Source organism: Mycobacterium sp. 236(2023) (genome assembly GCF_029623955.1).
Lineage (GTDB): Bacteria > Actinomycetota > Actinomycetes > Mycobacteriales > Mycobacteriaceae > Mycobacterium.
The window spans coordinates 1311971-1427313 of the sequence record NZ_JARSBP010000002.1 but is presented as its reverse complement, the minus strand read 5'-3'; the positions used below and the strand labels follow the sequence as shown (position 1 = coordinate 1427313).

At 67.7% G+C, this 115343-nt stretch carries 107 protein-coding genes and 2 tRNA genes (2 of these 109 running past the window's edge); 30 read left to right on the top strand and 79 right to left on the bottom strand.

The genetic code is table 11. The features are described 5' to 3' along the window. The 4 genes from P9A17_RS09330 to ftsY all read right to left on the bottom strand — a co-directional run. Window positions 1-1716: the 5' portion of a [protein-PII] uridylyltransferase gene (locus P9A17_RS09330; RefSeq protein ID WP_278038252.1), read on the bottom strand. It extends 756 nt beyond the left edge of the window; the window shows 1716 of its 2472 coding nt (coding positions 1-1716); its start codon is at window positions 1714-1716; its stop codon lies off the left edge, out of view. Between the two features lie 81 nt (window positions 1717-1797). Then, window positions 1798-2136, bottom strand: a complete 339-nt coding sequence (locus P9A17_RS09325) for a P-II family nitrogen regulator (protein ID WP_011779408.1) — start codon at window positions 2134-2136, stop codon at window positions 1798-1800. A 35-nt stretch (window positions 2137-2171) separates the two neighbouring features. Next, the gene (locus tag P9A17_RS09320; protein ID WP_278038675.1) at window positions 2172-3524 is read right to left on the bottom strand and encodes an ammonium transporter; all 1353 of its coding nucleotides are present in this window, start codon (window positions 3522-3524) and stop codon (window positions 2172-2174) included. Window positions 3525-3734: 210 nt separating this feature from the next. After that, entirely contained in the window at window positions 3735-5093 is a 1359-nt protein-coding gene (gene ftsY / locus P9A17_RS09315) for a signal recognition particle-docking protein FtsY (RefSeq protein WP_278038251.1), read from the bottom strand. A gap of 28 nt (window positions 5094-5121) precedes the next feature. On the opposite strand from ftsY, the gene fni reads away from it, so the two are divergent. After that, window positions 5122-6147 carry a type 2 isopentenyl-diphosphate Delta-isomerase gene (gene fni, locus P9A17_RS09310; protein WP_278038250.1) on the top strand — a complete coding sequence of 342 codons (1026 nt, stop codon included), beginning with the start codon at window positions 5122-5124 and terminating at the stop codon, window positions 6145-6147. Between the two features lie 82 nt (window positions 6148-6229). Here fni and smc read toward each other — a convergent pair whose 3' ends face one another. From smc to P9A17_RS09265, 9 genes are all read right to left on the bottom strand, one after another. Further along, entirely contained in the window at window positions 6230-9814 is a 3585-nt protein-coding gene (gene smc, locus P9A17_RS09305) for a chromosome segregation protein SMC (protein WP_278038249.1), read from the bottom strand. 26 nt (window positions 9815-9840) lie between these two features. Further along, window positions 9841-10125: an acylphosphatase gene (locus P9A17_RS09300; protein WP_278038674.1), complete on the bottom strand. Its 285-nt coding sequence runs from the start codon at window positions 10123-10125 to the stop codon at window positions 9841-9843. After that, the gene (locus P9A17_RS09295) at window positions 10109-10525 is read right to left on the bottom strand and encodes an OsmC family protein (RefSeq protein ID WP_278038248.1); all 417 of its coding nucleotides are present in this window, start codon (window positions 10523-10525) and stop codon (window positions 10109-10111) included. Before P9A17_RS09295 ends, P9A17_RS09300 begins: the two co-directional genes overlap by 17 nt. An 82-nt stretch (window positions 10526-10607) precedes the next feature. Further along, complete coding sequence (gene mutM / locus P9A17_RS09290; RefSeq protein ID WP_278038247.1) at window positions 10608-11456, bottom strand: bifunctional DNA-formamidopyrimidine glycosylase/DNA-(apurinic or apyrimidinic site) lyase; 849 nt, start codon at window positions 11454-11456, stop codon at window positions 10608-10610. Next, on the bottom strand, window positions 11449-12153 hold the full coding sequence (rnc, locus tag P9A17_RS09285) for a ribonuclease III (protein ID WP_278038246.1): 705 nt from the start codon (window positions 12151-12153) through the stop codon (window positions 11449-11451). Before rnc ends, mutM begins: the two co-directional genes overlap by 8 nt. After that, on the bottom strand, window positions 12150-12743 hold the full coding sequence (locus P9A17_RS09280) for a DUF177 domain-containing protein (RefSeq protein ID WP_278038245.1): 594 nt from the start codon (window positions 12741-12743) through the stop codon (window positions 12150-12152). Before P9A17_RS09280 ends, rnc begins: the two co-directional genes overlap by 4 nt. Window positions 12744-12808: 65 nt before the next feature. Continuing rightward, a complete protein-coding gene (sepIVA, locus tag P9A17_RS09275; RefSeq protein WP_278038244.1) occupies window positions 12809-13546 on the bottom strand; it encodes a cell division protein SepIVA in 738 nt (245 codons plus the stop codon). 131 nt (window positions 13547-13677) lie between these two features. After that, window positions 13678-14160, bottom strand: coding sequence for a pantetheine-phosphate adenylyltransferase (gene coaD, locus P9A17_RS09270; RefSeq protein WP_278038243.1), 483 nt, complete (start codon window positions 14158-14160; stop codon window positions 13678-13680). 31 nt (window positions 14161-14191) lie between these two features. Beyond that, window positions 14192-15574, bottom strand: a complete 1383-nt coding sequence (locus P9A17_RS09265; RefSeq protein WP_278038242.1) for a cytochrome P450 — start codon at window positions 15572-15574, stop codon at window positions 14192-14194. A 126-nt stretch (window positions 15575-15700) separates the two neighbouring features. Here P9A17_RS09265 and P9A17_RS09260 point away from each other — a divergent pair, with 126 nt between their 5' ends. Next, the gene (locus P9A17_RS09260) at window positions 15701-16786 is read left to right on the top strand and encodes a LuxR C-terminal-related transcriptional regulator (RefSeq protein WP_278038241.1); all 1086 of its coding nucleotides are present in this window, start codon (window positions 15701-15703) and stop codon (window positions 16784-16786) included. Here the strand turns inward: P9A17_RS09260 and rsmD are convergent. From rsmD to P9A17_RS09235, 5 genes are all read right to left on the bottom strand, one after another. Then, window positions 16776-17345: a 16S rRNA (guanine(966)-N(2))-methyltransferase RsmD gene (gene rsmD / locus P9A17_RS09255; RefSeq protein ID WP_278038673.1), complete on the bottom strand. Its 570-nt coding sequence runs from the start codon at window positions 17343-17345 to the stop codon at window positions 16776-16778. The genes P9A17_RS09260 and rsmD overlap by 11 nt on opposite strands. Next, on the bottom strand, window positions 17342-20767 hold the full coding sequence (locus tag P9A17_RS09250; protein WP_278038672.1) for a pyruvate carboxylase: 3426 nt from the start codon (window positions 20765-20767) through the stop codon (window positions 17342-17344). The genes rsmD and P9A17_RS09250 overlap by 4 nt, the downstream gene beginning before the upstream one ends. 89 nt (window positions 20768-20856) lie before the next feature. Then, window positions 20857-21495, bottom strand: coding sequence for a vitamin K epoxide reductase family protein (locus P9A17_RS09245; RefSeq protein ID WP_278038240.1), 639 nt, complete (start codon window positions 21493-21495; stop codon window positions 20857-20859). After that, window positions 21492-22265, bottom strand: a complete 774-nt coding sequence (locus P9A17_RS09240; RefSeq protein ID WP_278038239.1) for a DsbA family protein — start codon at window positions 22263-22265, stop codon at window positions 21492-21494. The genes P9A17_RS09245 and P9A17_RS09240 overlap by 4 nt, the downstream gene beginning before the upstream one ends. 32 nt (window positions 22266-22297) lie before the next feature. Beyond that, window positions 22298-23359 (bottom strand): alpha/beta hydrolase, encoded by a 1062-nt coding sequence (locus P9A17_RS09235; RefSeq protein WP_278038238.1) that lies wholly within the window; start codon window positions 23357-23359, stop codon window positions 22298-22300. Between the two features lie 168 nt (window positions 23360-23527). On the opposite strand from P9A17_RS09235, the gene P9A17_RS09230 reads away from it, so the two are divergent. The 5 genes from P9A17_RS09230 to P9A17_RS09210 all read left to right on the top strand — a co-directional run bounded on the left by P9A17_RS09230 (window position 23528) and on the right by P9A17_RS09210 (window position 28205). Then, the gene (locus tag P9A17_RS09230; RefSeq protein WP_278038237.1) at window positions 23528-24367 is read left to right on the top strand and encodes an aldo/keto reductase; all 840 of its coding nucleotides are present in this window, start codon (window positions 23528-23530) and stop codon (window positions 24365-24367) included. Window positions 24368-24416: 49 nt separating this feature from the next. Further along, window positions 24417-24956 carry a hypothetical protein gene (locus P9A17_RS09225; protein ID WP_278038236.1) on the top strand — a complete coding sequence of 180 codons (540 nt, stop codon included), beginning with the start codon at window positions 24417-24419 and terminating at the stop codon, window positions 24954-24956. Between the two features lie 127 nt (window positions 24957-25083). Next, window positions 25084-26514: a PepSY domain-containing protein gene (locus P9A17_RS09220; RefSeq protein ID WP_278038235.1), complete on the top strand. Its 1431-nt coding sequence runs from the start codon at window positions 25084-25086 to the stop codon at window positions 26512-26514. Beyond that, window positions 26507-27013, top strand: a complete 507-nt coding sequence (locus tag P9A17_RS09215) for a copper chaperone PCu(A)C (protein WP_278038234.1) — start codon at window positions 26507-26509, stop codon at window positions 27011-27013. Before P9A17_RS09220 ends, P9A17_RS09215 begins: the two co-directional genes overlap by 8 nt. Further along, window positions 27006-28205: a Dyp-type peroxidase gene (locus tag P9A17_RS09210; protein ID WP_278038233.1), complete on the top strand. Its 1200-nt coding sequence runs from the start codon at window positions 27006-27008 to the stop codon at window positions 28203-28205. The genes P9A17_RS09215 and P9A17_RS09210 overlap by 8 nt, the downstream gene beginning before the upstream one ends. Before the next feature lie 10 nt (window positions 28206-28215). Here P9A17_RS09210 and P9A17_RS09205 read toward each other — a convergent pair whose 3' ends face one another. From P9A17_RS09205 to P9A17_RS09190, 4 genes are all read right to left on the bottom strand, one after another. After that, window positions 28216-28743 (bottom strand): hypothetical protein, encoded by a 528-nt coding sequence (locus tag P9A17_RS09205; RefSeq protein WP_278038232.1) that lies wholly within the window; start codon window positions 28741-28743, stop codon window positions 28216-28218. A gap of 379 nt (window positions 28744-29122) precedes the next feature. Further along, a complete protein-coding gene (locus tag P9A17_RS09200; RefSeq protein ID WP_278038231.1) occupies window positions 29123-29830 on the bottom strand; it encodes an HNH endonuclease family protein in 708 nt (235 codons plus the stop codon). Then, on the bottom strand, window positions 29827-32094 hold the full coding sequence (gene recG, locus P9A17_RS09195) for an ATP-dependent DNA helicase RecG (protein ID WP_278038230.1): 2268 nt from the start codon (window positions 32092-32094) through the stop codon (window positions 29827-29829). Before recG ends, P9A17_RS09200 begins: the two co-directional genes overlap by 4 nt. A 1-nt stretch (window position 32095) precedes the next feature. After that, entirely contained in the window at window positions 32096-33757 is a 1662-nt protein-coding gene (locus P9A17_RS09190) for a DAK2 domain-containing protein (protein ID WP_278038229.1), read from the bottom strand. A 206-nt stretch (window positions 33758-33963) separates the two neighbouring features. On the opposite strand from P9A17_RS09190, the gene rpmB reads away from it, so the two are divergent. Further along, window positions 33964-34158, top strand: coding sequence for a 50S ribosomal protein L28 (rpmB, locus tag P9A17_RS09185; RefSeq protein ID WP_183469213.1), 195 nt, complete (start codon window positions 33964-33966; stop codon window positions 34156-34158). Between the two features lie 33 nt (window positions 34159-34191). Here the strand turns inward: rpmB and P9A17_RS09180 are convergent, their stop codons facing one another. Both P9A17_RS09180 and P9A17_RS09175 read right to left on the bottom strand, forming a co-directional pair. Beyond that, window positions 34192-34869, bottom strand: coding sequence for a uracil-DNA glycosylase (locus tag P9A17_RS09180; protein ID WP_278038228.1), 678 nt, complete (start codon window positions 34867-34869; stop codon window positions 34192-34194). 28 nt (window positions 34870-34897) lie between these two features. Further along, window positions 34898-35863, bottom strand: coding sequence for a thiamine-phosphate kinase (locus tag P9A17_RS09175; RefSeq protein WP_278038227.1), 966 nt, complete (start codon window positions 35861-35863; stop codon window positions 34898-34900). A 104-nt stretch (window positions 35864-35967) separates the two neighbouring features. Between P9A17_RS09175 and P9A17_RS09170 the strand changes: the two genes are divergently transcribed. Beyond that, window positions 35968-36210, top strand: a complete 243-nt coding sequence (locus P9A17_RS09170; protein ID WP_278038226.1) for an Lrp/AsnC ligand binding domain-containing protein — start codon at window positions 35968-35970, stop codon at window positions 36208-36210. A 10-nt stretch (window positions 36211-36220) separates the two neighbouring features. Beyond that, the gene (locus tag P9A17_RS09165) at window positions 36221-36772 is read left to right on the top strand and encodes a DUF3515 domain-containing protein (protein WP_278038225.1); all 552 of its coding nucleotides are present in this window, start codon (window positions 36221-36223) and stop codon (window positions 36770-36772) included. Here P9A17_RS09165 and P9A17_RS09160 read toward each other — a convergent pair. Genes P9A17_RS09160 through P9A17_RS09150 form a run of 3 tightly spaced genes read right to left on the bottom strand, consistent with a single transcriptional unit; the run spans window position 36769 to window position 39992 of the window. Continuing rightward, a complete protein-coding gene (locus tag P9A17_RS09160) occupies window positions 36769-37872 on the bottom strand; it encodes a D-alanine--D-alanine ligase family protein (RefSeq protein ID WP_278038224.1) in 1104 nt (367 codons plus the stop codon). The genes P9A17_RS09165 and P9A17_RS09160 overlap by 4 nt on opposite strands. Before the next feature lie 29 nt (window positions 37873-37901). Beyond that, window positions 37902-39011: a cystathionine gamma-lyase gene (locus P9A17_RS09155; RefSeq protein ID WP_278038223.1), complete on the bottom strand. Its 1110-nt coding sequence runs from the start codon at window positions 39009-39011 to the stop codon at window positions 37902-37904. A gap of 3 nt (window positions 39012-39014) precedes the next feature. Then, window positions 39015-39992: an NAD(P)H-dependent glycerol-3-phosphate dehydrogenase gene (locus P9A17_RS09150; RefSeq protein ID WP_278038671.1), complete on the bottom strand. Its 978-nt coding sequence runs from the start codon at window positions 39990-39992 to the stop codon at window positions 39015-39017. A gap of 71 nt (window positions 39993-40063) precedes the next feature. Between P9A17_RS09150 and cofC the strand changes: the two genes are divergently transcribed. The 3 genes from cofC (at window position 40064) to P9A17_RS09135 (ending at window position 43951) form a co-directional block, all read left to right on the top strand. Next, complete coding sequence (gene cofC / locus P9A17_RS09145) at window positions 40064-40699, top strand: 2-phospho-L-lactate guanylyltransferase (protein ID WP_278038670.1); 636 nt, start codon at window positions 40064-40066, stop codon at window positions 40697-40699. A 63-nt stretch (window positions 40700-40762) separates the two neighbouring features. Beyond that, window positions 40763-42934 (top strand): RNA degradosome polyphosphate kinase, encoded by a 2172-nt coding sequence (locus tag P9A17_RS09140; RefSeq protein ID WP_278038222.1) that lies wholly within the window; start codon window positions 40763-40765, stop codon window positions 42932-42934. 84 nt (window positions 42935-43018) lie between these two features. Next, window positions 43019-43951: an NUDIX hydrolase gene (locus tag P9A17_RS09135; protein WP_278038221.1), complete on the top strand. Its 933-nt coding sequence runs from the start codon at window positions 43019-43021 to the stop codon at window positions 43949-43951. A gap of 82 nt (window positions 43952-44033) precedes the next feature. Here the strand turns inward: P9A17_RS09135 and P9A17_RS09130 are convergent, their stop codons facing one another. The 3 genes from P9A17_RS09130 to leuC all read right to left on the bottom strand — a co-directional run bounded on the left by P9A17_RS09130 (window position 44034) and on the right by leuC (window position 46961). Continuing rightward, entirely contained in the window at window positions 44034-44693 is a 660-nt protein-coding gene (locus P9A17_RS09130; RefSeq protein ID WP_278038220.1) for an HU family DNA-binding protein, read from the bottom strand. Window positions 44694-44895: 202 nt separating this feature from the next. Then, window positions 44896-45489 (bottom strand): 3-isopropylmalate dehydratase small subunit, encoded by a 594-nt coding sequence (leuD, locus tag P9A17_RS09125; RefSeq protein ID WP_278038219.1) that lies wholly within the window; start codon window positions 45487-45489, stop codon window positions 44896-44898. 29 nt (window positions 45490-45518) lie between these two features. Then, on the bottom strand, window positions 45519-46961 hold the full coding sequence (gene leuC, locus P9A17_RS09120; protein WP_278038218.1) for a 3-isopropylmalate dehydratase large subunit: 1443 nt from the start codon (window positions 46959-46961) through the stop codon (window positions 45519-45521). A gap of 38 nt (window positions 46962-46999) precedes the next feature. Between leuC and P9A17_RS09115 the strand changes: the two genes are divergently transcribed. Next, window positions 47000-47701: an IclR family transcriptional regulator gene (locus tag P9A17_RS09115; protein WP_278038217.1), complete on the top strand. Its 702-nt coding sequence runs from the start codon at window positions 47000-47002 to the stop codon at window positions 47699-47701. A gap of 119 nt (window positions 47702-47820) precedes the next feature. Here the strand turns inward: P9A17_RS09115 and P9A17_RS09110 are convergent. The 4 genes from P9A17_RS09110 to P9A17_RS09095 form a co-directional block, all read right to left on the bottom strand. After that, window positions 47821-47893: transfer RNA gene (locus tag P9A17_RS09110), tRNA-Glu, on the bottom strand. 62 nt (window positions 47894-47955) lie between these two features. After that, window positions 47956-48030: transfer RNA gene (locus tag P9A17_RS09105), tRNA-Gln, on the bottom strand. 117 nt (window positions 48031-48147) lie between these two features. Next, window positions 48148-49632, bottom strand: coding sequence for a glutamate--tRNA ligase (gene gltX, locus P9A17_RS09100; protein ID WP_278038216.1), 1485 nt, complete (start codon window positions 49630-49632; stop codon window positions 48148-48150). Continuing rightward, window positions 49629-50417, bottom strand: coding sequence for a fumarylacetoacetate hydrolase family protein (locus P9A17_RS09095; RefSeq protein ID WP_278038215.1), 789 nt, complete (start codon window positions 50415-50417; stop codon window positions 49629-49631). Before P9A17_RS09095 ends, gltX begins: the two co-directional genes overlap by 4 nt. A gap of 117 nt (window positions 50418-50534) precedes the next feature. Between P9A17_RS09095 and P9A17_RS09090 the strand changes: the two genes are divergently transcribed. Beyond that, window positions 50535-51746, top strand: coding sequence for an MFS transporter (locus P9A17_RS09090; RefSeq protein WP_278038214.1), 1212 nt, complete (start codon window positions 50535-50537; stop codon window positions 51744-51746). Between the two features lie 50 nt (window positions 51747-51796). On the opposite strand, the gene P9A17_RS09085 is transcribed toward P9A17_RS09090, so the two are convergent. The 3 genes from P9A17_RS09085 to serA are packed head-to-tail and all read right to left on the bottom strand — an operon-like array spanning window position 51797 to window position 54986. Continuing rightward, window positions 51797-52390 carry a hypothetical protein gene (locus P9A17_RS09085; RefSeq protein WP_278038669.1) on the bottom strand — a complete coding sequence of 198 codons (594 nt, stop codon included), beginning with the start codon at window positions 52388-52390 and terminating at the stop codon, window positions 51797-51799. 2 nt (window positions 52391-52392) lie between these two features. Next, window positions 52393-53403, bottom strand: a complete 1011-nt coding sequence (locus P9A17_RS09080; protein ID WP_278038213.1) for a 3-isopropylmalate dehydrogenase — start codon at window positions 53401-53403, stop codon at window positions 52393-52395. Further along, window positions 53400-54986 (bottom strand): phosphoglycerate dehydrogenase, encoded by a 1587-nt coding sequence (gene serA, locus P9A17_RS09075; RefSeq protein WP_278038212.1) that lies wholly within the window; start codon window positions 54984-54986, stop codon window positions 53400-53402. Before serA ends, P9A17_RS09080 begins: the two co-directional genes overlap by 4 nt. Window positions 54987-55018: 32 nt before the next feature. On the opposite strand from serA, the gene P9A17_RS09070 reads away from it, so the two are divergent. Further along, window positions 55019-56449, top strand: coding sequence for an NAD(P)/FAD-dependent oxidoreductase (locus tag P9A17_RS09070; RefSeq protein WP_278038211.1), 1431 nt, complete (start codon window positions 55019-55021; stop codon window positions 56447-56449). Window positions 56450-56462: 13 nt separating this feature from the next. Continuing rightward, window positions 56463-57059, top strand: coding sequence for an NAD(P)H:quinone oxidoreductase (wrbA, locus tag P9A17_RS09065; RefSeq protein WP_278038210.1), 597 nt, complete (start codon window positions 56463-56465; stop codon window positions 57057-57059). On the opposite strand, the gene P9A17_RS09060 is transcribed toward wrbA, so the two are convergent. From P9A17_RS09060 to P9A17_RS09045, 4 genes are all read right to left on the bottom strand, one after another. Further along, window positions 57056-57673, bottom strand: a complete 618-nt coding sequence (locus P9A17_RS09060) for a DUF3159 domain-containing protein (protein WP_278038209.1) — start codon at window positions 57671-57673, stop codon at window positions 57056-57058. The two genes, wrbA and P9A17_RS09060, sit on opposite strands and share 4 nt — an antisense overlap. A 79-nt stretch (window positions 57674-57752) precedes the next feature. After that, the gene (gene ilvC, locus P9A17_RS09055) at window positions 57753-58754 is read right to left on the bottom strand and encodes a ketol-acid reductoisomerase (RefSeq protein ID WP_278038668.1); all 1002 of its coding nucleotides are present in this window, start codon (window positions 58752-58754) and stop codon (window positions 57753-57755) included. Window positions 58755-58803: 49 nt separating this feature from the next. Continuing rightward, window positions 58804-59304, bottom strand: a complete 501-nt coding sequence (ilvN, locus tag P9A17_RS09050; RefSeq protein ID WP_278038208.1) for an acetolactate synthase small subunit — start codon at window positions 59302-59304, stop codon at window positions 58804-58806. Beyond that, complete coding sequence (locus tag P9A17_RS09045; RefSeq protein WP_278038207.1) at window positions 59304-61181, bottom strand: acetolactate synthase large subunit; 1878 nt, start codon at window positions 61179-61181, stop codon at window positions 59304-59306. The genes ilvN and P9A17_RS09045 overlap by 1 nt, the downstream gene beginning before the upstream one ends. Window positions 61182-61457: 276 nt before the next feature. On the opposite strand from P9A17_RS09045, the gene P9A17_RS09040 reads away from it, so the two are divergent. Next, window positions 61458-61865, top strand: a complete 408-nt coding sequence (locus tag P9A17_RS09040; RefSeq protein WP_278038206.1) for a PH domain-containing protein — start codon at window positions 61458-61460, stop codon at window positions 61863-61865. Window positions 61866-61869: 4 nt separating this feature from the next. On the opposite strand, the gene P9A17_RS09035 is transcribed toward P9A17_RS09040, so the two are convergent. Then, the gene (locus tag P9A17_RS09035; RefSeq protein ID WP_278038205.1) at window positions 61870-62760 is read right to left on the bottom strand and encodes a DoxX family protein; all 891 of its coding nucleotides are present in this window, start codon (window positions 62758-62760) and stop codon (window positions 61870-61872) included. Window positions 62761-62872: 112 nt separating this feature from the next. Here P9A17_RS09035 and P9A17_RS09030 point away from each other — a divergent pair, with 112 nt between their 5' ends. Next, window positions 62873-63994: a PQQ-dependent sugar dehydrogenase gene (locus P9A17_RS09030; RefSeq protein WP_278038204.1), complete on the top strand. Its 1122-nt coding sequence runs from the start codon at window positions 62873-62875 to the stop codon at window positions 63992-63994. Between the two features lie 96 nt (window positions 63995-64090). On the opposite strand, the gene P9A17_RS09025 is transcribed toward P9A17_RS09030, so the two are convergent. From P9A17_RS09025 to gatC, 5 genes are all read right to left on the bottom strand, one after another. Continuing rightward, on the bottom strand, window positions 64091-65458 hold the full coding sequence (locus tag P9A17_RS09025; RefSeq protein ID WP_278038203.1) for a HAMP domain-containing sensor histidine kinase: 1368 nt from the start codon (window positions 65456-65458) through the stop codon (window positions 64091-64093). A gap of 14 nt (window positions 65459-65472) precedes the next feature. After that, window positions 65473-66975 (bottom strand): Asp-tRNA(Asn)/Glu-tRNA(Gln) amidotransferase subunit GatB, encoded by a 1503-nt coding sequence (gene gatB, locus P9A17_RS09020; RefSeq protein ID WP_278038202.1) that lies wholly within the window; start codon window positions 66973-66975, stop codon window positions 65473-65475. Between the two features lie 100 nt (window positions 66976-67075). Further along, window positions 67076-68107: an ATP-dependent 6-phosphofructokinase gene (locus P9A17_RS09015; RefSeq protein ID WP_278038201.1), complete on the bottom strand. Its 1032-nt coding sequence runs from the start codon at window positions 68105-68107 to the stop codon at window positions 67076-67078. A gap of 18 nt (window positions 68108-68125) precedes the next feature. After that, window positions 68126-69610 carry an Asp-tRNA(Asn)/Glu-tRNA(Gln) amidotransferase subunit GatA gene (gatA, locus tag P9A17_RS09010; RefSeq protein WP_278038200.1) on the bottom strand — a complete coding sequence of 495 codons (1485 nt, stop codon included), beginning with the start codon at window positions 69608-69610 and terminating at the stop codon, window positions 68126-68128. Continuing rightward, window positions 69607-69906, bottom strand: a complete 300-nt coding sequence (gatC, locus tag P9A17_RS09005; RefSeq protein WP_278038199.1) for an Asp-tRNA(Asn)/Glu-tRNA(Gln) amidotransferase subunit GatC — start codon at window positions 69904-69906, stop codon at window positions 69607-69609. Before gatC ends, gatA begins: the two co-directional genes overlap by 4 nt. 83 nt (window positions 69907-69989) lie before the next feature. On the opposite strand from gatC, the gene P9A17_RS09000 reads away from it, so the two are divergent. Then, window positions 69990-70649, top strand: a complete 660-nt coding sequence (locus tag P9A17_RS09000) for an amino acid-binding protein (protein WP_278038198.1) — start codon at window positions 69990-69992, stop codon at window positions 70647-70649. A 3-nt stretch (window positions 70650-70652) separates the two neighbouring features. Here P9A17_RS09000 and ligA read toward each other — a convergent pair whose 3' ends face one another. Further along, the gene (gene ligA / locus P9A17_RS08995) at window positions 70653-72758 is read right to left on the bottom strand and encodes an NAD-dependent DNA ligase LigA (RefSeq protein ID WP_278038667.1); all 2106 of its coding nucleotides are present in this window, start codon (window positions 72756-72758) and stop codon (window positions 70653-70655) included. Window positions 72759-72851: 93 nt separating this feature from the next. On the opposite strand from ligA, the gene P9A17_RS08990 reads away from it, so the two are divergent. Both P9A17_RS08990 and P9A17_RS08985 read left to right on the top strand, forming a co-directional pair. Further along, window positions 72852-73253 (top strand): MmcQ/YjbR family DNA-binding protein, encoded by a 402-nt coding sequence (locus P9A17_RS08990; protein WP_278038197.1) that lies wholly within the window; start codon window positions 72852-72854, stop codon window positions 73251-73253. Between the two features lie 37 nt (window positions 73254-73290). After that, window positions 73291-74895 (top strand): 4-coumarate--CoA ligase family protein, encoded by a 1605-nt coding sequence (locus tag P9A17_RS08985; RefSeq protein WP_278038196.1) that lies wholly within the window; start codon window positions 73291-73293, stop codon window positions 74893-74895. On the opposite strand, the gene P9A17_RS08980 is transcribed toward P9A17_RS08985, so the two are convergent. Further along, window positions 74892-76655 (bottom strand): diguanylate cyclase, encoded by a 1764-nt coding sequence (locus tag P9A17_RS08980; RefSeq protein ID WP_278038195.1) that lies wholly within the window; start codon window positions 76653-76655, stop codon window positions 74892-74894. The two genes, P9A17_RS08985 and P9A17_RS08980, sit on opposite strands and share 4 nt — an antisense overlap. An 82-nt stretch (window positions 76656-76737) precedes the next feature. Next, window positions 76738-77748, bottom strand: a complete 1011-nt coding sequence (locus P9A17_RS08975; protein ID WP_278038194.1) for a methionine synthase — start codon at window positions 77746-77748, stop codon at window positions 76738-76740. 35 nt (window positions 77749-77783) lie between these two features. Here P9A17_RS08975 and P9A17_RS08970 point away from each other — a divergent pair, with 35 nt between their 5' ends. Further along, window positions 77784-78431 carry a sensor domain-containing protein gene (locus P9A17_RS08970; RefSeq protein ID WP_278038193.1) on the top strand — a complete coding sequence of 216 codons (648 nt, stop codon included), beginning with the start codon at window positions 77784-77786 and terminating at the stop codon, window positions 78429-78431. On the opposite strand, the gene mnmA is transcribed toward P9A17_RS08970, so the two are convergent. The 6 genes from mnmA to P9A17_RS08940 all read right to left on the bottom strand — a co-directional run bounded on the left by mnmA (window position 78428) and on the right by P9A17_RS08940 (window position 84402). Continuing rightward, window positions 78428-79501, bottom strand: coding sequence for a tRNA 2-thiouridine(34) synthase MnmA (mnmA, locus tag P9A17_RS08965; RefSeq protein WP_278038192.1), 1074 nt, complete (start codon window positions 79499-79501; stop codon window positions 78428-78430). The two genes, P9A17_RS08970 and mnmA, sit on opposite strands and share 4 nt — an antisense overlap. Window positions 79502-79503: 2 nt before the next feature. Then, window positions 79504-80709, bottom strand: coding sequence for a cysteine desulfurase family protein (locus P9A17_RS08960; RefSeq protein WP_278038191.1), 1206 nt, complete (start codon window positions 80707-80709; stop codon window positions 79504-79506). A gap of 46 nt (window positions 80710-80755) precedes the next feature. After that, window positions 80756-81613 carry a lysophospholipid acyltransferase family protein gene (locus tag P9A17_RS08955; RefSeq protein WP_278038190.1) on the bottom strand — a complete coding sequence of 286 codons (858 nt, stop codon included), beginning with the start codon at window positions 81611-81613 and terminating at the stop codon, window positions 80756-80758. Further along, complete coding sequence (locus P9A17_RS08950) at window positions 81610-82461, bottom strand: GNAT family N-acyltransferase (protein WP_278038189.1); 852 nt, start codon at window positions 82459-82461, stop codon at window positions 81610-81612. The genes P9A17_RS08955 and P9A17_RS08950 overlap by 4 nt, the downstream gene beginning before the upstream one ends. Before the next feature lie 151 nt (window positions 82462-82612). Next, window positions 82613-83569 carry an electron transfer flavoprotein subunit alpha/FixB family protein gene (locus P9A17_RS08945; protein WP_278038188.1) on the bottom strand — a complete coding sequence of 319 codons (957 nt, stop codon included), beginning with the start codon at window positions 83567-83569 and terminating at the stop codon, window positions 82613-82615. Window positions 83570-83610: 41 nt separating this feature from the next. Next, complete coding sequence (locus P9A17_RS08940) at window positions 83611-84402, bottom strand: electron transfer flavoprotein subunit beta/FixA family protein (protein WP_278038187.1); 792 nt, start codon at window positions 84400-84402, stop codon at window positions 83611-83613. 195 nt (window positions 84403-84597) lie between these two features. Between P9A17_RS08940 and P9A17_RS08935 the strand changes: the two genes are divergently transcribed. From P9A17_RS08935 to P9A17_RS08925, 3 genes are read left to right on the top strand one after another with little or no spacing between them, the layout of a single operon-like run. Then, entirely contained in the window at window positions 84598-85386 is a 789-nt protein-coding gene (locus tag P9A17_RS08935; RefSeq protein ID WP_278038186.1) for a class I SAM-dependent methyltransferase, read from the top strand. Continuing rightward, the gene (locus P9A17_RS08930) at window positions 85383-86954 is read left to right on the top strand and encodes a glycoside hydrolase family 57 protein (protein WP_278038185.1); all 1572 of its coding nucleotides are present in this window, start codon (window positions 85383-85385) and stop codon (window positions 86952-86954) included. The genes P9A17_RS08935 and P9A17_RS08930 overlap by 4 nt, the downstream gene beginning before the upstream one ends. 2 nt (window positions 86955-86956) lie before the next feature. Beyond that, window positions 86957-88183 carry a glycosyltransferase family 4 protein gene (locus tag P9A17_RS08925; protein ID WP_278038184.1) on the top strand — a complete coding sequence of 409 codons (1227 nt, stop codon included), beginning with the start codon at window positions 86957-86959 and terminating at the stop codon, window positions 88181-88183. A gap of 35 nt (window positions 88184-88218) precedes the next feature. Here P9A17_RS08925 and zwf read toward each other — a convergent pair whose 3' ends face one another. After that, complete coding sequence (zwf, locus tag P9A17_RS08920; RefSeq protein ID WP_278038183.1) at window positions 88219-89736, bottom strand: glucose-6-phosphate dehydrogenase; 1518 nt, start codon at window positions 89734-89736, stop codon at window positions 88219-88221. Between the two features lie 53 nt (window positions 89737-89789). After that, window positions 89790-90527 carry an acyltransferase gene (locus P9A17_RS08915; RefSeq protein WP_278038182.1) on the bottom strand — a complete coding sequence of 246 codons (738 nt, stop codon included), beginning with the start codon at window positions 90525-90527 and terminating at the stop codon, window positions 89790-89792. A 120-nt stretch (window positions 90528-90647) separates the two neighbouring features. Between P9A17_RS08915 and P9A17_RS08910 the strand changes: the two genes are divergently transcribed. Both P9A17_RS08910 and P9A17_RS08905 read left to right on the top strand, forming a co-directional pair. After that, window positions 90648-91937, top strand: coding sequence for a PQQ-binding-like beta-propeller repeat protein (locus tag P9A17_RS08910; protein WP_278038666.1), 1290 nt, complete (start codon window positions 90648-90650; stop codon window positions 91935-91937). A 116-nt stretch (window positions 91938-92053) separates the two neighbouring features. Further along, window positions 92054-93595: an alanine/glycine:cation symporter family protein gene (locus P9A17_RS08905; protein WP_278038181.1), complete on the top strand. Its 1542-nt coding sequence runs from the start codon at window positions 92054-92056 to the stop codon at window positions 93593-93595. Here P9A17_RS08905 and P9A17_RS08900 read toward each other — a convergent pair. The 9 genes from P9A17_RS08900 to P9A17_RS08860 all read right to left on the bottom strand — a co-directional run bounded on the left by P9A17_RS08900 (window position 93585) and on the right by P9A17_RS08860 (window position 100437). Beyond that, window positions 93585-94316 (bottom strand): esterase, encoded by a 732-nt coding sequence (locus P9A17_RS08900; RefSeq protein WP_278038180.1) that lies wholly within the window; start codon window positions 94314-94316, stop codon window positions 93585-93587. The genes P9A17_RS08905 and P9A17_RS08900 overlap by 11 nt on opposite strands. A gap of 83 nt (window positions 94317-94399) precedes the next feature. After that, a complete protein-coding gene (locus P9A17_RS08895; protein ID WP_278038665.1) occupies window positions 94400-95647 on the bottom strand; it encodes a class I SAM-dependent methyltransferase in 1248 nt (415 codons plus the stop codon). Further along, a complete protein-coding gene (locus tag P9A17_RS08890) occupies window positions 95569-96561 on the bottom strand; it encodes a class I SAM-dependent methyltransferase (RefSeq protein WP_278038664.1) in 993 nt (330 codons plus the stop codon). The genes P9A17_RS08895 and P9A17_RS08890 overlap by 79 nt, the downstream gene beginning before the upstream one ends. A 12-nt stretch (window positions 96562-96573) precedes the next feature. Then, the gene (locus P9A17_RS08885) at window positions 96574-97290 is read right to left on the bottom strand and encodes an enoyl-CoA hydratase (RefSeq protein WP_278038179.1); all 717 of its coding nucleotides are present in this window, start codon (window positions 97288-97290) and stop codon (window positions 96574-96576) included. Beyond that, the gene (locus P9A17_RS08880; protein ID WP_278038178.1) at window positions 97287-98126 is read right to left on the bottom strand and encodes an NUDIX domain-containing protein; all 840 of its coding nucleotides are present in this window, start codon (window positions 98124-98126) and stop codon (window positions 97287-97289) included. The genes P9A17_RS08885 and P9A17_RS08880 overlap by 4 nt, the downstream gene beginning before the upstream one ends. Next, a complete protein-coding gene (locus P9A17_RS08875) occupies window positions 98123-98965 on the bottom strand; it encodes an ABC transporter ATP-binding protein (RefSeq protein ID WP_278038177.1) in 843 nt (280 codons plus the stop codon). Before P9A17_RS08875 ends, P9A17_RS08880 begins: the two co-directional genes overlap by 4 nt. Window positions 98966-98978: 13 nt before the next feature. Continuing rightward, window positions 98979-99644, bottom strand: coding sequence for a nucleoside/nucleotide kinase family protein (locus P9A17_RS08870; protein WP_278038176.1), 666 nt, complete (start codon window positions 99642-99644; stop codon window positions 98979-98981). Continuing rightward, entirely contained in the window at window positions 99607-100224 is a 618-nt protein-coding gene (locus tag P9A17_RS08865; protein WP_278038663.1) for a hypothetical protein, read from the bottom strand. The genes P9A17_RS08870 and P9A17_RS08865 overlap by 38 nt, the downstream gene beginning before the upstream one ends. 60 nt (window positions 100225-100284) lie before the next feature. Next, window positions 100285-100437, bottom strand: coding sequence for a hypothetical protein (locus tag P9A17_RS08860; RefSeq protein WP_278038175.1), 153 nt, complete (start codon window positions 100435-100437; stop codon window positions 100285-100287). Window positions 100438-100499: 62 nt separating this feature from the next. Here P9A17_RS08860 and P9A17_RS08855 point away from each other — a divergent pair, with 62 nt between their 5' ends. Further along, window positions 100500-101942 (top strand): PLP-dependent aminotransferase family protein, encoded by a 1443-nt coding sequence (locus P9A17_RS08855; protein WP_278038174.1) that lies wholly within the window; start codon window positions 100500-100502, stop codon window positions 101940-101942. Between the two features lie 7 nt (window positions 101943-101949). Here the strand turns inward: P9A17_RS08855 and serB are convergent, their stop codons facing one another. Next, a complete protein-coding gene (gene serB / locus P9A17_RS08850; RefSeq protein WP_278038173.1) occupies window positions 101950-103179 on the bottom strand; it encodes a phosphoserine phosphatase SerB in 1230 nt (409 codons plus the stop codon). Between the two features lie 31 nt (window positions 103180-103210). Next, window positions 103211-104956 (bottom strand): cytochrome c oxidase subunit I, encoded by a 1746-nt coding sequence (ctaD, locus tag P9A17_RS08845; RefSeq protein WP_278038662.1) that lies wholly within the window; start codon window positions 104954-104956, stop codon window positions 103211-103213. A 195-nt stretch (window positions 104957-105151) separates the two neighbouring features. Between ctaD and P9A17_RS08840 the strand changes: the two genes are divergently transcribed. After that, window positions 105152-106303, top strand: a complete 1152-nt coding sequence (locus tag P9A17_RS08840; RefSeq protein WP_278038172.1) for an iron-siderophore ABC transporter substrate-binding protein — start codon at window positions 105152-105154, stop codon at window positions 106301-106303. Here P9A17_RS08840 and P9A17_RS08835 read toward each other — a convergent pair. The 10 genes from P9A17_RS08835 to P9A17_RS08790 all read right to left on the bottom strand — a co-directional run. Beyond that, complete coding sequence (locus P9A17_RS08835; RefSeq protein WP_278038171.1) at window positions 106296-107351, bottom strand: 2-oxoglutarate and iron-dependent oxygenase domain-containing protein; 1056 nt, start codon at window positions 107349-107351, stop codon at window positions 106296-106298. The genes P9A17_RS08840 and P9A17_RS08835 overlap by 8 nt on opposite strands. Further along, on the bottom strand, window positions 107348-107872 hold the full coding sequence (locus tag P9A17_RS08830) for a hypothetical protein (RefSeq protein WP_278038170.1): 525 nt from the start codon (window positions 107870-107872) through the stop codon (window positions 107348-107350). The genes P9A17_RS08835 and P9A17_RS08830 overlap by 4 nt, the downstream gene beginning before the upstream one ends. Beyond that, the gene (alc, locus tag P9A17_RS08825) at window positions 107869-108891 is read right to left on the bottom strand and encodes an allantoicase (protein ID WP_278038169.1); all 1023 of its coding nucleotides are present in this window, start codon (window positions 108889-108891) and stop codon (window positions 107869-107871) included. Before alc ends, P9A17_RS08830 begins: the two co-directional genes overlap by 4 nt. Further along, entirely contained in the window at window positions 108888-109640 is a 753-nt protein-coding gene (locus P9A17_RS08820) for an aspartate/glutamate racemase family protein (protein WP_278038168.1), read from the bottom strand. The genes alc and P9A17_RS08820 overlap by 4 nt, the downstream gene beginning before the upstream one ends. Next, window positions 109637-110935, bottom strand: coding sequence for an allantoinase AllB (gene allB / locus P9A17_RS08815; RefSeq protein WP_278038167.1), 1299 nt, complete (start codon window positions 110933-110935; stop codon window positions 109637-109639). The genes P9A17_RS08820 and allB overlap by 4 nt, the downstream gene beginning before the upstream one ends. Window positions 110936-111035: 100 nt before the next feature. Beyond that, complete coding sequence (locus P9A17_RS08810) at window positions 111036-111770, bottom strand: N-acyl homoserine lactonase family protein (protein ID WP_278038166.1); 735 nt, start codon at window positions 111768-111770, stop codon at window positions 111036-111038. Further along, a complete protein-coding gene (locus P9A17_RS08805) occupies window positions 111770-113347 on the bottom strand; it encodes an ABC transporter substrate-binding protein (RefSeq protein WP_278038165.1) in 1578 nt (525 codons plus the stop codon). The genes P9A17_RS08810 and P9A17_RS08805 overlap by 1 nt, the downstream gene beginning before the upstream one ends. Then, entirely contained in the window at window positions 113344-113988 is a 645-nt protein-coding gene (locus P9A17_RS08800) for a cysteine hydrolase (RefSeq protein ID WP_278038164.1), read from the bottom strand. Before P9A17_RS08800 ends, P9A17_RS08805 begins: the two co-directional genes overlap by 4 nt. After that, window positions 113989-114993: an ABC transporter permease gene (locus tag P9A17_RS08795; RefSeq protein WP_278038163.1), complete on the bottom strand. Its 1005-nt coding sequence runs from the start codon at window positions 114991-114993 to the stop codon at window positions 113989-113991. A gap of 2 nt (window positions 114994-114995) precedes the next feature. After that, window positions 114996-115343, bottom strand: the final stretch of a protein-coding gene (locus tag P9A17_RS08790; RefSeq protein WP_278038162.1) for an ABC transporter permease. The gene runs 522 nt beyond the window's last position; only the last 348 of its 870 coding nucleotides appear in the window; its start codon lies off the right edge, out of view — the gene reads right to left on this strand; its stop codon occupies window positions 114996-114998.

Below are 115343 nucleotides of genomic sequence, written 5' to 3'. Positions count from 1 at the left end.
GTCACCCCACACACCCGGGCCGGTCGCCAGCGAGTCGGCCTCGGCAAGCACGTGGAGCAGCTCGAGGACGACGGGGTCGCCGTCGAGCGCCTCGACGACCGCGGCGATGACGGCCGGATCCTGCAGATCCCGTCGAGTGGCGGTGTGCGGCAACAGCAGATGATGGCGCACGACTTTGGACAGGATCGTGATGTCCGACGGCCAGAGCCCGAGGCGGCTGCCAATCTGCTGGGCCAACTCGGCGCCGATGACGCTGTGATCGCCGCCGCGGCCCTTGCCGATGTCGTGGACGAGCGCACCGAGCAGAAGCAGGTCGGGACGCGACACCCTGGTGGTGAAAGCGCTTGCCCGGGACACAGCTTCGACGAGGTGCCGATCCACCGTCCAGATGTGGACGACGTCGCGGGGCGGAAGGTCGCGGACCGCACCCCACTCGGGGAACAGCCGCCCCCAGAGTCCGGTGCGGTCGAGCGCCTCGATGGTGCCGACCGCGGACGGGCCGGCAGCGAGCATCACCAACAGATCCTTGAGTGCCTGCCGCGGCCACGGGGTGCGCAATTCGGGCGCGGCCTCCACAAGCCGGCTCAGCGTCGACGCCGCGATCGGAAGCGCGGTCGTCGCCGATGCGGCCGCCACCCGCAGGATCAAGCCGGGGTCGCGTTCCGGCCTGGCGTCGCGGGCCAGGATCACCTCGCCCGCGAACTCGATGACACCTTCGTCGAGTGGGCGGCGAACCGGGCGCCGCAGCGCGGCCAGGCCTCGGCGGGGCAATGCGTTTGCCGCCGTGCGGATCCCGGCGTCGACGTAATAGCTGACGGTCCTCGCCGCGTCGGAGAGCATGCGCGCCAGGTCGAAACGGTCGCCGATGCGCAGCGAGGCGCCGATCTCGTCGGCGTGCTGAGCGAGCAGCAGCTCGCGGCCGCGGCCCGCCACCCGGTGGAGCTCGGTGCGGACGTTGAGCAGCGAAAGGTGTGCTTCGCCGAGGGTTTCGGTGGGTGAGGCCAGCGACCGGCTGGGGTACACGTCGGCCAGCTGGGCGATGGCGAGTGCGTTGAGCAGTTGAACGTCCCGCAGACCGCCCCTGCCGCACTTGAGGTCCGGCTCGGCGCGGTGTGCGATCTGGCCGCTGCGCTTCCAGCGCGCCTCTGTGTGCGCGACGAGTTCGTCGAAGCGGGGCGCGATTCCGGTGCGCCACTGACGGCGCGCACCCCCGATGAGCAACGACGACAGGTCACTGTCACCGGCGATGTGGCGCGCCTCCAGCATCGCCAGCCCTGCGGACATGTCCTCGCCGGCGACCCGGAGCGCCTCTGCCACGGTGCGCACGCTGTGGTCCATGCGAATGTTGGCGTCCCACAACGGATACCACAACAGCTCGGCGACTTCGCTGACGGCCTCGGCAGGCATGTTGTCGTGCAGAAGCATCAGATCGAGATCGGAGTACGGAAGCAGCTCACCCCTGCCGAGGCTGCCGGTGGCGACGATCGCGAAGCCACTGGTCGGGGTAATACCGATCTCGGTTGCCTTTGTGGTGAGCCAGAAGTCGTGCAGATCGAGCAGCGCGTCCCGCAGTGCGGCCGAGTCGAGTTGGCGTGCACTGCCGCTCAGCAGCTGCTCGGCGGCGGCGACGAGATCGGTTGCCGGACGGGACGAGACCGCCGCCGGACGCTCCCAACGGGAAGCGCCGGCGGCGGGCTGCGACTTCGAATCCTTCATGAGTTGTCCTCCCGGCACTTGACGATCCAGCATTCACACGGCCCAACTGCCGGGAGACGACCTCTCATTCCACGATACGGCTCAAAGGGCATCGGCCCCGCGCTCGCCGGTACGCACCCGGACGACGGTTTCGACCGGGCTGACCCAGACCTTCCCGTCGCCGATCTTGCCGGTGCGGGCGGCCTGGACGATGACGTCGACAACCTTGTCCACCGCGGCGTCGTCCACGACGACCTCCACGCGGACCTTCGGGACGAAATCGACCGAGTATTCCGCGCCGCGGTAGACCTCGGTGTGTCCCTTCTGACGGCCGTAGCCCTGTACCTCACTGACTGTCATACCGAGGATGCCCGTCTGCTCAAGGCCGGTCTTGACGTCCTCCAGCGTGAACGGCTTGACGATCGCAGTAATCAACTTCATGTGTAGATGATCCCTTCCGGTGAAAGTGTCGCCGGTCAGGCGAGCTCGTAAGCCGTTTCGGCGTGTTCGGTCTCATCGATACCAGTGTCCTCATCCTCCTGGGACACCCGCCAGCCCAAAGGCTTGACGACGAACGCGATGATCGCGGTCATGATCGCGGTGAAAACGAGTGCTACCAGCGCAATCACCGCCTGCACCACCAGCTGCTGAACGCCGCCGCCGTAGAACAGGCCGGTTTCGGTGGCCAGGAAGCCGATGCCGATGGTGCCCCACAGGCCCGCCACGAGGTGCACGCCCACGACGTCGAGCGAATCGTCGTAGCCGAACTTGTACTTCAGCGCGATGGCCAGCGCCGAGAGCACACCGGCGACCGCACCGAGGATCAGCGAGCCGATGGCGCTGAGCGAGCCACAGGCAGGCGTGATCGCGACCAGACCCGCGACGATGCCGGACGCGGCTCCGACGCTGGTGGCGTGGCCGTCACGAATGCGCTCCACGAGAAGCCAGCCCAGCATCGCGGCGGCGGTGGCCGCGGTCGTGTTGACCCAGACCGCACCGGCGAGCATGTCGGCAGCGCCCTCAGAGCCCACGTTGAAGCCGAACCATCCGAACCACAGGATCGCTGCACCCAGCATCACGAACGGGATGTTGTGCGGGCGGTACGGGGTTTTGCCGAAGCCGGCCCGCTTGCCCAGCAGGATCGCCAGGACCAAGGCGGCCATGCCTGCGTTGATGTGGACCACGGTGCCGCCGGCGAAGTCGATGGGCGACACGTTGGCTACGCCTTCTTCGTCCACGCCGAAAAGCTTTGCCGCAATGCCGTCTTCGGCGCCCGAGAGCAGACCGCCACCCCAAACCATGTGCGACAGCGGGAAGTACACGAGAGTGACCCAGATGCCGCCGAAGACCAGCCACGTTCCGAACTTCATCCGCTCGGCCACCGCACCGCTGATCAGCGCGACGGTGATGACGGCGAACGTCAGCTGGAAGGCGACCCACACGATGGCGGGCACCGTGCCGAATCCACCGAGGACGAACGTGTCGACGCCGTCGATCTCGCGGACTTCCGTCAACTGGCTCACCCCGAACAACGCAAAGGGGTTGTCGAACACGCCGAAGTAGTCACTTTCGCCGGTGTGCGCCGAGGCGAAGGACATCGAGTAGCCCCACAGCACGTAGATGACGCTGACGACACCGATGGAGCCGAACGACATCATCATCATGTTGAGGACGGACTTCTGGCGCGACAGACCGCCGTAGAAGAACGCCAGGCCCGGTGTCATGAACAACACCAGCGCGGCAGACGTGAGCACCCAGGCTGTATCGCCCGCGCTCAGGCCCTCTGGCCCGAACGGCAGAAACGATTCGTCTGGTAACGCGGCCAGCAGTGTCTCTGGCAAGGCTGAAACCACTTTGTGTGAACCTCCTTGGGATGACGGCCGACCATGATCGGCCTCCCGAAGAGACTCTTTTGCAAGCGTTTCACCTGTGATTCTGTTGTGTTTCACCCAGGTGAACGGACGCGCCTATGTCGTTACGCTCATGTTTCATCAGGCACGAGGCGCAAATTTTCGCTCTGGCACAGCGAAATTCGGGCCTCAGCCAAGCAGTGCATCGACGAATGCCGACGGCTCGAACGGCGCCAGATCGTCCGGGCCCTCGCCCAGACCGACCAGTTTGACGGGCACGCCGAGTTCTTGTTGGACGCGGAACACGATGCCGCCCTTGGCCGTCCCGTCCAGTTTGGTCAGCACCACGCCGGTGATGTTGACGACCTCGGCGAACACCCGCGCCTGCGGCAGGCTGTTCTGACCGATCGTGGCGTCGAGCACCAGCAGGACCTCGTCGACCTCGGCGCGCTTGCCGACGACGCGTTTGACCTTGCCCAGTTCGTCCATGAGCCCCGTCTTGGTGTGGAGCCGTCCCGCGGTGTCGATGACGACAACGTCGGCGCCCGCAGCGATACCCGTGTCGACGGCGTCGAACGCGACCGACGCCGGGTCCGCCCCTTCGGGCCCACGGACCACCTGCGCTCCGACCCGGACCGCCCACGACTGAAGCTGGTCGGCGGCCGCGGCACGGAACGTGTCCGCCGCCCCGAGGACGACGCGGCGCCCGTCGGCCACCAGCACGCGGGCGAGCTTGCCGACCGTCGTCGTCTTCCCGGTGCCGTTGACTCCGACCACCAGCAGAACCGACGGCTTGTCGGCGTGTGGGAGCGCCCGGATCGAGCGGTCGAGGTCGGGCTGCAACTCGCTGACCAACACCTCCCGCAGCACGGCGCGCGCATCGGCCTCCGTGCGGACCTTGCTGCTCGCCATCTTGGCCCGCAGGGACGCCACCACCGATTCCGTGACGACGGGCCCCAGGTCGGCGATCAGGAGGGTGTCCTCGACCTCCTCCCAGGAGTCCTCGTCGAGGTCGCCACCGCCGAGCAGGCCCAGCATGCTGCGGCCCAGCGTGTTCTGCGACTTGGACAAACGCCCGCGCAGCCGGTCCAGGCGGCCCTCGGTGGGCGCAATGGCGTCTATCTCGGGTGCGGCGACAGACTGCTCAGGCGCGGGCTCGGGAACCTCGGTGACCGGCTCAGGCGTCTCGACCGGCGGCTCGGGCTCCGGCGCCGCGACGGGCTCCTCCGCCACCGGCGGTTCGGGCAGCCTGACGTCCGCGATGGGGCGTTTGGGCGCGTCCCTGGGGATGGTGGCATCATCGCCCACAGCGGGCAGACCGCTGGTGTCCAGGCGCTCCGGAGCCTTTTCCGGGGCCTTTGGGGGCGCCGATTGCGAGAACGTGATGCTTGACGAGGCGGTATAGCCGCCAGAGCGATCGACGGGAGTGGCAGTGTCAGGAGCCTTGAGGCTGATCTGGCGGCGGCGGAACCGCACCAGGCCCACCACGAGCGCGACGACGAGCAGAACGGCGATGACCGCGATCGCGATCCAGAGACCCTCACTCACCGTGACATTGTGTCAGGGGACATAACCGGTGACGCCTGACCCCGGGTCCGCCCTTCGCCACCGCAAGCGGCGCCACATCGACGTCTGCCTGACCGAGCCGGTCGACTATCAGACGGTCACCACCGGATTCGAACGCGTCCGACTGCCCTACAACGCGCTGACCCAGACCGACCTCGACTGCGTCGACCTCGGAACGGAGTTCCTCGGGTCGCAACTGCGCGCGCCGGTGCTGATCGGGGCCATGACCGGCGGAGCCGAACTCTCCGGCATCATCAACCGCAATCTCGCCGAGGCGGCTCAGCAGCTCGGGATCGGCATGATGCTGGGTTCGCAACGAGTGATGATCGATGACGCCGTGGCCGCGGCGAGCTTCGACGTCCGCGGTGTCGCGCCCGACGTCCTGCTGATCGGCAACATCGGCCTCGCCCAATTGCAGACCGCGACCGTCCCGCGGCTCGCGTCAACGCTGGAGCGGGTCGGCGCCAACGCCCTTGCGGTGCACACCAATCCGCTCCAGGAGGCGATGCAGCACAACGGCGACACCGACTTCTCGGGATCGATGGCACGGCTGCGTGACGTCGCCGGGTCGACCGGCTACCCCGTGATGCTCAAAGAGGTGGGCCACGGAATCGGAGCGGCCGCGGCCGCCCAACTCGTCGACTGCCCGGTCGCGGCGATCGATGTCGCGGGTGCGGGCGGAACGTCCTGGGCCCGCATCGAACAGTTCGTCCGTTACGGCGAGGTGCGCTACCCGGCGCTCGCCGAATGGGGCATCCCGACCGCGCAGGCACTCACCGAAGTCAAGGAGCTACTGCCCGACGTTCCGCTCGTCGCATCAGGCGGGATCCGCACCGGCATGGATGCCGCCAAGGCCCTCGCGATGGGCGCAGAGGTGGTGGCCATCGCCCGCCCGCTACTGGCCCCGGCCGTGGAATCTGCTGCCGCCGTGGTGGATTGGCTTCAGGCGTTTCTCGAAGAGCTGCTGGTCTGCCTGCACGGCTGCGGCGCGGCCGACCTCGCCGGACTGCGCGAACGCGGTGTGACGACGATCTGAGATCTCCTTCACCGAGTGTGCGGTGAGGGCGGAAAATCACCGGAACTTCCGCCCTGTGCGCACGTTCGGCGTGGGAGTAAGCCTAGGAGGGGACCGCGACGAGTTCCTGGCCGCGCATGCGCTGAGAGATCACCGTCGTGATGCCGTCGCCGCGCATCGTCACGCCGTACAGCGCGTCGGCGATCTCCATCGTCGGCTTCTGGTGCGTGATGACGATGAGCTGCGATACCTCGCGCAGTTGCTCGAAGAGGCTGATCAGACGTCGCAGGTTGACGTCGTCGAGCGCGGCTTCGACCTCGTCCATGACGTAGAACGGTGAGGGCCGCGCCCGGAAGATCGCGACCAGCATCGCCACCGCGGTCAACGACTTCTCGCCACCGGACAGCAGCGAAAGCCGCTTGATCTTCTTGCCCGGCGGACGGGCCTCCACCTCGATGCCGGTGGTCAGCATGTCGCCCGGGTTGGTGAGCAGCAGCCTGCCCTCGCCGCCGGGGAACAGCGTCGAGAAGACCTGGGTGAATTCACGTTCGACGTCCATGTAGGCCTCGGTGAAGACCTGCAGGATCCGCGTGTCGACCTCGGCGATGACGTCGAGAAGATCTTTACGGGCGGCCTTGACGTCTTCGAGCTGGGTCGACAGGAAGTTGTAGCGTTCCTCCAGCGCGGCGAACTCTTCCAGCGCAAGGGGATTCACGCGGCCGAGCTCTTTGAGTTCCTTCTCGGCGCGCTTGGCCCGCCGCTCCTGGGTGGACCTGTCGTAGGGCATCGGCGCAGGCGCGGTGACCTGCTCGCCGCGCTCCTTCGCCTGCTCGTACTCGGCCATCTCCAGTTCCGACGGCGGCAGCGCGACATCGGGGCCGTACTCGGCGATGAGGTCGGCGACAGCCATGCCGAACTGCTCGAGCACCTGTTCTTCCAGCTGCTCGATGCGAAGTGCCGCTTGCGCTTTGGCGACCTCGTCGCGATGCAGCGCATCGGTGAGGGCAGTGATGCGGGTGGTGAGTTCGTTGACCTCTTCTCGCGCCTTGGTCAGCGCGCCCGCACGGACCTGACGTTCGGCGGCGACCTCGTCGCGGATCCGGGACGCCACGGCGACCGCCTCGCTCAGTCGTCGCGCGACGATTCGGCCCGACTCGGCGACGGCGGCAGCCACTGCGGCCGCGTGCACCCTGGCCTCGCGAGCCCGCTGCGCCCGTGCCCGCGAATCGCGCTCGGCGACGGCGGCGCGGCGCAATGAATCAGCGCGCCCGCGAACCGCATTGGCGCGTTCCTCGGCGGTGCGCACCGACAACCGGGCTTCCACTTCGGCCGAGCGCGCAGCTTCGGCGGCGGCCGTGAACTCGGTCCTATCGACGACCTCGGCGTCGAACGTGGGCTCCTGTTGCGCGTAGTGCAGCCGCGACTCCAACTCCGCGAGCTCCTCGACCGTACGGTTACGGCTCGCCTCCAGCTCGTCGCGCTGCTTGATCAGCCGCTGCCACTCGTCGTCGGCCGCACGAGCGTCCTGCCCGAGCCGTCCCAGCTGTTCGTAGATGGACGAGATCGCGGCATCGGACTCGTTGAGCGCGGCCAGTGCCTGTTCGGCGGCGTCCTGGCGAGCGGATTGTTCGTCCAGTGCACCCGACAGTGCGGCCGACAACTCCCCCGTCTGCCGCTCGGCGTCGGTGAGTTCGTTACGGGCCTTGTCGACCTCGGACTGGATCTCCAGCGTGCTGGGCTTGCGATCGGATCCGCCGCTGACCCAGCCCGCCCCCACGAGGTCACCGTCGGCAGTGACCGCACGCAACTGTGGCTGGGCCGCAACGAGTTCCAGCGCCGCAGCAAGATCGCCGACAACCGCCACACCAGCCAGCATCGCCCGCACGGCACCCAGCACGCGGGGTTCCGGCTCCACGAGATCCACCGCCCACAGCGCACCGGCAGGCAGCTGTCCTGCGACCGGCGACTGAGAGGGCCAGTCCCCCAGCACGATCGCCGCCCGGCCACCGTCGGACTCCTTCAGCGCGGCGACTGCGGCGCGCGCGGCACCGGAGTTCTCCGCGGCGACCGCATCCGCCGCGGCGCCGAGCACCGCCGCGATCGCCGATTCGTGACCGGGGCGGACCTTGACCAGGTTGGCGATCGATCCGAAAAGTCCTGCGCCACTGCGGTTTTCCTGCAACCAGGCGGCACCGTCCTTGCGGTCGAGACCGACCGACAGCGCGTCGATACGCGCCTGAAGCGAGGCGACCAGGCGCTCGGCGGCGCGCTCCCCCGACTGAAGCTCGGTGACACGTTCGTCGGCGAGCCGCAGCGCACTCACCGTCCGGTCATGGTGCTCGTCCAGACCGACTTCGCCCGCGTCGAGCTCACTGACGCGGCTCTGCACCGTCTCGAACTCGGCTTGGGTCTGCTGGGCGCGGGTCGCGGCCTCGTCGATGTTGGCGGTCAGCCGCGCGACCGTCTCGTCGACCGACTCCACGCGGGTGCGCATGGTGTCGACCTGGCCGGACAACCGGGCCAGCCCTTCCCTGCGGTCCGCCTCGGCACGGGCAGCGGCCATGTGCGCGCGCTCGGCGTCCGCAGCCGCCTGCTCACGCTCGGACAGCTCGGCGCGCGCCGATTCGAGGCGGGCCTGCGATTCGGCCAGCTCCTCGAGCAGCTGGCGCTCCTGCTCGGCAACCTCGTCGGCCTGGGCCTCCAGTTCGTCCGGGTCGGGCCCGGCCGAGAAATCCGGCTCGGAGTCGAGGTGCTGGGCGCGTTCGCTAGCGATGCGCACCGTGGCTCCGACGCGCTCGGCCAGAGCCGACAGCCGGAACCAGCGCTGTTGCGCCGCGTCGGCACGCTCGCTGAGATCCTCGACGGCGCTCTCGTGGGCGTCGAGCTCCGCAGCCCTGGCCTCGAGCCGCTCGCTGAGCTCGTCGTGCTCGCGGCGCAGCGTCGTTTCGGCCTGGTTGGTGTCGTCGAACTCGGCCTTGCGGCTGACGAGGTCATCGGCGGCCAGCCGTAGCCGCGAGTCACGCAGGTCGGCCTGGATGGTCTGGGCGCGGCGGGCCATCTCGGCCTGGCGACCGAGCGGTTTGAGCTGCCGGCGCAGCTCGGTGGTCAGATCCGTCAGGCGCGCCAGGTTGGCCGACATCGAGTCGAGCTTGCGGACAGCCTTTTCCTTGCGCTTGCGGTGCTTGAGGACGCCAGCCGCCTCTTCGATGAAGGCGCGCCGGTCCTCGGGCCGCGATTCCAGGATCTCGGAGAGCTTGCCCTGCCCGACGATGACGTGCATCTCGCGGCCGATGCCGGAGTCGGACAGCAGCTCCTGCACATCCATCAAACGGCAACTGCTGCCGTTGATTTCGTACTCGCCGGCGCCGTCGCGGAACATCCGCCGGGTGATCGACACCTCGGAGTACTCGATCGGCAGCGCATTGTCGGAGTTGTCGATCGTCAGCGTCACCTCGGCCCGGCCGAGCGGTGCCCGCGAGGACGTGCCGGCGAAGATGACGTCTTCCATCTTCCCGCCGCGCAGCGTCTTGGCGCCCTGCTCGCCCATCACCCACGTCAGCGCGTCGACAACGTTGGACTTTCCGGAGCCGTTGGGACCGACGACGCAGGTGATGCCGGGTTCGAAGCGCAGAGTCGTCGGCGATGCGAAGGACTTGAAGCCCTTCAGCGTCAGACTCTTCAGATGCATGACGCGTTACCCTACCGCCGAGACCGTCACCGCTCGGTGAAGCCGGAGATCGCGTCGGCCGGTTCGGTCCAGTCGGAGATCACCTTGTCGACGTGACCCGGTGTATCGCCGCTTTTCAGCAGCTCAAGCAGCTTTTCGGTGGCTTCTCGCCGCCCCTGCGCGACCACCTGGACGCGCCCGTCGGGTTTGTTCGCCGCGTATCCCGTCAGCCCGAGCTCAAGGGCCCGCGACCGCGTCCACCAGCGGAAACCCACTCCCTGGACGTGTCCGTGCACCCACGCCGTGAGCCGAACATCACTTTGCCCCAAGATCTTTCACCTCAAACGTCACTTCTGTCCCACTCTTTAACGTCCGCCCCACGGTGCACACGGTGTCGATCGCCCGCTCGACCACAGTGAGCAGTCGCGCCTTCTCGTCGGCGCTCAAAGAGGACAGGTCGACCTCGAGCTTCTCTGCGAGCAGCGGGTAGCGCTCCTGCTCGCGATCGGCAGGACCGGACACCCTGATCGTCGTTTCGTAGTCGTCACCCAGTCGGCGGCGCAGCGGCTGGTCGCTCGACATCCCGCTGCACGCCGCGAGCGCGATCTTCATCAGCTCGCCCGGCGTGAACACGCCCTCGACGTCCTCGGAACCCACCAGCACCTCGGCACCTCGCGTGCTACGGCCCGTATAGCGGCGCACCCCGGTGCGCTCCACCCACAAATCGGTCACGCCTATTTGTACAACGCCCCGCGGAATAGCATTCCTGGCTGTCCCAGAGCGCCGATCCGCAACCCGGAATCCTATTCCGCGGTCAGATGCGGGGGCGCGGTTGGCAGCGGGGGCAGTAGAACGACGAGCGGTTCATGAACTTGTCCCGCCGCATGATCGCGCCGCACCGCCGGCACGGCTCGCCTTCGCGACCGTAGGCGTCCAGCGACCGGTCGAAGTACCCCGATTCGCCGTTGACGTTGACGTACAGCGAGTCGAACGACGTGCCGCCCTGCCCGAGCGCGTCGGTCATCACGTCGGCCGCCGCGTCCAGGAGCTGGATGAGCTTGGCCTTCGACACTCCTGAGGCCAGCCGGGCGCCGTTCACCTTGGCCCGCCAGAGCGACTCGTCGGCGTAGATGTTGCCGATCCCGGACACCACGGTCTGATCCAGGAGCTGCCGCTTGATCTCAGAATGCTTGTGCCGCAATACATCAACAACAGCGCGACGATCAAAACGCGGGTCCAGCGGATCACGGGCGATATGGGCCACCGGTTCTGGAACCTCGGTGCCGTCCACGTCGACCAGATCCGCCAGCATCCACCCGCCGAACGTGCGCTGGTCCACAAAGCTCAGCGTGGTGCCGTCGTCGAGCAGCGCCGCGATGCGCAGATGGTTCTCGTTGGGAACGGGACCTAGCAGCATCTGGCCGCTCATCCCTAGATGAACGACCAGCGAGGCCCCGTCACCGAGCGTCAGCCACAGGTACTTACCGCGACGACCGGTCCCGGTGATCGTCGTGTCCAGCAGCCGGGCGGTCAGATCGGCGGGGCCGGCCTCGTGCCTCCGCACCGCCCGCGGATGATGCACGCGCACCGCGGTGATGGTCTTGCCGGTGACGTGCTCGGCCAACCCGCGCCGGACAACCTCGACCTCAGGGAGTTCAGGCATCCGGATGGGCGCGCTTGAGTGCGTTCCACGCGGCAGCGGCGGCCTTGAGCTCGGCCTCTTTCTTCGTCCGGCCCACGCCCCTGCCGTACTCGGTCTCGCCGATGATGACCACGGCGGTGAACTCTTTGTCGTGATCGGGACCGGTGGACGTCACCAGATACGCCGGGGCGCCCAGTGCGAGGGCCGCCGTCAGCTCCTGCAGGCTGCTCTTCCAGTCCAGCCCGGGCCCCCGCGTCGGCGCGGTGTCCAGCAGGTCGGCGAACAAGCGGAGGATGACGTCACGCGCGATCCCGATGCCATGTTCCAAATAGATTGCCCCCAGCAAGGATTCGACACCGTCGGCGAGGATGCTCGACTTGCCGGCACCGCCCGAGTTCTCCTCGCCCTTGCCGAGAAGCAGATAGGCGCCGAGGCCGTGCTCTGTCAGGTGGCGGCCGACGTCGGCCAGCGCCTGGGTGTTGACGATGCTGGCGCGCAGCTTGGCGAGGTCACCTTCGGACCGGTCGGGGTGGCGATAGTAGAGCTCTTCGGTGATCGTCAGCCCGAGCACCGAATCGCCGAGGAACTCGAGGCGTTCGTTGGTGGGGACACCACCGTTTTCGTAGGAGTAGCTGCGATGGGTGAGGGCAGTGGTCAACAGCTCGGCGGGCAACTCGACGCCGAGGGCTTCGAGGAGAAGCGCGCGATCGACCGTCACTGCTTGTCCTCACCGGTCTGGTCCCGCAACTGCGCGAGCTTGGCCCACCGCGGATCGATCTGCTCATGGTGGTGATCGGGCTCCGCATCGATCAGAGGCACACCGCATTCGGTGCACAGACCCGCACAGTCAGGGCTGCACACCGGCGAGAACGGTAGTGCGAGCCCGACGGCATCGACGATCGGCTGCTCGAGGTCGACGGTCTCGGCGCCACCGTCGCGGCCGACGCGCGGCACCTCGTCGGCCTCCGTCGTCTCATCGGTGGCGCTGTCCGGGTAGGCGTACAACTCGGTCAGATCGATCTCGACCTCGCCGCTGACCGGTTTGAGGCAGCGCGCGCATTCGCCCGAGGTCGGCGCCGACACCGTCCCGGTCACCAGCACCCCCTCAGACACCGACTCCAGGCGCAGGTCCAGATCCAGGGGTGCACCTTCGTCGATCGCGATCAGCTCCACGCCGATTCGCGCAGGGCTGGGAACCGTCGAGGTGACGGTGATCATCGAACCCGGACGCCGACCGAGCCGGGAAATATCGATCACCAGCGGCGACCGTGACTTTCGGTGCGCCGCAGCGTTGACGTGCGTCGCCATGTCCGTATCGTACGGTGGGCTCAGCGACGAATTTCTCGCGCGTGCCCGCTCACGATCACGGCGGGCTACCGGGCCGCGTAGTCGTGCATGCCAGCCGACGTCCGCAGCTGGTGGCGACCGCGGCCGACCGACCGGATCGTGCCGTTGAGGAAGTCCTCGAACTCGGCCAGTTTGCTGTCGACGTAGATGTCGCACTCGCCGCGGAGCCGGTCGGCTTCGGCGTGCGCGGAGTCGATCATCCTGGTGGCCTCGGCGGTGGCGGTCGCGACGACCTCGGTCTGCGAGACCAGGCGCTGCTGCTCCTTGATGCCTTCCTGGACGGCCTTCTCGTAGGCCAGGTTGCCGTTCTCGAGGAGCCGGTCGGCCTCGGACTTGGCGCGCCCGGTGCTGGCTTCGTACTCACGCTTGGCCGTCGCGTTGAGTCGCGCGGCCTCCTCACGAGCCTCGATCACCATGCGCTCGCTGTGCTGACGCGCCTCGGCGACCATGCGGTCGGCCTGGGACTTGGCGTCGGCGAGCAGCCGATCGGCCTCGGTCCTGGCGTGGTTGACCATCGAATCGGCCTCGGTGTTGGCCGTGGAGACCGTCGACTCGGCATGGTCCTTCGCCTCGCGCAGCAGAGAATCGCGCGCGTCGAGGACGTCCTGCGCATCGTCGAGCTCACCGGGGATCGCGTCCTTGATGTCGTCGATCAGCTCGAGGACATCACCGCGCGGCACCACGCAGCCTGCCGTCATCGGCACGCCGCGGGCTTCTTCGACGATCGCACCCAACTCATCGAGAGCTTCAAAAACTCGGTACACGGCGACACCCTCCAGGCGTAGTTGACAGTGACCAGTGTGCCTGGTGTTACGCCTGTGACTCGATTTCTTGCTCGGTGTGTCGCCTCCGGATCACGGGAAATCGGCGGCAGGCCAGCCGCGCGCCCGGTCTCTCAGGCGCGCTCGGCCAGCTTGGCCATCAGGCGCGCGTGGACCGGCGCGGGCAGCAGCGCCGACACGTCGCCGCCGAAGGTCGCGACCTCCTTGGCCAACGACGACGACACGAACGAATACTGGGGCGTGGTGGCGACGAAAAAGGTGTCGACGCCCGCGATGTGTTTGTTCATCTGCGCCATCTGCAACTCGTACTCGAAGTCCGTCCCGGTGCGCAGTCCCTTGACGATGGCGGTGAGTCCCCGCTCCTTGACGAAGTCGACGATCAGACCCTGGCCGGATTCGACCCGCACATTCGGCAGGTGGGTGGTGGACTCCTCGATCAGCGCGATCCGCTCGTCGAGGGTGAACATGCCCTTCTTGTTCGGGTTGACCATCACGGCAACGACGAGCTCGTCGAACTGTGCGGCCGCCCGCTCGAAGATGTCGACGTGACCGAGGGTCACCGGATCGAAGGATCCTGGGCACACCGCACCGCTCATGACGTGTGACGGTAGCAGGCGCGCACGCCCACTAGGCCGTTCGGCGCCGCCGCACCACCGCTCCGATGGGCTCCGCCGCGACCATGGTGAACGGCACCTCGACCGGGAAGTCCGTTGCTGTGGAGGTGATCTCGACGTCACGCACGATGGCGGCCAGCGCCAGGGTGGCTTCCAGCATGGCGAAGTGATCCCCGATGCACGACCTCTGCCCCGCTCCGAACGGAAGGTACTGCCAGCGATCGCGCCGCGTGCCCGCGCCACCGGCGAAACGGCCGGGATCGAATGTTAACGGATCGTCCCACAGCGCCGGATCGCGCTGCACCGCATAGATGCCGACGACCAACATGGTGCCCGCATCGACGCGATGGCCGTCAACCGCGATGTCCTGCACCGCAACCCGGCTGGTGGCAGGAGCCGGCGGACACAGTCGCAGAGCTTCGCGCAGCACGGCCACCGTGAACCCGAGCTGTGCGACGGCGGCTGGGCCGAGGCTGCCGCGGTCCCCCACCGCGACAGCCTCGGCCAGCACTTTGTCCTGCAACTCCGGATGCCTGCCCAACTGCCAGAGGGCGTAGGCCAGTGTCGTTGCAGTCGTATCGTGCCCGGCGATCACGAAAGCCAGCAGGTCCTCGGCGATCTCGCCGTCCGACAGCGGGGCTCCGGTGTCCGGATCGACGGCGTCGATCATGGCGCGCACAAGCGGGGCGTCACGCGACGGATCAGTCCGGCACGCCGAGACGATGTCGACTGCGAGTTCGCGCAGTGTCGCGCCGGCCGCACGTGCCCGGCGGCGTGCCGGCGTCATCAGCCACCGCGGCGGCTTGATCGGAGAAGCGGTCCGATTCGCCAAATAGGACAGCGCGATGCCGATCGGCGCCGCGATCGCCTCAGCCTTCTCGTCGAGGTCGACGCCCAGCACCGACCGTCCGAGCGCACGCAGGGTGAGTCGGCGGCACTGACTGTCCAGATCGATCTCGGCACCGTCGGCCCACCCGCCGGAGATCGTCTCCGCCGCCGCGACCATATGGCTCCCGAACTCCTCCACCCGCTTCCTGGTGAACACCGATTGCACAGCGCGCCGCCGTGGCAGCCATGCGTCGTGTTCGAGGTCGAACAGGTTGTTACCCAACAGGTGCCGCATCTCGGCATGCACGACGGTCTTGTCGACCAGCGCACCGGGGCGCCCGAGGACGTCGCGGATCGCGCGCGGAGACGTGGCGACCACCACGGGCGGCATCAACCAACGCGGACCGAGCTTCAGCCGGGTCACCGGACCGCCGGCATCGCGGAGTAGTTCGGGTCCTGTGTGAAAGTTGCGCAAGGCCGCTATCTGGCGCCGTTTCGTCAGCGGACTGAAGGGTGCCGGCGGCATCGTCTGAACCGCCGGCTCCGCAACCATCGACGAGCTGGACATAGCCGCAAGCCAACAACGAATCGGCGCGTGCGTCGTCAACCGAACGGATGAGATCCGTCTTTCACCCCGAAACGGCGGAAACGGATTACAGTCGCATCACTACCAGCAGCCCGGGGGGTACCTGTGATGGTGGCGATCGAGGATTTCTCGCGCATGGTGTCCGGCGTCTACGGCGCGGCAGCCGCATCCGACACCTGGGCCTGCGCCATGGCTGAGATTCGTTCGGTATTCGGCGGCCTGACCGCCGCGATGATCGAAACCGACGGCACCGATCGGATCGTCAAGAGCGCCAACCTCTCCGACGAAGCGGCCACCGCCTACGTGGGCTACTACCGCAACATCGACTACGTCTTGTCGGCGGTCGAGCGCAGCCCCGTCGGGCTCGTCCAGGGCGGCCGAGAGTTGATCGCCCTGCAGCCGCGGTCTGAATTCGATGCCGATTGGATGCGGCCGAACAACCTCAATGACGGTCTGTTCGTCCGGCTGTCGGGGGCAGCGCACACCACCAGCTTCCTCGTCGCCGGAGACCGCACGCGTGAGGAGTTCGACACCGCGGAGCGGGCGGCGTTGCTCGACCTGTTCATCCCGCACCTGCAGCAGGCGCTGCGCACCGAACGTTCCCTGCGCAAGCACTCCCTCAGCCGCGACGCCTTGACCCTGGCGATCGACACCGTCGGCTACGGCGTCGTTGCCATCGGCGCCAATGCCGTTGTGCAGCAGATGAATCAGCCGGCCGAGCAGATGGTGCGCGACGCCGACGGAATCACGCTGCGCTCAGGTTCGATCTCGGCCTCGGATCCGGTTGCGGCACGGCGGCTGGCACGCAGCATCGCCGCGGCGCTGGGCGGCGCCGGTGACACCGTGCGCAGCGGTGATTCGCTGCTCTGTCCGCGCCCGTCGGGGTTACGGCCCTACGTGGTGCACGTCCTGCCGTCCACCCGTGACGCCACGGCGTGCGCGGTGGTGGTGGTCATCGATCCCGAACGGATTCCCGAGCCGACCATCGCCATGCTGCGCAGACTGTACGAGCTCACGTACAGCGAGGCCCTGGTGGCGACCCACGTGCTGCGTGGACACGGACTGCGCGCCATCGCCGACGACCTGTCGGTGTCGCTGGCAACGGTCAAAACCCATCTGCAACATGTCTTCGCGAAAACGGAAACACATCGCCAGTCCGAACTGGTCCGTCTCCTGCTCTCGATCAATCGCTGACCGAGGCCAGCTCGATCCTGGTGTCCCCGTACTTGCGGGGCTTCCACACCGACCAGCCGTCCGGCCAAGCGATCTCGCGACCCGATGCCGGCCGTTCGACGACGGCGACAGTGCCCGGCGCTGTCCAGCCGGCGCTGACGAGCGTTGCCACGACGTCGGCGACCTGGTCGTCACCGACCTCGTACGGCGGATCCGCGAGCACAAGATCCACCGGTCGCGTCGCACCCGAGGCCAGCACCGTCGAGACGCTGCCGCGGCGCACCGACGCCCCTCGCGCCCCGAGCGTCGCAATGTTCTGCTCGATCACCGCGGCGGCCCGCGCATCGGACTCCACGAACAGCGCGGACGCGGCCCCGCGCGACAACGACTCCAGACCGAGCGCCCCGGACCCTGCGTACAGATCGAGCACGCTGATACCCGCGAAGTCGATCCGCGCGGACAACAGATTGAAAAGGGCTTCGCGCACCCGATCGGTCGTCGGCCGAGTGCCCCGCCCAGATTTCTGCTGCGGCACCACAATCCGGCGGCCGCCGAAGGAACCGGCGACGATTCGGGTCAGGTCGGCTCCCCTGACGCGTCGCCTGCACCAGCCGAACCGATCACGACGAGCAGGTCCCCGCCTTCGACCTGCGCGGTGGCCGCCACGGCGACGCGACCGACGGTGCCGCCCTTCGGCGCGGTGATCGCGGCCTCCATCTTCATCGCCTCGATGGTCGCGATCGTCTGGCCGGTTTCGACCGTATCGCCTTCGGACACGCTGACGGTGACCACACCCGCGAACGGAGCGGCCACATGGTCGGCGTTGTTGCGATCGGCTTTCTCGGCAGCCGGTACCTCGCTGGCGACGCTGCGGTCGCGGACCACGACGGGGCGCAGCTGCCCGTTGAGGATGCACATGACGGTGCGCATGCCGCGTTCGTCGGGATCGGAGATCGCCTCGAGGCCGATGAGCAGTTCCACGCCCTTTTCGAGTTGCACGCGGTGTTCTTCGCCGTGGCGCAGCCCGTAGAAGAACTGATTGGCCGACAGCGTCGACGTATCGCCGTAGAGCTCGCGATGGGCCTCGAATTCTTTGGTGGGACCAGGAAACAACAGCCTGTTCAGCGTGGCCTGCCGCTGCGGTCCCGCCTCACCGAGCACCTGCTCGTCCTCGGCGCTGACATCGGCCTGCGGCTTGGCAGGCGCTCGACCGGCCAGCGCCTTGGTGCGCAGCGGCTCCGGCCAGCCGCCGGGTGGGTCTCCGAGTTCCCCGCGCAGGAACCCGATCACCGAGTCCGGGATGTCGTACCGCTCAGGGTCGGCCGCGAATTCGTCGGCCGACGCTCCCGCACCGACCAGCGCCAGCGCCAGATCGCCGACCACCTTCGACGACGGCGTCACCTTCACCAAACGGCCCAGGATCCGGTCCGCCGCAGCGTAACTCGCCTCGATCTCCTCGAACCGATCCCCAAGTCCCAGCGCGATCGCCTGCTGCCGGAGGTTCGACAACTGCCCGCCCGGGATCTCGTGGTGATAGACGCGGCCCGTCGGGGTCGTCGGTCCTGCTGCAGCAACGTCGAAGGGCGCGTAGACCTTTCGCAGCGCCTCCCAGAACGGCTCCAGATCGCACACCGCCGACAGCGACAGCCCGGTGTCGTATTCGGTGTGCGCGGTCGCCGCCACGATCGAGGACAGCGCGGGCTGACTCGTGGTCCCGGCCAGCGGCGACGACGCACCGTCGACCGCACTCGCGCCGGCCTGCCACGCCGCGAGGTACGTCGCCAGCTGCCCGCCCGGGGTGTCGTGGGTGTGCACGTGGACCGGAAGATCGAAGCGGCTGCGCAGCGCCCGCACCAGAATGTCTGCCGCCTGCGGGCGCAGCAGACCCGCCATGTCCTTGATGCCGAGCACATGCGCGCCGGCGTCGACGATCTGCTCGGCCAGCTTGAGGTAGTAGTCGAGCGTGTAGAGGTTCTCGTCCGGGTTGGACAGATCACCGGTGTAGGACATCGCGACTTCGGCCACCGCCGTGCCGGTCTCGCGCACGGCGTCGATCGCCGGACGCATCGAGTCGACGTTGTTGAGCGCGTCGAAGATTCGGTAGATGTCGATGCCGGTTGCCGTCGCCTCCTGGACGAACGCGTGGGTCACCGACTCCGGATACGGCGTGTAACCGACCGTGTTGCGCCCGCGCAGCAGCATCTGCAGACAGATGTTGGGCACCGCTTCGCGCAACGCGGCCAGCCGCTCCCACGGATCCTCCTTGAGGAACCGCAGCGCGACGTCATACGTTGCTCCGCCCCAGCATTCGATTGACAGCAATTGCGGCGTCATCCGCGCGATGTAGGGCGCCACCATCAACAGACCCGACGTGCGGATCCGGGTGGCCAGCAACGACTGGTGCGCATCGCGGAACGTCGTATCGGTGACGCCGACCGACTTGGATTCGCGCATCCACCGCGCGAACGCCTCGGGTCCGACTTCGGAGAGCAGATGCTTGCTGCCCCGCGGCGGCATCGAGTTCAGATCGACCTGGGGCAGCTTGTCCTGCGGGTACACCGTGGCCGCGCGCTCACCGTGCGGATGGTTCACCGTGACGTCGGCGAGGTAGTTGAGGATCTTGGTGCCGCGGTCGGCGGGGGTGTGCGAGGTGAGCAGCTCGGGTCGCTCGTCGATGAACGACGTGGTGACCCGGCCCGCCCGGAAGTCCGGGTCGTCGATGACGGCCTGCAGGAACGGGATGTTCGTCGACACGCCACGTACCCGGAACTCGGCGAGCGCGCGATGGGCACGCTTGACGGCTGTGGCGAAATCTCTTCCGCGGCATGTCAATTTGACCAGCATCGAGTCGAAGTGCGCGCCGATCTCGGCACCCAGCACCGCGCCGCCGTCCAGCCGGATCCCCGCGCCGCCCGGTGACCGGTAGGCCGTGATCCGCCCGGTGTCGGGCCGGAAGCCGTTGGCCGGGTCCTCAGTGGTGATCCGGCACTGCATCGCCGCGCCGCGGATGACGAGATCGTCCTGGCTCAGGCCCAGTTCGGCCAGCGTCTCCCCCGACGCGATCCGCAGCTGGCTGGCCACCAAGTCGACATCGGTGATCTCCTCGGTGACGGTGTGCTCCACCTGGATACGCGGGTTGCACTCGATGAAGACGTGATGACCGCGCTCGTCGAGCAGGAATTCCACGGTGCCCGCACACGTGTAGTCGATCTCGCGAGCGAAAGCCACTGCGTCAGAACAGATTTTCTGGCGCAACTCTTCCGGCAGGTTCGGGGCCGGCGCCAGCTCGATGACCTTCTGATGACGTCGCTGCACACTGCAGTCCCGCTCGAACAGGTGCATGACGTTGCCGTCGGCATCGGCGAGGATCTGCACCTCGATGTGGCGCGGGTTGAGCACCGCCTGCTCGAGATACACCGTGGCGTCACCGAACGCCGACTCCGCTTCCCGGCTGGCAGCTTCGATCGCCTCGGCCAGCGCGCCACGCTCGGCGACCCGTCGCATACCGCGTCCACCGCCGCCGGAGACGGCCTTGACGAACAGCGGGAACTCCATCGACTCGGCGGCCGCGACGAGATCGGCGACCGAGGACGACGGCTCCGACGAGGCCAGCACCGGCAACCCGGCCGAGCGAGCCGCCGCGATCGCGCGGGCCTTGTTGCCCGTCAGCTCCAGCACATGGGAACTCGGCCCGACGAACGTGATGCCCGCCGCTGCGCACGCCGAGGCCAACTCCGGATTCTCCGACAGGAAGCCGTAACCCGGGTAGACCGCGTCGCAGCCCGCCTCCAACGCGACCCGCATGATCTCGTCGACCGACAGGTATGCCCGGACCGGATGGCCGACGTCCCCGATCTGATAGGACTCGTCAGCCTTCAGACGATGCAGCGAATTGCGGTCCTCGTGCGGGTACACCGCCACCGTCGCGATGCCCATCTCATAGGCCGCGCGGAACGCGCGGATCGCGATTTCACCACGGTTGGCGACAAGAACCTTCGTAATTCGACCAGCCACAGTTCACCTTAACCATGCAGGTCAATCTCACAGAGGCAGACCGCTGGGTGTGAACAGAACGCAGCAGATGTCCGGCGTCAGATCAGGGTCGACCAGTAGTTCCAGAATCGTTCGAGGATCAGCAGCACGACGCCGGTGAACCACAACGTCACCAGCGACCAGCGCCACGTGTGGAGCGCCCGGACGACCGCGTTGCCGCTGCGCTGGGGCGCGACGGCGATCGACGTGGCGACCACGAGTAGCGGAATCGTCACCGCCCACACGACCATGCAGTACGGGCAGAGCGCTCCGATGCGGTACAGGCTCTGGAAGATCAGCCAGTGCACGAAGACGGTGCCCAGAAGCGTGCCGACGGCCAGGCCCGCCCAGTACCACCGCGGTAGGTTGACCTTGGCCAGCGCCAGGACGCCGGTGACCGTGACGACGGCGAAAGCCACGATCCCGATGAGCGGGTTCGGAAAACCGAACAGCGAGGCCTGCGGCGTGATCATCACCGACCCGCAGGACAGGACCGGGTTGATGCTGCACGACGGGATGTAGTCGGGGTTGATCAGCAGCTCGATCTTCTCGATCGTCAACGTCAGTGCCGACGCCAGGCCGACGACACCGGCGATCAGCACCCACAGCGCGCTGCTCCGTGGAACCGCGACCCCCGTCGGCTCATCCGCGCCCGCACCGTCGGTGTGCTCGGCTGAACTGGTCGCGGTCACGGTCATGACGCGGGCGCCGGCTGCGGGGCAGGTGCCGGCGGAGCGGCTTCGAGTCCGGGAACGTCGCCGACGATCTCCTTGATCTTGGCGACCAGCGCTTCCGGCGTGCTGTATTGGTAGTCCTCGCCGTTGATCTTGACCGTGGGAGTCGACTGGATGCCGGTCGCCCCGGCGAGGCCGCCGACGAGGTCGACATAGGTGCCGTTGTTGATGCAGTCGGGGACGCCGCCGGCGGCACCGGACTGGCGGGCGGTCTCGACGAGGCGCGCGTTGTCCGGGTACGCCGAGCCCGTCTCACTGGGCTGCTGGGCGTACAGCGCGGCGTGAAAGCGGCGGAACGCGTCCGTCGACTCGTCGGCGACGCAGTAGGCCGCCGCACCCGCACGCGCCGGGTAATTCTGGTTCTGCGGACGGTCGAGGATGGCGACCATGTAGTAGTCCGCGGCGATCGCGCCCGCGTCGACGAGTTTGTTGATCGTGGGGCCGAACTGCTGCTCGAAGGCTCCGCAGTGCGGGCACAAGAAGTCCTCGTACATGCTCACAACGGCCTTGGGCTCGTCGGTGCCTTCCTTCTTGATCAGGCTTGCCGACTCGACCCGGATCGCCCGGTCCTCGCCCGCGGTGGGCTTGTCGTCGGCCGACAGCACGATGTACAGCACCAAGGTGACCGCGAAGATGACGACGACGGCGGTCAGACCGATCTGGACGAGCAGATTGCGTTTACGGTCCGCTGCCTTCAGGTCGTACCGCGCGTTCTTCTTGGGTTTGGTGGCCACGGGTCACAGAGTACCGGCGATACCGCGGGGCTTTAGCCGGCGCGGGTCAGATGAGCGCGGATGGCCGAGATGAAGTCGGCGGTCGCGGTGGCGCTGTCGCCACCGAGGGCGAAGAAGTTGGCGAATCCGTGCACCACGGTCCCGTATTCGCGGTAGTCGACGGCTGTTCCCGCGACGCGCAGGGCCTCCGCATACTGCTTGCCCTCGTCACGCAGCGGATCGAAGCCCGCGGTGATGACCAGCGCGGGCGCCAGCCCCGACAGATCGTCGGCCAGCAGTGGCGACACCCGCGGATCAGTGGTCTCGATCCCGGTGCCGTCGAGGTGAGTGGCCTTGAACCACTCGATGTCGTGCCGGGTGAGGAAGAACCCGTTGGAGAACAGGGTCATCGACCGGGTTTGCGCGGCAGCGTTGGTGCCCGGGTAGATGAGGACCTGCAGCGCGGGCTGCGGCGCGTTCTCATCGCGGGCCCGCTGAGTCACCAGCGCCGTCAGGTTGCCGCCGGCGCTGTCCCCGCCCACCGCGATGCGGGAGGCGTCGGCACCGAGCTCGGCGGCGTGTTCGACGGCCCAGAGGTACGCGGCGTAGGCATCGTCGGCACCTGCGGGCGCCTTGTGCTCGGGGGCGAGCCGGTAGTCGACCGACAGAACGTGGACCTGGGCGCTCCGGCAGACCTCCCGACACAGGTCGTCGTGGGTCTCGATGCTGCCCATCGCGTGACCGCCGCCGTGGAAGAAGACGAGCAGCGGGGCGTCGGGGACGTCCGTGCCGTAGTGGCGTGCCTTTCTCGGACCGGCACCGCCGGGCACCGTGAGATCGGCCACCGAGGCCACCGGGATGTGCTGTTTATAGGTGCCGGCGAGGAGCTCCAGCTGGGCGCGTGCGGTGACGACGTCGTCGTCACCGACGAGCCCGTCGAGGCCGAGCGCGCGCTGGCCGGCCAGCATCAGCTGCAACGTGGTGTCGAGTGTGTTGCCGTCCACGGTGATCGACCGGCCGCCCAGCATGAGCCGTTTGAAGGACTCCGGAATGTGGGGCAGGCCACGCAACGTGACGCCGGCGGCCTTGGTGGCGACTTTCTCGGCGGTACTCACTGTCACTGCTCCTTCTCGTGGTCAGCCTCTGTTCGTGGTGTCTGCCGCGAATTCGGCGCCAGCCTACGGCGTGGCGAACGCCGTCACGGCTCGGCGGCCGGTATTAGGGAGACACAGCCGACGGCAATATAGTCGTCGCGAGCATTCCACTTCAGAAAAGAAGGTGACATGACGTCGGCGGAATCAATCCCCACCGTCACACTGAACGACGACAACACCATGCCGGTTCTGGGCCTCGGTGTGGGTGAGTTGTCGGACGCAGAGACCGAGCAGTCGGTGCTGGCTGCGCTGTCGGCCGGATACCGGCTGATCGACACGGCGGCGGCATACGGCAACGAGGCGGCCGTGGGCCGCGCGATCGCCGCCTCCGGTGTGCCCCGTGACGAGCTGTTCGTCACGACGAAGCTCGCCACCGAGGACCAGGGTTTCGGGGGTTCGCGGGACGCGCTCAAGGCCAGCCTCGAGCGCCTCGGACTCGACTATGTCGACCTGTACCTGATCCATTGGCCGGCGGGCAGCGCGGACCGGTTCGTGGACAGCTGGGGCGGCATGATGAAGTCCAAGGAACTCGGTGACGCCCGGTCGATCGGCGTCTGCAACTTCCACGAGCATCATCTCGACGACCTGATCGGATTGTCGTTCTTCACCCCGGCGGTCAACCAGATCGAGCTTCATCCGCTGCTGAATCAGGCCGAACTGCGCGCGGTCAACGCCGGGCACGGCATCGCCACCGAGGCCTACGGCCCGCTCGGCGTCGGCAGTCTGCTCGGGAATTCCGCGGTCACCGAGGTCGCCGAGTCGCATGGCAAGACGCCGGCTCAGGTGCTCATCCGTTGGAGCCTGCAGCTCGGCAACATCGTCATTCCGCGTTCGTCGTCGCCGGAGCGGATCGCGTCGAACATCGACGTGTTCGGCTTCGAGCTCACCGACGACCAGATGGCGACCCTCAACGGCCTCAACGACGGCACCCGTTTCCGTCCCGATCCCGAGACCTACACAGGCACCTAAGCCCGCCGCTCTACTAGGCCATGTAGTAGCCGCGCGGTACAGTGCGCGCATGCGTTCGCCGAAGACGCGTGCCCGATGGGCGCGCGGTGCCCTGGTCGGGCTGTCTTCGGCTGTCCTGACCGTCGGCGCACACGCCGCCGCGGGCGGCGGTCTGCCCCACGGCAGCGCGCTGGTGTTGACGCTGCTCTTGTGCGCGACCGTAGGGGCCCTGGCGGGCAGCGTGCACCTCGAGGGCCACGCCGCGCGATGGGCCGCGATCACCTCCGCCTTGGCCTCGGCCCAGTTCCTCGGACACGCTGCGCTGACGGTCACCGGCCACCATCACGGCGGGTTCGACATGGGCCTCGGACCGTCGATGATCGCGGCGCACGCCGGAGCGGCGCTGATTCTCGGTGCGGCGATCTCTGCCGCCGAATATCTCTATGTCGTCTGCGCATCGGTGCTGTGCTGGCTGCGGCTGTTCGCCCAGTCCAGCACCCGCCCGGCCATTCGCGTCAGACGCCGTGTCACGAAAGTCGTTGCGGTTCGGCCGGTTCTGGCCACCGGTCTGGGGATGCGCGCTCCCCCGTCAGCAGTCGCGGCCGCCTGACGGCCTGCTCCACCTCAAGCACCTGTCACCCGAGCCACGGCGTACCGCCGCGGTGGCCGGGCACTGCCGTCGCACCCGTGCGTGCTGATGGCCCCTGCGCGACGCTTCGACGTGAAAGCCCCAACCCATGACCATCCCCGATGACACTCTCGACCCCACTCCTACCCGCACTCCCGAACCACCACAGGCGATTCCACGACATCGTTGGCGCGCCTTCATCGTCCGGCTGCACTTCTACGCCGGCATTCTCGTGGCGCCCTTCCTCGTCGTCGCCGCCATCACCGGCGGCCTGTACGCCATGGCACCGACGCTCGAAAAGTTCGTCTACCGCGACGTGTTGACCGTCGAGCCCGCGGAGCGGCCGGTGCCGTTGCGCGACCAGGTCGCCGCGGCTCAGTCGGCACACCCCGGCCTGACCGTCACGGGCATGCGCCCGGCCGCCGCACCGGACGAGTCCACCCGCATCTATTTCACCGACCCGGATCTCGACGAGGAACTGTTGCGCGCGGTCTTCGTCGACCCGTACTCCGGGCGCGTCCTGGGTGAGGAGGCGACCTGGTTGGGTTATCTGCCGTTGAGCACCTGGCTCGACGGGTTCCACCGCCACCTCAACCTCGGTGAGCCGGGCCGCATCTACAGCGAGCTCGCGGCGTCATGGCTGTGGGTGGTGGCGCTCGGTGGACTGTACCTGTGGCTGGTCAAGACAGCCGGGGACCGCCGACGCGGCCGCAAGGCGCGGGTCCTGACGGTGGATCGCACCGTGTCGGGGCGGTCCCGAACGCTGAATTGGCATGGGGCGACGGGCGTTTGGCTTCTCGCCGGGCTGCTGTTCCTGTCCGCCACCGGGATCACGTGGTCAACCTACGCCGGAGCTCACGTGACCGACATCAGGACGGCGCTGAACTGGCAACGCCCCCAGTTGGATACGGAACTGCCCTCCGGTGGCGAGCACGCCGGCCACGGTGGGACATCGGCCGAACACGCAACACTCGACCCGTCGACGGTGGACTTCTCCGCTGTCCTGGACTCCGCCGCCGCGGCAGGCGTGCACCTTCCCGTCGAGCTGACGATGCCCGTCGAACACGGTGAGGGCATCACCGTGGCCGAGATCGACAAACCGTACCGGTGGACGACGAACTCCGCGTCGGTCGATCCCGCCGGGTTCCGGGTGACCAGTGAGATCGACTACTGGCGTGACTATTCGCTGATCGCCAAGCTCGCCGACTGGGGCATCCGGGGCCATATGGGCTTCCTGTTCGGTCTGCTCAATCAGCTGGTGCTGCTCGGCATCGCCGTCGGGCTGGTGACGGTGATCAGCCGCGGCTACCTGATGTGGTGGCAGCGCAGGCCGACACGCGGCTCGCGCTGGGCGGTCGGACGGCCTCCGGTCAGGGGCGGTGTCAGGCGGCTTCACCCGGTCGCGATCGGTGGTGTCGTCGTTGCGACTGTGGCGGTCGGCTGGTTCCTGCCGCTGCTCGGGGTAAGCCTCGCCGCGTTCATCGCGATCGACGTCATCATCGGAGCGATCAAGCGAAACAAGGCGAACGCCGATGTCTGACAAGAAGATCGGCGCACTCGTCATCGCACTTGCCGCGGCGTTGCTTCCCGGTTGCTCCACGCCGGAGCCTACGGAACCGGTCACGATGGCTTCTTCCACGACGTTCGACAGTCCGTGGGCCAGCGCAGCGGATTCCGGGATGACGGCAGTGTTCGGCACCCTGACCAACACCGGTGACCATGACGTTCAGATCGTCGGCGCGGAGTCGCCCGCAGCGGAGCGCGGAGAAGTGCACGAGATTGCGCCGGGTGCCGGCGGGACGAACACGATGCGCCCCAAGGAGGGAGGTGTCACGATCCCGCCGGGCGGCACCCACGAACTGACCCCCGGCGGTGACCACCTGATGCTGATGGATCTCACGGAGCCGCTGCGGCCGGGCGCCGATGTCGAGGTGACCGTCGCCTTCGAGGACGGGTCGACGATGTCGGTCACCGCCCAGGTCCGTGACTTCGCCGGAGGCAACGAGGAGTACTCCCCCAGCGCCCACGGCCATGGCTGAGCGACGCTGGACCGTCAACCGGCGGCACCTCTTCACCGGAGGTGCCGCCTTGGCGGCCACAGCAACACTGACCAAGTGCGCCACCGCTGAATCAGCCACACCGCCACGGGGATTCGGCACGGACACCGAGCCGTTTCACGGACCGCACCAAGCCGGAGTCAGCACCGCCGCACAGGCGCACGCGTTGTTCGTCGCGTTGGACCTGACGCCCAGCGCCGGCCGTGGGGTTCGCGACACGCTGACAGCGATTCTCAAACTGTGGAGCGCCGATGCGGCGAGACTCACCCAGGGCCGAGCCGCGGTGGCCGACACCGAACCGGAACTGGCGCACCGGCCCGCACGGCTGACCGTCACCGTGGGCATCAGCCCCCGCACCTTCGATGCCATCGGGCTGCCACGCCGTCGCCCCGATGCGGCGGCCGAGCTTCCCGCGTTCGGCACCGACCGACTTGAACCGCGATGGTGCGGTGGCGATGTGCTGCTGCAGATCTGCGCCGACGACCCGTCCGCCGTCTCGCATACGGCAAGGGTTCTGCTGAAGAACGTTCGGACGTTGGCCCGCCAACGGTGGCGGCAGAGTGGGTTCCGTACCGCGCGAGGGGCCGACGCCTCCGGTGCGACGATGCGGAACCTGATGGGGCAGGTCGACGGCACCGCGAACCTGCGCGACACCGCGGAACTCGACCGGAACGTGTGGGACGACGGATCGCAGCAGCCGTGGTTCCGCGGCGGGACGATCCTGGTGGTCCGCCGGGTGCGCGCCGAGTTGGACACGTGGGACGAACTCGACCGGACCAGTAAGGAACTGACCGTGGGCCGCCGGCTCGACAGCGGCGCTCCGTTGACGGGCACGCAGGAGTTCGACGAACCCGATCTCGCGGCCACAGAGAACGGCATCCCGGTCATCCCGCCGAATTCCCATGTGGCGCTGGCCCGTCACCGTGGAGACGGCGAGCGGTTTCTGCGGCGCGCATACAACTACGACGACCCGCCGATCGACGGAACCACCGACGCCGGACTGATTTTCGCCGCATACCAACGTGATCCGGCGAGGCAGTTCGTGCCGGTACAGCAACGGCTGGCCGACGCCGACGCGCTGAACCTCTGGATCACGACGATCGGCTCAGCGATCTTCGCGATCCTGCCTGGCGTGCCCGACGGCGGGTATCTCGGTCAGTCTCTGCTGGAGTGAGGGACCGCCGTCACAGGATGCCGGGCATGCCCGCGCCGCCCGACATCGTCGGTGAGATCGACGGTGTCGAGATGGTCGGCATGACCGGTGGCGGCGCCATCACCGGCGGGGCCATGACGGGCGGCGGCGCGATGACGGGCGGGGCCATCACGGGCGGCGGCGTGATGATCGGTGGCGGAGCGACCGGTGGCGGAGCAATCGGCGGCGCGACCGGAGGCGGCGGCGCCACGGGTGGCGGCGGTGGCGGCGGCGGAGTCGGCACATAGGGGCTGCCGACGCAGGCCGCATCGGCGGGATTGGACATGCAGCTCGGGTCCAGCGGGCCCGTCGGCGGGCCGGGTGAAGCGGGTGGAGCCGGCGGCGCATAGGGACCGCCGTGACACACCGGATCCGTCGGCATGGTGATGCACCGTGGGTCGTCGGGACCGGTGGGGGCGCCCGGCTGCGCCGACGCGGGCGCGGCAGCGCCTGCGGCAAGGATGCCCGCGAAAGCCGCACCCACAGCAGCCCTTATCAGGACTCTTGCGATGACCGTCATCAACCACTCCCCATCCGCGAGGTTGTCCAGATTTGCCGCAGGTAGCTCTGCGTCGCCATAGTGACACGTAGAGAGGTCATTACGCAGGGAGTCGCCGCGATGTCGATTAGCTGAACCCGTCAATATCCGTTGCGCCGGAGCCGGGCAGACCTGCCGCGACCCCGGCGCACACCGGAAAACAATTCACGTCGCGGCGGCGCTCTAATCGCTGTGCCGACCTCGGCATCTTCGACTCCCCAGGGGCGCCCCGAACGCGCCCCAGAGGTTTGCTGCCTGCAACGTCAACACAGTCATAGTTACACGCATACAGCCCAGATCAAACTTAAATTTATGTTCCGTAATTAGCTGCGTACGTCAATATTGCCGATCGGCACGCCTGTCAGGCGACGGGGCAGGTGCGCGCCGCATCACGCAGAACCGGGGCGGATGCCGCGTCGACAGGCAGCGCGTAACCGCGAAGGACCTCGACGAACTGGACCGCGTACTGGCAGTGGAACGCCGCGTTCGGTGGCATCCACAGCGACGGCTGTTTGTCCCCCTTGTCCTGGTTCGCCCCTCCGGCGACGGCAAGCAGATTGGCGGGATCGTTGGCGAACCGTTCCCGCATGTCGGCGGTCCAGTCACGCGCGCCGAGGTCCCACGCCAAAGCGAGCGGTACGAGGTGGTCGATCTGCACCGAGGCGCCGGTCTGGTTGCCGCGGGTGAACGGCACGGTCGCGTTGGTGTAGGGATCGAGCAGCACCCCGGTGGCCACGGCTGTGGGGCACCGCGAGATCGCCACATAGGTCTTGTCGATCAGGTCCCGGTCGAGGATGTCATTGCGGGTGTCACAGCCGTTGTGTCCGCCAGGCGCCGTCGTGTCGTCGGACCACGACTCGCCGAAAGCTGCTCTGCGATAGTCATTTCCACGGATCCGCTCAGGCACCTCGACGATGCCGGACAGCACGTCGGCACCGGGCGCGACCGTCGGGATGTCGGCGTCGGCGACGTAATGCGACGGGCCTTCCGACGTCACGCTCACCTGATAGGCGACGAGGACCGCCAGCACCACCGCGACCGCCAGCCACAACGTCTGCTTGCGCCTCACGACATGTCCAGGAACTGCACTTTGTCGGCGTCGACGAACGGCGCCGACAGCGCAGCCATCCCCGCATCGAGCGGATCGGCCTCGTAGACGTTCTCGCACAACGCCTTTGCCGTCAGGATGATGTCGAGGTGGTGAGCGAGTGAGAGGAACTGCAACGTGATCGCCCGCCCGGACTGGTGGAAGCCCAGCACATCACCCTCGCTGCGCTCGGCGAGATCGAGGTCGGCGAGCGCGAAACCGTCCTGGGTGGCCGCGACCGCGTTGAGTCGCTGGCCCGCCTTGGAGGATTCGGGCAACTTGGTGACCAGAAGGCACAGGCTGGGGTGCTCGCCGCGGCCGATCCGGCCGCGCAGCTGGTGCAGTTGGCTGATTCCGAAGCGATCACCGTCCATCACCACCATGACGGTGGCATTGGGCACGTCGACTCCCACCTCGATGACCGTCGTGCAGACCAGCACATCGATCTCACCGGCGCGGAACGCGGCCATCACCGCTTCCTTCTCATCCCCGGAGAGCCGCCCGTGCATCAGCCCCAGCCGCAACCCCTTCAACGGGCCACGCTCGAGCCGGGCGAGAAGGTCGATGACGGTGACGGGTGGTGGCCCCTTGTCGAGCGTCTCCCCCTTCGCCGCCTTCTTGGACTTCTTGGCGCCCTTCGTTGCCTCGTCGGCAGGTTTGTCGTCCTCGTCGATCCGCGACGCGACGACATAGGCCTGCCGTCCGGCGGCGACCTCCTCCGCGACGCGCGCCCAGGCACGCTCGAGCCACGCCGGCTTCTGCGTCTCGAAGATGGTGTTCGTGACGATGGGTTGCCTGCCCCGGGGAAGCTCCCGCAGCGTCGAGGTCTCCAGATCGCCGTAATAGGTCAGCGCCACCGTCCTGGGGATCGGCGTCGCCGTCATCACGAGCAGGTGTGGCGTGATTCCCGCAGGGGCCTTGGCGCGCAACCGATCACGCTGCTCGACGCCGAACCGGTGCTGCTCGTCCACGACGACCATGCCCAGGTTGTCGAACTCCACGGCGTCCTGCAGCAGCGCGTGGGTGCCGATCACGATGCCCGCTTGACCCGACGAGATCTCCCTGCGCACATCGCGCTTCTGCTGCGCCGTCATCGATCCCGTCAGCAGCGCGACCCTCGTCGCGTTCTCGGCGCCGCCGAGTTCCCCGGCGCCGGCCAGCGGTCCGAGCATCGCCCGCATCGACAACGCATGTTGTGCGGCAAGGACTTCCGTCGGCGCGAGCAGGGCGCACTGATACCCGGCGTCGATCATCTGCAGCATCGCCAGCAACGAGACCACGGTCTTGCCGGACCCGACCTCGCCCTGCAGCATCCTGTTCATCGGCCGGGGCAGCCCCAATTCGGCCGAGATGACGCCGAGCACCTCGTCCTGCCCGGCCGTCAGTTCGAACGGCAGCTGCGCCGTCATCGCCGTCCTCAACCCGCCGGCCCGGAGCGCACCGGGGGGACCGGAGGCGCCGAGCTCACTGTTCCTGCGCGTCACCAGTCCCCACTGCAGGCCGATGGCCTCGTCGAACGTGAGCCGCTCGATGGCCCGGGTGCGGTCTGCCTCGTTGTCACTGAGGTGGACGGCGCGCAGTGCCTCGTCCTCGCCCATCAGATTGTGCTCGCGCACAAATTGATCCGGAAGCGGCTCGGGAACCGGGTCGAGTACCGCCAGCGCCTGCCGCACACAGGCGTAGATGTCCCAGGTCTGCACCTTCGCGGTGGCGGCGTAGATCGGGAAGAACGCCTTCTCGAACTCGGCGAGCAGATCATCGCCCGTGGCCGCGCTGGCGTCGGCGATCTTCGTCAGTGACTTGGTGCCGATGGTCCTGCCGCCCTTGGCATTGAGCACCATGAACGCCGGGTGGGTCAGCTGCATGACGCCACGGAAGTAGCCGACCTCCCCCGACAGCATCACCTCCGCACCTTCGACGAGGGCGTTCTTGAGCCACTTGGGATTGAAGAACGTCGCAGTCACCTTCGGCCGGCGATCGCGCAGCGTGACGACCATGAACTCCCGCGAGGGCTGGTTCCTGACGCGTTTGAGCTCGACGGCGGCGATGGTGTCGACGAACGTGACGTGTTCACCCACTTCGAGATCGATCTCCTCGCCCTCGCCGCGCACCGCCATCGCGTCGCTGTACTTGCGCGGGAAGTAGCGCACCAGATCGTCGACGGTGCGAAGACCGAGATGCTCCTCGAGCGGGTCGGCCGCCTTCTTCCCGAGTACGAAGTCCAAACCGTCACTGAGCTTGGCCATCTCACTCCACCCCGATCAGCAGCGCATCGATCCGGTGGCCGGTGTGGAACGTGACCATGTCCGTCCCGGGGTGAGTGCTGTGGACGTGGTCGGCAAGGGCCGCACCGACTTCGGGGCCGACTCCATCACCGGTGAGCACGGTGACCAGCTCGCCGCCCGCCGCGAGGAGCAGGTCGATCAGTCCCGCTGCCGCGGTGGCGATGTCGTCGCCGACGATGACCACCTCGTCACCGGCGACCCCGAGCCCGTCGCCGGGTTTGCATGTGCCCGCCCACGTGAGGGCCTCCTCGGCGGCGACCCGCACCGATCCGAACCGGGCCCCTGCGGCTGCTCTGGCCATCGTGTAGCCGTCGTCGACGAGGCGACGCTCCGGGTCGTGGACGGCAAGCGCGGCCAGGCCCTGCACCATCGACCCCGTCGGAACCGGCACCATGTCGATGCCCCAGTCGGAGGCGACAGCGCAGCCGGCCACGATCTCCTCGGCGGCGACGTAGCCGTTGGGCAGCACCATCACCTGCGCGGCGCCGGTGTTGACCAGGGCGTGTAGCAGTTGCTGCGCGCTGACCGGCACATCGCTGGACGGGCGCAGCGTCTCGGCTCCCTCGCCGGTGAACAGTTCGTCCGCGCCGTCACCGTCGACGACCGCCAGCACCGCACGTTCCCGGCTCCAGCTGCCGACGGGATGACGGTCGGCACCCCCGCTCAGTGACGTGATCTGGATGCGGCTCAACGTGCCCACAGCCAGGCCCGCCTCGACCGCCGCGCCCGCGTCGTCGGCGTGCACGTGAACCGAGTACCGGCCCGCGCCCGCGTCCCCGAAGCCCGACGCCGCGATGGCGATGGAGTCCCCCAGATCGTCGAGGCGGGCGCGCAGCCGCTCGATGTTGTCGGCCTCACAGTCGTCGAGCAGGTACATGACTTCAAACCGCGGGGATGTCGTGGTCGCTGGAGATGCTGCGGAGGTCGCCGCGACCGGCGCGACGCGGGCGGCCGCCCGATAGACGGCGCGCCGTGCTGAGTGGCCCGTCAGTACGGCGCTCAACGCGTCGAGCAGGACGAGCAGACCGCGCCCTCCCGCATCGACGACACCGGCGTCGGCCAATACGTCGAGTTGAGTCGGAGTCAGGTCGAGCGCCGCCGCGGCCGCCTGCGTGCTCGCCGCGACGACCGCCACGAGATCGGCCTGCTCGGACACAGCATCCTCGGCGGCGGCCGCGGCGTCGTGCAAGACGGACACGATGGTGCCCGGGACCGCCTCGCCCATGGACGCCACCACCAGCGTCACGGCGTGCCGCAGCGAGGTGCTCCACAACGGTCCGCTGATGTCGCGCAGGACGCCTCCGCGGTCGTCGGCGGCGGCCGCCGTGACCTCGGCGATCGCCCGCAGGATCTGCGACAGGATCACCCCGGAGTTGCCGCGCGCGCCGCGCAGCGCACCCTCGGCCAGTGCCGACGCCACCGCGGTGACGTCGTCGACGGCCGGGTCCGCATCGGCCTGTGCCCACGCCGCGCGCATCGTGAACAGCATGTTCGTGCCCGTGTCGGCGTCGGCGACCGGAAACACGTTCAGCTGGTTGATCTCTTCGGTGTGGCTGATCAAATCGGCGACCGCGGTGTGCGCCCAGCGCCGCAAGGTGGAGGCATCCAGCCGCCGAGCCGCCATTCCACCTCCCAATGCTGCCGCCGTCGGCGTCAGCCTAGTCAGTGCCGCGGACACCACCGAAGACCCTGGCCACGCGCCTGTGGACAGCTCGATTCACCGCGTTTTTGTGATCGCAGCGACGGCCGGTATCCTGGTCAGGTTGTCGGGTCACCCGGCCCTGTTCCGGTCGTTGGCCCCCAGTACTGACTTAACAAGGAGTTCTCACTATGGCTGCCGTGTGCGAGATCTGCGGGAAGGGCCCCGGCTTCGGTAAGTCGGTGTCGCACTCCCATCGCCGGACGAGCCGTCGGTGGAATCCGAACATCCAGTCCGTGCGCGCCACGTCGACGCCCGGTGGCAACAAGCACCGCGTCAACGTGTGCACGTCGTGCCTGAAGGCCGGCAAGGTCTCACGCGGCTAGTCGCCGGATTTCACGTTCGGCCGTCACCACCGGCTACGGCAGGCGCCAGTCGATCGGCTCGGCGCCTCGCTGCGTCAGCAGGTCGTTGGCTCGGCTGAACGGTTTTGACCCGAAGAATCCCCGCGACGCCGACAGCGGTGACGGATGCGCCGACTCGATGACCGCGGTGTCTCCGAGCATCGGCTTCAACGTCGACGCGTCGCGCCCCCACAGCACCGCGACCAGGGCCTGATCGCGGGCCACCAGTGCGCGGATCGCGCATTCTGTGACCGCCTCCCACCCCTTGCCCCGATGCGAGGCAGGCGTTCCCGGCCGCACCGTGAGAACCCTGTTGAGCAACATGACACCCTGCTCGCACCACGGTGTCAGATCGCCGGTCGACGGGGCCGGATGCCCGAGGTCCTCGCGGTACTCCTTGAATATGTTGTCCAGGCTGCGCGGCAGCGGGCGCACGTCGGCGGCCACCGAGAAACTCAGGCCCACCGCGTGCCCCGGTGTCGGGTAGGGGTCCTGGCCGACGATCAGCACCCGCACCTTGTCCAGCGGGAACGTGAACGCACGCAACACGTTCGGGCCCGCAGGCAGATACCGGTGCCCGGCCGCGATCTCGGCGCGCAGGAACTCGCCCATCTGCGACACCTGAGGTTCCACGGGTGCGAGGGCCGCAGCCCAGCCGGGGTCTACCAACTCGTTGAGGGGACGTGCGCTCACGAGAGGCCAACATAGCGGGCCGGGTCGGTCAGAACGACTGCCAGCCCGAGTTGCCGTGCCACGGCGCGCCGTCGACGGTCACGCGCGGTGGCCCGTCACCGACCGCCACCACGGCGCCGATGACGCGCCAGCCCGGTGGCACCGCAGCGGGGAAGGTCGCGACGAGCGCGTGATCCTCGCCACCGCCGAGCACCCACTGCAGCGGATCCGTGCCCGCCGCTTCGGCTGCGGCAGCCACTGTGTCGACGTCGGACCGCAGGCCGTGCCCGGCGAGGTCGATGTGCACCGCGGAGGCGGACGCGATGTGGCCGAGGTCGGCCAGCAGGCCGTCGGAGACATCCGTCATCGCCGTCGCGCCCGCGTCGGCGGCCACCGCACCCTGCCCGTAGGGCGGTTCGGGAACGAGATGCCGTCGCCTCAGTTCATCGAAGCCGCCAATTCCTTTGTCCCACAATGTGTATCCCGCTTCGGACCAGCCCAATTCGCCGCAGACCGCCACGGTGTCGCCGGGTCGCGCACCGTCGCGCCGCACCGGTGCACGCCCGCCGAGATCACCGAGCGCGGCCACCGAGATCACCCATTGCGGCGCCGCGACGATGTCGCCGCCGACGATGCCCGCGCCCATCAGGCCGGCCTCGTGCCACATTCCGTCGGCGAGTTCGACCGCCCGCGCGGTTTCCGTGCCGCCCGGAGCTCCGAAGCCGACGACGAACGCCGTCGACCTGCCACCCATCGCCTCGATGTCAGCGGCGTTCTGCGCGATCGCTTTTCGGCCCACGTCGTGCGGCGAAGACCAGTCCAGCCGAAAGTGCCGATGCTCCACCAGCATGTCGGTGCACACCACGGTCCTGCCGTCCGCCGCGGCGACGACGGCCGCGTCGTCCCCGGGGCCGAGCGTGACGAACGGAGGCTGCAGACGGCCGGCCACAAGCCGGTCGATGACGGCGAACTCGCCCAACCCCGACAGTGTCGCGTCGGCGTCATCGGCCGTCATGGTTGCTCCTCCGGTCGACTTCGTAGCCTGAACGCTCGGCTCACCTGCGGTACGTTTGGTCCCTGCGGCGTGGAGTCTATGCAGTCAGATGGAGGTATTTCGGCGTGGTCGAGGCTTTCGTTCTCATCCAGACGGAGGTCGGTCGCGCCGAGGTGATCGCCAAACAGCTCGCCGCCCTCACCGGCGTTCTGTCATCGGAGTACGTCACCGGCCCCTATGACGTCGTGGTGCGCGTCGGCGCGCCGTCCCTGGACGAGCTGAAATCGACCGTGGTGCCCAGCGTGCAGCAGGTCGTCGGCATCACACGCACCCTGACCTGTCCGATCGCCGACGGAGTGCAGCCCTAGAGTTTGGCGTGTGAACAGCAAGACCGGGGACGCCCCGCCGCGCGCTGTATTGATCGCCGCGCTCGTGGTCGCCGTCGGAGGCGTCGTGGCCGTCCTCGTCGTCGCCGCGGTGATGCAGCGCTCCCCCGCACAGGCACCGGTGGCCGTCACCACCATCCCTGCCCCGCAGGCCGACAGCCCGGAGTGCCGGTCGTTGGTCGATGCGCTGCCCGACGCCGTCGGCGACTACCGCCGTGCAGCGCTGGTCGACCCCGCCCCGGCGGGCGCCGCCGCGTGGCAGCCGCAGGAGCCCGGTGGTGAACCACTGGTCCTGCGGTGCGGGTTGGACCGGCCGGCGGAATTCGTCGTCGGGGCGCCCCAGCAGGTGGTCGACGACGTCTCGTGGTTTCAGGTCGACGACCCGGCGGGAGACGGGCGCGCCACCTGGTTCGCCGTCGACCGGCCCGTCTACGTGGCGCTCACCCTGCCGCCGGGGTCCGGGCCGACACCCATCCAGACGCTGTCGACGACGATCGCGGACACTCTGGCTGCGCGTCGGCCGGAGCCGGCGCCCGTCGGCTAACGCAGTCCGGTACCGCGCGCGACGGCCGTTTCGACCATCGTCGCGAGCAGCGTTGGATAGTCCATGCCACTGGCCGCCCACATCCGCGGATACATCGAGATCGTGGTGAACCCAGGCATCGTGTTGATCTCGTTGATGACGGGACCGCGGTCGGTGAGGAAGAAGTCGACGCGGGCCAAACCCTGGCAGTCGATCGCGTTGAACGCACGGATCGACAGGGCGCGGATCTCTTCGGCGACGGCATCGTCGACCTTCGCCGGCACGTCGAGTTCGGCGGCGTCGTCGAGGTACTTCGTCTCGAAGTCGTAGAACCCGTCCTCGCGTCCGCGGACGCCCGCGACGCGGATCTCGCCGACCGAGCTCGCTTCGAGATGCCCGTCGGGAAATTCCAGGACACCGCATTCCAGCTCGCGCCCCGAGATCGCCGCCTCGATGATCACCTTGGGGTCATGCCGGCGGGCCGAGTCGATCGCGGCGGGCAGCAGATCCCATGCGGTGACCCTGCTGACGCCGATCGACGATCCTCCGCGGGCGGGTTTGACGAACACCGGCAACCCGAGCCGTTCCTTGTCTTCCAGCGACAACGTGGTGTCGCGCGGCCGCAGCACCAACTGCTCGCCGATCGGCAGGTCCGCGGCGGCCAGCAGCTTCTTGGTGAACTCTTTGTCCATGCCCGCCGCGCTGGCCAGTACCCCGGCACCGACGTAGGGCACGCCGGCGAGCTCGAGCAGGCCCTGGATGGTGCCGTCCTCGCCGTAGGGTCCGTGCAACACCGGGAAGACGACGTCGACGTCGGCCAGCACATCGCCGGCCGCTTCCCCGAGCGAGAGAAATTGACCCTTGCGGGCCGGATCGGCGGCGAGGGCGAGCTCGGTGCCCGAGGATCCGGTGACGCCCGGCAGCTTGCCGTCGGTGATCGCCAGCGTCTCCGGGCGGCCGTCGGTGAGGACCCATGACCCCCCGGGCGTGATGCCGACGGCTGTCACCTCGAACCGCTCCGGGTCGAGGTTGCGCAGGATGGAGCCTGCAGAGACGCACGAGATCGCGTGTTCGGAGCTACGTCCGCCGTAGACAACGGCGACGCGGATGCGGGCACTCACAACCTAGAGAGGCTACCGGCTGGGCGGATTCACGCTGGTCCGAGTGCCTGGCTCAGGTCGCTGACCAGGTCATCGGTGTCCTCGATGCCCATCGAGAGCCTGGCGAAACCGGGTCCGACGGGGTCCCCCCACCGCGCCCGGCGATCCACCGAGGTGTGGATGCCCCCGAAGCTGGTCGACGCGACCAGCAGCTCACTCCTGCGCACGAGGTCGTGCACGGCGTCGGCGTCGGCGAGTTCGGCGGCGACGATCCCGCCGAACCTTCGCATCTGCACCGCCGCGACGGCGTGGGACGGATCCCCGGGCAGGCCGGGATACCGCACCGACCGCACCGCTGGGTGCGACCTGAGCATCAGCGCGACCGCGGCCGCGTTCTGGCACTGCCGCTCGATCCGCAGCCCTGCGCTGCCGAGGCTGCGCAGCACCAGCCAGGCCTCGAATGCACCGAGAATCGGGCCGGCGTGCAGCCGTTCCCGTTCCACCCGTGCCATCAACTCCACCTGGTTGCCCGCGACGTAGCCGGCCAGTACATCGCTGTGCCCGGACAGCGCCTTGGTGGCGCTGGCCACCACAAGGTCGGCCCCCAGGGAGAGGGGCTGCTGGCCCAGCGGCGTCGCGGTGGTGTTGTCGACGACCAGGAGCGTGCCCTGTGACCGGCAGATCATCGCCAGCTGGTGCAGATCCACGACGTCCAGGCCGGGATTCGACGGCGTCTCGGCCAGTACGACGTCAGCGCCGCGCGCGGCCTCGCACATCTCGGTGCACCGGGCCGGCACCACGGTGACCCCGCGGCCGGCGAGGAACTCCTCGGCGTATGCCCGCACCTGGTAGTAACCGTCGGCAGGGACGACAAGGGTGCGGCCCGGCTCGGCGACAACCCGAAGCACCGCGGTGAGCGCAGCCATACCGGATCCGAAAGTTAGCGCATTAGAAGCACTTTCGAGCTGAGCGAGCGCAGATTCCAGCTGGCGCCACGTCGGGTTCGACCTGCGGCCGTAGCTGTCGAATGCGTCGCTTTCATCGGCGGAGAGGTGGTACGCCGACGCCGGAACGGGCGGCGGGGATACGGGTGCGCCCGGAATCGGTTCGGAGGAGACGGCTTTGACGCTCCTCGTGGAATCCCCGTAGGTGCCCGCCATGTGTCACTCCGGCTTGGTAGTTCGGCCGAGCAGCAGGGCCACCGCGTCGTCGACCGACAAACCCTTGTGGCACACCCGATGTACGGCTTCGGTGAGCGGCATCTCCACGTCGTAGCTCGAGGCCAGCGCCAACACCGACTGACATGAGGTGACGCCCTCTGCGACATGACCGCCGGTCGCGTCGAGTGCCGCCTGCATCGTCCCACCCTTGCCCAATCGCTCGCCGAAGGAACGATTTCGGGAGTGCGGCGACGTACAGGTTGCCACGAGGTCACCGATTCCCGCGAGTCCGGCCAGTGTGGCGGGCTTGGCCCCCAAGGCAATTCCCAGCCGCATGATCTCCGCCAGCCCCCTGGTGATGATGGCGGCCGCGGTGTTCTCCCCCAGCCCCACGCCTGCGGCCATCCCGCTGGCCAGGGCGATGACGTTCTTACACGCGCCGCCGACCTCGGCGCCGATGACGTCGGCGTTGGTGTAGGGCCGGAAATATCCCGTCGCCAGCGCCCGCTGCAGTGCCACGGCCCGGCCGGAATCGCTGCATGCCACGACGGTGGCCGCCGGCTGCTCCTCACCGATCTCGCTGGCCAGGTTGGGCCCGGTGACGACGGCGATCCGCGCCGGATCGGCGCCGGTGACCTGCGCGATGACCTGACTCATCCGCAACAACGAATCCAACTCGACACCCTTGGCCAGGCTCACCAACGACGTATCCGCGCCGAGGTGGGGCTTCCAGTTCTCCAGATTGGCGCGCAGAGTCTGGGAGGGAACGGCGAGCAGCACCGTGCACGCGCCGGTGAGCGCCTCGGCATGGTCGCTGGTGGCGCGGATCGATTCGGGCAGTGCGGCATCGAGGTAGTTGGTGTTCCGATGGGTGCGGTTGATCTCGTCCGCCAGTTCAGGTCGACGAGCCCACAGAGTGACGCTGTTGCCGGCGTCTGCCAATACCTTCGCCAGGGCCGTCCCCCACGCCCCTGCGCCCATCACCGCCGCCTCGACCACGGCTTCAGCGTAGCCGGGAATAATTGACTGGCAGGATGACGCTCGTGAGCGGCATGAGGAACACCGACATCGGGCTGGTGATCGCGGTCAAGCGGCTCACCGCGGCCAAGACGCGGCTGGCTCCGGAATTTTCGGCCGCCGCCCGTGAAGACGTCGTCCTCGCGATGCTGGTCGACACGATCACCGCGGCACTGGCCGTGCCCGCTGTGCTGTCGGTGCTCATCGTCACTCCCGACGAAGTGGCAGCCGACGCCGCCAAGCAGCTGGGCGCGCGGGTACTGCTCGATCCGACGCCGGAAGGCCACCGCGACCCCCTCAACAATGCGCTGACTGCGGCAGAGGGCGTGGTCCGGCAGGAGAACTCCAACATCGTTGTGCTGCAAGGCGATCTGCCTGCCCTCAAGAGCCGCGAGCTTGACGAGGCGATCGTGCAGGCGCGAACGCACACCCGCAGCTTCGTCGCCGACCGGCACGGAACCGGCACCGCCGCCTTGTTCTCGTTCGACGCGGCGCTGGATCCGCGCTTCGGCGCCGACTCCGCGCGACGGCACCTGCAGTCGGGGGCGGTCGAATTGACAGGAGAGTGGCCGGGTCTACGGGCGGACATCGACACCCCCGACGACCTCGCCGCCGCGCGCGAACTCGGCCTCGGCCCGGCGACCGCACAGGCCATCGCCCGTGCCGGATGAATTCGCCTACGCGTTGCCCGACACGGTGGCACGAGCAGCAGGACATAGGGAATCATCGGACGCATGACCGAAGCCCAGACCCGACCGGATCAGACGGAGTCATCGGAGCCGGCGGTCACGCCCGCCGCGGATTCGGCCCCCGAGGCACCGCCCGCGGCGACCGCCCCGGCGGTCGAGAACCCGCTTCCCGAGAAGCGCTACCTCAACCGTGAGCTGAGCTGGCTGGACTTCAACGCCCGCGTGCTGGCGCTGGCGGCAGACCCGTCGCTTCCCCTGTTGGAGCGTGCGAAGTTCCTGGCGATCTTCGCGTCGAATCTCGACGAGTTCTACATGGTCCGCGTCGCCGGTCTCAAGCGGCGCGACGAGATGGGCTTGTCGGTCCGTTCGGCCGACGGGTTGTCGCCGCGCGAACAGCTGCGCCGGATCAGCGAGCGCACACAGCAGATCGCCAGTAGGCATGCGAACGTCTTCCTCGATTCGGTGCGGCCCGCGCTCGCCGACGAGGGGATCTTCATCGTCACGTGGTCCGAGCTCGACGAGGCCGAGCGCGGCAGACTGTCGACCTACTTCCACGAACAGGTCTTCCCGGTGCTGACGCCTCTGGCCGTCGACCCGGCGCATCCGTTCCCGTTCGTGAGCGGTCTGAGCCTCAATCTCGCCATCACCGTCAAACACCCCGACGACGGCGGTCAGCACTTCGCGCGAATCAAGGTGCCGGACAACGTCGACCGCTTCGTCGAGCTTGCGGCCCGCGACGACTCTGCCGGGGCCGTGCGCTTCCTTCCGATGGAGGAGCTGATCGCGGCGTTCCTGCCGGTGCTGTTCCCGGGCCTGGAAATCGTGGAGCACCACGCCTTCCGGATCACCCGCAACGCCGATTTCGAGGTCGAGGAAGACCGCGACGAGGACCTGCTGCAAGCGCTGGAACGCGAGCTGGCCCGCAGGCGGTTCGGCTCGCCGGTGCGCCTGGAAGTCTCTAACGACATGACCGAGAGCATGCTCGAGCTGCTGCTGCGCGAGCTCGACGTGGCACCCGGCGATGTCGTCGAAGTGCCCGGGCTGCTGGACCTCTCGTCGCTGTGGCAGGTATACGGCGTGGATCGTCCTGCACTGAAGGATCCGCCGTTCGTGCCGGCCACCCCGCCGGCGTTCGGCGAACGCGAGACGCCGAAGAGCATCTTCTCGGCGCTCCGCGACGGCGACGTGCTGGTCCACCATCCCTACGACTCGTTCTCCACGACCGTGCAGCGCTTCATCGAGCAGGCAGCCGCAGATCCCAATGTGCTGGCGATCAAACAGACGCTGTACCGCACGTCGGGTGATTCGCCGATCGTGAACGCGCTCATCGACGCCGCCGAGGCAGGCAAGCAGGTCGTCGCACTCGTGGAGATCAAGGCGAGGTTCGACGAGCAGGCCAACATCAAGTGGGCGCGTGCTCTCGAACAAGCCGGCGTGCACGTCGTTTACGGCCTCATCGGGTTGAAGACACACTGCAAGACCTGTCTTGTGGTGCGTCGTGAAGGGTCGACGATCCGGCGGTACTGCCACATCGGCACCGGCAACTACAACCCGAAAACCGCGCGGCTGTACGAGGATGTGGGCCTGCTGACCGCCGCCCCGGACATCGGTGCCGACCTCACCGACCTCTTCAACTCGCTGACCGGGTACTCCCGCAAGGAGTCCTACCGCAACCTGCTGGTCGCGCCGTACGGGGTGCGGCGCGGGATCATCGAACGCATCGAGCGCGAGATCGCCGCGACCCGCGACGGTGCCGAAGGCCGGATCCGCTTGAAAGCCAACGCATTGGTCGACGAGCAGGTGATCGATGCCCTGTACCGGGCGTCGCAAGCCGGCGTACGCGTCGAGGTAGTGGTCCGTGGCATTTGCGCACTGCTGCCCGGGGACCCCGCCTTCTCGGAGAACATCGTGGTCCGGTCGATCCTCGGGCGCTTCCTCGAACATTCACGGATCATTCATTTCCGCGCCATCGACGAATACTGGATAGGCAGCGCCGACATGATGCATCGTAATCTCGACCGGCGCGTGGAAGTCATGGCGCAGGTAAAGGATCCACGACTGACCGCACAACTGAACGACATCTTCGAATCGGCGGCCGACCCCAGCACCCGATGCTGGGAGCTGAGCCCCGACGGCCACTGGACGGCGCTGCCCCAGGCGGGGCACACCGTGCGTGACCACCAGATAGCGCTGATGGAACGCCACCGACATCCGTAACCGCGACGATGCGTGCACGGGTTGAGGCACGAGAGCCGAAGGAACTCCCGGACCTCCCGAACCTTATGACACGCAGGAGTTGAGGTGCCGAAGGAGAATCGACCGGATGCAGCTGTGGTGAAGAAGTCCACCGTCCTGGCCGCAGGCGCCGTCCTCTGGCGACCGCAGGACGGCACCGGCGCACCGGAGGTCGCGATCATCCACCGGCCGCGCTACGACGACTGGTCCCTGCCGAAGGGCAAGGTCGACGCCGGTGAGACCGAACCCGTCACGGCGGTCCGGGAAATCGAGGAAGAGACCGGATTTCGGTCACAGCTGGGCCGGAGGCTGCCCACGGTGGCCTACCCCGTCGACCACGGCATCAAGAAGGTGCGGTACTGGTCGGCGCGCGCCGTCGGCGGCGAGTTCTCCCCCAACGACGAAGTGGACGAACTGAAGTGGCTGCCGCCGAAGCAGGCGATGAGCGAATTGGTCTACCCCCACGACCGCAAGGTGCTTCGCCGATTCCTCAAGCAGCCACCCGACACCAGGACGGTTCTGATCGTCCGGCACGCCACCGCAGGTGTGAAGAAGCGCTACCGCGGCGACGATCGAAAGCGACCGCTGGACAAGCGCGGTCGCGCGCAGGCCGAGTCGCTGGTCGGACAACTGCTCGCCTTCGGCGCCCATGATCTGTTCGCGGCCGACCGCGTGCGCTGTCATCAGACGCTCGACCCGCTCGCCGAGGAGCTGGGTGTGTCGATCAGCAACGAGCCCACGCTGACCGAAGAGGCCTACGCCGACGATCGCAAGGCCGGGCGCCAGCGCGTCCTCGAGATCGCCGAGACCTCGCAGACGCCGGTGATCTGCACTCAGGGCAAGGTGATCCCGGATCTCATCGCATGGTGGTGTGAACGCGACGGGGTGCGGCCGGACAAGTCCCGAAACCGCAAGGGCAGCACATGGGTGATGTCACTCCACGGTGACCGGCTGATCTCCGCCGACCACATCGGCAGTCCGCTGCCCCCGAAGAAGTGACACCACAATTGAATTCAAGTTAGGCCGACACACGAATACGCCGCGGATCCTCAGGATCCGCGGCGTAAACGTCAGGTCGTGACTACTTGCGTCCGCGCTTGGCCGGAGCCTTCTTGGCGGGCGCCTTCTTGGCGGGCGCAGCCTTCTTGGCCGGAGCCTTGGTCGCTGCCTTCTTGGCCGGAGCGGCCTTCTTCGCGGGAGCGGCCTTCTTCACTGCGGCCTTCTTGGCCGGAGCGGCCTTCTTGGCCGGAGCCTTCTTGGCCGGAGCGGCCTTCTTGGCCGGAGCGGCCTTCTTGGCCGGAGCGGCCTTCTTGGCCGGAGCCTTCTTGGCGGGAGCAGCCTTCTTCACTGCAGCCTTCTTGGCCGGAGCGGCCTTCTTGGCCGGAGCCTTCTTGGCCACCTTACGGGCGGTGCTCGCCGCGGCGACGCCACGCTTGACCGCGGGGCCGTCGGCCGGAAGCTTCTGTGCGCCAGCCACAACGGCCTTGAACTGAGCGCCGGGGCGGAACGCGGGCACGGAGGTGGGCTTAACCTTCACCGTCTCGCCCGTGCGGGGGTTGCGCGCCACTCGGGCTGCGCGACGACGCTGCTCGAAAACACCGAAGCCGGTGATGGTGACGCTCTCACCCTTGTGCACCGCGCGGACGATGGTGTCAACAACGTTCTCCACCGCCGCAGTTGCCTGCCGACGATCCGAGCCCAATTTCTCCGTGAGTACGTCGATGAGCTCTGCTTTATTCATGCAAAACCTCCGAAAACCAGTGGCCCTCTTTGGGCCGACTAGTGCACACGGTAAACCTTTTGCCCGCTGATTTCCAAGAGCCACGCGCAATTTCAGGCCCGCTCAGCGAATTTTCTTCAATCCGCTTGGCCCCCTTACCCTCCTGCGAGGACCCGCGAAAAGGGGGTTACAGACGCGGGATTTCAGCTATTTCGACCGCGGATCACGCGGGCAGAGTGCGCGGCTTCCAGTCCGGCCTGCGCCCTTCGAACTCCTCGATCTCCTCGAGTTTCCGCAGCGTAAGGCCTATATCGTCAAGTCCCTCGAGCAGCCGCCATGCGGTGTAATCGTCAATGTTGAACGGCACCATCATGGTTCCGGCGGTGATCGACCGATCTTGAAGATTGACAGTGATTTCCGTACCCGGGTGCTGCTCGATCAACTTCCACAACAATTCCACATCATCTTGTGAGACTTCGGCCGCCAGCAGACCGGCCTTGCCGGCGTTGCCGCGGAAGATATCGGCGAATCGAGGTGAGATGACTACCCGGAATCCGAAGTCCATCAGCGCCCAGACCGCATGCTCGCGCGACGAGCCGGTGCCGAAATCGGCTCCTGCGACCAGAACCGAACCCTTGTCGAAGGGCGCCAAATTCAGGATGAAAGAGGGGTCATTGCGCCACGCGGCGAACAGCCCGTCCTCAAATCCCGTTCGTGTCACCCGCTTCAGATAGACCGCCGGGATGATCTGATCGGTGTCGACATTCGAGCGGCGCAGGGGCACACCGATTCCGGTGTGGGTACGGAAGGCATCCATCAAAGTCTCCTGTCGGCTTTCAGTGTTTTTCAGCGGCTTGTCTCGACGAGATCGGCAGGCGACGACAGGGTGCCGCGCACGGCGGTCGCCGCGGCAACAGCCGGCGACACCAAATGCGTTCGGCCGCCTTTGCCTTGCCTGCCCTCGAAATTGCGGTTCGATGTCGATGCGCAGCGCTGCCCCGGAGAGAGCTGGTCTGGATTCATTCCAAGACACATCGAGCATCCGGCCTGGCGCCATTCCGCTCCTGCGGCCGTGAAGATCTCGCCGAGGCCTTCGGTTTCGGCCTGCGCCCGCACCTGCATCGAGCCGGGCACGACCAGCATCCGGACGTTGTCGGCGACCCTGCGGCCCCGCAGCACGTCGGCGACGACACGCAGGTCCTCGATCCGGCCGTTGGTGCACGAGCCGACGAACACCGTGTCGACCGGGATCTCGCGCATCGGGGTGCCGGCTTGAAGGTCCATGTACGTCAACGCCTTTTCGGCAGCCAGTCGCTCGGCCTCCTCGAAGATCTGCTCCGGGTCGGGCACCGTGGCCGACAGCGGAACACCCTGGCCGGGGTTGGTTCCCCACGTGACGAACGGGCTCAGCGTCGAGGCGTCGATGTAGACCTCGGTGTCGAATGTCGCGCCCTCGTCGGTGCGCAACTGCTTCCACGCCTCGACGGCGGCATCCCAGTCAGCACCTTGCGGAGCGTGCGGGCGACCGCGCAGAAACTCGAACGTGGTCTCGTCGGGCGCGACCATGCCCGCACGGGCGCCCGCTTCGATGCTCATGTTGCAGACCGTCATCCGGCCCTCCATCGACAGCGATTCGATGGCGCTGCCCCGGTATTCGATGACGTGGCCCTGACCGCCTCCGGTGCCGATCTTCGCGATGACCGCGAGGATGATGTCTTTGGCGCTCACGCCTGCGGGCAGTTCGCCGTCCACGGTCACGGCCATCGTCTTGAACGGTTTGAGCGCCAGCGTCTGAGTGGCCATCACGTGCTCGACTTCCGATGTGCCGATGCCCATCGCGATCGACCCGAACGCACCGTGGGTCGAGGTGTGGCTGTCGCCGCAGACCACGGTCATACCCGGCTGGGTCAGTCCGAGCTGCGGTCCGATGATGTGCACGATCCCCTGCTCGGCGTCGCCCATCGGATGGAGCCTGATGCCGAATTCCTCACAGTTGCGGCGCAGTGTCTCCACCTGCGTCCGCGAGACCGGGTCCGCGATCGGCTTGTCGATGTCGACCGTGGGCACGTTGTGGTCCTCGGTGGCGATCGTCAGATCAGGCCTGCGCACCGGACGTCCGGCCAGTCGCAGCCCGTCGAAAGCCTGCGGGCTGGTGACCTCGTGCACGAGGTGGAGATCGATGTAGATCAGGTCGGGCTGACGCGCGCTGCCCTCGCCGGTGCCGGGAACGACCACGTGGTCGTCCCATACCTTCTCGGCGAGAGTGCGGGGCTGGTTCGCGATGGCCATCTTGACTATCTCACATTCTGGGAAGCTAGTATCTCCTTGTGAGACAGGATAGCGGTATCGGCGTTCTGGACAAAGCGATCACCGTGTTGCATGCGGTGGCCGAGTCTCCCTGCGGGCTTGCCGATCTCCGCGATCGGACCGGCCTGCCGCGAGCCACCGCGCATCGCCTGGCCGTCGGGCTGGAAGTGCACCGGTTCCTGACCAGAGACGCCGACGGACAGTGGCGGCTCGGCCCGGCGCTAACCGAACTGGCAGGGCATGTCAGGGATCCGCTGCTCTCCGCAGGGGCGGTCGTACTGCCACGTCTACGCGAACTGACCGGCGAGAGCGTGCAGCTGTACCGCAGGGAAGGCTCGACGAGAATCTGCGTGGCCGCGCTGGAACCCCCTGCCGGGCTTCGCGATACGGTGCCCATCGGGACACGACTGCCGATGACTGCAGGGTCGGGAGCCAAGGTGCTGCTCGCGTACGCAGACGCAACCACCCAACAGACGGTCCTGGCCGGAGCCAAGTTCACCGACCGCACGCTGGCCGAGGTGCGCAAGCGCGGCTGGGCACAGAGTGCCGCGGAACGCGAGCCGGGTGTGGCCAGCGTCTCCGCCCCTGTCCGCGACGGCAGGGGTGCGGTGATCGCCGCGGTGTCGGTGTCGGGACCCATCGACAGGATGGGCAGACGCCCCGGCGCGCGCTGGGCGGCCGATCTCGTCGCCGCCGCCGAGGCGCTGACGCGTCGCCTCTGAGCAACCCAGGCCGACCCGCGAGAGTGCGGTCAGATCGCCGAACGGCGCAGACCTGCGATCTGAGCGCTCTCTCGGTGAAACGCGAAACGGGACCTCGCCGAGGTCCCGTTTCGATGTTGTACCCCCGATGGGATTCGAACCCACGCTACCGCCGTGAGAGGGCGGCGTCCTAGGCCGCTAGACGACGGGGGCTAGAACTGCTTTCCGGTTGGCCAGCATATCTCAGGCGAGATTGCTGACCTAATCACTCACATTGGCTGGGGTACCAGGACTCGAACCTAGAATGAGGGAATCAGAATCCCTAGTGTTGCCAATTACACCATACCCCACTGCAACTTGTAACCGCTGGTCACAAGCCCTTTTCCGGCCCATTGCTCTGCGGTGGTGCCGCTCGGCGACTCAACTCGGGCCGACGAGCAGACTACCAAAGATTTCGGGTCGGTTTTTCACCCCTCCGTCGTCGCGACCGCTGCCGCGTGGTCGCGGCCCGCCTTCAGCCGGTCCAGGCTGCGGTCACGGCCGAGCAACTCGAGCGACTCGAACAGCGGGGGGCTCACCGACGATCCGGTCGCCGCGACGCGGACCGGACCGAACGCCTTCCTGGGCTTCAGCTCAAGGCCGTCGATGAGTGCCGCTTTCAGCGCCGCCTCGATCGCCGGGGTGCCCCACTCCCCCACGCCCTCGAGCGCGGCCACGGCGGCGTCGAGAACCGGCACGGCGTCGCCCTTCAGTTCCTTGGCCGCCGATTTCTCGTCGAGGCCGAACGTGGAGTCGTTGAGGAACTTGAGCAGATCCCAGGCGTCACCCAGAACGACGATGCGTGTCTGGACGAGCGCCGCCGCCTCGACGAACTGCGCGTCGTCGAGGCCCGTGCTGTGGCCGTGCGCGGCGAAGAAGTCGGCGAGCCGGCGCGCGAACTCCGCCTCGTCGAGCATGCGGATGTGCTCGGCGTTCAGCGCATCGGCCTTCTTCTGGTCGAACCGCGCGGGATTGGAGTTGACGTCGGCGACGTCGAATGCCGCGACCATCTCGTCGAGGCTGAAGATGTCGTGGTCGTCGGCGATCGACCAGCCCAGCAGCGCAAGGTAGTTCAGCAGGCCTTCGGGGATGAACCCGCGATCGCGGTGCAGGAACAGATTGGACTGCGGATCGCGCTTGGACAGCTTCTTGTTGCCGTCACCCAGCACCGGCGGCAGGTGCGCGAACTGCGGTGTCATATCCGTCACACCGATGCGGATGAGCGCCGCATAGAGCGCCAGCTGGCGCGGCGTCGACGGCAGCAGATCCTCACCCCGCAGCACGTGGGTGATCTTCATCAACGCGTCGTCGACGGGATTGACCAACGTGTACAACGGGTCTCCGCTGCCACGCGTCAGCGCGAAGTCCGGCACCGAGCCGGCGGGGAACGTCGTCTCTCCACGCACCAGATCCACCCACGTGAGATCCGTGTCGGGCATGCGCAGCCGAACGACGGGTTGGCGCCCCTCGGCACGGAAGGCTGCACGCTGCTCGTCGGTCAGGTCGCGGTCGTAATTGTCGTAGCCCAGCTTCGGATTCCGGCCCGCGGCCACATGGCGGGCCTCGACTTCCTCGGCGGTCGAGAACGCCTCGTAGGCCTCGCCTGCCGCCAGCAGCCGTTCGATCACGTCGAGGTGGATGTCCCGGCGCAGCGACTGGCGATACGGCTCGTACGGACCGCCGACCTCGGGCCCCTCGTCCCAGTCCATGCCCAGCCAGCGCAGCGCGTCGAGAAGCGCGAGATAGCTTTCCTCGCTGTCGCGCTGGGCATCGGTGTCTTCGATGCGGAACACGAACGCGCCTCCGGTGTGCCGCGCGTAGGCCCAGTTGAACAACGCCGTCCTGATCAGCCCGACGTGCGGCGTTCCGGTCGGCGAGGGACAGAATCGGACGCGCACGGGTGTATCGGTCACGACTGTCCTTTTCGCACAACGGGATTGGTCAGCGTGCCGATTCCTTCGACGCTGATGCTCACCGAGTCGCCATGTTCGAGCGGGCCGACGCCCTCCGGCGTTCCGGTCAGGATCAGGTCACCCGGCAGCAGCGTCATCACGGCCGAGATCCATTCGATGATCGCGCCGATGTCGTGAATCATCAGCGAGGTACGGCTGCGCTGTTTGATCTCGCCGTTGACCTCCGTGCGGATTTCGAGATCCGACGGGTCGACATCGGTGACGATCCACGGGCCGACAGGGCAGAACGTGTCATGCCCCTTGGCCCGGATCCACTGACCGTCCTTCTTCTGCTGATCTCGCGCGGACACGTCGTTGGCGATCGTGTAGCCGAGGATGTTCTCGGCCGCCCGGGACGCGGGAACGTCCTTGCAGGGCCTGCCGATCACGGCCGCCAGCTCGCCCTCGAAGTGGACGGGGTTGGCGTCGGCGGGAAGTTGAATCGTCGTGTTGGGCCCGATGATCGCCGTGTTGGGCTTGAGGAAGATGATCGGATCCTCGAAGGTGCCCCCGCCCATCTCCTCGATGTGCGCGGCGTAGTTCTTGCCCATGCAGACGACCTTGCTCGCCAGGATCGGCGCGAGCAGTCGCACGTCGGCCAGCGGCCATTGACGGCCGGTGAACGTCGGGGTGCCGAACGGATGTTCGGCGATCTCCCGCACGATGGCCTCGGCCGGATTGTCGGGCGGACCCTCGACGGCGACGAAGGCAACTCCATCGGGACTGGCGATTCGGCCTAAACGCATGACGTCAGCCTAGTGCCCGCCCGCCGCGCCCCGGAGGCCGCAGCGGCGACCTTGGTCCCATCTCACTATATGGAATCCATGTTCAGCATTTTGGGACGGCTGTGGAACCATGGCGCCATGGTCACCCGAGAGATCAGCGCGGTACGACGCTGGTCGATGCTGGTCATCGGGCTGCTGGCGACACTGTGCGCCAACGTGTTCATCAACGGTGTCGCGTTCCTGATCCCGACCCTGCACAACGAGCGGGGACTCGACCTCGCCTCCGCCGGCTTGATGTCGTCGCTGCCCAGCCTGGGCATGGTGGTGACCCTCATCGCGTGGGGCTATGTCGTCGACCGGGTCGGAGAACGCGTCGTGCTGGCATTGGGCTCCGCGCTGACCGCCGTCGCGGCATTCGCGGCCGCGGAGTCGGAATCCCTCGTGACGACAGGCGTCTTCCTGTTTCTCGGCGGGATGGCCGCCGCAAGCAGCAACACGGCCAGCGGCCGGCTGGTGGTCGGTTGGTTCGATGCCGAGAAGCGCGGATTGGTGATGGGAATCCGGCAGACCGCGCAGCCGCTGGGCGTCGGCCTCGGCGCGCTGGTCATCCCGCGTATCGCCGAGTTCGGCGGCGTGTCAGCGGCGCTGCTCTTCCCCGCAGCCGTGTGCGCGGCCTCGGCGGTGCTGTGCGCGGTCGCGGTGATCGACCCACCCCGGCCACCGCGAGCCCAGGCCACGGCCGCGGATCTGGCCAACCCGTATCGCGGGTCGGCGATGTTGTGGCGGATCCATCTCACGTCGGTCCTACTCGTCGTCCCGCAGGTGTTCGTATGGACGTTCGCGCTGGTGTGGATGATGATCGAGCACGGGTGGTCGGCCCAATCGGCAGGCATCCTCGTCATGTTCGCCCAGATCCTCGGTGCCGCAGGGCGAATCGCCGCGGGCCGCTGGTCGGACATGTTCGTGAAACGCTCAGGGCACGTCGCATCCTCGCGGCTGCGCCCCATCCGGATGATTGCGATGGCAGCCGCGGCAGCGATGGCGTTGCTCGCGGTCACCGACTGGCTCAACACCCCGGTCAGCATGGCTGTCTTGATCGCGGCGTCGGTGATCACCGTGTCCGACAACGGGTTGGCCTTCACGTTCATCGCCGAATACGCCGGTCCGTTCTGGAGCGGGCGCGCGTTGGGAGCACAGAACACGAGCCAGCTCTTCGCGCAGGGAGTCGCTCCCCCACTGTTCGGCGGACTGATCGCCTTCGCGGGCTACCCGGTGGCCTTCGCGGTCTGTGCACTGTTTCCGCTCCTGGCGATTCCGGCGGTACCTCTGAAGGTCAACCCGGATCGCTAGGCCCCGCTTCCAGATTCGTCGCGCACCTCTACACCGAGGAGTCGGTGCACTCACGCTGAGTGGGGCTTGCGGGGCAGTTCGATCAGCGCGGCGATCAGGAAGCACAACGCTCCGATGAACGTGCCGAGGTTGGCCAGCACCTCGTCTGCGGTCACTCCGTCCTTGCGGACAAAGGCAGCGAGAGCCGAAACACCGAACGCGACACAGCCGATCAGGTTGATCGCACCGGCGGCCCAGTCACGCGACCGCAGCTCAAGAAGTCCGGTCACGGCCGTGATCGCCATCATCGCCAGCGCACCGCTGAGGAGAAAGAACAGCGATCCGGTCGCGTCGGGGACCCAGACGTAGCGCCGCTCGGCGATCACGGCGTGCGCCCAGACCGCGGCACCCGTACTGATGTTGAACAGCACGGTCCCGGCGAATTGCACTGCGGCTGACCACCATTCGAACTTCTTCGACCGGTCGGACAGCACCAGCTGCATCCACGCCGCGGTGGTGAAGAACCACGAGCCGGCAAAGCACAGCAGGTTCGCCGTACCACCGCCGGCCCACGCGGGGAACCCCGGCGCGGTGGCCGCCGCGAACAGCGTCGAGCCGATCGCGAACAGCCAGCACTGTCGCGTCAGTGACGCGAACCCCGTGATGGCTAGAGCTTTCCGAGGATCCGCTCGCCGACCTGCGAGGTCGACAGTTTCTCGTCGCCGCGGGTTGCCAGGTGTTCCGCGACAGCCTTGTCGACCCGTGCCGCGGCATCGAACTGGGCCATGTGGGCCAACAGCAGCGACACGGACATGACCGCGGCGGTCGGGTCCGCGATGCCCTGCCCGGCGATGTCGGGCGCGCTGCCGTGCACCGGCTCGAACATCGACGGATTCGTCAGCGTCGCATCGATATTGCCGCTGGCCGCCAATCCGATGCCGCCGCACACCGCGGCAGCCAGATCGGTGATGATGTCGCCGAACAGGTTGTCGGTGACGATGACGTCGAACCGCCCGGGGTCGGTGACCATGTGGATGGTTGCGGCATCGACATGCTGGTAGGCAATCTCGACGTCCGGATACTCGGCCCCCACGGCCTGAACGGTGCGCCACCACAACGATCCGGCGTTGGTGAGCACATTGTTCTTGTGCACCAACGTCAGATGCTTGCGGCGCTGCTGTGCCCGCCCGAACGCGTCCTGCACGACCCGGCGCACCCCGTAGGCGGTGTTGACGCTGACCTCGGTCGCGATCTCGTGCGGCGTGCCGACTCGGATCGCCCCGCCGTTGCCCGTGTACGGACCCTCGGTGCCTTCGCGGACGACGACGAAATCGATCTCCGGATTACCCGCGAGCGGACTCTGCACGCCGGCGTACAGACGTCCGGGTCGCAGGTTGATGTGGTGGTCGAGTTCGAATCGGATGCGCAGCAACAGACCACGCTCCAACAGCCCGCTGGGCACCGACGGATCGCCGATGGCGCCGAGCAGGATCGCGTCATAACCTTTCAGCTCCTCGAGCACCGAATCCGGAAGCACCTCACCGCTCTTGTGGTACTGGCGCGCACCGAGGTCGTATTCGTTCTTCGCCACGCCCGGCACCACGGCGTCGAGCACCTTGAGTGCTTCACCGATGACCTCAGGTCCGATGCCGTCGCCGGCGATGACTGCGAGTTTCACGACAGATCAACCACTTCCAGTGTCGAGGCGGCGACATCGCTGCCGATGGCGGTGAGCACGTCCTGGGGCACCTCGCGGTCCAGGCGCAGCATGATCGTCGCGCCCTCACCGTCGGCGTCCTGGCTGAGCTGAGCCGCGAGGATGTTGACGGCGGCACCGCCGAGGAGTGTGCCGATCTTTCCGAGTGCACCCGGCTGGTCGTCGTAGTTGATGATCAGGTTGACACCCTCGGCGCGCAGATCCAGGTTGCGGCCGTTGATCTGGACGATCTTCTCCACCTGCTGCGGCCCGGACAGCGCACCCGCGACGTTGACGGTGGTCCCGTCGGCAGCCACCGCCCGCACGTCGACGACGCTGCGGTGGTTGGGGCTTTCCGCCTCGCTATCGATCGAGGCCTCCACGCCGCGCTCGGCGGCCAGCGCCGGGGCGTTGACGAAGGTCACCTGATCTTCGATGACGGCGGAGAACAATCCGCGCAGCGCCGAGAGCCGCAGCACCTCGACCTCCTCGGAGGCCAGCTCGCCGCGGACCTGCACGCAGAGATTGGTGGGCAGCTCCGCGGACAGGGCACCGACGAGCAGACCGAGTTTGCGGACCAGATCCAGCCACGGCGCGACCTCCTCGCCGACGACGCCGCCGCCGACGTTGACGGCGTCGGGGACGAACTCCCCCGCCAGCGCCAGTTTCACACTCGCCGCGACGTCGGTACCCGCTCGATCCTGGGCCTCCGAGGTGGATGCGCCGAGGTGCGGCGTCACGACGACCTGCGGCAGCTCGAACAGCGGGCTGTCCGTACACGGTTCGGTGGAGAACACGTCCAGACCCGCGCCGCGCACGTGGCCGCTGATGATCGCGTCGGCGAGCGCCTGCTCATCGATCAGACCGCCGCGGGCGGCGTTGACGATGATGGCGCCCGGCTTGATCTTGGCCAGCGCCTCCTTGCCGATCAGGCCTGCGGTCTCCTTGGTCTTGGGCAGGTGCACCGAGATGAAGTCGGCGCGGCCGAGAAGTTCGTCCAGCGTCAACAGCTCGATGCCCAACTGCGCGGCGCGCGCCTGCGACACATAGGGGTCGTACGCGGTGATGTGGGCGCCGAAGGCGGCCAGACGCTGGGCGACCAGCTGACCGATGCGGCCCAGACCCACCACGCCGACCGTCTTGCCGAAGATCTCGGTTCCCGAGAACGACGAACGCTTCCACGTGTGCTCACGCAGCGTGGCGTCGGCAGCGGGGATCTGGCGCGCGGTGGACAGCAGCAACGCCAATGCGTGCTCGGCCGCGCTGTGGATGTTCGAGGTGGGAGCGTTGACGACCAGCACACCGCGCGCGGTCGCTGCGTCGACGTCGACGTTGTCCAACCCGACGCCGGCGCGGGCGACGATCTTGAGTTTGGGAGCTGCGGCGAGCACCTCGGCATCGACGGTGGTCGCCGAACGCACGAGGAGTGCGTCGGCGTCGGCCACGGCGGCCAGCAGCTTCTCTCGGTCCGGCCCGTCGACCCAGCGGACTTCCACCTGGCCCCCCAGGGCCTCCACAGTCGATTGGGCCAGCTTGTCGGCGATCAGTACAACAGGAAGACTCACGAGGCCTCAGCCTAATGGGCTGTAATGGCCCCGTGGAATTGACCGTCGTCGGAAGCGGCCCCAACGGGCTGGCCGCAGCTGTGATCTGCGCACGAGCAGGGGTTTCGGTGCGGGTCATCGAGGCTCAGCCCACGTTCGGTGGAGGGGCGCGCACGCTACCCGACCCCGAGTTCACCGGCGTCTCGCACGACATCTGCTCGGCGGTGCACCCGCTGGCGCTGGCGTCGCCGTTCTTCGCGGCGTTCGATCTGCGCGCCCGCGGAGTGGAGCTAGCCGTGCCGGAGATCTCGTACGGCAATCCGCTGCCGGGCCGCCCCGCCGCCATCGGCTACCGCGACATCGAGCGCACGTGCGCCGAACTGGAGGACGGCGACTCGTGGCGCAAGCTGCTCGGGCCGCTGGCCGCCGACTGCGACGGCGTGGTCGGGCTGCTCCTCGGCGACAAGCGCTCGATTCCGCCGAGCATCCCGGCGGCCTTGCGGGTCGCCCCGCGACTGCTCGCGCAGGGAAGTCCCGCCTGGAACACCTTGGCCGGCGACGATGCCCGCGCGTTGTTCACCGGCGTTGCCGCCCACACGATTTCGCAGATGCCGTCGCTGGTGGCGTCGGGGGCCGGCATGATGCTGGCCACGCTCGCGCACGCGGTGGGCTGGCCCATCCCGGTCGGCGGCTCGCAGGCGATCCCCGACGCCCTGCTGGCCGATCTGCGGGCCCACGGCGGCGAGTTGGTGCTCGGCGAGGAAGTGACGGCACCGCCGTCGGGAGTCGTTCTGTATGACACCGCGCCCACGGCACTGTTGCGGGTCTACGGCGACCGCATGCCCGCCGGCTACGCGAAGACGTTGCGCCGCTACCGTTACGGGCCGGGCGTGGCGAAGGTCGACTTCGTGCTCTCCGACGAAATACCTTGGCTGGATTCACGTTTGGCGCAAGCCCCGACGCTGCACCTCGGTGGCGACCGCCCCACGATGGCGCTGGCCGAGAAGGAGATCGCCCAAGGCCGTCACGCCGACTGGCCGATGGTCCTGGCCGCACTCCCCCACCTCGCGGACCCGACTCGCATCGACGCGCAGGGACGCCGCCCGTTCTGGACGTACGCCCACGTGCCCGCGGGTTCGACGGTCGACATGGCCGAGGCCGTCACCACCATCATCGAACGGTTCGCGCCGGGGTTCCGCGACGTGGTGGTCGGCGTACGCAGCGTGCCGGCCGCCCGGCTCGCCGACCACAACGCCAACCTCGTCGGTGGCGACATCGGCGTCGGCGGCAACAACATGATCAGCGCGTTGACCGGCCCGTCGCCGCGGTGGAATCCGTGGGCGACGCCGATCCCGCACGCATACCTGTGCTCGTCGGCCGCTCCGCCCGGCGGCGGCGTACACGGGATGGCCGGCTTCTACGCGGCCCGCACGGTGCTCAAGCGCGAGTTCGGCATCAAGGAACTGCCGACGCTCTCCCCGTGAGTAGGCTTCCGATATGACGAAGCTCGCAGTCATCTATTACTCGGCGACAGGCCACGGAACGACGATGGCCACCCGCCTCGCGGCGACGGCGGAAGCTGCGGGCGCCGAAGTCCGATTGCGTCACGTCGCCGAGACCCGCGATCCCGAATCCTTCGCCGGCAATCCGGCGTGGACGGCGAATTACGAAGCCACCAAAGACCTTCCGGCCGCCACCGGTGACGACATCGTGTGGGCCGACGCGGTGATCTTCGGATCGCCGACCCGGTTCGGCAACACCGCATCGCAGTTCCGGGCATTCATCGACTCGCTCGGCGGGCTGTGGGCCAAAGGGCTGCTCGCCGACAAGGTCTATGCGGGCTTCACGTCGTCACAGACCGCGCACGGTGGCCAGGAGACGACGCTGATGACGCTCTACATCACGCTGATGCACTTCGGCGGCATCATCGTTCCCCCGGGTTACACCGACGGGGTCAAGTTCGCCGACGGAAACCCCTACGGCGTAGGACATGTCACCGGCCCCGAGAACAAGAACGAACTCGACGACGCCACGCTGGCGGCGCTCGACCATCTGGCGCGGCGCGTCGTCAGCGTCGCCGACCGCCTCGACTAACCGGTGCGGGGCAGCGTCCGCATGGCGGTGCGGATCGCGAAGTAGATCAGGGTCGACGTCACCAGGAAGATCGGCCAGCCCATCGCGATGCGCGCGACGGCGAGCAGGCCTTCCTGGTCGGTGTCGTACAGATAGAACTGCACGGCAAAGCGCGTCGCCGACACCACGGCCATCATCAACGTGACGAGATCGAACGCCATCCGCACGCGGCGAGTGCGCCGCCACGTGTCGTCCCGGCCGGTCATCCACGCCCAGACGACGCCGATGAGCGGGCGTCCGACCACCACCGAGACGGTGAACAGCACGGCCATCGCGAGGTACATCCAGATGCCGGGCAGATAGAAGTCTTTCGCCTGTCCGGTGACGAGCGCGAAGCCCGCGCCGACGGCGATGCCGGCGAAGCCGAACAGGGCGGGCCGGGTCGATTCCCGGCGCACCAATTGCCAGGTCAGGACGACGGCGCCGACGGCCACCGCCGCGATCAGCGCGGGCATCAGACCTGCGAGTGCGTTGACCGCCGCGAACACGACGACCGGCAACGCCGAGTACACCAGTCCGCGGATGCCGCCCGCGCGGGCCAGCAGCGCGGCGGCCGGCGTATCAGTGCCCGTCATGAAATCCGAGGGTACCGACCGCAGCGATTTCGACGTGCGCAGTCGCGCCCAGCGCTACTGCGCACGCCGAAATCACCAACTAAGCCGTTTCGGTGATGGGGCGGTCGACCCAGCTCATCAGGTCGCGCAGCTTCTTGCCGGTGACCTCGATCGGGTGCTCGGCGTTCTCCTTGCGCAGGCCCTCGAGCTCCTTGTTACCGCCTTCGACGTTGGCGACGAGGCGCTTGACGAAGGTGCCGTCCTGGATCTCGGTCAGGATCTGCTTCATCCGCTGCTTGGTACCGGCATCAATAACTCGGGGACCTGACAAATACCCGCCGAACTCGGCGGTGTCGGACACCGAGTAGTTCATCCGGGCGATGCCACCCTCGTACATCAGGTCGACGATCAGCTTGAGCTCGTGCAGCACCTCGAAGTAGGCGAGCTCAGGCGCGTAGCCCGCCTCGACCATGGTGTCGAAGCCGGCCTTGACCAGTTCCTCGGTACCACCGCACAGCACGGCCTGCTCACCGAACAGGTCGGTCTCGGTCTCGTCCTTGAACGTCGTCTTGATGACGCCGGCGCGCGCGCCACCGATGCCCTTGGCGTAGGACAGCACCAGCGCCAGGCCCTCACCCTTGGGGTCCTGCTCGACGGCGACCAGGCACGGCACACCCTTGCCGTCGACGAACTGGCGGCGTACCAGGTGGCCCGGGCCCTTCGGCGCGACCATGCCGACGGTGACATTGGCGGGCGGCTTGACCAGGCCGAAGTGGATGTTGAGGCCGTGTCCGAAGAACAGCGCGTCGCCGTCGGAGAGGTTCGGCTCGATGTCGTTGGTGAAGATGTCGGCCTGGGCGGTGTCGGGCGCCAGCACCATGATCACGTCGGCCCACTTGGCGACCTCGGCGGGCGTATCGACCTCGAGACCCTGCTCGGTGACCTTGTCGCGGGACTTCGACCCCTCTTTGAGGCCGACCTTCACCTGGACACCGGAGTCGCGCAGGCTCAGCGAATGCGCGTGACCCTGGCTGCCGTAGCCGATGACGCCGACCTTGCGACCCTGGATGATCGACAGGTCCGCGTCGTCGTCATAGAACATCTCAACTGCCATCTTCGTGAAACTTCCTTCTGCTCTTTATTTTTCGTTGTTATTTGGTGCTGATACCGCGAGGGCCGCGGGACAGCGACACCACACCGGACTGGACGATCTCGCGGACCCCATAAGGCTCGAGAACACGCAGCAGCGCCTCGATCTTCTCAGCTGTGCCGGTGGCCTCGACAGTCAGTGACTCCGTAGACACGTCGACGACCTTGGCGCGGAACAGATTGACCGCCTCGATGACCTGACCACGAGTGCTGGCATCGGTGCGGACCTTGATCAGGGCGAGCTCCCGGGAGACCGAGTTCTCCTCGTCCTGCTCGACGATCTTGATCACGTTGATCAGCTTGTTGAGCTGCTTGGTGATCTGCTCCAGGGGGGACTCCTCGACGTCGACCACGATGGTCATCCGCGAGAGGTCCTTGTGCTCGGTGGCACCGACGGCCAGTGACTGGATGTTGTAGCCGCGGCGGGAGAACAGGGACGCCACCCGGGCCAGGACGCCGGGCTTGTCCTCGACGAGCACCGACAGCGTGTGCGTGGTGGTCATTAGGCGTGTCCCTCTTCGTTGTCGAACAGCGGGCGGATACCGCGCGCCGCCTGGATCTCATCATTGCTGGTGCCCGCGGCGACCATCGGCCAGACCTGTGCGTCGGCGCCCACCACGAACTCCACGACGACGGGACGGTCGTTGATCGCGCGTGCTTGCGCGATCGCGTCGGCCACGTCTTCTTCACGCTCGCAACGTATTCCGACGCAGCCCAACGCTTCGGCGAGCTTGACGAAGTCCGGGATGCGACGGGTGTGGGTGGCCAGATCGGTCTGGCTGTACCGCTGGTCGTAGAACAGCGTCTGCCACTGGCGCACCATGCCCAGGTTGCCGTTGTTGATCAGGGCGACCTTGATCGGCACCCCCTCGATCGCACACGTCGCGAGCTCCTGGTTGGTCATCTGGAAGCAGCCGTCGCCGTCGATGGCCCACACCTCGGCCTCGGGGCGGCCCATCTTGGCGCCCATGGCGGCGGGCACCGCGAAGCCCATCGTGCCCAGGCCACCCGAGTTGATCCACGTCTTCGGGTTCTCATAGGAGATGAACTGCGCGGCCCACATCTGGTGCTGGCCAACGCCGGCAACGTAGACGGCGTCGGGGCCTGCCATCTTGCCGAGACTCTCGATGACGAACTCCGGCGAGAGGCTGCCGTCGCTCTGCGGGCCGTAGCTCAGCGGGTAGGTCGACTGGACGCCCCGCAGGTACTCCCACCAGCTGTCGAGTTTGACCGTGGCGGCCGCACCCTCGCGGCGGATGGCCTCGATCAGATCGGTGATGACGTTCTTGACGTCGCCCACGATCGGCACGTCGGCGTGCCGGTTCTTGCCGATCTCGGCGGGGTCGATGTCGGCGTGGATGACCTTGGCGTCGGGCGCGAACGAATCGAGCTTGCCGGTCACCCGGTCGTCGAAGCGGGTGCCCAGCGCGATCAGCAGGTCGCTGCGCTGCAGTGCGGCCACCGCGGCGACGGTGCCGTGCATGCCCGGCATACCCATGTTCTGCGGGTGGCTGTCGGGGAACGCACCGCGGGCCATCAGGGTCGTGACGACCGGGATTCCGGTCAGCTCGGCCAGATCGAGCAGCTGCTGGCTGGCCTCACCGCGGATGACGCCGCCGCCGACGTAGAGCACCGGCTTGCGGGCCTCGCCGATCAGTTTGGCGGCTTCGCGGATCTGACGGTTGTGAGGCTTGGTGTTCGGCTTGTAGCCGGGCAGTTCGAACTGCGGCGGCCACGCGAACGTGCACTCTCCCTGCAGCACGTCCTTGGGGATGTCGACGAGGACCGGGCCGGGGCGGCCGCTCTCGGCGATGTGGAACGCCTCGGCGATGACGCGGGCGATGTCGTCGCCGTTGCGGACGAGGAAGTTGTGCTTGGTGACGGGCATCGTGATGCCCGAGATGTCGGCCTCTTGGAAGGCATCGGTGCCGATGAGCGCACGCCCGACCTGTCCGGTGATCGCCACCATCGGGATCGAGTCCATGTAGGCGTCGGCCAGCGGGGTCACCAGGTTGGTCGCACCGGGACCCGAGGTCGCCATGCACACGCCGACGCGGCCGGTCGCGTGCGCGTAGCCGCTGGCGGCGTGGCCACCACCCTGCTCGTGACGGACCAGGACGTGGCGCAGCTTCTGCGAGTCGAAAAGCGGGTCATACACCGGCAGCACGGCGCCGCCGGGGATACCGAAGATGACGTCGACACCGAGCTCTTCGAGCGAGCGGATGACCGCTTGCGCTCCCGTGAGTTGGTGCGGGGCAACGACATTCGCCTGACGTGCGGCTTGCGCCTGGGCAGTCGCGGAGTTGTTCTTCGCGGCAGCCGCTGTCCCGTTCGTCGGGGTGGCCGACTGCTCGGGCGGTCGCGTAGTGGGTGCGCTCACGGTGTCCTCTGGTCTTTCTCGCTCGGTGCGATCTTCTCAAATCGGTGCTGGGGCAACAAAAAACCCCCGTCAGCCCAGCGGCTGTACGAGGGTTGCGCGTCGATGCTGCGTGCTATGCCCGAACTGGGGCTAGCGCGGCATCAACGCGCAACCCAATTACTACGAGCATGGTCTGCATAGCAGACGACGGTAGACCCCGAGCTTGTCAAACGTCAAATCCCGACGAGCGCTCGCGCGAGGGGTCGAGGACACCGGCCTCGATGGAATGATGGCGGGATGCGTACCCCGTCGGCGCCAGAGTCGGCCCCCGTCGTCATCAGGATCTCGCCGATGGCTCATATTGCCGTCGGATTCCTCACCCTCGGGCTCGCGGCGCTGGTGTTCGCCGGGCCGCCGTGGTTCGTGGTCCTGCTGCTGATTCCGGTGGTCCTGTCGATCGTGATCGCGCGCTACCGCACCGTCGCGGGCCGCGACACCGTCACGGCACGGACCCTGCTGGGTCGCCAGACCGTCCCCTGGGACGACATCGACGGGCTGCGGTTCGGGCGCAGGGCATGGGCCGTGGCACGACGCCGCGACGGCTCCGAGTTCCCGCTGCCCGCGGTGACGTTCTCGACCTTGCCGGTGTTGACGGAGGCCAGCGGCGGACGCGTGCCCAACCCGTACGAGTCAGGGTCCGAATAGGCGCTCAGCCCAGCGGATTTCCTCCGTTGAGCAGAACCCAGATCGCCACGCCCGCGCCGATGCCGAGGATCAGCGCCGCGATCGAACCCACGAAGGGCCTGCGGGCCCAGCCACGTCCGGCGTCCAGGCCGTATCGGCCGGGGCCGACCAAAATGATTGCGGCGACGGCGAACAGCAGGATCAGCTGGTATTCGTGCCCGTCAGTGAGGAACGACCCCAGTCGGGCGTCGTTGTGCGCGGTCATCGCTTCGGCCAGCGTCGCAGTCACCAGATAGCCCAGCGCACCGGCTGCCGCGATCGGGGTGAACAGCCCGATGACGAGCAGAACTCCCGCCGCGATCTGTCCGCCGGCAGCCACGTAGGTCAGGATGTCGGCGTTGCGGAAGCCGACGTCGGTGAGTTGGTCGCGGAAGCCGTCGAGGCCGGGGCCACCCCACAAGCCGAACACCTTTTGCAGGCCGTGACCGATGAGCAGGACGCCGACCGCGACCCGAAGAAGCAACAGCCCGAGATCCTGGGTGCCCCTGCGGTCGTCACCGTTGCGTTCGGGATCGACGACGACTTCAGTGGGGGTGGCGGACGACCCGTAGGCGCCCGCGGCCAATCCGGTGCTGGGCTGCACGTATGGCAGCGGTTCGGGGTCGTTCAGCAGGGCGAAGGGCTGTGGCTCCGACGGCTTGGCCGAGTCGTAGCGCGGGATGGCCGTGGTTTCGAAGTCGCCGCCGTAGTGCGCGGAGGGAAGATCGTCTTCGGGGTCCACCAGGCTCGCCGACGCGGGCCGGCCAGCCGAATCGTCGGGCCGCTGCCAGGGGCGTGGGTCTTGGGGACTCGTCACGACAGCCAGGGTAAGTCCAAGTCGTGCGGGTGCCGGGAATTGGCGCGGCGCGTTGATCACGTGTTTTTCCCCGGCGGCGCAGGTCCGGGCCGGTGACCGCGGCGGGCCGCGTCGAGGGCAGGGCGTGCGACCGCGTGGCGGGCACTCCCGGACGATCCGTAACCTGGCCTGCATGAGCGTGCGTCGGTCGTCAGGGGCTTTCGTCGTGCTGCTGTGTGCGGCGCTGCTGGCCGGTGCCGGCTGCGCGCGGTTCGACTCGACGCAGTCGCAGCCTTTCACCACCGAGCCCGAGCTCGCGCCGGGACCGACGTCGACACCGCCTCCTCCGCCTCCGCTGCCCGCCAAGCCGTTCCCCAAGGAATGCCCGGCACCGGGCGTCATGCAGGGCTGCCTGGGGAGCACCAGTGGGCTGATCATGCTTCCCGACAGCCAGTCGGCACTGGTCGCCGAGCGTCTGACCGGCACCGTCAAGCAGGTGTCGGTCAAGGCCGAGCCGATCCAGAAGATGTCGATCCCCGTCGACGGGAGCGGTGACGGCGGCCTGATGGACATCGTGCTGTCCCCCACCTACGCGCAGGACCGGTTGATGTACGCCTACATCAGCACCCCCACCGACAACCGCGTGGTCCGCATCGCCGAGGGCGATCCGCCCAAGCCGATCCTGACGGGCATCCCGAAGGGTGCCACCGGCAACACCGGCTCGCTGATCTTCACCAGCCCGACGACGCTCGTGGTGCAGACAGGCGACGCGGGCGATCCCGCCCAGGCCGCCGACCCCGGCTCGATGGCGGGCAAGCTGCTGCGCATCGAGCAGCCGACGACGGTCAATCAGGCGCCGACGACGACCGCGCTGTCGGGCCTGGGGCCCGGGGGTGGCATGTGCATCGACCCGGCAGACGAGTCGCTCTACGTCACCGACCGGACGCCGACCGCCGACCGGCTGCAGCGGATCACGAAGGATTCGCAGGTATCGACGGTGTGGACGTGGCCGGATCGGCCCGGCGTCGCGGGCTGCGCGGCGCTGGACGGCACCGTGCTGGTGAACCTCGTCAACTCCAAGCAGACCGTCGCGGTGCGCATGGCTCCCGAAACCGGTGCGGTGACCGGGGATCCGGAGGTGGTCCGCCAGGATCAGCACGGTCATGCGTGGGCGCTTCAGGTGTCGCCGGACGGCAACGTCTGGGGCGCCACCGTCAACAAGACCTCCGGTGACGCGATGAATCTCGATGACGTGGTGTTCCCCCTCTTCCCGCAGGGCGGCGGGTTCCCGCGGACCAACGCCGACAACACGTAGGCGACTCTCGCCCGACGCCGAGCGTGCGCTGGTGGCGGCGTTCGGCCGAAATTCTCGCCCTGGACGCACACTCGACGCGCCAGCGCACCAGCGTGGCTAGCTGGGTCCGGACCCGGGCAGTCGCAGCATCATCCGCGTGCCACCCTGCGGGCTGACCTCCAATGCTGCTGTGCCACCGTGTATTTCGGCCTGCTGCGCCACCAGTGCCAGACCCAGACCCGAACCCGACCGCGAGGCCGTGGTCCCCCGGTGGAAACGCGCGAACACCTCGGCCCGCTCCTCCTCCGGCACTCCGGATCCGTTGTCGTCGACCGCGATCTCGACACCCTCGTGCGAGGAGACCACGCTGAGTCGAATCTGGGTCGCACCACCGTGTTTGACGGCATTGGCGATCGCATTGTCGATGACGAGCCGAAGCCCGGCGGGCATGCCCAGCATCAACACCGTCGTCGACGACGCCAGCGACACATCGAGCCCCGGGTAGTGGTGCATCGCGTCGTGCGCGGCGCGGTCGAGCAGTTCGGCGACATCCACGGGGACGAAGTCGTCCACCGTCGTCAGCTCGCCCTGCGCCAGACGCTCCAGGGCCGTCAGCGTCGCCTCGATGCGCGACTGCGTCCGGATGACGTCGCCGAGCACCTCCTGGCGCTGTTCGGCACCGAGGTCGAGTGTCGAGAGCACCTCGAGGTTGGTGCGCATCGCGGTCAGCGGGGTGCGCAGTTCGTGGGACGCGACGGCGGCGAAGTCACGCGCGGATTCCAGCGCGGCCCTGGTGCGCTGCTGCTCGTCGCCGATGCGGGCGAGCATGCCCTCGACGGCCTCGGAGATCTCGACCGCCTCCCAGACGCCGCGCACCTGGACTTCGTCCGGATTCGACTGCGCGTTGATGGCGCGGGCCTGCTGGGCCAGTAGCCGGAACGGATTCACCATGATCAATGCGATGACCCAGCCGACCAGCATCGTGGTCAGGATGACGCCGGAGCAGATCCAGAAGACGCGCCAGTGCAGGGAATCGATGCGTGCCTGGGTGTCGGCCATCGGCGCGCCGAGGGCGATGGATGCGTTCCCGGTCTTGATGGTGCGAACCCGGTATTCGACGCCGTCGATGGTGGCGTCGGCGTAACCGCTGTCGAGTGCGGGCAGCACGATGTCGGCGGGGGTGGACACCGTGATGCCGCCGATCCGCGCGGTGCGCACCAGTCCGCCCTCGGTCGGTTCGGGTCCGACGCCGTCCTGTGCGCTACGCAGGAGCGTGTTGACGTCACCGAGGCTCGACAGCGAGTCCAACCGGCGGTCCAACTGGTCGTACTGGTCGTTGGTGACGCCGACCCACACCCAGACGCCCAGGGTCAGCACCAGGATCGTGACACCCAGTTGGGAGAGGATGACGATCGACCGCAGCGACAGCCACCTCAGCGGGTGCTGCAGAACCCGGAAGACCAGATCCTGGACTCGTTTTCGCAAGGCAGGCCTTCGGGCTAGCTACAGGCGGCCATGACGAGTTCGCGCACCCGCGCGGCATCGGCCTGACCCTTGGTCGCCTTCATCACCGCGCCGACGATCGCGCCCGCGGCCTGCACCTTGCCACCGCGGATCTTCTCGGCCACATCGGGATTGGCGGCCAACGCTTCGTCGACGGCGGCCTGAATGAGCGAATCATCGCGGACCACGACCAGCCCGCGGTCTTTCATCACCTGCTCGGGTTCGCCCTCACCGGCCAGCACGCCTTCGACGACCTGCCGGGCCAGCTTGTTGGACAGCTTGCCGTCGTCGACGAGCTTGACCACCGCGGCCACCTGCGCGGGCGTGATCGGGAGCGCTTCGAGCTCGACTCCGGACTCGTTGGCCTTCTGCACGAGGAAGTTTCCCCACCAGGCGCGGGCGGCGTCGCTGGAGGCCCCCTGCGCGACGGTGGCAGCGATCAGGTCGAGCGCACCGATGTTGACGAGGTCGCGCATCACCTCGTCACCGATACCCCACTCCTGCTGAATTCGCTTGCGCGCCAGCCACGGAAGCTCCGGGATGGTCGCACGCAGCCGCTCGACGAGCTCAGCGCTGGGAGCGACGGGTTCGAGGTCGGGCTCCGGGAAGTACCGGTAGTCCTGCGCGGTCTCCTTGCTGCGCCCCGGCGAGGTGTAGCCGTCCTCGTGGAAGTGGCGGGTTTCTTGCGTCACCGTCCCGCCGGACTCCAGAACCGCTGCCTGCCTGCGCATCTCGTAGCGGACAGCCACCTCCACGCTCTTGAGGGAGTTGACGTTCTTCGTCTCGGTGCGGGTACCGAACTCGGCCCGGCCGATCGGCTTGATGGACACGTTGGAATCGCAGCGCACCGAGCCCTGATCCATCCGGACGTCGGATACATCCAAGGCGCGCAACAAGTCCCGCAGTGCCGTCACGTAGGCGCGGGCGATCTCGGGGGCGCGCTCGCCGGCACCCTCCACCGGTTTCGTCACGATCTCGATCAGCGGCACACCCGACCGGTTGTAATCGGCAAGCGAATTCGTGGCGCCGGCAATGCGTCCGGTGTCGCTGCCGACGTGGGTGAGCTTGCCGGTGTCCTCCTCCATGTGGGCGCGCTCGATCTCGATGCGCCAGGTGGTGCCGTCGTCGAGCGGCACGTCGAGGTAACCGTTGATCGCGATCGGCTCGTCGTACTGGGAGATCTGGTAGTTCTTCGGCTGGTCCGGATAGAAGTAGTTCTTCCTCGCGAAGCGGCCCCACGGCGCGATGTCGCAGTTCAGTGCCAGCCCGATGCGGATCGCCGACTCGACGGCGCTCTCGTTCAGAACCGGCAGCGACCCCGGCAGACCGAGGCAGACCGGGCACACCAGCGTGTTGGGCTCGGCACCGAACTTGTTGGCGCACCCGCAGAACATTTTCGTGGCGGTCGACAGCTCGACGTGGACCTCAAGGCCGAGCACAGGCTCGTAGGAGGCCAGGACTTCGTCGTAGTCGAGCAGATCAGCGGTCGCGACAGACATGTCCCAGATCCTAGTGGGTCACCTTTTCCCGGCGAGCAGACACAAACTCACGCGATTCAGCCGCAATTCGTGTGAGTTTCCGTCTTCTCGCGAGAAAAACTCAGCCGAAGAACTCGGCGGCGTCGTCGTAGCGGCTCTGTGGGACGAGCTTGAGCTGCTTGACGGCGTCGGCGAGCGGCACCCGCCCGATCTCCGTACCGCGGGCCGACACCATCATCCCGTACTCGCCGGCATGCGCGGCGTCGGCGGCGTTGACCCCGAAGCGGGTGGCCAGCACCCGGTCGTACGCGGTGGGGGTGCCGCCGCGCTGTACGTGGCCGAGCACCGTGACGCGTACTTCCTTCTTGATGCGCTTCTCCACCTCGATCGCCAGCTGCTGCGCCACGCCGGTGAACTTCTCGTGGCCGAACTCGTCCATGCCGCCCTGGCGCAGCTGCATCGAGCCTTCGGCAGGCTTGGCGCCTTCGGCGACCACGCAGATGAAGTGCGCATCGCCACGCTGGAAGCGCCGCTTCACCAGCCGGCACACCTCCTCGACGTCGAACGGCTGCTCGGGGATCAGCGTCATGTGCGCGCCGGAGGCCATGCCCGCGTTCAGTGCGATCCAGCCGGCGTGGCGGCCCATCACCTCGACCAGCATGACGCGCTGGTGGGATTCGGCGGTGCTGTGCAGCCGGTCGATGGCCTCGGTCGCGATGGTCAGCGCCGTGTCGTGGCCGAAAGTCACATCCGTGCAGTCGATGTCGTTGTCGATCGTCTTCGGCACGCCGACGACGGGCACACCTTCCTCGGACAGCCAGTGCGCGGCGGTCAGCGTGCCCTCGCCCCCGATCGGGATGAGCACGTCGATGCCGTTGTCCTCCAGCGTCTGCTTGATCTGGTCCAGTCCGGCACGCAACTTCTCGGGGTTGGTCCGCGCGGTGCCGAGCATCGTGCCGCCCTTGGCCAGCAGGCGATCGTTGCGGTCGTCGTTGGCGAGCTGAATCCGGCGATCCTCCAACAAGCCGCGCCAGCCGTCGAGGAACCCGACGACCGACGACCCGTACCGCGCGTCACAGGTGCGCACGACCGCTCTGATCACCGCGTTGAGGCCAGGACAGTCGCCGCCGCCGGTCAATACTCCGATACGCATGCTGTGCATCCTCCCCTGTTACAGCGCAGTTGGCAGCGGGCCGCGCGCCCTTTCGTAGGCTGCACCGACGCGGTAGAGCCGATCGTCGGCCAGCGCCGGCGCCATGATCTGCAGGCCGACCGGCAGGCCGTCGTCGGCGGAAAGACCAGACGGGACCGACATCCCGCAGTGACCGGCGAGGTTCAGCGGCAACGTGCACAGATCGAACAGGTACATCGCCAGCGGATCGTCGACCTTCTCGCCGATGCCGAAGGCCGTAGAAGGTGTTGCGGGCGACACCAGGACGTCGACCTTCTTGTAGGCCTCGTCGAGGTCACGAGCGATCAGCGTGCGCACCTTCTGCGCCTGGTTGTAGTAGGCGTCGTAATACCCGGCCGACAGCGCATACGCACCGATCATGATGCGGCGCTTGACCTCTGGGCCGAAGCCCGCGGCGCGCGTCAGCGCCATGACCTCCTCGGCGCTGTGTGTGCCGTCGTCGCCGACCCGCAGGCCGTAGCGCATGCCGTCGAACTTCGCCAGGTTCGACGACACCTCCGACGGCAGGATCAGGTAGTAGGCGGGCAGCGAGTAGTCGAAATGCGGGCAGTCGACCTCGGTGACCTCCGCGCCCAGCGCAGTCAGCTGCTCGACCGCGGCCGTGAACGACGCGAGGACGCCCGGCTGGTAGCCCTCGCCGCTGCGCAGCTGCTTGACGACGCCGATGCGCACACCGGTGAGGTCGCCGTCCGCACCCGCGCGGGCCGCGGCGACCACGTCGGGCACCGGGGCGTCGACCGACGTCGAATCCCGCGGATCGTGACCGGCGATGACCTGGTGCAACAGCGCGGTGTCGAGCACGGTACGCGCGCACGGCCCGCCCTGGTCCAGCGATGACGCACACGCGATCAACCCGTACCGGGACACCGTGCCGTAGGTGGGTTTCACGCCGACGGTGGCGGTGAGCGCCGCGGGCTGACGGATCGAGCCACCCGTGTCGGAGCCGATGGCGAGTGGGGCCTGGAAGGCGGCCAGCGCTGCCGCGCTGCCGCCACCCGATCCGCCGGGCACCTTGTCGACGTTCCACGGGTTGCGGGTGGGCCCGTACGCCGAGTTCTCGGTGGAGCTGCCCATCGCGAACTCGTCCATGTTGGTCTTGCCGAGGATCGGGATGCCGGCGGCGCGCAGCCGCGCGGTCACCGTCGCGTCGTACGGCGACGTCCACCCGTCGAGGATCTTCGATCCGCAGGTGGTCGGCATGTCGGTCGTCGTGAAGACGTCCTTGAGCGCCAGCGGGACGCCCGCGAGCGGCGAAGGAAGGTTGTCACCGGCGGCGACAGCGTTGTCGACGGCGGCGGCGGCGGCCAGCGCCCGCTCCCCCGCGACGTGCAGGAACGCGTGGTATTCGCCGTCGGTGGCGGAGATCTGGTCGAGATGGGCCTGGGTGACCTCGACCGACGACACCTCCTTGGCGGCGATCTTCGCGCCGAGGGTGGCCGCATCGAGCTTGATCAGGTCGCTCATTCGGCTTCTCCCAGAATCCGCGGCACCTCGAACCGGCCGTCCACCGCGGCGGGCGCGCCGGACAGCGCCTCGTCCTGAGTCAGGCACGGCTGCGGCTCGTCGGTCCGGAACACGTTGACCGATGTGAGTGGGTTGTCGGTGGCTTCGACGCCCGTGACGTCGACGGCCTGGATCTGGCTGACGTGGCCGAGAATGGCGTCGAGCTGCCCGGCGAAGCTGTCGAGTTCACTGTCGGTCAGGGCGAGGCGCGCGAGGCGTGCGAGGTGCGCAACCTCGTCTCGGGAGATCTGGGACACGACCACGAAGCCTAGTCGAGGCACTCTCACAGCCTTCTCGCCCGAGTCGCCCAAACCTGTCAGGCCATGACACAGTGTTGGCCGTGCCTTCCTATCTGCTGCGGGTCCAGCTACAGGACCGGCCCGGCAGCCTCGGCTCTCTGGCCGTGGCTCTGGGTTCGGTGGGCGCCGACATCTTGTCCCTCGACGTGGTGGAACGCGCTGCGGGCTACGCGATCGACGATCTGGTGGTGGAACTCCCGCCCGGCGCCATGCCCGACATGCTCATCACGGCCGCCGAGAACATCAACGGCGTCTACGTCGACAGCATCCGACCCCATACCGGCCTTCTCGAGGCGCATCGTGAACTCGAACTGATCGACCAGGTTGCCGCCGCCGACGGGAGGCTCAAGCGGCTGCAGGTACTCGTCGACGAGGCGCCGAAGGTGTTGCGCGTCGGCTGGTGCACGGTCGTCGAGCTGACCGATGCCGGCGCCACTCGCGTCGTCGGCAGCTCCGGCGCGCCCGAGACGCAGGCCGCCGACCTGCCGTGGCTGCCGATCGAGCGGGCAGAGGCGCTGGACGCCACCGCGGACTGGGTGCCGCAGGTGTGGCGGGACATGGACACCACGCTGGCCGCAGCACCGCTGAGCGATCCGCGTACGGCCATCATGCTGGGCCGGGCAGGGGGCCCGGCGTTCCGGCCGAGCGAGGTCGCCCGGCTCGGCTATCTAGCCGGAATCGTCACGACGATCATCGGCTGACCCCTACTCGGGGTCGCCCTCCGGCTCCGGCGTCGCAGGACCGTTGGCCAGCAGGTCGCGGAATCCGTCCTCGTCGAGGACCGGCACGCCGAGCTCGACCGCCTTGTCGTACTTGGATCCGGGAGCGTCGCCCGCGACGACGTACGCCGTCTTCTTCGACACCGAGCTGGCCGCTTTACCGCCCCGGGTGATGATCGCTTCCTTGGCCTCATCGCGGCTGAACCCGGTCAGCGATCCGGTGACGACGATGGACAGTCCCTCAAGCGTGCGCTCGATGCCGGCGTCACGTTCGTCGGCCATCCGCACGCCCGCCTCGCGCCATTTGTCGACGATCGCGCGGTGCCAGTCGACGGTGAACCAGTCGATCACCGCGGCTGCGATGGTCGGTCCGACGCCCTCGGTGCCGGCCAGCTGCTCCTCCGATGCGGCCACGATCGCGTCCAGGCTGCCGAATTCGGTGGCCAGCGCCCGTGCCGCCGTGGGGCCGACGTGGCGGATCGACAGCGCGACCAGCACCCGCCACAGCGGCTGCGCTTTGGCCTTGCCCAGGTTGGCCAGCAGCCGCTTGCCGTTGGCCGACACCTCACCGGCCTTGGTCGTAAACAACTCGGTGCGCAGCAGGTCCTCGGCCGTCAAACCGAACAGGTCACCCTCGTCGCCGATGACCTCGGTCTGCAGCAGGGCTGACGCGGCCTCGTAACCCAGGCCCTCGATGTCGAACGCGCCGCGGCCCGCGACGTGAAAGACGCGCTCCCGCAACTGCGCTGGACAACTGCGTGTATTGGGGCAGCGGATGTCCGCATCGCCCTCTTTGGCCGGAGCCAGTTGCGTGCCGCACTCCGGGCAGTGGGTCGGAAATTCGAATTCGCGCTCAGTGCCGTCGCGGAGATCCACGACCGGTCCGAGCACCTCCGGGATGACATCGCCCGCCTTGCGGATCACCACGGTGTCGCCGATCAGCACGCCTTTGCGCTTGACTTCCGACGCGTTGTGCAGCGTGGCCAGCCCGACGGTCGAACCGGCGACCCTGACCGGTTCCATGTAGGCGAACGGGGTGACCCGACCGGTGCGGCCGACGTTGACCCGGATGTCGAGGAGCTTGGTCTGCGCCTCCTCCGGCGGGTATTTGTAGGCGACGGCCCAGCGCGGCGCACGCGACGTCGCGCCGAGACGGCGCTGCAGCGCCACGTCGTCGACTTTGACCACCAGGCCGTCGATTTCGTGTTCGACGTCGTGGCGGTGCTCACCCCAGTAGGCGATCCGTTCGGTGACCGCGTCGAGCCCCTTGACCTGTGCGGTGTGGTCGGAGACGGGCAGCCCCCACGCCTTGAGCGCCCGGTACGCGTCGTGCAGGGACTTGAACGGGAATCCGCCCGGGCTTTCGATGTGCCCGAGGCCGTGGCAGATCATCCGCAGCCGCCGCTTGGCCGTGACGGCGGGGTTCTTCTGGCGCAGCGAGCCCGCGGCACTGTTGCGGGGATTGGCGAACGGCGGCTTGCCCTCGGCGACCAGGCCGGCGTTGAGGTCTTCGAAGTCGGCGACCCGGAAGAAGACCTCGCCACGCACCTCGAGAACATTCGGCAGCGGGAATTCGTCTGTGCCGCTGAGCTTCTCGGGAATGTCGTCGATGGTTCGGGCATTCAGCGTGACGTCCTCACCCGTGCGGCCGTCGCCGCGGGTCGCCGCCCGTTCCAGGCGGCCGTCTCGGTACACCAGCGCCAGCGCGACGCCGTCGATCTTGAGCTCACACAGATACTGGGCGTCGGCACCGATCTCGTTCTTGAGCCGCGCAGCCCAGGCCGCCAGCTCGTCGGGGTCGAACACGTTGTCCAGGCTGAGCATCCGCTCGAGGTGATCGGCGGACGTGAAGTCGGTGGCGAACCCGGCGCCGCCGACGAGCTGGGTCGGCGAATCCGGGGTGCGCAGTTCGGGATGGGCGTCCTCGAGCGCCTGCAACGCGCGCAGAAGCGTGTCGAACTCGGCGTCCGTGATGATCGGAGAGTCCCTGACGTAGTAGCGGAACTGGTGCTCGCGAACCTCGTCGGCGAGCTCCTGCCACGTCCGGCGCACATCGGCGTCGGGAGCATCGTCGGCCTGCGCGGCCAGCACCGACTCGGGATTCGCCTTCGCACTCACCCCCGCAGGTTATCGGAGCGCGCCGACATCCCGAATCACGTCTGACGGGCTGGGTAGCCTGACACCATGCCGCATCCGGTCATGTTTCGCGACGACGATCTGGGGCTGGCTGAGGTGCGTGAGATCGCGCTCGGGTTCCCGGCGGCGTTCGAGAAGATCTCGTGGGGCAGGCCGGTCTTCTGCGCGCCGAAGATGTTCGTCATGTACGGCGGCAGCGTGAAGGGTGACGCCAAAGGCGAATACGTCCAGTACCCGCACTCGATCCTGATCAAGGTCGACGACAGCGACCGCGCCGCGCTCGAGCAGGACCGCCGCTTCTTCTTCCCTGCCTACATGGGCCCCTTCGGTTGGCTGGGCCTCGACTTCACGGCCAAGAAGGTCGACTGGGATGAGGTCACCGAACTGGTTGACGCGTCGTTCCGGATGGTCGCGGCCAAGAAATTGATCAGACAACTCGACGAACGCTGACCCAGACGCGGCGCGTCGTGGTTCGATCGGAGACACCATGAGCTTCGCAAGCCCCTTCCCCGAAGTCGACATCCCCACCGCCAGCGTCCACGATTTCCTGTTCTCCGGGATCAGCGACGCCGACCTCGACCGCGTCGCGTTGATCGACGCCAGGTCCGGCAGACAGACCTCCTACCGCGAGATGGTCGCCCGCATCGACTCGTTCGCCGGTGCACTGGCCGCACGCGGTATCGGCGTCGGGGACGTAGTCGGTCTGCTCGCCCCCAACAGCTCGGCGTTCGCCGTTGCGTTCCACGGCATCCTGCGCGCCGGGGCGACGGCCACGACGATCAACGCGCTGTTCACCCCCAAGGACATCGCCAAGCAGCTGGCCGACTCCAAAGCCCGGATGCTGATCACAGTGACGCCTCTGCTCGCCTCTGCGAAGGAGGGCGCCGCGCTCGCGGAACTCAGCGACGAGGATCTCGTTGTGCTCGACGGGGCGGGACGCGCAACAGACGGCCATCCCAACGCCGCCGATCTTCTCGCCTCGGGAACCGCTGCGCCACAAGTGGATTTCGCCCCGTCGTCGCATCTGGCAGCTCTGCCGTACAGCTCGGGGACCACCGGCAATCCCAAGGGCGTGATGCTCACCCATCGCAACCTGGTCGCCAACGTTGCGCAGATCCGCCCGCTGCACGGCATGCAACCCGACGACGTCGTGCTGGCCGTGCTGCCGTTCTTCCACATCTACGGGATGACGGTGCTGCTCAACGCCGCTCTGCACGCGCGGGCGCGGCTCGTCATCATGCCGAGCTTCGACCTGGGCGAGTTCCTCGGCAACATCGCCGGGCACAAGTGCACGATCGCGTTCATCGCGCCTCCCGTCGCGGTGGCGCTGGCCAAGCACCCGCTCGTCGACGATCACGACCTGTCGTCGCTGAACGTGGTCATGTCGGGCGCCGCACCATTGGACGCCGACCTCGGCCATGCCGTCGCGAAACGACTGGGCTGCAAGGTCGTTCAGGGTTACGGCATGAGCGAGCTCAGCCCTGTCAGCCACATCACCCCGTTCGACGGCGGACGCGTCAACATGCACGACGAGGCGCCGCTGAGCTCGGTCGGATGGACGGTCTCCAATGCCGCATCCAAGCTTGTCGACCCCGAGACCGGTGACGAAATCGACGTCCCCGAACAGGGTTTGAGCAAGACCGGCGAGCTGTGGTTCAAGGGGCCCAACGTGATGGCCGGCTACCTCAACAACGACAGCGCCACCAAGGAGACGATCGACGACGACGGCTGGCTGCACACCGGCGACCTCGCCCAGGTGGACGACAAGGGCCTGGTCTACATCGTCGACAGGCTCAAAGAGCTGATCAAGTACAAGGGCTACCAGGTGCCGCCCGCCGAACTGGAGGCGGTTCTGCTGTCTCACCCCGACATCGCCGACGCCGCCGTGATCGGCGTGCGTGACGACGAGGGCGAGGAAGTGCCGAAGGCGTTCGTCGTCAAGCAGGCCGATGCAGCGCTGTCCGAAGCCGACGTGATCGAGTTCGTCGCCGGTCAGGTCTCGCCCTACAAGAAGGTCCGTCAGGTCCAGTTCATCGACGCGATACCGAAGTCGGCGTCGGGCAAGATCCTGCGCAAGGACCTCCGAAACTAGAGCTGCGTCAACTGGTTTCGTCCCTGGCTCTTGGCCTGATAGAGAGCTTTGTCGGCGCGCACCACCGTCTCGATCAACGTTTCGGAGATCAGATGCACGGTGTAGCCAATCGAGCAGGTCTGGCCGAAGGGCACGCAGTGGCGCAGCCTGTTCAACAGCCACTCGGCATGCGCCGGAGTCGCACCCGGCAGCGCGACGATGAATTCCTCGCCGCCCCAGCGCGCGAACACGTCCTCGTCGCGGATCGACGCCGCGGCTGCCGCGGCGAAGCGCTGCAACAGCGCGTCGCCCGCGGTGTGGCCACGACTGTCGTTGTAGGACTTGAAGTTGTCCAGATCGATGACGGCAACCGTCAATGGGGCCTGCGGTGACGCAGCGGGGATCAGTTCGGACACCCGCGCATCCCAGGCCTGCCGGTTCAGCACGCCGGTCAGCGGATCGGTTGCGGCCGAAAGCCGCAGTGCCGCTTGGGCGGCGGCGTCGGCGGAGACATCGCGGACTTCGAGTTGGACGCTGGGAACACCGGCGTGGTTGACCGCTGTCGCGTTGAATTCGACGAGGATCTCGGCGCCGTCGAGCCGGCGCAGTACACCCCGCACCGCCCGCACCGGCGCCAGTCCCGCCAGAGTCTCGTCCAGCAGCACCTGCGTGTCGGGCCGACGCCGGGCCGGCACGAAATCCAGGGCCGGAAGCAGCGCGACATCCTCGGCGCTCGTCGCGCCGAGCAGTACCACTCCCTCAGGGTTGACGTAGGCGAGTTTGCCCTGATCGTCGACGACGATCACCGCGGCAGGCGACTGCTCGACCAGCCCGCGCCATCGCTGTTCGGCCGCGGCATGCGCGGCGCGCGCGGCGGCCAGATCGGTCACGTCCGTGGACACCCCGCCGACACCGATGACGTCGCCACCGTCGTCGAAGATCGGGAACTTCATCGACTGGTAGATGTGCACGGATCCGTCGGGGTGGATCACTTCCTCGCTGAAAACCTGACGCTCCCTGGCTTCCATGATCCGGCGATCGTTTTCGCGGTACGCATCGGCCACCTCGCGGGGAAAGAAGTCGTAATCCGTTCCGCCGGTCAGTTCACCCCCGGCCTGCGTCACATGTTCGAGCGCCCGGTTCGACATCAGGAAGCGGCCCTTGACGTCCTTGGCGTACACGAGGACATCGGTGTGCTCCAGCACGCCGGAGAGCACGCGCTGCTGCAGGCGCAGCGCCAGATCGGCCGCTTGGCGCGCTTCGACTTCGGAGGCGAAGCGTCGGGCCCGGCGGCGCAGAGTCAGCAGGCTGAGGATCTGGTCGGCGAGCGCCTCCAGGTGCGTGCGCTGCTCGGCTGACAGTGTCCGCGGTTCACGGTCCAGCACGCAGAGCGCCCCGAGCGCGTGCCCACCGTCGGTGAGCAGGGGTACCCCTGAGTAGAAGCGCACGAACGGATCGCCGACGACCATGGGGTGATGAGCGAAGCGGGAATCCCGGTGGGTGTCGGGAATCTCGACGGTTTCGGCGCCGGACATGATCTGCGCGCAGAAAGACAGCTCGCGTGGGGTCTCGCCGATGTTCACCCCGTGGCCGGACTTGATCCACTGACGCTCGGCGTCGACGAAGCCGACCAGGGCCATCGGCACCCCGCACACGTGTGCCGCGAGGGCGGCGACCCGGTCGAACATGACTTCGGGCGCGGTGTCGAGGATTTCGTAGGAATGCAGCGCAGCAAGGCGAGCCGTCTCACCGTCCGAGAGGTTCCCCGACAACAGCATCATCCTCGTGACGTTCCACACGCCGGCAATCGATCCAGCGGCACCCGCGACTGAGAGTAGACGAGTGTGCGGGGTCGTTCGACTCTCAGATTCCGTCGGGATCGTCGGTGAGGCCATCGGCTGCCCGCTGCGCCAATTCGACGGCCGAACGCGCCCACGCCGCAGTCGCGCCTGCGAGCCCGCAGGCAGGGGTGATGCCGACGCGGTCGAGCAGCACGGAACGGGCGAAACCCAGCCGGTCGGTGATGCCTGCGACCGTGGCGGCGATCTGCTCGGCCGTGGGCTTCTGCCCCGAGATTCCGGTGGGTACCGCGCCCAACAGAACCGTCCTGCCCGAATCGATGAACTCGCCGATCCCGTCCAGGTCGCTGGCCGTCACGGTGTTGACATCTACAGACACCGCGCTGATGCTGCTGCGCTGCAACAGTTTCCATGGCAACCCCGCGGCGCAGCTGTGCAGTGCGACCTCGCTGCCCACGGCGGCGACGCAGTCGTCGAACAGCGCGGCGACGACGGCCTCGTCGACCGGATGCACCGGGTTCAGGCTGGTCACCCCCGTGAGCCTGCCTGCCAGCGCTGCGGGCAGTGACGGCTCGTCGAACTGCACGACCACCGGGCTTTCCAGCCTCCGCTCCAGATGCTTGCAGTGCTGGGCCACGCCCTCGGCAAGGGAGGCGGTCAGATCGCGGACCGCGCCGGCGTCGGTGATCGCGCGGTGCCCGCCCGGCAGTTCCAGCTGGGCGGCCAACGTCACCGGGCCGGGGGCCTGCACCTTGACGACGCGCTCGCCGCCACGCAGACCCGCTTTCTCCCAGGCTTCCTCCAGTGCGTCGACGTCCTCGTCGAGCAGGCTGACGGCGCGCCGGGTCACCGAGCTGCGACCCTGGGCGATGCGGTAACCCCGCGGGACGGTGTCGAGGGCGATGTCGACGAGCAGGGCGCCGGCACGCCCGATCAGGTCGGCGCCCAGGCCACGGGCGGGCAGCTCGACGAGGTGCGGTAGTCGGTGGAGTTCACCGACCACCACCTCGGCCGCATCCCTGGCAGAGGTACCGGGCCAGGACCCGATGCCGGTCGCGGCGGCGAAGACACTCACTCGCCCGACGATATTGCACGCACTAGGGTCCTGGTATGACGGGCCGCGCATCGACGTCACTGCTGTGCGCTACCGCGCTGCTCGTCGCGGGGTGCACTCAGACCGTCGGCGGCACCGCCGTCCGCCCTGTCCCGGGGATCGACGAGGATTCGCGCTCCCCCGTCGATGTCGACGGCGTCCTCCTCGATCGATCGCAGATGCAGGCGATCACCGGTGCCGGCGTCGACCTCACACCCATCCCCGGCACGGACAGCAAGGTTCCCGTGGATCTGTCGATGCCGGATTTCTTCCTGAAAAATATTCCGCAACAATGCCATTGGGCCTACGACGAGACACAGATCTTCGGTCCCGACGTCGAGGAGTTCCGCAAAGAGAGCTACCAGAACCCGCCCGGTGGCGGCATCATCTCCCAAGGCGCCGCGGGCTACCGCGACACCGCAACGGCGCGTGGGGTGTTCGACGACGTCGTCGCCCAGATCCAGGAGTGCGGCACCACGCGCTCCAGCGGGGCGACGGTGGGCGAGATCACGGCCACACCGGATTCCATACACACAAGGACCGGCAACTGCGGCCGCGACTACCGGGTGAAGTCGGCCGTGCTCGTGGAGGTCACGTTCTGCGCGTTCCCGGATTCGGTGCCGGACATCGTGGTGACCAACATCGTGGCCAACATCCCGGATTAGCGCGCGGAGCGGATGGTCGCGCTCGCCAGCACCTCGTCGCCGTCGGGGTCGGGCCGGTACAGCACCAGCGTCTGGCCGGGTGCGACGCCGCGCAGTGGTGTGCGCAACGTGACGTCGAGGGTCTCGCCGTGGAGTTCGGCGACGGCGTCGGCGATGCCTCCGTGCGCGCGCACCTGCACGACGCATTCCACCGGCCCCTCGGGCGCCTCACCGGAGGTGAACACCGGAGCGTCCCCGACAAGGCCCGAGACCTCGAGGTCGGCGACATCGCCGACGTGCACGGTGCCCGTCTGTGCGTCGATCCCGGTCACGTACCGCGGACGACCGTCAGGGCCGGGGCCCGGAATGCCGAGGCCTTTGCGCTGGCCGATCGTGAAGCCGTGTATGCCGTCGTGCTCGGCGAGAACCGCACCGGCGGAGTCGACGACGCTACCGCGGCGCACACCGATGCGGGCCCCGAGGAAGGCCTTGGTGTCCCCCGACGGGATGAAGCAGATGTCGTGGCTGTCGGCCTTGTCGGCGACGGACAACCCGAGGCGTGCAGCTTCTTCGCGAATCTGCGACTTCGGGGTGTCCCCGATCGGAAAGACGGCGTGGCGCAGTTGTTCGGCCGACAGCACGGCCAGCACATAGGACTGATCTTTGTCATGGTCGACCGCACGGCGCAGGCGGCCGTCGGACAGCCGAGCGTAGTGACCGGTGGCGAGGGCATCGAAGCCGAGCGCGAGCGCGCGGGCAGCCAACGCGGAGAACTTGATTCGCTCGTTGCAGCGCACACACGGGTTGGGGGTCTCGCCGCGCGCGTAGGATTCGACGAAATCGTCGATCACGTCCTCTTTGAAGCGGTCGGCGAAATCCCACACGTAGAACGGGATCTCGAGCACGTCGGCCACTCGCCGCGCGTCGCCGGCGTCCTCCTTCGAGCAACAGCCGCGGGATCCGGTGCGCAACGTTCCCGGCGCCGACGACAGTGCCAGGTGCACGCCGACCACGTCGTGTCCGGCGGCGACCATTCTGGCTGCGGCCACCGAGGAGTCGACGCCACCGCTCATCGCGACCAGTACCCGCATGGCTAGTGCCGTCCCGAACTGGCGAGCGCCGCCTGCCGGGCCCGCTCCACCGCGGCGGGCAGGACTTCGAGCACTGCCTCGACGTCGGCGTCGGTACTGGTGTGGCCCAGCGACATCCGCAGCGACCCCCGGGCGCTGGCCGGATCGGCACCCATCGCGGTCAGCACGTGGGAGGGCTGCGCCACACCTGCCGTGCAGGCCGACCCCGTCGAGCATTCGATTCCCTTGGCATCCAGCAGCATCAGCAGCGAGTCGCCTTCGCAGCCGCGGAAGGTGAAGTGGGCGTTGCCTGGCAGCCGACCCGCGCCGGACGCACCGTTGACGTCGACGTCGTCGATCGCGTCGAGCACACCGTCGATGAGGCGGTCGCGCAACTCGGCCACCCGGACGCTGCCCGTCTCCATCGAGTCGACGGCGATCCGCGCGGCGGCCGCCATACCGACCACGCCGGCGACATCCTGTGTGCCCGAACGTACGTCGCGCTCCTGGCCGCCGCCGTGCAACTGCGGGACGCACGCCGCGTCGCGGCGCAGCAGGAGCGCCCCGACACCGGTAGGACCGCCGAACTTGTGGGCGGCGATACTCATCGCCGACAGTCCGCTGGCGGCGAAGTCGACGGGCAACTGGCCGATCGCCTGGATCGCGTCGCTGTGCATCGGGATGTCGAATTCTGCTGCGATGGAGGCGAGTTCGGCGATCGGCATGACCGTCCCGACTTCGTTGTTGGCCCACATCACCGAGACAAGTGCCACGTCGTCGGGTTCACTCAATGCGGCGCGCAGATCGGCGGGGCCGACGGCGCCGTGCTCGTCGACAGGCAGCCAGGTCACCTCCGCGTCCTCGTGCTCGACCAGCCAGGCCACCGCGTCGAGGACGGCGTGATGCTCGACGGGGGTCGTCACGATGCGGCGGCGCTGCGGCGCCCCGTCGCGGCGGGCCCAGAAGATGCCCTTGATGGCGAGGTTGTCGCTTTCCGTTCCGCCGGCGGTGAAGATCACCTCGGACGGGCGCGCGCCCAGCAGATGGGCCAGGGTCTCCCGCGACTCCTCGAGACGGCGCCTCGCGAGCCGGCCGGAGCCGTGCAGCGACGAGGCGTTTCCGACCGTCGCCAGCGCAGCGGCCATCGCCTCGATGGCGGCGGGACGCATCGGGGTGGTGGCGGCGTGGTCGAGGTAGACCGGCCTGGGAGCGGGCGCGGACGCAGACATAGCCGTTCCAGGATAGCCGTCGCGTCGCCGACTTCTCCTACCGCGCTCAGGCGACCAGTGCGTGACCCTCACCGCGGTCGGAAGTCGTCACCTGCGTCGACCGGCCGGCTCCGCGGACGGCGTCCTCGCACCGCGCCATCAGGTCGCGGCGGTCCTCGCCGGGCAGTTGCAGTGATTCGACGTGGATGTGGCACACCGTCCTGCGCGCCGTGATGACCCGCTTGATGGAGGTCAGCAGCGTGTCGTCACCGACGAACGCGGGCACGGTGGACGGTCGCCCGTCCTTGTGACGATAGGTCAGCCGCAGCGGCTGTACTGGCCTTCCTGCGTCGATCGCGGCCTGGAACATCGCGGGACGGAATCGCCCGTGTCCGAGGCCGCACCAGGTCGTCCCCTCGGGGAACGCGACGACCGTGTGTCCGGCACGCAGCCGATCGGCCACGGCTGCGACCACGGCGGGCAGACGGCGCAGGCGGGCGCGGTCGATCGGGATCACCTTCATGATCCGCACGATCGGTCCGAGGGCAGGCCAGCTGGTGAGGTCGGCACGGGCCACGAACGAACCGGGCAGCACTGTGCCGATGGCGAAGACGTCCAGCCACGACACGTGGCCGCTGACGACGAGGACGCCGCGCAGATTGCGGATCGGCCCACCCGACACCGCCATCCTCACCCCGAGGCAGCGCAGCATCATGCGGCAGTATCCGCGCTGCAGATGCGAACGGCCCGGCAGCGGCAGGGCCAGCAGCCACACACAGGAGAAGAGCGTCACCGCCGCGGCGACGCGCACCGACGTGCGCAGCGCGACCACCCACCGGTGGCCGGGACCGTCGGCTCCGGCGTGGACGCACCCTATGCCGCAGGTGGCGGGCTGCAGCCAGGCATGTTCGGTGCCGACGGTCATGACTGCACTCCGACCGCGGCCGCGGCGCCTACCGACCGCAGCCGTTTCAGGTAGCGGACGTCAGCGCGGCGTTTGTCGAGCAGGGCCGGGAAATCGCCCACGCCGAAATCCGGGTCGTGGGCCGGCTCGCCGCAGATCTGCGCGCCCAGCCGCAGGTAACCGCGCATCAGGGGCGGCACCGACACCCGCGCGGGCGGTTCGATGTCGTCGAGGGCGCGCCCCTCGACGACGACCGGGCGGTACGGGTAGACGGTGTATTCGGCCGGGGCGGCGTTGCGCCGCATGACGAAATCGCGGACTCCGCGCAGCTGGCTGCCCGGCGGGTCCTGCTGTTGCGGGTCTTCGACCGGGACAGACACGCAACCGGTCACGTAGTCGTAGCCGCTGCGGTCCAGGTAGGCGAGGATGCCGGCCCACATCATCAGCACGACGGCACCGTTGCGGTGATCGTGACGCACGACGGCGCGTCCCATCTCGACCAGCGACGGCCGCAGCGTGTCCAGCGCGGCGACCTCGAATTCGGTGGCGGTGTAGAGCCCGCCGGCAGCGGTCGCGCCCGGCGGCGGGAGCATGCGGTAGCAGCCGACGAGTTCGCCGGTGTCGTCGTCCCGTACCAGGAGGTGGTCGCAGAACTCGTCGAAGCGGTCAGCGTCCAGCCCGGCCCCGCCGTCGCCGGATCGGCTGGTGTCTTTCAGCGCGAAGCCGGGCTCCGAGGTGAACACATCGTGTCGTAGGCGTTGAGCGGCTTCGATGGAATCGGCGTCGGTGCACAGCAGCATCGAATATCTCGGTGCGGAGCCGGCGGGGATAGAGGTGTCGCTGGGGATGAGTACAGAGGCAGTGCTCATAGCTGCACGGTCGCGCAGGCGTTGGGCGCGATGGCAATCGCTGCGTGACGTGTTCGTGAGCGCTAGGTGACGGTTCGGTTGGCCGAGATGAAGCAACAGGCCCCCATCTCGGTGTGAGATGGGGGCCTGTTGTTGGTGCTTGGCTGCGGTATCAGCCCTTGCGGGACTTGACCGCCTCGGTCAGCTGCGGGGTGACCTTGAACAGGTCGCCCACGATGCCCAGATCCGCGATCTCGAAGATCGGGGCTTCTTCGTCCTTGTTGACCGCGATGATCGTCTTGGACGTCTGCATGCCGGCCCGGTGCTGGATGGCTCCGGAGATGCCCAGCGCGATGTAGAGCTGCGGGGACACGGTCTTGCCGGTCTGGCCCACCTGGAACTGGCCCGGGTAGTAGCCGGAGTCGACCGCGGCGCGCGAGGCACCGACGGCACCGCCGAGCGAGTCGGCGAGGTCCTCGACGACCTTGAAGTTCTCCTCGCTGCCGACACCGCGGCCACCGGAGACGACGACGGTCGCCTCGGTGAGCTCGGGACGGTCGCCGGCGACGGCCGGCTCACGCGAGGTGATCTTGGTGGCGTTCTCCGCCGCGGCGGGCACCTCGACGTTGACGACCTCACCGGCTCCGTCGGCCGGCTCGGCTTCGATCGATCCGGGACGGACGGTGATGACCGGGGTGTCACCGACGGCCTCGGCTTCGACGGTGTAGGCGCCACCGAAGATCGAGTGGATGCCCTTGCCGCCTTCCTTCACCTCGACGACGTCGCTGAGGATGCCGGAGCCGATGCGGGCGGCCAGGCGTCCCGCGATCTCCTTGCCGTCGGCGCTGGCGGCAAGCACGACGGCCGCCGGCGTCGCGGACTCGGCCAGCGAAGCCAGCACATCCACGTACGGGGTGATCAGGTAGTTCTCTGCGTCGTCGGACTCGGCGACGTAGACCTTGGCAGCGCCGGCGGACTTCAGTCCGTCGACGAGGCCCTCGGCGGTGCCGGGCTCGCCGACGACGACGGCCGCGGGCTCGCCCAGTGCGCGGGCGGCGGTGATCAGTTCGGCGGTGACTTTCTTCAACGCGCCTTCGGCGTGCTCGACGAGCACAAGTACTTCAGCCATGGGTTTCGTTTACCTCTATGTCTGTTCGGATTCTGGATGTCTTAGATGATCTTTTGACCGACCAGGTACTCGGCGATCTTCTTGCCGCCCTCGCCCTCGTCGGTGACCTTTTCGCCCGCGGTCTTCGGCGGCTTCGGCGTCGATGACAGCACCTTCGAGCCGGCGTTGGCGACGCCGACCTCGTCGGCCTCGACACCGATCTCGGCCAGCGTGAGCTTTGTCACTTCCTTCTTCTTGGCGGCCATGATGCCCTTGAAGGACGGGAAGCGGGGCTCGTTGATCTTCTCGTTGACGCTGACCACGGCGGGCAGACTCGCTTCGAGCGTGAAAACGCCGTCGTCGGTCTCGCGCTCGGCGGTGACGTTGCCGCCCTCGACGGTCAGCTTGCGCACGTGGGTCAGCTGCGGCAGACCCAGGTATTCAGCGATGATCGCCGGGACGGCGCCGCCGGTGCCGTCGGTGGCTTCGTTGCCGGCGATGACCAGCTCGGTGCCCTCGATGGTGCCCAGCGCACGGGCCAATGCCCATCCGGTCTGCACCATGTCGGATCCGTGCAGGCCCTCGTCGACCAGGTGAACCGCCTTGTCGGCTCCCATGGACAGCGCCTTGCGGATGGCCTCGGTGGCGCGCTCAGGACCTGCGGTCAGAACCGTTACGGTGCTGTCTCCGCCTTCTTTCTCCTTGATCAGCAGCGCCTCCTCGACGGCGCGCTCGTTGATCTCGTCCAGCACGGCGTCCGCTGCTTCCCGGTCGAGGGTCCAATCACCCTCGGACAGCTTGCGCTCGGACCACGTGTCAGGGACCTGTTTGATCAGGACCACGATGTTCGTCATGACTCTGGTTCGTCCTCCTCGATGAGGCCGCCAACCGGCCTGCATTACCACGTTCGAAGCAATCACCCCCATGTTACCCGCGGGTAACTTCAGGGGGTTCGCAGAAACACCATAGCTGGTCGAAGTTTGCGATCTGTATCGCCCGGGCTCGCGAAGAGTTCGCCATCTGTCGGTTACGGGTTAGCCTGCCTTCCAATGAGCGCAACTGTGAGCAACGGCACGCATGGCGACTACACGCCCATGGCGTTGACCGGTGAGCGGACCGTCCCCGGCCTCGCCGAGGAGAACTACTGGTTTCGCCGCCACGAGGTGGTCTACCGCCGGCTGCTGGAGCGCTGCCGCGGCCGCGACGTGCTGGAAGCCGGCTCCGGTGAGGGTTACGGCGCCGACCTGATCGCTGACGTCGCCTCCAGCGTGATCGGCCTGGATTACGACGAATCAGCGGTGGCGCACGTCCGCGCGAGGTACCCCCGTGTCGACATGCGGCAGGGAAATCTGGCGAATCTGCCGCTACCGGACTCCTCCGTCGATGTCGTCGTCAACTTCCAGGTGATCGAGCACCTGTGGGATCAGGGCCAGTTCGTCGCCGAATGCGCGCGCGTCCTGCGTCCCGGCGGGATCCTGCTGATGTCGACGCCCAACCGCATCACCTTCTCCCCCGGGCGCGACACCCCCGTCAACCCGTTCCACACGCGCGAGCTCAACGCCGCGGAGATGACCGAGCTGCTCGAGTCCGCCGGCTTCGAGCTGGAGGCGATGCTCGGGGTCTTTCACGGCACCGCGCTCACGGAGATGGATGCCCGCCACGGCGGCTCGATCATCGACGCACAGATCGCCCGCGCGCTGGCCGACGCCCCGTGGCCGGCAGAGCTGCTCGCCGATGTCGAGTCCGTCACCATCGACGACTTCGACCTCACGCCTGCATCGGAGCGCAACATCGACGACAGCCTGGATCTGGTCGCCATCGCGGTCGTCCCGGCGTGAGCAACAGCACCGAGCCCGTTCCCGGGCTCTTCACCCTGGTCCTGCACACGCACCTGCCGTGGCTCGCGCACCACGGCCGGTGGCCGGTCGGTGAGGAATGGCTCTACCAGTCCTGGTCCGCGGCATACCTGCCGCTGATCCGGGTGCTGCGAACCCTGGCCGCCGAGGACCGCAGACACCTGGTCACGCTCGGCATCACGCCGGTGGTCGCTGCACAGCTCGACGATCCGTACTGCCTGCAGGGCATGAACCACTGGCTCGCAAACTGGCAGCTGCGCGCCCTCGAAGCCGCGTCGACGCGCGTCGCATCGGGAACCTCGGCCGCATCGGAGCCGAATGCGTTGCGGCAGTTCGGTTCCCGCGAGTACGCCGAGGCGCAGCGTGAGCTCACCGAATTCGACACCCTGTGGCGGCACGGCGCCAGCCCGCTGGTGCGGGAACTGCTCGACGGGCAGGTCGTCGAACTGCTCGGCGGGCCGCTCGCCCATCCGTTCCAGCCTCTGCTGAATCCGAGGCTGCGTGAGTTCGCGCTGCGCGAGGGCCTCGGCGACGCGAACGCCCGATTCGCGCACACGCCCACGGGTATCTGGGCGCCCGAGTGCGCCTACGCGCCCGGCATGGAAACCGGCTACGCCACCGCCGGGGTGAGCCACTTCATGGTGGACGGACCGTCGTTGCGTGGCGACACCGCACTCGGGCGGCCTGTCGCCGACTCCGGCGTCGTCGCCTTCGGCCGCGACCTCCAGGTCAGCTACCGCGTCTGGTCACCGCGGTCGGGGTATCCCGGCCACGCCGCCTACCGCGACTTCCACACCTACGACCACGCCACCGGGCTCAAACCGGCCAGGGTGACCGGGCGCAACGTCGCCTCAGAAGACAAGGCGCCCTACGACCCTGAGCGCGCCGATGCCGCCGTCGACATCCATGTGGCCGACTTCGTCGAGACGGTGCGCCAGCGCCTCGTCAACGAGAGCGCCCGCATCGGCAGACCGGCCCACGTCGTCGCCGCGTTCGACACCGAACTGTTCGGCCACTGGTGGTACGAGGGGCCCGTGTGGCTCGAACGCGTGCTGCGGGCTCTGCCCGCCGCCGGTGTGCGCGTCGGCACCCTGTCCGATGCGATCACCGACGGATATGTCGGAACACCGGTCGAATTGCCGCCCAGCTCATGGGGTTCGGGCAAGGACTGGCAGGTGTGGTCGGGCGACAAGGTCGCCGATCTCGTCCGGCTCAACAGCGAGGTCGTCGACACGGCGCTGAGCACCGTCGATAAGGCGCTCGCTCACGGCGCTGCGCTGGGCTCCCCCATCCCGAGGAATTTCGTCGCCGATCAGATCTTGCGCGAGACCCTGTTGACCGTGTCGAGCGACTGGCCGTTCATGGTCAGCAAGGATTCCGCGGCCGATTACGCGCGCTACCGCGCCCACCTGCACGCCCACGCCACTCGTGAGATCTCTGCGGCGGTGGCGTCCGGTCGTCACGACCATGCGCTCCGACTCGCCGAGGGGTGGAACCGCGCCGACGGACTGTTCGGCGCGCTCGACGCGCGGAGGTTGCCGAGGCCGTGAGAATGAAAATCCTTCTGGTGTCGTGGGAGTACCCGCCGGTGGTGATCGGCGGCCTCGGCCGCCACGTCCACCACCTGGCAACCGAACTCGTGACGGCGGGCCATGACGTCGTCGTGCTGAGTCGCCGTCCGACGGCCACGGATCCGCAGACGCACCCGACCACCGACGAGGTCCACGAGGGCGTGCGGGTCATCGCGGCGGCCGAAGACCCGCACGAGTTCACCTTCGGCACCGACATGATGGCGTGGACATCGGCGATGGGCCACGCGATGGTCCGCGCCGGCCTGATGCTTGCCGACTGGCGCCCCGACATCGTGCACGCCCACGACTGGCTGGTCGCCCAGCCCGCGGTGGCTCTGGCCCAATTCTTCGACGTGCCTCTGGTTTCGACGATCCATGCGACCGAGGCCGGCCGACACTCCGGCTGGGTATCGGGTGCGGTGAGCCGTCAGGTGCACGCGCTCGAGTCGTGGTTGGCGCGTGACTCGGATTCGCTGATCGCCTGTTCGGCGTCCATGCGCGACGAGATCACCACGCTGTTCGGTCCCGAATTGGCGGAGATCACGGTCATCCCCAACGGGATCGATACCGATGGTTGGCCTTTCGCGCCGCGCCGGCCGCACGCCGGGCCGCCGGAGCTGCTGTATTTCGGCCGCCTCGAATACGAGAAGGGCGTGCATGACGCCATCGCAGCGCTGCCCAGGATCAGACGCGCGCACCCCGGCACGATGCTGACCATCGCGGGTGACGGGACGCAGCTGGACTTCTTGACCGAGCAGGCGCGCAAGTACAAGGTGTTCAAGGCAACGAAATTCGTTGGTCGCGTTGATCATTCGCAACTCCTGACACTCCTGCACCGCGCAGACGTGGCGGTGCTGCCGTCGCACTACGAGCCCTTCGGGATCGTCGCCCTCGAGGCGGCCGCCGCCGGTATCCCGTTGGTCACGTCGACGGCGGGTGGACTCGGCGAGGCCGTCATCGACGGTGAAACGGGTATGTCGTACCCGCCGAGCAACATCGGAGCTCTCGCCAATTCGGTCCGCGCGGTTCTCGACGACCCAGCCGGAGCCCAGCAACGAGCGATCGCCGCGCGGGAGCGGCTCACGTCCGACTTCGCCTGGCAGACAGTAGCTTCCGAAACAGCACAGGTGTATCTGGCCGCCAAGCGCGCCGTGCGCAGGCCGCAGCCGAGAAGGCCGATCGAGGAGCGCCCACTGCCCGACCGATGAGCGCTCGCGCGAAGAGGAGAGAGCACCGGTAGGGCTCAGCTCTTCTTGTCCCGCCACGCCCGCTCGAAGGGCAGCCGCCACGCATTCGGCGCGATCAGCTGGTGGATCGAGTTGGGACCCCACGTCCCCGGCTGATAGCTCTTGACCGCAGGAGGATCGGCGAGCAGATCCACCGAACGCTCCCACAGGGATTCGATGCCCTCGGCGGTCGTGAACAAGGTGTGATCGCCGCGCATCGCGTCGAGGATCAGCCGCTCGTACGCTTCGAGCACATCCCCGAGCTGCTCGGTCTCCTGAGTGGAGAACTGCATCGACATCTTCTCCAGCTTCATCCCCGGCCCGGGTCGCTTGCCGTAGAACGACAACGACACCTTCGAGGCGTCGGCGAGGTCGAACGTCAGATGGTCCGGCCCCTGGGACCCGACGCCCGACCCCGACGGGAACATTGTGCGCGGCGCCTCCTTGAACGCGATCGAGATGATGCGCATGCCCTCGGCGAGCTGCTTGCCGGTGCGCAGGTAGATCGGCACCCCGGCCCAACGCCAGTTGTCGATGCCGACCTTGAGGGCGATGAATGTCTCGGTATCGGAATCCCTTGCCACACCGTCGAGTTCGCGATATCCGGCAAACTGCCCGCGGACCACGTCGGAACACTCGATCGGCAGCATCGAGCGGAACACCTTGTTCTTCTCTTCGCTGATCGCGCGAGGCTCCAGCGCGGTCGGCGGCTCCATCACGACGAACGCCATCACCTGGAACAGGTGGGTGACGACCATGTCCTTGAAGGCACCGGTGCTTTCGTAGAAATTGGCCCGCTCGTCGAGGCCGAGCGTCTCGGGGATGTCGATCTGGATGTGGTCGATGAAGTTGCGGTTCCAGATCGGTTCGAAGAGGCCGTTGGCGAACCGGAACGCAAGGATGTTCTGCGCCGCTTCCTTGCCGAGGAAGTGGTCGATGCGGAAGATCTGGCGCTCCCGGAACGTCTCGTGCACAAAGTCGTTCAATGCGACAGCACTGGCTAGGTCGGTGCCGAACGGCTTCTCCATGACGACGCGCGAGCGGGCCACCAGGTCGGCATCGCGCAACATCGTGATCACCGCGCGCGCCGCCTTGGGCGGTACCGACAGGTAGTGCAGCCGCTGGACTTCCAGATCGACGTCCGCACCCTCGGTCAGTCGAGCCTCCGCCTCTGCGACCGCCTTGGCCAGCACCTCAGGGCCCGCGCCCTGCGGGACGTAGGTCACGATTTTCGCGAAGTTGGCCCACTGCTCGTCGGTGAGCTTGTGGGTGCCGTACTTCTCGATGGATTCCTTGGCCAGTGCACGGAACTCGTCGTCGGTGAGGTCCTCCAACGATGTGCCGACCACCTGGATGTGAGGCGCCAACTCGGATTGGTCCAGGTAGGCCATGCCCGGGATCAGCTTCCGCTTGGCCAGATCACCCGTCGCACCGAACAGCACGATGACGTGGGGTGCGAGCGGTTCCTCGTCCCTGCGGTAGGGGCGAGCGCCGGGGGCGGGATACGAGATCGTCTGGGGCTTCCTAGCGGTCACACCGACAAGGCTGTCATCTGCGCGGCCGCGATGCAGGGCTTACACCCATCCGATTAGCGCGCCGCCTTCTTCCGTTCGATGTCAGCCAGCGCCGCAGCCAGTTCAGCGCGTTCGGACGCCGACGTCTCCCACGACAGCTTGCGGTTCTTCACGACCTTGGCGGGCGCGCCGACCGCGATCGAATAGTCCGGGATGTCGCCCCTGACCACAGCGTGGGAGCCCAGGACACATCCCCGGCCGATCGTCGTGTTGCGCAGCACGCTGACCTTGACGCCGACCCAGGTGTCGGGCCCGATGCGCACCGGGCCCTTGACGATGCCCTGGTCCTTGATGGGCAGCTCGATGCTGTCCATCCTGTGGTCGAAGTCGCAGATGTAGCACCAGTCGGCCATCAGCACCGAGTCGCCGAGTTCGATGTCGAGGTAGGTGTTGATGACGTTGTCGCGGCCGAGCACCACCTTGTCGCCGATGCGCAGCGATCCCTCATGACAGCGGATCGTGTTCTTGTCACCGATGTGGACCCAACGCCCGATTTCCATCTGCGACAGCTCCGGCGTGGCCTGGATCTCGACACCCTTGCCGAGGAACACCATTCCCCGTGTGATGACGTGCGGGTTGGCCAGCTTGAACTTCAGGAGGCGGAAGTACCGCACCAGGTACCAGGGCGTGTAAGCACGGTTGGCCAGCACCCATTTCAACGACGCGAGGGTCAGGAACTTCGCTTGACGCGGATCCCGTAAGCGCGAACCTCGCCAACGTTTGTGCAGCGGAGCACCCCACATCGTTGTCATGGCCGGAAAGCCTACGCGCTCGGACATTTGACATCCCGGGTCGCTGCGCTCCTGCCCTCCGGCATGGCCAGCGGTTACCCTCACGTGGGCTCGACGTACAACGCGACCAGAAGGGACCTCGTGCTCCGGCGAATCTTCGTAGTGGCGTTGACCGCGCTGATCGCTGGGGTGCTCGCCGGCTGTGGCGACACCGACACCTGGGTCGAAGCCCGCGCTGCGACCGGCTGGTCTGCGCAGTACGCCGACGCGGCCAACACCAGTTCCGCGCCTGTCGACGGGGCCGACTCCCTACGGCTCGAATGGGCGCGGGCGGTGAAGGGAAGCCTCGCGGCTCAGGTCGCGCTCGGCTCGGGCAATTACCTCGCCGCCAACGGACAGACTGCGGCCGGCTGCTCGCTGATGGTCTGGGAGGTCAACAACCAGGCGCGCCAACGCTGGTGCACCCGGCTTGTGCAGGGCGGCGGCATCGCGAGCCCGCTGTTCGACGGATTCGACAACCTCTACATCGGCCAACCAGGGCTGCTGCAGTCTTTCCCTTCGACGCAGTGGGTGCGCTGGCGCACCCCGGTGATCGGCCTGCCGCTGACGACCCGCATGGTGGCACCCGGTCGCCTGTTGGTAGTCACGCACCTGGGTCAGGTGCTGGTGTTCGATGCGCACCGCGGCACCGTCGCGGGCACGTCCCTCGACCTCGTCGCCGACCTCGACCCCACCAATTCCGAACGGGGACTCGACGACTGCCGGCTGGCGCGACGCGGGTGCCCGGTCGCCGCCGCGCCCGCCTATTCGGCGGCGAACGGCATGGTGGTTCTCACGCTGTGGGAACCCGGCGCCGAAACGCCTGTGCTGGTCGGCCTGCGATACCAGCAAGGACAGACGCCGCAGCTCACCCGCGAGTGGACCAGCGACGCGGTCGGAGGTGGTCCGCTGGCCAGCCCGGTGCTGTCGGCGGACGGCGCGACGGTCTACGTCAACGGCCGCGACGAGCATCTCTGGGCGATCAACACCGAAGACGGCACGGCGAAGTGGTCGGTGCCGCTGAACTATCTCGCGCAGACTCCCCCGTCGGTGACGCCGGAGGGGCTCGTCATCGCAGGCGGCGGTCCCGGATCGGCGCTGACCGCGGTACGCGACACGGCCGAGCAGGGTGAGGAAGTGTGGACGCGCGACGACGTGGCGCCGCTGACGACGTCGAGCCTGGCCGGCGTCGGGTACGCGGTGGTGCGCAACGGTGACGACGACGCGGCGGGGCTTGCTCTGACGGTCTTCAGCCTGGGTGACGGGACCACGTTCAACACCTATCCGCTGCCCAATGCGACGGGGTGGCCGGTCGGGGTCTCGGTGGGCCACGATCGTCGCGTGATCGCCGCGACGAGCGACGGGCAGGTCTACGGCTTCGCGCCGGAATGACCACTTGATGCCCAGGTCGCTAACAGCCAGTTCACAGTAAGGCAACACGCGACACCCTCATCCCTGCCAGCATGCAAGGCGGGACTCGAGTGACGAGACGATGAAGGGGACGTGAAGTGTCGGAGTTTCTGAGCACGCTCAACAGCTACATCTGGAGTAACGCGCTCGTCTACCTGTGCCTGGGGGTCGGCATCTACTTCTCCTTCCGGTCGCGCTTCGTGCAGGTCCGGCAGATCCCCGAGATGATCAGGGTGATGATCCACGGCGAGAAATCGCCCGACGGGGTGTCCTCTTTCCAAGCCCTGATGATGTCGCTGGCCGGCCGCGTCGGCACCGGCAACATCGCCGGCGTCGCGACCGCCATCGCCTTCGGCGGACCCGGCGCGCTGTTCTGGATGTGGGCCATGGCGTTCCTCGGCGCCTCCACGTCGTTCGTCGAGTGCACGCTGGGCCAGATCTACAAGACCCGTGACAAGCTAACCGGCGAGTATCGCGGCGGACCGGCCTACTACTTCAGCAAGGCGTTCGCGCACACGTCCGCTGCGCCGCTGTTCAAGATCTACGGACTCGTCTTCGCGGCCGTGACCATCCTCGCCTGCGGACTCCTTCTCCCCAGCGTCCAGTCAAACTCGATGGCCGTCGCGATGAACAACGCGTGGGGCTGGTCGGAATGGTGGGTCGCCGTCGGCACCGTCATCGTGCTGGCGTTCGTCATCATCGGCGGCGTCAAGCGCATCGCGTCGTTCGCCGCCGTCGTCGTGCCGTTCATGGCGATTGCCTACATCGTGCTGGCGCTGATCGTCGTCGCGCTCAACGCCTCTGAAGTGCCGGCGATGTTCAGCCTCATCTTCGCAAGCGCCTTCGGGTTCGACGCCGCATTCGGCGCCATCCTCGGCGCCGCGATCATGTGGGGCGTCAAACGCGGCATCTACTCCAACGAAGCCGGACAGGGCACAGGCCCCCACGCGGCCGCGGCGGCCGAGGTGTCGCACCCCGCCAAACAGGGTCTCGTGCAGGCGTTCGCGGTATACGTGGACACCCTGTTCGTCTGCTCGGCAACCGGCTTCCTGATCCTGTCCACCGGCGCATACCGCGTGTACGAAGGTGAGAGCGCCGACGGAGCCGTCATGGCCGAAGGTGGACTGCTGCCCGCCGATGTCGCCGTGGGACCGACATACGCGCAGGTGGGTTTCGACACGCTGTGGAGTGGTGCGGGGTCCAGCTTCGTCGCGATCTCGCTGTTCTTCTTCTGCCTGACCACGATCATCGCCTACTACTACATGGCGGAGACCAACCTGCGCTTCATCCTGGGCAAGGCGTCGACCACCGACCTGCCGTTCGTGCGTGGCACCGTCGGCGGTGGCGCGACCATGCTGCTGCAGGCGCTGATCCTGGTGTCGGTGACCATCGGCGCCGTATCGACCGCCTCGGACGCCTGGACCCTCGGCGACATCGGCGTCGGGTTGATGGCGTGGCTGAACATCATCGGGATCCTGGTCCTGCAGCAGCCTGCGTACAAGGCGCTGTGGGACTACGAGAAGCAGAAGAAGGCCGGATTGGATCCGGTCTTCGATCCGCTGGCGCTGGGCATCACCGGGGCGACGTTCTGGGAGAGCTACGAACCCGTCGGCAAGAGCCGGGAAGCGGCTAAGGCGTGACAGCGGCGGGCAATGCCAGCATGTCGGCGATCGCCGAGCGCGGAATCGTCGCCTGAAGTGCCCCGCCGGCGCCGGCCATGATCTCGCCCTGACCGAAGTAGAAGATCACCGAATCGTCGGTGATGGCGAATTCGGTGTACTTGGCGGGGTCCAGGCCGTCGGTCGGCGTGATCGGGGCGTCGACGCCGAGCTGGCGCGAAATGTCGGTCTGCACGATCGGGAAGATGACGTCCAGTGGCTCGGCGCCCGGCTTGAACAGCGTGTCGAAGGTGATCGGCGCCTTTTTCGCGACGTCCCAGTTGAACGACTTGAACCACGTCTGCGGGTGTGCGCCCCCGACGTTCTCGTACACCTCGAACACCACGCTGCGGGTACCGGCGTTGTCGGGGCCCGTCCGGTAGCCGGTTCCACGGCCGTCGAGGACATACGGCAGATTCCACGATCCGGGCATCTCCGAGACGTTGACGAAGCCGTCGCGGGTCTGCTTCAGGTAGGCGGTCAGCGCCTCCTGGTCGGGGTAGTCCGCTGGGAACGTGTAGTCCAGCGTGTACGTGGGCTTCTCGGTGTGCACCCGGCAGATCTGGTCGGCGTCGACCGTGCCGCCCAGGTCGACGCACGCCGACGGGGCGGGCACCACGGACGGCTGGGCGGCGGCCGTGGGCGCGGCCGCCAAGCCGGCCGCAACACCGGCCGCCGTCAGAACACCAGCGAGAAAGCGCATTGTCGGTCGTCCTCAAGATTGGGGGGCTACACACACATTTCGGTGCTGAGGCCAGCGCCGTTACGGCCAGGGTACGTGAGCTTTCACCGTGACGGACGGCATAGGAATGCCGTTGCCCTACTTGCCGCCCCGGACCCCAGCCGTGTGATGACAACCGACATTGCCGCCGAGCCCCGAAGCTTCAGCCGCGCCCGCAGGGCGTCCGGGTCGACGTCGACGCCGCGGACGAGAATTTCGACCGCGCCGACGTCGCGGGCCGAAAGCGCTTGGCGCAGGTGGCGTTCGCTGAACGCCAGTTGCTCGACCACTTCGAACCCACGCACGCCGTCGGGTAGCAGGTCGCCGGACAGATAGGCGATGTCGGGGTCGAGCTGCCACAGACCGTGCCGGGCGGCGTAGTGGCGGACCAGACCGGAGCGCACCACCGCCCCGTCGGGGTCGACGATCCAGCGGCCGGCCAGGGCGACCCCGCAGTCGTCGGGCGCGGTGTCGTCGATCTGCTCCCCGGTGTCGAGTATCGTCGCCCGGCGCCGCGCCCCGTCCGTGAATTTCCGTGACCACAGGCACGCCTCACGGACGCTGCCGCCCAGCGACGTGACTTCGATCTCCCCGTCGAACCCGAGCTGCTCGACAACACCGAAATCGATTCCAGGAGCGCACTTTACGACGTAATCCCGGCCACCCAGCACCTCCAGGAGTTCGTCGAGCGGCGGGACGTAGGCGCGGGGGTCGAAGCGGCGCCGCGATCCACTGCGGCGAGCCGGGTCGACCAGAACGACGGCATCGTTGGTCACGGGACGCAACGCGTCGGCCCGGCACAGCCCGACGGCCGGACCGCCGAGCCCGAGGTTGTGGCTTGCCATCGCCAGACGGACCGGGTCGATGTCGCTGCCCACCGCGGTCTTCGCCGAATGACGAAGTGCCACAAGCTCCGTGCCGATCGAACAGGTGGCGTCGTGGACGACGGCGCCGGCCAGTCGCCTGGCGCGGTGTTCGGCGACCGGGGCCGCCGTCGCCTGCTGTAGCGCGTCGTCGGTGAACAACCACTGCGCGGCATCGGTGAACTTCGCGGCCGCTTTGCGGCGCAGTTTCACCGTCTCCACGAGAACAGCGGTTCGGTCACCGAAAAGTGTTCTCGCCGAGGCGATGTCAGCTACGAGAGTGGAGTCGGTCAGCCCGTATCGGGCGACCTCGGTCAACGCCGACTGTCCCGCATCGCTGCGGAGATACCCGACGTCGTCGAGGCTGAACTCTACGACGAGCCGGCCTCGGGCTTGACCCCGGTGATCATCACGTTGTAGAACCAGCCCTTCGGCACCACCCGGCGCCAGACGTTGGCGTCGACCCACGACAGCGTCGTCCAGCTGCCGAACGCGAATCTCGCCCAGCCCCAACCCAATCGGCCCGGTGGCACGGCGGCCTCGAAGGTCCGGACCGGCCAGCCGAGCATCGCGGCGGTGAATTCCTCGCTGGCGGTGCGGACATCGACGGCGCCGGCGTGGGTCGCCATCCGCTCAAGGTCGGCTGGGTCGAAGGTGTGCAGGTCGACGACGGCCTCGAGCGCTGCCGCCCGGGACGACTCGTCGAGCTCGGCCTGCGGCCTGCGCCAGCCGGCCAGCATCGGCAGCTTCGTCACGTTCGTCGCGACGTGCCACGTCAGCGTCGAAAGCTCACGGGCGTAACGGTTGCCGACCGTCGTCGGCTCACCGGCGAACACGAACCGCCCGCCCGGTTTGAGAATGCGCACGACCTCGCGCAGCGACAGTTCCACGTCGGGGATGTGGTGCAGCACCGCGTGACCGACGACGAGATCGAAGGTGTTGTCCTCGTAGGGAATGCCCTCGGCGTCGGCGACCCGGCCGTCGATGTCCAGCCCGAGCGATTGGCCGTTGCGGGTGGCCACCTTCACCATGCCGGGCGACAGGTCGGTCACGGACCCGCGCCGGGCCACCCCGGCCTGGATCAGGTTGAGCAGGAAGAAGCCCGTCCCGCAGCCGAGCTCCAGGGCTCGGTCATACGGCAGCTCGCGCTGAATCTCCTCGGGCACCGCGGCGTCGAAGCGGCCGCGCGCGTAGTCGACGCAGCGCTGGTCGTACGAGATCGACCATTTCTCGTCGTAGGTCTCGGCCTCCCAGTCGTGGTACAGGACCTGGGCCAGCTTGGTGTCCTTCATCGCGGCCTCGACCTGCTCCTGGGTCGCCCGTGGCTGCGGAGCGGGGTCGGTGACATCGGAACTCGTCATCAGGGCAGCCTAACGTCAACTACCGCGTCGGCCCTCAGCACCTTCACTGCCCGCGAACACCCTGGGCTCCGAGAACGAGGCCTTCGCCGCCGCCAGCACCTCCGGTGGATAGCCGACGAAACGCCGCGCCCAGGCCAGGGCCGCGTCGTAGACCCCGTCCGGCGCCACCAGCTCGTCGACAAGCCCGAGCGTCAGCGCCTCACGGGCGTCGACGAACCGCCCGCTGAACACCAGGTCCTTGGCTTTGCTCCTGCCGACGGCGTCGGCCAACCGACCCGCACCGTCACCTGCGGGCACCAACCCGGCCAGGATCTCCGTCGCACCGAACTTGACGTTGTCACCGCTGACCCGCCAGTCCGCGGCCAGGGCCAGGGTCAGGCCGGCGCCCAGCGCGTAGCCGGTGATCGCGGCGACGGTCGGTTTCGGCAGCGCGGCCAGTGCGTCGACGGCTTCGGCGCAGACGCCCGCAGCGACGGCAGCCTCGTCGGCGTTCAAGGTCTGAAGCTCGGGCATGTCCTCGCCGGCGGAGAAGGTTTCGTGACCGCCGAAGACGATGACGGCGGCGACGTCGTCCCGCGCGCCGAGTTCGGCGGCGGCCTCGGCGATCTCCCGGCACACCTGCCGGGTCAGCGCGTTGGTCGGCGGCCGTGACAGCAGCAGCGTCGCCACGCGACGCTCCCCGCTGTCAGGGGCGGCGTCCTCGGACACCACGACACCCACGAACTCCCTCACGCGAGCGGCGCCCCGTCGGTGTAACCCTGCGGCGCGCGCCGGTTGCGGGCCTCGTTGTAGCGCTCGCTGTTGAAGAATTCGATCTCCCAGTTGCCGCCCTTGTCCGCCTCCAGGGACGGTTCGATGGCGACGATCTTGCGTTCGACGGCGAGCACCTCGGCGACCGTGCGGCCGTTGAGCGCGTCGAGTTGCGTCCACGTCGGCGGCAGCAGGAAGCTGCGCCCCTCGGCGAAGTCGTCGAGAGCGGACTGCGGGGTGACCCAGTCGGCCTTGTCGGTCTCGGTGTTGTCGCCGTCGGCGCGCTGTCCCTGAGGCAGAGCACCGACGAAGAAAAAGGTGTCGTAGCGCCGGGTGCGTTCCTCTTTCGGGGTGACCCAGTTGGCCCACGGCCTCAGCAGGTCCGCCCGCAGCACCAGCTTCTCCGCGCGCAGGAACTCCCCGAAGGACAGCGACTTGTTCTCCAGCGCCGCCCGCTGCTCGCGGTATACCGAAGCATCGTCGACCAGCAGGTCGGGATCATCGGCCGGACCCGCAAACAGGACCCCCGACTCTTCGAAGGTCTCACGTGCCGCCGCGCACACCAGCGCCTCGGCGAGTTCTTCGTCCGTGCCCAACCTCTCGGCCCACCACCGGCGGTCGGGTCCGTGCCAGGCGACGTCGGCGTTGCGGTCGCGGTTGTCCACTCCCCCGCCCGGAAACACCATGACGCCGGCGACGAAGTCCATTGCCGAATGCCTGCGCATCAGGAAGATCTTGATGCCCTCGGGGGTGTCCCGGACCAGCATCACCGTCGCGGCGGGACGGGGCACCAAGGGATCGTCGGTCTGGCTCGTCATGCACGTCTCCTGTGTGCTGCGCGGCTGCGGACCCGCCGCGCGAAATAGCGTCCGTCGATGACATCCAGCGCGATCGACTGACCGAATGCGGTCGACAAGTTCTCCGCGGTGAGCACGTCGCTGAGCAGACCGGCGTCCACGACCTTTCCCTCGGACAGGATCAGGCAGTGCGAGAACCCGGGCGGGATCTCTTCGACGTGGTGGGTGACCAGCACGAGGGCGGGCGCGTCCGGGTCGGCGGCCAGATCGCTCATGCGCGCGACGAACTCCTCGCGCCCACCCAGGTCCAGTCCCGCGGCGGGTTCGTCGAGCAGCAGCAGCTCGGGGTCGGTCATGAGTGAGCGCGCAATCAGCACACGCTTGCGTTCACCTTCGGACAACGTGCCGTAGGTGCGCTCCGCGAGGTGTTCGGCGCCGACGCTCTCCAACATGTCGACGGCCTGCTCGTAGTCGACGTCGTCGTACTTCTCCCGCCAGCGCCCCAGCACCGCGTAGCCGGCCGACACGACGAGGTCGCGCACGGTCTCGTCGTCTGGGATGCGCTGGGCCAGCGCAGCGCTGCTCAGTCCGACGCGGGACCGCAACTCGGCCATGTCGACTCTGCCGAGCCGCTCGCCGAGGACGTAGGCGGTGCCCGATGACGGGTATTCCATCGCGGCGGCGATGCGCAGCAGCGAGGTCTTGCCGGCACCGTTGGGGCCGATCACGACCCACCGCTCATCGAGTTCGACCGACCAGGTGACCGGTCCGACCAGGATTCGGCCGTTGCGGCGCAGGCTGACCCTGGCGAAGTCGATCAGCAGATCGGGGTCGGCTGCTTCTGCTTCCTCGGCGGGCACCCGCCCATCGTAATCAGGCCGAAAGCGCCCAGCCGCGCGCGCCGTTGACGATGACGCGGTCCGCGGTGTCCGCCGTCGCGGAAACCAGTTCGGCGTTGCGCTCGTCGACGCCGGTCACCCACGCCCGGGCTGCTGCCGGGCTTTTCCCGAACTCGATGTGCCGGGCGACGAGCCGGTCGACCCGGGTCCGCTCGTCGGCGATGACGAACCACACCCGATCCATCGCCCGCCGCGCGCGTCTCCATTCGGGGCGATCCACCAGAAAGTAGTTGCCCTCGGTGACGACGAGCCGCGCCGAACGCGGTACGACCAGCGCGGCGGCCAGCGGCTGTTCCAGGGTCCGGTCGAACCCGGGGACGTAGACGTCCTCGTCGATGTCCTGACGGACCCGCTCCAGCAGGTGCGCATAGCCGGATGCGTCGAACGTCGCCGGTGCGCCCTTGCGGTCGAGGAGTCCGAGGCGGCGCAGTTGGGTGTCGGCGAGATGGAAACCGTCCATCGGGACGTGCGCGACCCAGCCGGGTCCCTGCCGGTCTTCGATGGCGGCGAGCAGCAGCGCGGTGAGTGTCGACTTGCCCGCGCCGGGGCTGCCGGCGATGCCGAGCACGGCGCGGGGGGAACTATCGACCACAGCGATGGCGTCAGCCGCCAACGACTCCAACACCCGTGGGCTGTCCATCCTTGTCATCTTCTCCGGCGCGCTGGGCGGAATCCACCCCGGCCCAGCCACTCACAGCGAGTATCCGTTCCGGTGTCAGCCGCACGAACATCTGCACCAGCGGGCCGATGCCGAACGCGTAGAGGACGGTTCCCACTCCGACGGTCCCGCCGAGCAGCCATCCGACGGTCAACACCGACACCTCGATCGTGGTGCGCACCACGCGGACCGATCGACCCGTGCGCACGACAAGGCCGGTCATCAGCCCGTCGCGAGGCCCTGGCCCGAGACCCGCGCCGATGTAGAGGACCGTGCTGAAGGCGTTGAGGACGACCGCGCCGACCATCAAGGCGATCCGCACGGGCAGCGACTCGAGGGTCGGGATCAGCCAGAGCGCGGCGTCGACGGTGACCGCGATGACGATGACGTTGGCGATGGTGCCGATGCCCGGCCGGTTGCGCAGCGGGATCCAGGCCAGGAGCACCGCCACACCGACCACTGCCGAGGCCAGTCCGATCGTCATGCCGGTCCGCAGCGCCAGGCCTTGATGGAACACGTCCCACGGGTCCAGTCCCAGGCCACTTCGGACCATCATGGCCATCGACAGGCCGTAGCCCGACAGCCCCACAAGCAGCGCCAGCGCGCGCACTACCGCAGACAATTACGCGTGGTCCGGGAAGTGCATGCGGATGGCGTCCAGTTCGGAGCGCATCCGGCGGGCGTCCGCATCGCGCTCGTCGACCATGCCGGCGGTCGGCGGGAATTCGTAGAGGTCGGCCAGTCGGCGGGCCAGCCGAGATATCCAGTGCGTCATGTGGCCATGATCTTCCCCAACTGGCTTGCCATTCAATATCCAGTTCGGCGATACTGGCCCCAATGACTGAGGCACTGGCTACCCGATCGCTCGATGTGGACCTCCTCGCCCGCGAGCTCGGCAACTGGCGGACATCCAGTCGGAGTGGACCGGCCTACATCGGTCTGGCCGACGCCATCCGGCTGTTGATCGTCGACGGCCGGCTGCCCGTGGGCGCGCGGCTGCCCAGCGAGCGTGCCCTCGCTGATGCTTTGCGCGTCTCACGCACCACCGTCACCGCCGCCTACACGCAGCTGCGCGACGACGGTTACCTCAACGCTCGTCGCGGTGCCCGCAGCACGACCGCGCTGCCGCTCTCCCCGACTGCCCCTGCCGCCCTGACCGGGGCGGCCGCCAATCTGGCCGCGGCCACCCTCGCCGCTCCGGCGGCCGTCGCCGCGCGGGCCTTCACCGAAGCCGCCGAACAGGTCACGCCGTATCTGCACGACATCGGGATCGAGCTGACCGGCGTTATGCCACTGCGCTCCGCGATCGCCGAAAGATACAGTGCCCGTGGGCTTCCCACGGACCCCGACGAGATCATGGTGACGACGGGTGCGCTCCACGCGATCGGGCTGATCCTGGCGACCTACACCCAGCCCGACGATCGGGTGCTCGTCGAGCAACCGACCTACCACGGCGCCCTCGCGGCGATGGCGACCCGCGGCCTGCGCCCGGTCCCCGTGGCACTGGCACCCGACGGTTGGGAACTCGACGCCGTCGAAGCGGCGATCCGCCAACTGGCGCCCAATCTGGCCTACCTGATTCCCGACAATCACAACCCGACGGGGATGACGATGCCGGTGCCCGACCGAAAACGGTTGGCGCAGATCATCTGCGAGACCCGCACCCGCACGATCATCGACGAGACCATCACCGACATGTGGCTCGACGAAGAGGTGCCCGCGCCGTTTGCCGCCGCGGTGACCACGCGTCGCGACCTCGTGATGACGGTCGGTTCGATGTCGAAGTCGTTCTGGGGCGGCCTGCGGATCGGCTGGATCAGGGCGGACCGCAGCACCCTGGCCACGATCGCCGCGCTACGCCCTGCCATCGACATGGGCACGCCGATTCTCGAACAGCTGGCTGCGGCAGCGCTTTTGGCTGCCGAGGCCGAGGTGCTGCCCGAGCGCCGCGATATCCTCCGGTCGCGACGCGCATTGCTGTTGCGGCTGCTGGCCCATCACCTCCCCGACTGGAAGCCCGTTCCGGGCAAGGGCGGAATGTCGCTGTGGGTTCGGTTGCCGGCGCCGATGAGTTCCGCGCTGTCGGCGGCCGCATCGCGGATGGGACTGGAGATCCCGCCCGGCCCCCGCTTCGGGCTCGACGGCACACTCGAGCGATTCATCCGGGTGCCGTTCACGCTGCCCGACGATCAGCTCGTCGAAGCTGTCGAACTCCTGGCCCGCGCCTGGCGCACCGTCACCGGGCTGACGGCACCCGAACCCACCACGGTCGTCGTCTAGGCACGGATCAGTCGGGGATATCGACCCGGCGCACCATACCGTCGAGCTTGTCGGCCGCTTCGATCTCACCGCGGGTCACCCCGAGGATGAACAGCACGGTGTCGAGATACGGGTGGCTCAGCGACGCGTCGGCCACCTCGCGCAACGCGGGCTTGGCGTTGAACGCCACGCCGAGACCCGCCGCCGACAGCATGTCGATGTCGTTGGCGCCGTCGCCCACAGCCACGGTCTGCTCCATCGGCACCCCGACCTGGGCGGCGAAATCACGCAGCGCCTTGGCTTTCGCAGGCCGGTCGATGACTGGTCCGATCACCCGTCCGGTGAGCTTGCCGTCGACGATCTCCAAGTGGTTGGCCGCGACGTAGTCGAGCATCAGTTCCTCGGCCAGCGGCTGGATCACCTGCCGGAAGCCCCCGGAGACGACGCCGCAGTGATACCCCAGTCTGCGCAGAGTCCGGATGGTGGTCCGGGCCCCCGGGGTGAGCTCCAACTGGTCGGCCACCTCGTCGACGACCTCGGCGGGCAGACCTTCGAGGGTCGCCACGCGGCGGTGCAGCGATTCGGCGAAGTCCAATTCACCGCGCATCGCCGCTTCGGTGACCTCGGCGACGGCCGCCTCGGCACCCGCGTGGGCGGCCAGCATCTCGATGACCTCGCCCTGGATCAGCGTGGAATCGACGTCGAACACGATGAGCCGCTTGGCCCTTCGCGTGAGGCTGTAATCCTCGACCGCGATGTCGACGGCCTCTTCGACCGCCACGCGGGCGAGCACCGCCTGAAGCTCGCTGTAGGTTCCCTCCGGCACCGACACGCGCAGTTCGAGACCGGTGACGGGATAGTCCGAGACACCTCGGATGGTGTCGATATTGACGCCCAGCTTCGCCGCCTCGCGGGCCACCACACCGAAAGCACCGGCGGTGATCGGCCTGCCCAGGACCACGATGGTGTGCGTGGACGGCTCCCGCAGCACGGGAAGATGGTCGCTGCCCTCGATGGTCACGTCGAGGCCGACGTTCCAGATGGCCTTCTGCACTTCGTCGCGCAGCGCGGTCCCGCCGGCGACGTCCGCCGGGCCCGCCACGAGGACACCGAGGGTCAGCCGGCCGCGAACCACCACCTGCTCGACGTTGAGGAGTTCGACGTCGTGTCCCGACAGCACCTCGAAAAGGGCCGACGTGACGCCTGGCTTATCGCGACCGGTGACGGTGATCAGAACCGACACCTTCGACGTAGTCACCACCCCCGGGGACCGACCCGACCGCTGCGTGTCAGGTGCGAACGTTCTCGTTGTCGAGCCGTGTCACGTCCCCGTCTTCGGGGCCGTGCGCGCGCCCGACATGGGCCTCGCGGCGCATCCGCTCGACCATGTGCGGGTAGTGCAGCTCGAACGCCGGGCGCTCCGAACGGATACGCGGCAGCTCGGTGAAGTTGTGGCGCGGCGGCGGGCAGCTGGTGGCCCACTCCAGGGAGTTGCCGTAGCCCCACGGATCGTCGACCGTGACGACCTCGCCGTAACGCCAGCTCTTGAAGACGTTCCACAGGAACGGCAGCGTCGAGGCGCCCAGGATGAACGCGCCGATCGTCGACACGACATTCAGTGTCGTGAAGCCGTCGCTGGGCAGGTAGTCCGCGTAGCGCCGCGGCATGCCCTCGTCACCGAGCCAGTGCTGCACCAGGAACGTGGTGTGGAAGCCGATGAACGTCAGCCAGAAGTGCACCTTGCCGAGTCGCTCGTCGAGCAGGCGGCCCGTCATCTTCGGGAACCAGAAGTAGATGCCCGCATAGGTGGCGAACACGATGGTGCCGAACAGCACGTAGTGGAAGTGCGCGATGACGAAGTAACTGTCGGTGACGTGGAAGTCCAGCGGCGGGCTGGCCAGCAGCACGCCCGACAGGCCACCGAGGAGGAATGTCGCGATGAAGCCGACGGAGAACAGCATCGGTGTCTCGAACGTCAACTGGCCTTTCCACATCGTGCCTATCCAGTTGAAGAACTTGATGCCCGTCGGGACGGCGATGAGGAACGTCATGAACGAGAAGAACGGCAGCAGCACCGCACCGGTGGCGTACATGTGGTGCGCCCACACGGCCACCGACAGCGCGGCGATGCCCAGCGTCGCGTAGATCAGCGTGGTGTAGCCGAAGATCGGCTTGCGGCTGAAGACGGGGAAGATCTCGGACACGATGCCGAAGAACGGCAGCGCGATGATGTACACCTCGGGGTGCCCGAAGAACCAGAACAAGTGCTGCCACAGCAGCACACCGCCGTTGGCCGGGTCGTAGACGTGGGCGCCGAGATGGCGGTCGGCGGCGAGGCCGAAGAGTGCGGCGGTCAGCAGCGGGAAGGCCAGCAGCACCAGGATCGACGTCACCAGGATGTTCCAGGTGAAGATCGGCATCCGGAACATCGTCATGCCCGGGGCGCGCATGCAGACCACGGTCGTGATCATGTTGACGCCACCGAGGATGGTGCCGAGACCACCGACGGCCAGGCCCATGATCCAGAGGTCACCGCCGGGGCCAGGCGAGTGGATTGCATCGGTCAGGGGCGAGTAGGCGGTCCAGCCGAAGTCGGCGGCGCCACCGGGGGTGATGAAGCCGGCGGTCGCGATCAGCGCGCCGAACAGGAACAGCCAGAACGAAAACGCGTTGAGGCGCGGGAACGCGACGTCGGGTGCGCCGATCTGCAGCGGCAGCACCAGGTTCGCGAATCCGAAGACGATCGGGGTGGCGTAGAACAGCAGCATCACGGTGCCGTGCATCGTGAACAGCTGGTTGAACTGCTCATTGCTCAGGAACTGCAGGCCGGGAGCGGCCAGTTCCGTACGCATGAACAGCGCCATCAACCCGCCGATGAGGAAGAACGCGAAGCAGGCGACGCAGTACATGACACCGATCAGCTTGTGATCGGTGGTGGTGATCAGCTTGTAGATCAGGTTGCCCTTGGGGCCGATCCGCGCCGGGAAGGGGCGACGGGCTTCGAGCTCACCGATTGGGGGCGCTTCGGCTACCAACTGGTCCTCCAACCTTCCGTAGCACTGACCGGATACCCGGCTTTGAGCGTCGGCGAGCCGACACATCGATATGAATCCTAACTCCCCGACCTGTCCGGAGTCGGGGTGGTCCTACAAACTGTCGTATTTGATTCCGCTGCGCGGTGGTGACGCGCCGTGACCTGGCGCGAAGCGCCAGAATGTTACGGTCGGCGCGTGCCATTGACGGGAGCGCGGGCGGGCCTTTGGATCTCCCGGTCGACAGGGCTGGCCGCAGCCGGCACCGCCGTCGTCGTCTTCGCTCTCAGCGGATGCGGTTCCTCCGCAGAAACGCCCGCGACGGGGGCCACTGGCTCGGTGGTCACCAGCACGACGCGCGTCGCCAATGCCGGCGTGCTCGGCAACGATCGCCGACCTGACGAATCGTGCGCGCCCGAACCTGCGCGTCTCGACCCGGGTGTTTCGGATGGGTCCCCCGATAGAGAGGTGCGCAACGCCACGGGTCACGGCGTGTCGCCGCCGATCCCGGCGGTGACGACCGTCCGCGCGGATCCGCAGCGGATCGTGGCGCTCTCGGGTGACGAACTCGACGCCCTCTGCGCGCTCGGTCTGCAGTCGCGGATCGTGGCCGCCGCCCTCCCCGACGGCTCCGACGTGCAACCGTCCTATCTCGGTGGCGTCGTGCATGCCGTGCCCGGCGCGGGAAGTCGCTCCGATCCCGACCTCGCCGCGATCCGCGACGCCGGCCCCGACCTCATCGTCGGGTCGGTGGCGCTGACTCCCGACGAACACCCCGCGCTGAGCGAGATCGCACCAACCGTGTTCAGCGGGCCGCCGGGGGCGGCCTGGAAGGACAACCTGCGCACGGTCGGCGCGGCCACCGGCCGCGTCGAAGCGACCGATGCGCTGATCGCCGACTTCGACCGCGCCGCCGACAAAACGGGCCAGGACAACGACGCCACCCACTTCCAGGCGTCGGTGGTGCAGTTCACCGACACCACCATGCGGGTGTTCGGGGTCGACAATTTCGCGGGCAGCGTGCTCGCCGATGTGGGCGTGGATCGTCCTGCCTCACAACGGTTTACGGACAAGCCATATGTCGAGATCGGCATCACCGACGAAGACCTCGGAAATTCGCCGGACTTCTCCGACGCGGACGGCGATCTCATCTACGTGTCGTTCGGCACGGCCGAAGCCCGCGAGCGCGCACCGAAGATCATGGACAGCGACGCATGGAGGCGGCTGTCGGCCAACCGGGACAACCGGGTGTTCGCGGTCAACAACGAGGTGTGGCAGACGGGCGAAGGAATCTCTGCGGCCCGCGGCATCCTCGCCGACCTGCGCTGGGTGAACTCGCCGATCAACTGACCCGGTCGCCACCCACAACACCGTGGATTGCCTGCTGGCCGAACTGGCCCGTCTGCAGCGATCCGTCGGGCAGCACCAGTTCACCGGATTCGACGCGGTCGCGTAGGTACCGGAAGGTCTGGGCAGTCTGGGCGAACAGATGCTCACCAGCACGCAGCGCGGCACGTTCGGCGGCGCCTTCGGGGACGAACTGCGGTAGCGGTCTGACTTCGGTGTCGTAGTCGACGTTGAAGAACAGCGGAAATGAGTAGCGCTCCTCGACGACCTTGCGGACCCGATGGCTGGTGGCAACGAACGCACCGTTGGTCCACAGCTCGAGCAGATCGCCGATGTTGACGACATAGGTACCTTCTATGGGCGGGACGTCGATCCACTCCCCTGCCCCGTTGAGCACCTCGAGTCCCGGCGCCGTCGGTTTGAGGAGCGTGAAGCACTCGTAGTCGGTGTGGGCGCCGATGCCGAGGACGTCTTCGGCGTGCGGGTTGAACGGGTAGTGGACGAGACGCAGCTGGCTGGGCGTCTTGGTGGCGTGGCGGGAGAAGACGTCGGGGTCCTCACCGAGCGCAACGGCGAACGCACGCAACAGGCGGCGGCCCACGTCGAGAACTGCGTCGTAATAGGCGGTCACGGCGTCGGCGAAGCCCGGCAGATCCGGCCACGTGTTGGGGCCGAGCATCGGGTTGCCCGCGACGTAGTCGGGATCGTCGGCGGGCAGATCCAGTGCCGTGTCGAAGGCTTCCTTCACATCGGGGGTCCCGGTCTCCACTCCTTCTTCGCCGACAGGTACGTAGCCGCGGTGGCATCGCGACAGCCCGATGTAGGTCCGCATCTTCTCCTCGACCGGCATGGCGAAGAACTCTTTGGTCGCTGCCAGCATCTGCTCGAACAGGGCGTCCTCGATGCCGCTGCCGCTGACGTAGAAGAAGCCGACTTCGCGTGCGGCTCGCCCGATCTCGTCGGATACCCGGTCGCGTTCGGCGGCGACCGGGGAGCGCAGATTACTGATGTCGATGATCGGAATCGACGTGAACGATGTTGCACCACTCATAATTTCGCAATCCCTTCGCATCCGTCGACCGTCCAGAGCACGCCATTGGCCCGCACGCAGTCCTGCCCGATCTCGATGTCCCGCCATTCGGGCCCGCCGACTTCGCCCATCACGACCTTTACGGCGCAGGCGATGCCGAATCGCCCACCGACGCGCAGCAGCAGGCCCGGTCCGCCGTCGGGGGCGGTCAGGAAATACGCCCAGCACGGTGTCTGCGGCACGTCGTCGCGCACCCAGTGCTCGGTGTAGTCGGCGTACACCCCGGTTTCGACCAGAGTGTTTCCCTCCCAGTGCATCTCACCGAAGTCTGGAGCGGAAGCAGGGTCGAGATCGATGGGGCGGCGCCACTCGAAGACGCCGTCGCTGTCGTGCAGTGTGCCCGCGAACCCGCGTGAGTCGATGAAAGCGGTGACCCCCTGCAGCCACGTCACGTCGGTGCCGGTGTCGCGAGTGCCATCCGCCTCCACAAGCAGGGTGCGCCGCCACAACCCGACGCAGTCCGACGCCCGTACAGTGCTCACGATGACCGCTCCCACCGGCGTCGCAGCCGGGTGATGCCGCCGTCGGTCGGCGTACCGAACGCCCGGATGCGGGCGATGCCGCCGTCGGGATAGGCGGCCACCCTCAGCGCGGTGATGTCCCGCGCGTCCACCCGGAACACCTGCCGGGCATCCCTTGCCAGTGTGGTCTTCTCCAGCACCGGAACGTCGAACGGCACCATCGCCCAGCCGTGCCTGCCATCGGGGCTGCAGCGGCTACCGAGCACGGACACCGCAAGCGAGGCATTGAACACGAAGTACGACGTGTCGACCTCGATGCGCAGCAGGTCCGCGGGCACGGCGAACGAGATGATGACGGCGTCGTGGCTGTCGGGCCCGATGTCGCGGCGTCTGCGGGTCTCCCAACCGTCGCCCATGTTGCGTGGCCGGTCGGGTGAGATCACCCCGTAGGCGTGCGAATAGAAGCTGTCGCTGCACCATTCGACGCGGCCGCCCTGCTCGACTCCGGACATCTCGACCGTAATGTCCTTCCAGTCCGCCGGGTCCGGGATCACGGTGCCGTAGACGCGCAGGCGCGCGACTCCGCCGTCGGATGCCAGGCGCAGCCGCACATGGGTCCAGCGGCGTCTGTCGTCGACGGCGAATACGTTGTGCGAATCCGCTTTGAGCTCCGTGTGTTCCACCAGCTGAGCCCACGCGACGTCTTCCGCGGTGGGGTCGGCGGTGCGGTCGAGCAGGCAGGCCTGCACACTGCACGCCGTCGGGTGGTTGCCGGAGAAGAAGCGGGTGTCGACGTCGACGGCCGTCACCTGTCCCGGCGTCCCGAGTCGCACGACCACCCAATCGCCTTCGGGCCCGGCATGTCTGCGGGTTTCCCATCCGTCGACCACCTCGCCGCGCAGGTCGTACGTACCGGGAACGAACGCAGGCTCGGCCGGATCGACAAGCCGCTCCTTGACTCCGAACGACTCGTCGCTTGCCGCCACGGCGCTTCCCCCGAGCACTCGGGAAGCGAGGTCGACACCGTTCACCTGGGTCACGAGTTCAATCCCAGCGCCGTCGAGATCGGCCAGTGGCTGCGCGGGTTGTCGGGGCCCGGCGCGTACACGCCGGCCTTGCTGGTCTGCAGGCCGAGCCCTACGACGGCCTGCGCCAGCCCGACGGCCGCGGCGACGCCGTCGACGGCGGGAACGCCGACTTTCGCCGAGATCGCCTCGGTGACACCTGCCATGCCGGCACAACCGAGACAGATCACGTCAGCTCCGTCGTCGGCGACAGCGCGGGCGGCTTCGGCGACGATCGCGTCGACCGCGCCTTGCGGGTCGGCGTCGACGTCCGCTGTTCCCAGGCCACAGGCACGCACCGATGCGCACCGCGTATTCAGCCCGGCGAGCAGCAGCCGGTCCTCGATGGGCGGGATCGATCTGGCCAGTGTCGTGACCACGGAGAATCTCCTTCCGATGAGACACGCGACGTGCGCGGCACTTTCGGCGATGTCAAACACCGGCACGAGCAGCATCTCGGCAAGGGCGTCCCTGCCGTGTTCGCCGAAACCGGCGAGTACCACGGCATCGAAGTCGAAGGTGCCATCGGCGAGGGCCACCGCCACGACATCCATCACGCCGACCGCCGACAGGTAGCTCTCCGACGCCGAATCGATCGCAGTAGCCCCGAACCTCGGTCTCATGCAGACGATTTCGGTTCCCGGCTGCGCGGCGGCCGAGGCTGCCGCGGAGATCTCCGTCGTCATCGTCTCGGAGGTGTTCGGATTCAGGACGAGAATTCTCACGCCGGGACTCCCGGTCGCTCGAATACCGACCGGCCTGCCGACCAGGTCTGCCGCACACCACCGCGCAACGTCAGACCGTCGTAGGGGGTGATGGCGTGGCGGTGCAGGAGGTCCGCCGCGCGGACCACGCCGTGGGTGTCCGGTTCGAACGTGCAGAGGTCTGCGCGCATACCCACGGCGATGGCGCCGCGGTCGGTGAGACCTGCGAGGGCGGCGGGCTCTGCGGACATCCACCGGCTCAGGTCGACGATTCCGAAATCACGCGCCTCTGACTGCGTCCAGACGATCCGCGGACCCAGTTGCAGCGAGCTGATGCCGCCGAATGTGGCACCGAAATCGCCGTCGCCCTTGAGTTTCGGCGAGCAGGGCGAATGGTCGGACACCACCATGTCGAGAATGCCGTCGCGCAGTGCGGCCCACAGCAGTTCCGCGTTGGCTGCTCCGCGGATCGGCGGACATGCGGCGAACTCGGTGGCGCCTTCTTCGACGTCCTCCGCGGCGAAGGTGAGGTAGTGCGGACATGTCTCCGCGGTGATCGCCACACCGGAGGCCTTGGCCTGCGCAATGATCGGCAGTACGCGGGCGCTGGAGACGTGAACAATATGGACGCGCGCCCCGGTCTGGCGTGCGGTGTCGACGACGAGGCGGACCGCTTCCTGTTCGGCAGCGTCAGGACGTGAGGCGAGAAAGGACGCGTAGTCGCGCCCGCCCGGTTGCTCGCTGCAGGCGATCACGTCGTGGCTCTCGGCGTGGACGAGCAGAACTGATCCGAGTTCGGCGATCTCGACCATCGCGGCGCGCAACTCGGCCGGTGTGAGGTGTTCGAAGTTCGGGTTCCCCGAGTAGGTGAGGAAGCACTTGAAGCCCGCGACGCCGGCCGCGGCGAGATCGGCGAGTTCACCTATATTCTCGGGCACCACACCCGCCCAGTAAGCGATCTCAGCGGCGCAATGTGGCTGTGCCACCTCCTGTTTGATCCGCAGCGCCGCGACGCTCGTGGTGACAGGGTCGCTGTCCAGCGGCATGTCCACCAGGGTGGTGATGCCTGCCGACGCTGCCGCCGTGGTGGCCGTCGCAAAGCCCTCCCAGTCGGTGCCCGGCTCGTTGATGTGAACGTGACTGTCGACGAAACCGGGCAGCAGAACCGCATCCGAGTGGATCTCGACGTCTTCAGCCGAGCCGCAGGGAGCATCGCGCGCGTCGATGGCGACGATGATGCCGTCGGCGACCACGACCGAGGCCGGACGGAGTTCGCCGTCGAGCAGCACCCGCTCACCGCGCAGCACGAGATCCATCAGTCGGCGAACCGGTCGTGGAAATGCTGTGTCATCGCCGGCCAGACATGGGGGTCGTGGCCGGGGATCAGCGGGTAGCCCTTGTCCTCGGCGAGTTTCTTCAGCCTGCGGATCGGTTCGATCGTCTCCTCCGTTCGACGTCGATGTAACCGCCGATCGCGAGCTCGTTCTCGATGTTCTCGGTCAGATCTGCGGCGTCGAAGGCGAACACATACCCAGCGGCTCCGTCGCCGACGACGGACTCGTCGAGTTCGACGACAAAGCTCTGATGCCCTGGCGTGTGGCCGTACGTCGGCACTGCGCTGATGCCCGGGGCGATGTCGGCCTCGCCGTCGGCGAGCTGCCAGTCGATTCTCGGGTCGTCGAAGTCGACGCGGAAGATCGCATGGCGTTCGGGTTCTGGATGGTTGGACAAACCGTATTCGAGCTCGCGCCGCTGCGCGTGCACGGGAACCCTGCCCGCGAACAACTTCAGGCCTCCGGCGTGGTCGACGTGGAGGTGGGACACCGCGACGAGGTGAATGTCGTCGACATCGATTCCGATGGCGGACAACGACTCTTCGATCGGCTCACCCGGGCCTGGCAGCAGCGGCTGGTACTCCATGCTCGGGAAGTACCGCCGATGCAGATACGGGTCGCGGATCAGCGCGGTGTTGAAGCCGGTGTCGAGAAGCACCCAGCCGCCGTCGGTCTGCAGCAGCACGCCGGGCACCGGCTCCCGCATCCGCACCTCGGAGGACGCGCCGTGTACCGATACCGATTTCGGCAGATCCTCCCACCCGAGCGTCAGAAGGACGATCCGGCGTACTCCGCTCTTGCGGACCAGTGTCGCCATCAGCCCACCGAGAGTCCCGCCAGCCGCAGTGAGTTCGGGTTCGTCACCACATGGCCTTCCTCGACGCCCTTGAGCCACGGTTGCGCGACCATGAAATCGTCGACGTCGGCGACGTTGAGCCAGCACCCGGTATCCGCAGCAGCCGCCGCGGCCTCCGAGAAGGCCTGTGCGTCACCGGTTTCCAGCCCGCGGGCCAAGGCGGCCGTGATCGGCGGAGCCGAGCATCCCAGATAGTTCAGGCCACCGTCGGGATCCCAGGAGATGTGCCCCCACGTGTAGGGAGACGGAGCGTCCGGCCATGCCAGCAACGTCAGCACCTCGGGGGCATCCATCCCGTCCCCGCCGATCCACTCGTAGATCTGCGATGTCGGGTAGCTCTGCACCGTGGCGGTCAGGCCCGCGGCCGCCAACTGGGTCTGGATCAGGTTGCTGACCAACTGATTGTCGGGGTTGCTGGAGTCGTAGCCGATCGTGACCGCTTTCTGGTCTGCCGGCAGCCCACCGGCGATACCCGACAGCACCGACGGGTCGTGGGCGACACTCTGTGAGGCCAGGTCACTGGCGATCATGTTGGGCGGGTAGAGCTGGTCGGCGACTTCACCGCGGCCGAAATAGGTTTGTTTGACCAGCTCGTCCACGTTGACCGCCTGCAGCAAGGCCTTGCGGTTCGTCGCGTCGGTGAGCATTCCCTTGTGCGGGTTGACGTAGAGGTAGTTCGACATCATCGTCGGCAGCGAGTAGTTCGCGAACGCGTCGTTGTCGAGGTAGGACTGGACAGCCGACGACGGCAGGTCGTGCAGGATCGCCGCGAGCTGGCCGTTGTTGAACTGCAGCTGTTGAGCCGACACGTCGGTGATGACCGGGATCTCGACCTTCTCGAAATACGGCTTGTCACCCCAGTATTCGGGGTACGCCGCCAGCTCGTAGCGTGAGCCGACCTCCGCGGCGGTCAGCGTGAACGGGCCGGTGCCGAGGTCGTGGTTGGTCAGGTAGGTCTGCGCGTTGTCGGAGCCGGCGTTCTTCGCCAGCCCCTCCGGGCTGAGCATCCGCGGACCGTAGGGGCAGGCGAGATAGTCCAGGAACGCCGAATTCGGGGCCTTCAACGTGATCGTGACGTCGTAATCGCCCTGGGCGGTCACCGATTCGACGTCGGCGACCATGTAGGCGGGGCCCTGGTTGACGGCGAGCCGGCGGTCGAACGACGCTTTGACCGCCGCCGATGTGAACGGGGTGCCGTCGTGGAACGTCACGCCCTCGCGCAGCTTGAACGTGAACACCTTGTTGTCCGGCGACGCGGTCCACTCGGTGGCCAGCAGGGGTTCCAGCTCCGGCGTCTCGGTGCCGGCCTTGTACTGGAGCAGTCCTTCGTAGGTGTTGGTGGTCAGCAGTAGACCCTGCCCTGCGTAGAAGATGTCGGGGTCCGGCGGCTGTCCGGGATCCTGCAGGAACGACAGGTGCAGCACCTTGTCCGTCGGGGCCGCATTCGGGGTGGTGGTTCCGGAGTCCGAACCGCCGCAGGCGCTGAGAGTCAGAACTGCTGCGGCGCCGACCGCCGCAAGCGCACGGAATCTGATCATCGTGAGGCTCCTTCGAGGACGGGGGCAGAACTCAGTGTGGAGAAGGCGGCGAGGATCTCGTTTGTGGTGCGCAGGGCACCGGTCTGCAGGTACTCCATCGCGTCGAGTGCCGCGTCGTGGCGGTACTGCGACGAGCCCCCGACGCAGTCGGTCACGACGCGGACGTAGAAGTCGCGCTGGTGCGCGTCGGCGAACGTGTAGTGCACGCACACGTCGGTGAGGCCGCCGATCAGGATCAGCGTCGAGGCCTTCAGTCCGGACAGCACGATCTCGAAATCGGTTCCGATGAAACCGGAGTAGCGGCGCTTGACGATGTGGAACTCGTGGTTGGGGCCGTCGAGGTTGGGCCGAAGCGTGGGCTCCAGGTCGGTGCCGGGACCACCTTCGACGCAGTGCACCCCCTCGGTCCCGTCGAGTTCTCTGCCGAAGTCGATGCCGCTGGGGCGATGCACCTCCTGGAAGAACACGATGGGCACGCCCGCGTCTCGCGCTGCGGCGACCAGTCGCTCGGCCCGCCCGACACGTTCGGCATGGCCCGGCATGACGGGGATGCCGGCGTCGTCGGCGGACATGCCTCCGCCCTCCTGGATGTCGACGACGACGAGGACGGGATTGCCCACGATCAGTGGTTGTTTCGGCACCTAACCTCCTGTGAGTGCGATACGCGGGTCGGCGGCGGCCTGGAGCAGATCCACCGCGGTGTTGATGACGACATAGAGCGCGCCGAGCATGAGGGTCACACCGGCGATCGCCGGGAAGTCCGCGACCGGGATGCTCTGCGCGATGTACTGGCCGATGCCCGGCCACCCGAACACCTGCTCGACGACGAGGACTCCCGAGAACATCAGCCCGATCTGCAGACCGGTCATCGACAACGCGGACCCGACGGAGTTGCGCAGGACGTGGCGCGCCATGATCTGCGACTCGGAAAGCCCTTTGGCGCGAGCGGTTCTCGCGTAGTCGCTGTCGATGTCGCCGAGCAGGCTGCTGCGCAGGACCCGCCCGATGGCGACCGCGGGGCCGAGTGCGATGACGAGTGCGGGCAGGATCAGGTGGTGCAGCGCGTCACCGACGACGTCGAATCGACCGTGGACGAGGCCGTCGACCGTCAGCAGCCCGGTCGGTCCGTCGGGCGGGTTCGCGATGCCGATGCGGCCGTTGGCCGGCACCCAGCCCAGAGTCTTGTAGAAGACCAGCAAGCCGAGGATGCCGAGCAGGAACATCGGTGCCGATGAACCGGTGAACAATACGGCCCGCAGGACCCCGGCGCCGCGCCATTTCAGCGTCGTGCTGAAGGCCAGCAGGATCGCCAGCACGATGGCTATCGCGATGCCGTACAGCGCGAGTTCGAGTGTGGCGGGGAAGAAGTCGCCCAGGTCCGACAGGACCGGATGCCGGGTCCGGTACGAGGTGCCCAGATCCCCTGTGACGGCTCCGGTCAGATAGTTCCAGAACTGAACCAGCACTGGCTCGTTGAGGCCGAGCGCCTCCCGCCGCGCCGCGACGGCCTCCTGGGAGGCCTGCGCCCCCAGCTGAGCTTTGACCGGGTCCAACGGAGAGATGTTCTGGAGCACGAACATCACGCCGGTCAACGCGACCAGGATGAGCACCATCGCGCCCAGCCGGGTCGCCACGAAGGTCTTCATGTCTAGCTCGTCTTCATCAGGTTGCGCAGGCAGTCCCCCGCGACGTTGGCGACCAGCGCGAGTACGAGCACGCCGAGGCCGGGCATCACCGGAATCCACCACTGCTGCAGGAAATAACTGAGGTTGCGGGCGGAGTCGGCGCCCAGCTCCGCCGCCGGGGCGGCCTGTCCGAGGCCGAGGAACGACAGCGCGGCCAGGGTCAGGATCAGCGTGCCGATGTCGAGGCTGGCCGCGACGAGCGTGTTGGGCACGGCGCCGGGCAGCAGGTGCCTGCCCGCCAGCCGAAGCGGGCTCACCCCTGCGAGTTTCGCCGCTTCCACGTGCGGCCGCGCGGCCAGCCTGGCCACTTC

What these genes read in the sequence shown, in the direction of transcription:
- P9A17_RS09225 (WP_278038236.1), top strand. Translation starts at nt 24,417, where the DNA reads ATGCGTTCGCCGAAGACGCGTGCCCGATGGGCGCGCGGTGCCCTGGTC.
- recG (WP_278038230.1), bottom strand. Translation starts at nt 32,094, where the DNA reads ATGGCCAAGCTCAGTGACGGTTTGGACTTCGTACTCGGGAAGAAGGCG.
- allB (WP_278038167.1), bottom strand. Translation starts at nt 110,935, where the DNA reads ATGGATCTCGTGCTGCGCGGTGAGCGGGTGCTGCTCGACGGCGAACTC.
- P9A17_RS08970 (WP_278038193.1), top strand. Translation starts at nt 77,784, where the DNA reads ATGACGGGCCGCGCATCGACGTCACTGCTGTGCGCTACCGCGCTGCTC.
- rpmB (WP_183469213.1), top strand. Translation starts at nt 33,964, where the DNA reads ATGGCTGCCGTGTGCGAGATCTGCGGGAAGGGCCCCGGCTTCGGTAAG.
- gatB (WP_278038202.1), bottom strand. Translation starts at nt 66,975, where the DNA reads ATGTCTGTCGCGACCGCTGATCTGCTCGACTACGACGAAGTCCTGGCC.
- P9A17_RS08990 (WP_278038197.1), top strand. Translation starts at nt 72,852, where the DNA reads ATGCCGCATCCGGTCATGTTTCGCGACGACGATCTGGGGCTGGCTGAG.
- ilvC (WP_278038668.1), bottom strand. Translation starts at nt 58,754, where the DNA reads ATGTTCTATGACGACGACGCGGACCTGTCGATCATCCAGGGTCGCAAG.
- P9A17_RS09325 (WP_011779408.1), bottom strand. Translation starts at nt 2,136, where the DNA reads ATGAAGTTGATTACTGCGATCGTCAAGCCGTTCACGCTGGAGGACGTC.
- P9A17_RS09205 (WP_278038232.1), bottom strand. Translation starts at nt 28,743, where the DNA reads ATGACGGTCATCGCAAGAGTCCTGATAAGGGCTGCTGTGGGTGCGGCT.
- leuD (WP_278038219.1), bottom strand. Translation starts at nt 45,489, where the DNA reads ATGGATGCCTTCCGTACCCACACCGGAATCGGTGTGCCCCTGCGCCGC.
- P9A17_RS08985 (WP_278038196.1), top strand. Translation starts at nt 73,291, where the DNA reads ATGAGCTTCGCAAGCCCCTTCCCCGAAGTCGACATCCCCACCGCCAGC.
- P9A17_RS08805 (WP_278038165.1), bottom strand. Translation starts at nt 113,347, where the DNA reads ATGATCAGATTCCGTGCGCTTGCGGCGGTCGGCGCCGCAGCAGTTCTG.
- P9A17_RS09060 (WP_278038209.1), bottom strand. Translation starts at nt 57,673, where the DNA reads ATGACGGGCACTGATACGCCGGCCGCCGCGCTGCTGGCCCGCGCGGGC.
- leuC (WP_278038218.1), bottom strand. Translation starts at nt 46,961, where the DNA reads ATGGCCATCGCGAACCAGCCCCGCACTCTCGCCGAGAAGGTATGGGAC.
- P9A17_RS09150 (WP_278038671.1), bottom strand. Translation starts at nt 39,992, where the DNA reads ATGGGCGCAGGGGCGTGGGGGACGGCCCTGGCGAAGGTATTGGCAGAC.
- P9A17_RS09230 (WP_278038237.1), top strand. Translation starts at nt 23,528, where the DNA reads ATGACGTCGGCGGAATCAATCCCCACCGTCACACTGAACGACGACAAC.
- wrbA (WP_278038210.1), top strand. Translation starts at nt 56,463, where the DNA reads ATGACGAAGCTCGCAGTCATCTATTACTCGGCGACAGGCCACGGAACG.
- smc (WP_278038249.1), bottom strand. Translation starts at nt 9,814, where the DNA reads ATGCATCTGAAGAGTCTGACGCTGAAGGGCTTCAAGTCCTTCGCATCG.
- coaD (WP_278038243.1), bottom strand. Translation starts at nt 14,160, where the DNA reads ATGAGCGGTGCGGTGTGCCCAGGATCCTTCGATCCGGTGACCCTCGGT.
- P9A17_RS09245 (WP_278038240.1), bottom strand. Translation starts at nt 21,495, where the DNA reads ATGACCGTGACCGCGACCAGTTCAGCCGAGCACACCGACGGTGCGGGC.
- P9A17_RS08795 (WP_278038163.1), bottom strand. Translation starts at nt 114,993, where the DNA reads ATGAAGACCTTCGTGGCGACCCGGCTGGGCGCGATGGTGCTCATCCTG.
- P9A17_RS08960 (WP_278038191.1), bottom strand. Translation starts at nt 80,709, where the DNA reads ATGTCTGCGTCCGCGCCCGCTCCCAGGCCGGTCTACCTCGACCACGCC.
- P9A17_RS09130 (WP_278038220.1), bottom strand. Translation starts at nt 44,693, where the DNA reads ATGAATAAAGCAGAGCTCATCGACGTACTCACGGAGAAATTGGGCTCG.
- P9A17_RS08865 (WP_278038663.1), bottom strand. Translation starts at nt 100,224, where the DNA reads ATGGCCATGATGGTCCGAAGTGGCCTGGGACTGGACCCGTGGGACGTG.
- P9A17_RS09155 (WP_278038223.1), bottom strand. Translation starts at nt 39,011, where the DNA reads ATGGCGGGCACCTACGGGGATTCCACGAGGAGCGTCAAAGCCGTCTCC.
- P9A17_RS08860 (WP_278038175.1), bottom strand. Translation starts at nt 100,437, where the DNA reads ATGACGCACTGGATATCTCGGCTGGCCCGCCGACTGGCCGACCTCTAC.
- cofC (WP_278038670.1), top strand. Translation starts at nt 40,064, where the DNA reads ATGAGGAACACCGACATCGGGCTGGTGATCGCGGTCAAGCGGCTCACC.
- P9A17_RS08945 (WP_278038188.1), bottom strand. Translation starts at nt 83,569, where the DNA reads ATGGCTGAAGTACTTGTGCTCGTCGAGCACGCCGAAGGCGCGTTGAAG.
- P9A17_RS09175 (WP_278038227.1), bottom strand. Translation starts at nt 35,863, where the DNA reads ATGACGGCCGATGACGCCGACGCGACACTGTCGGGGTTGGGCGAGTTC.
- ilvN (WP_278038208.1), bottom strand. Translation starts at nt 59,304, where the DNA reads ATGACCACCACGCACACGCTGTCGGTGCTCGTCGAGGACAAGCCCGGC.
- P9A17_RS09095 (WP_278038215.1), bottom strand. Translation starts at nt 50,417, where the DNA reads ATGCGTTTAGGCCGAATCGCCAGTCCCGATGGAGTTGCCTTCGTCGCC.
- P9A17_RS08950 (WP_278038189.1), bottom strand. Translation starts at nt 82,461, where the DNA reads ATGAGCACTGCCTCTGTACTCATCCCCAGCGACACCTCTATCCCCGCC.
- gatA (WP_278038200.1), bottom strand. Translation starts at nt 69,610, where the DNA reads ATGAGCGACCTGATCAAGCTCGATGCGGCCACCCTCGGCGCGAAGATC.
- P9A17_RS08925 (WP_278038184.1), top strand. Translation starts at nt 86,957, where the DNA reads ATGAAAATCCTTCTGGTGTCGTGGGAGTACCCGCCGGTGGTGATCGGC.
- P9A17_RS08835 (WP_278038171.1), bottom strand. Translation starts at nt 107,351, where the DNA reads ATGAGTGGTGCAACATCGTTCACGTCGATTCCGATCATCGACATCAGT.
- mnmA (WP_278038192.1), bottom strand. Translation starts at nt 79,501, where the DNA reads ATGCGGGTACTGGTCGCGATGAGCGGTGGCGTCGACTCCTCGGTGGCC.
- P9A17_RS09140 (WP_278038222.1), top strand. Translation starts at nt 40,763, where the DNA reads ATGACCGAAGCCCAGACCCGACCGGATCAGACGGAGTCATCGGAGCCG.
- P9A17_RS09280 (WP_278038245.1), bottom strand. Translation starts at nt 12,743, where the DNA reads ATGGCGACGCACGTCAACGCTGCGGCGCACCGAAAGTCACGGTCGCCG.
- P9A17_RS09260 (WP_278038241.1), top strand. Translation starts at nt 15,701, where the DNA reads ATGGTGGCGATCGAGGATTTCTCGCGCATGGTGTCCGGCGTCTACGGC.
- P9A17_RS08855 (WP_278038174.1), top strand. Translation starts at nt 100,500, where the DNA reads ATGACTGAGGCACTGGCTACCCGATCGCTCGATGTGGACCTCCTCGCC.
- P9A17_RS08880 (WP_278038178.1), bottom strand. Translation starts at nt 98,126, where the DNA reads ATGACGAGCCAGACCGACGATCCCTTGGTGCCCCGTCCCGCCGCGACG.
- P9A17_RS09040 (WP_278038206.1), top strand. Translation starts at nt 61,458, where the DNA reads ATGCGTACCCCGTCGGCGCCAGAGTCGGCCCCCGTCGTCATCAGGATC.
- P9A17_RS09030 (WP_278038204.1), top strand. Translation starts at nt 62,873, where the DNA reads ATGAGCGTGCGTCGGTCGTCAGGGGCTTTCGTCGTGCTGCTGTGTGCG.
- P9A17_RS08980 (WP_278038195.1), bottom strand. Translation starts at nt 76,655, where the DNA reads ATGATGCTGTTGTCGGGGAACCTCTCGGACGGTGAGACGGCTCGCCTT.
- P9A17_RS09190 (WP_278038229.1), bottom strand. Translation starts at nt 33,757, where the DNA reads ATGGCGGCTCGGCGGCTGGATGCCTCCACCTTGCGGCGCTGGGCGCAC.
- P9A17_RS09215 (WP_278038234.1), top strand. Translation starts at nt 26,507, where the DNA reads ATGTCTGACAAGAAGATCGGCGCACTCGTCATCGCACTTGCCGCGGCG.
- P9A17_RS09210 (WP_278038233.1), top strand. Translation starts at nt 27,006, where the DNA reads ATGGCTGAGCGACGCTGGACCGTCAACCGGCGGCACCTCTTCACCGGA.
- P9A17_RS09090 (WP_278038214.1), top strand. Translation starts at nt 50,535, where the DNA reads ATGGTCACCCGAGAGATCAGCGCGGTACGACGCTGGTCGATGCTGGTC.
- P9A17_RS08900 (WP_278038180.1), bottom strand. Translation starts at nt 94,316, where the DNA reads ATGCGCTTTCTCGCTGGTGTTCTGACGGCGGCCGGTGTTGCGGCCGGC.
- P9A17_RS08955 (WP_278038190.1), bottom strand. Translation starts at nt 81,613, where the DNA reads ATGACCGTCGGCACCGAACATGCCTGGCTGCAGCCCGCCACCTGCGGC.
- P9A17_RS08915 (WP_278038182.1), bottom strand. Translation starts at nt 90,527, where the DNA reads ATGACAACGATGTGGGGTGCTCCGCTGCACAAACGTTGGCGAGGTTCG.
- P9A17_RS08870 (WP_278038176.1), bottom strand. Translation starts at nt 99,644, where the DNA reads ATGGACAGCCCACGGGTGTTGGAGTCGTTGGCGGCTGACGCCATCGCT.
- P9A17_RS08810 (WP_278038166.1), bottom strand. Translation starts at nt 111,770, where the DNA reads ATGGCGACACTGGTCCGCAAGAGCGGAGTACGCCGGATCGTCCTTCTG.
- P9A17_RS09220 (WP_278038235.1), top strand. Translation starts at nt 25,084, where the DNA reads ATGACCATCCCCGATGACACTCTCGACCCCACTCCTACCCGCACTCCC.
- P9A17_RS08935 (WP_278038186.1), top strand. Translation starts at nt 84,598, where the DNA reads ATGAGCGCAACTGTGAGCAACGGCACGCATGGCGACTACACGCCCATG.
- P9A17_RS09265 (WP_278038242.1), bottom strand. Translation starts at nt 15,574, where the DNA reads ATGTCCAGCTCGTCGATGGTTGCGGAGCCGGCGGTTCAGACGATGCCG.
- mutM (WP_278038247.1), bottom strand. Translation starts at nt 11,456, where the DNA reads ATGCCTGAACTCCCTGAGGTCGAGGTTGTCCGGCGCGGGTTGGCCGAG.
- P9A17_RS09015 (WP_278038201.1), bottom strand. Translation starts at nt 68,107, where the DNA reads ATGCGTATCGGAGTATTGACCGGCGGCGGCGACTGTCCTGGCCTCAAC.
- P9A17_RS08940 (WP_278038187.1), bottom strand. Translation starts at nt 84,402, where the DNA reads ATGACGAACATCGTGGTCCTGATCAAACAGGTCCCTGACACGTGGTCC.